Source organism: uncultured Acinetobacter sp., from assembly GCF_947626835.1.
Lineage (GTDB): Bacteria > Pseudomonadota > Gammaproteobacteria > Pseudomonadales > Moraxellaceae > Acinetobacter.
The window spans coordinates 1-104,194 of sequence record NZ_CANQTS010000005.1 but is presented as its reverse complement, the minus strand read 5'-3'; the positions used below and the strand labels follow the sequence as shown (position 1 = coordinate 104,194).

The following is a 104,194-nucleotide window of genomic DNA, read 5'->3' as shown; positions in this document are numbered from 1 at the left end:
TAGGGGTATCGCCAAGTGGTAAGGCACCGGGTTTTGATCTCGGCATCCGTTGGTTCGAATCCAGCTACCCCTGCCATCTCTTTCCCAATTCTAACCGCCAAGGGTGCTTCATGCCCAATCTTGTCGTTTTTAGTGGAACTGCGCATCCACAATTCGCTCAAAAAGTCGTAAGCCATTTACACATTCCTCTAGGTGCTGCATCTGTTTCTACCTTCTCTGATGGTGAAATTGCTGTAGAAATCACTGAGAACGTGCGTGGTAAAGACGTATTTATCGTACAGCCTACTTGTGCTCCAACCAACAATAACCTCATGGAAATTTTGGTCATGGCAGACGCACTGCGTCGTGCAAGTGCTGGTCGTATTACTGCAGTCATTCCTTACTTCGGTTATGCTCGTCAAGACCGTCGTCCTCGTTCAAGCCGTGTGCCAATTACTGCCAAAGTTGTTGCAGATATGCTAACAACAGTCGGAATTGACCGTGTGGTGATGATCGATTTACACGCTGACCAAATCCAAGGTTTCTTCGATATCCCTGTAGACAACATCTACGGTACACCAGCATTGTTGGCTGACTTACGTCAACAGTCGCATCACAACCTCATGGTGGTTTCACCTGACGTAGGTGGTGTGGTACGTGCACGTGCTGTTGCAAAACAAATGGGCGATATTGATCTTGCAATTATCGATAAACGTCGTCAAAAAGCGAATGAATCACAAGTGATGCATTTGATTGGTGATGTGAAAGATCGTGACTGTGTCATTGTTGATGATATGGTCGATACTGCAGGTACGTTGTGTAAAGCAGCTGACGCACTAAAAACTTTTGGTGCACGTAAAGTTGTGGCTTATGCAACTCACCCAGTATTATCTGGTAAAGCAATCGAAAACTTAAAAAATTCAGTGATCGATGAATTGGTGGTTACAGACACTATTCCGCTTTCAGAAGAAGCTTTAGCGCTTGGTAAGATTCGTCAAGTTTCAGTGGCAAGCATGGTTGCTGAAACAATTCGTCGTATTAACAACGAAGAATCTATTAGCGCAATGTTCGATTCTTATCTATAATCGAGCACTTAAATTTTAAAGCCCTGCCATTTGGCGGGGCTTTCTATCAACTAGACTGGTCGCGAGTCTAGTCCATTAACTTAAATAGGAATGTCTATCATGGCAAACTTCGTATTAAATGCAGTAGCACGTGAAGAAGCAGTTCAAGGGAAAGGTGCGAGCCGCCGCCTTCGTCTTCAAAACCAAGTTCCAGCAATCATCTACGGTGGCGAAGCTGCTCCTGTAGCGGTAACTTTAGAACTTCGTCAACTTGTTAAGTTCTTAGAAGACAACGCTTTCTTTGAAGAAGTAATCGAAATTCAAGTAGGCGACAAAGTTGAAAGCGTTAAAATCCAAGCGTTACAACGTCACCCTGCTAAAAACACGCCTATGCACGCTGACTTCAAACGCGCATAAGTGTTTATTGGTGTAATTAGTGGCTAATCTTTCGCTAATTGTTGGTTTGGGTAATCCCGGTCGGGAATATGCCCAAACCCGCCATAATGCAGGCTTTTGGTTTGTCGAACGCCTCGCAGAACGTTATGGTATCAATTTAAAAACCGACCCCAAATTTAACGGCATGAGCGGCCGTGGCAATATCGAAGGTCAAGACGTTCGTTTATTGTTACCGACGACTTTTATGAACCTATCGGGTAAAAGTGTCGTACCTTTCGCTAAATTCTATAATATTGCGCCTGAACGCATGCTGATTGCACATGATGAACTGGATATGAATCCAGGGGTCATTCGCCTAAAAACTGGCGGTGGTCATGGTGGTCACAATGGTCTGCGCGATATCGTGCCGCATACTGGGCCAAATTTTCATCGCTTACGGATTGGTATTGGTCATCCGGGTGCCAAAGATCAAGTTTCAGGTCATGTCTTAGGTAAAGCACCAAGCAAAGAACAAGATCTCATGGATGATGCCATTCATCATGCCCTTGCCCAAATCAAACTGTTGGTCAATGGTGATATTCAACCTGCCATGAATCAAATTAACGCCTATAAGCCATAAACCTATCCCCTTGCGCATTGTGTATTTTCAACGCACAATGCATTGCGCTCGTGTGCGCAAAATTAATGGATGAATTGATCTGATTGGGAGCTCGTTATGCTGTCTCGTTTACTTAAATGCAAAATTCACCGTGCGGTGGTGACTCATGCGGAATTGCACTATGAAGGTTCATGTGCAATTGATGGTACTTTAATGGACCTCGCCGGGATTCGTGAATACGAAGAAATTCACGTCTGGAACGTAACGAATGGCAAACGCTTTACCACTTATGCAATTCGTGGTGAAGAAGATTCTGGCATTATTTCAGTCAATGGCGGTGCTGCCCATCAAGCCGATGTAGGTGATCTGGTCATTATTGCCACTTTTGGTGATTTTACTGAAGCTGAGGCAGATGCACATCAGCCACGTTTGGTCTATGCCAACCCAAATAACACAGTCAATCACACTGCAAACTGTATTCCAGTACAAGTGGCTTAAAATTTAACTGTGTATAAAAAACCCGCCAATTGCGGGTTTTTTTATACTTGCTCAAATTGTATCTTGCCATGTAACAAATGATAGCGAATACCTTGGGCACGCTTAAATGCCACGTCATAAGACGCATTGGCAAGTGTTAACACACGCTGCTCAAATTCATCCCATAATGGACGCACTTGTTTATAATGAATCCCCAAACCACTGTCATCGGTTAAATGGCGGTTCTTTTCACACAATTTTAACGCATGATACAACTTACGCCCAAGACTAGCATCACTACGTAAACGCACGCGTTTTGAGTGTAAAAAGCCCTCGACCTGTTGTCGATTAGCTAGTGGCAGCATCGGAACTAAGATTTGATCAAGCTGGGCATCTAAACGAATCCACACAGCAGCATGTTGCTCAGGGGTATATTGATTCCAGTGAATCACTTCATGGCTAAAACGTCGACATCCACGACAGACCAAATCCCCAAACACAGTAGAACAACGCCCTGCACACGGGGTTAAAGAGGCTATTCGACGCTCATTGCTCAAAATAAAAACTCCACATTCTGCCTTAAGATTTAGCGCGCCTAGCATAGCTTGATCGAGTGTGATTAAAAAGGCTTATTTTTTGTAGGGAAATTTTGAATATTGTGTGCTTTTCAGTTAAAATGTGGTCCTTTAAAATTTACTAGCTACATTTGGAGTATCCATGAACGCTACTGTAGAACAGCTTGCACCTGTAGAACAGCAAGCGACCGCTGACTGGGTTGTTGCGGCACTTTATCAATTCAAAGAAGTTCAAGATCCTGCCGATCTGCAACAACGTCTTTTAGACTTGGTAAACACCATCAATCTTTGCGGTACTCTTATTGTAGCTGGCGAAGGCATTAACGGTACCGTGGCCGGTGATCGTGCTTCAATTGACACTATTCATCAATTCCTTTTAAGCGAAGGTTTTAATGAAATGGAATATAAAGAATCACATAGTGATGAAAAACCATTTCGTAAAATGAAAATCAAGCTCAAAAAAGAGATTGTAACTTTAGGTGTGCCAGTTAAACCGCGCGATTTAGTAGGTCACTATCTTGATCCTAAAGAATGGAATGAATTAATTGCACGTGACGACGTCATTTTGGTCGATACTCGTAATGACTACGAGTACAAGGCAGGCACGTTTAAAGGTGCACTTGATCCAAAAACGGAAACTTTCCGCGAATTCCCTGAATACGTAAAAAATAATCTCGAACAGCATAAAGATAAAAAAATCGCCATGTTCTGTACAGGTGGTATTCGTTGTGAAAAATCAACTTCATTGCTTTTACAAGAAGGCTTTACCGAAGTTTATCACTTAAAAGGTGGTATCTTAAAATACCTAGAAGAAACTCCACCTGAAGAAAGCATGTGGGAAGGTGAATGCTTCGTATTTGACGGTCGTACTGCGGTGACACACGGTGTTGAAGAAGGTCAGCATGTGAAATGTCATGCCTGTGGTTGGCCGTTGCTGCCTGAAGAAGTAGAACTAGCAAGCTATGAACATGGTGTATCTTGCGTGTACTGCATCGACAAGACCACAGAAAAGCAAAAAGAAGGCTTCCGTATGCGCCAATCACAAATTGCTGCTGCAAAGCGTAAGCGTCTGTAATACAACTAGCTTAAAGCCCGCAGCCTGCGGGCTTTTTTACAAAAGCGTGCTTTATCTTGTGTTCAAAGCCGCTTAGCATCAAATCCTCTGCTTGAACGATATGAGCGTATATTTTGACTGATTGGATTATTGGCATCATGGAGCGCCTAGGCTACTTAGGCATTGCGCTGTTGATGTTCCTTGATAACGTCTTTCCACCCATTCCCTCAGAAATCATTATGCCCTCTGCTGGCTATACGGCTTCTCAAGGCTCATTGACCTTAATGGGTGTGATTATAGCCGGTAGCCTTGGCTCACTGTTAGCGGCTGCTGTATTGTATTGGCTCGGTTATCAATTTAGTCATGCTGCTATTTTTCGTTTTGTCGATCGCTACGGTAAATATTTATTTATTAAATCTGAAGATGTCAAGAAATCCTTAGCATGGTTTGAGCAATATGGTCATCGGATTGTATTTTTTGGACGTATGGTACCTGCGGTACGCTCTTTAATTAGTATTCCTGCTGGCATGAGCCGTATGCCGTTTTGGAAATTTATGCTGTTTAGTGGCTTAGGCACCATCATTTGGACTACCTTTTTAGCCTGTATGGGTTTTTACTTTGGTGAAAACCAAGCCTTAATGCAGCAAATTTTTAGCCAAGTCGGCTATGTAATTATCGCGATTGTTATTGTGATCATTGCGGTGATTTTGTATCGGCGCCATCTGCGTAAAAAACGCCAATAAAAAAAGCACCCTTGGGTGCTTTTTTAACTTAAAACTTAGCTTGGTGTATGATACATCAAGTAAATTTCGTTTAAGTTATCTGGAATTTCTTCTGCTAATTCGTCCATTAACTGACCGTTACGACGGAAGGTTTCCATTTGTGGATCTTCTTCATCAATACCGCTAAACACCATAATCGGTAATGTTAAATCCACCAATTGCTCTTCAAATTCATCGGTAAACCAAGCTTCTTCATTTAAGAACATGGCATCGACGAAGCCTACACTCCAATCACCTAGGCTTGATTCAGTATCGGCTTCTTCAATTTCAAAAGGAAATTCAATCCCATCTTCATTGGCTAAGCTTTGACGAATTGCCTCTAACCATGCTTTAACTTGTGCGATGATTTCTGCTGGAACCTTCTTCTGATTGCCTTCGAATAATTCATCTAACCATTTGTCAAACTGAGGGCCAACTGCAATGGCACATAAAAAACCATGTGTCGCAGCAAAATCTAGACCGTACTCATTTTGGTCGCCATCTAAATATTCGCTTAACTGGTCTAAATCAAAAGCACTCATCTAATATCCAAACTTAGAAATATCGAAAGGTTTAGCATAGCATTTATTCAAGCGATGCTACATGAAAATTGCTTAATCTTCGTCGTCAAAGTCATCGTCATCGTCGATGTCGTAATCAAAATCTTTAAGTTCACGTTCTAAACGACGTTGCGCGAGTAATTCATCGATGAGGCGGCGTTTTTCCAACGACTCTTTAGCACTCAGCTTGGGTGAGGCCTCCTCGAAATTAACATCATCATCACCGTAGTTATCATCTAGTTCAAAATCTGTCGAAGACACTAAAACTACCTCTAATGAAAAAATGTAATGGGTCTAGGCGCTATTTATCTGCCTTTGCTGATCTTGTCAAGTTTTATTGTAAAATCAGGCTAAAATTACAGCTTTTAACGCAATTTGCCCTTTTATTTTTTGTGTATTTATTGAACAATGAACGCTTGATATTAAAATATGTTAAAATATATAAAGATTTACAGCAACGCTGCTATTTGTGCTTGTAATTTAAACACGCACCCCCATATTGAACTTAAACCCTATAGCGACAAATCATGCCTGAACAATCAATTCAAAAACTATGTTTTGAAATTGTGCTATCATGCACGGTTTTTTACTGCCACAGATTCAACCAAGAGTAAGCAAAGATGAGCGATATGACTTCCCCTACTTCTCAAGTAGCGGCGCTGATTAGCCGAGGCAAAGAGCAAGGTTACTTAACTTACGCTGAGGTTAACGATCATCTCCCAGACTCGATCACCGAAAGTGAACAGATTGAAGACATTATTCAAATGCTTCAAGACGTCGGTATTCCTGTGCATGAACGTGCGCCTGAATCTGATGACGCGATGTTCGACTCAAACAATGCTGATGCAGCCGATGAAGTAGCGGAAGAAGAAGCCGCTGCGGTATTAGCCTCTGTAGAAAATGAGCCTGGTCGTACCACTGACCCTGTACGTATGTACATGCGTGAAATGGGTACGGTTGAGCTGTTAACGCGTGAAGGCGAAATTAGCATTGCTAAACGTATTGAAGAAGGGATCCGCGACGTTCTCAATTCAATTGCGTACTGGCCCAATGCTGTTGAAGTTGTTCTCCAAGAATATAATGACTATGTTGCAGGCGAACGCCGTCTTGCTGACGTTTTATCTGGTTATTTAGACCCAGAAACTGATGATGATATTCCTGAAGTTTTAGAAGAAGTGGTGTTAGAAGAAGATACCACGTCTAAAACCACCAAAGACGTCAAACTTGACGACGAAGATGAAGACGAAGAATCAGAAAGTGATGATGATTCTGAAGCCGATTCAGGTCCTGACCCTGAAATTGCCAAAGTGCGTTTTGCTGAATTAAGCGATGCATGGAAAAACACCAAAGTTGTCATTGAAAAACATGGTCGTGACAGCCAAGAAGCGACTCAAGCGCTTGAAGCACTTGCAACCGTGTTTATGATGTTTAAATTTACCCCGCGTCTATTTGATTTAATTTCAGAGATGATTCGTGGTACACATGATCAAATTCGTGCTTCAGAACGTGAAGTGATGCGTTATGCGATCCGTCGTGGTCGTATGGACCGTATCCAATTCCGTACCACCTTCCCAGGTCAAGAGTCAAATTTTGCTTGGTTAGACGAACAAATTGCCAAAGCTACACCTGAGCAAAAAGGCTACCTTGAAAAAGTACGCCCAGATATTTTAGCGTTCCAACAAAAGATCGCAGATATTGAAAAAGAACTTGGCTTAAGCGTTAAAGACATCAAAGACATTTCAAAACGTATGGCAGTTGGCGAAGCCAAAGCTCGTCGTGCTAAAAAAGAAATGGTTGAGGCCAACTTACGTCTTGTCATCTCAATTGCCAAAAAGTACACCAACCGTGGCTTACAGTTCTTGGATTTAATTCAAGAAGGTAACATTGGCTTGATGAAAGCGGTGGATAAGTTTGAATACCGTCGCGGTTATAAATTCTCGACCTATGCAACATGGTGGATTCGTCAGGCAATTACTCGTTCAATTGCAGACCAAGCGCGTACCATTCGTATTCCGGTACACATGATCGAAACCATCAACAAGATTAACCGTGTTTCGCGTCAGTTGTTACAAGAAATGGGCCGTGAACCGACACCTGAAGAATTAGGTGAACGTTTAGAAATGGACGAAGTGAAAGTACGTAAAGTACTGAAAATCGCCAAAGAGCCGATTTCTATGGAAACACCAATTGGTGACGATGAAGATTCGCATCTTGGTGACTTCATTGAAGACAGCAACATCACCTCTCCAATTGATGCGGCAACGTCTGAAGGCTTAAAAGAAGCGACCCGTGAAGTGTTAGAAAACTTAACTGAACGTGAAGCCAAAGTCTTAAAAATGCGTTTTGGTATTGATATGCCAACTGACCATACTTTGGAAGAAGTGGGTAAACAGTTTGACGTGACGCGTGAGCGTATCCGTCAGATTGAGGCAAAAGCATTACGTAAATTACGTCATCCATCTCGTTCTGAACATTTACGTTCATTCCTTGAGAATGACTAATCTATACATGCAACAATACTGACTTGAATATGGGGGAATCTCCCCCATAATATGAGTATAAGCGCATACATCAAAATACCTGCTTTTAGCAGGTATTTTTAATTAAGAGGTGTCCCATGATTGACATGACCAATCGTACTCCATCACGCGAACTCCAAGAAGATCTTTGGGTTTTTCCTATGGACTATCCAATTAAATTGATTGGTCTTGCAGGTGCTGAGTTACATGCGGCTGTGACAGAAATTTTTGTGAAGCATTTTCCAGAATTTGATGGCAATAGCATGAGTGTTACCCCATCACGTACAGGTAAGTATCATTCAATTACCGCTCAGCTACGTTTTGAAGAACTTGAGCAAGTACATGCTGTCTATGCTGATCTTGCTGCTTGTCCGTTAATTCGTACTGCCCTGTAAGTTAAAAAAACACGCACTTTGCGTGTTTTTTTATGGCTCACCTTTTTATGTTAATTCATCTTATAATCAGCAGCACTTGTTCGATTGTATAGGACACATACTGTGACAGATGTGGTTAAACCTGCTTTAGTAATTCGTCATTATCACGACTTAACCCCGTATGAAGCACGATTTTTAGAGATGAAAAGCTTAACCGAACAGCGTGATGAAACCACACCCGATGAACTGTGGATTTTGCAGCATCATGAGGTACTCACTCAAGGTCAAGCCGGTAAACCTGAGCATGTGTTAATGCCAAGCCATATTCCACTGGTGCAAAGCGACCGTGGTGGTCAAGTGACATGGCATGGTCCGGGACAATTGGTGGCTTACTTTATGTTTGATCTCAATCGTCTAGGTTGGAATGTCAGAACTTTGGTCAGCTATGCTGAAAACCTGATGATCAATTTACTGCAAAAGTATGGGATTGCTGCCTATGCCAAAGCAGATGCACCGGGCGTTTATGTCAATGAGCGTAAAATTGGCTCACTCGGCTTTAAAATTCGTAAAGGTCGCAGTTATCATGGTTTAGCACTTAACATTGATTGTGACTTATTTGGTTTTCAAACCATTAATCCGTGTGGCTATGCTGGACTTGAAATGGTTCGGGTCATGGATTTAGTGCCCAATTACCCACGCTTTGATGACTTATGCCGCGATATGATTGCAAGTTTAACCACGAGCGGTTACTTTAGTGATATTCAAGTGATTGATGCTTAAATTAAAAAATAATCTTTAATAAAAAAAGGATGCCTCTGTGATTGCAGCAAGCGCCGTTAAACCCACATTACAGCAGATCTATGTCAAAACCATGATGGATGTGATTGGGCGTGGTTTGGTCATGGCCAGCCAAGTTGATGAAGAAGTGCAACACGAAATCCGTCAATTTCCGGTAGGATTTGTGCTTTCGATGAGTGTCTTCCCACATGGTCCTGCTTTTGTGGCACAAGTGACTTCAAATGGACAATTGAATTTACTCAATGAATATGCAGACAAGCCTGACTTGACGGTGCGTTTTAAACATATGCATCATGCATTTTTGGTGTTTTCTTTTCAAGAAAGTACCGCCCAAGCCTTTGCTAATGACCGTATGGTGGCAGATGGCGATTTAAGCTATGCCATTCGTTTGGTGCGTTGCTTAAACAAAATGGAAGCACTGATTTTACCTAAACTTGTGGCTGAACTTGCCGTCAAACAATATCCAACCCAATTGCCCTTAAAAGACAAATTACGCGGTGCTGCCAATATTTACTTAAAAGTGGCGCAATCTTATTTAAAACGGAGTGATCAGCATGGCTAAGCCTTATTACGAATTTTTCTGTCCGGTGAAAGTCATTGCAGGTCATGCAGCACTTGAACATATTCCTTTTGAGTTGGCCACTTTAGGTGCTAAACGTGTCCTCATTATTACCGATAAAGGCGTACGTCATAATCAACTGTTAGCCCCTATTGAAGCGGCTTTTGCAGCAAGCGATAGCGTGATTGCTGACATTTTTGATGATGTACCACCAGATTCAAGTTTACAGACGGTACGTCAAGCTGCCCAACTGTACCGTGAACAACACTGCGATGCGATTATTGCCGTCGGTGGTGGCTCGGTGATTGATACCTCAAAAGCCACTAACATTTTAGTGTCTGAAGGTGGTGATGACCTATTGCAATATTCTGGTGCTCACAATTTACCTAAACCGCTTAAACCATTTTTTGTGATTCCCACCACGTCAGGGACAGGGTCTGAAGTGACCATGGTGGCGGTGGTGGCTGATCCTGAAAAAAATGTCAAAATGGCATTTGCATCGTATTACTTAATGCCACATGCGGCGATTTTAGATCCACGCATGACCAAAACCTTGCCACCTCATTTAACTGCAATGACGGCAATGGATGCCATGACACATGCCATTGAAGCCTATACCTGCATGGCAGCCAATCCAATTAGCGATGCTTATGCAACAGCTGCAATTAAAAAAATCAGTGAAAATTTGTTTCATGTATTAGACAACCCTGAAGATGCTCAAGCACGCTTAGAACTTGCCCAAGCTTCTACCATGGCAGGCATTGCATTTTCTAATTCTATGGTTGGCTTGGTGCATTCCTTAGGACATGCTTTAGGTGCAGTTGCACATTTACCGCATGGTTTATGTATGAATTTATTTTTACCGTATGTGCTTGAATACAACCAATCGGTCAATGGCGCTAAAATCGGTGAACTTTTGCTGCCGCTTGCCGGTGCTGAAATTTATGCACAAACGCCTGCACACTTACGGGCTGAAAAAACCATTCGCAGCATTAGCACCATGCGCGATCGCTTGTATAGCCTGACCCAATTACCACGCACATTGCGTGAAACTCATAAGGTCAGCCAAGCACAATTTGATGAGATTGCTGACAAAGCCCTCAACGATGGTTCAATTATTTATAATCCTAAAGAAGCAAGCCTTGCTGATTTAAAGCAGATCTTAGAAAAAGCTTGGTAATTGAAAAAATTTACGCCAATATAGCGTAAAAATCAGCCTGATGTTTTTGTAAGCATCAGGCTTTTATTGTTTGCCCGTTTCACTTCAACCACATGGCATATTTTGTGCTAGCAGCAACACGCAGCTGCTGACAAATGCATACATTTGAAGTAGATTGGCGCAGTTTTATTTTATCTATGGGGGGATCGTTCGTCTCAAACGATCCTTATACACAATGACTGATCCTTGATCAACGATTAAGAGGATAACGCCGTTGACTAATGTTCATGGGACTCAATCGGCAGCCAAACTGCAAAAGACGCTAGGGCTGTGGCATATTATTATTATTGGTTTGGCTTATATCCAACCCATGACGTTGTTTGATACCTTTGGTTTGGTATCTGACGAAAGTAATCTTCATGTTCCAACCTCTTATATTTTTGCCTTGGTGGCAATTTTATTAACTTCACTTAGCTATGGTCATATGATCCGTCGTTATCCATCTTCGGGTTCGGCGTACACCTATGCACAAAAATCCATTCACCCTAATGTAGGTTTTATGGTGGGTTGGTCGTCTTGGCTGGATTATTTACTCTCGCCAATGGTGAATATTATTTTGGCGGTGATTTATTTAGAAGCACTGTTCCCAGCCGTTAATCATTGGGTTTGGGTGGTGGTGCTTACAGCCTTTATGACTGGGGTGAACTTACGTGGTGCACGTTTTGTTGCCAACTTTAACAGTCTAATTGTCTTTGTACAGTTGATTGTGATTGCTGTGTTTACTTACCTGGTGTACAGCAAACTACAAGCCGGCTTTAATGCCGATGGCCCAATTTCAGCTGATGCACGTTATCAGTTATGGAGCCTTGAACCTTTTTGGAACGAGCTGACCTCAGTTGGTGCATTGATTACCGGTGCTACTTTACTGTGCTTCTCCTTCACAGGTTTTGACTCACTGAGTTCATTGGCTGAAGAAACCAAAGACACAGAAAAAACCTTACCCAAAGCAATTTTCTTAACTGCATTGATTGCAGGTGTGATTTTTATTATCAGCACCTACTTTATGCAAATATACTTCCCGAATAATCCGGGCAGTTATTTTGAAAATATTGCTGAAACACAACCTGAAATTCTCATGTTGGTGGGGGGTTCGTTGTTCCAAGCGTATGTGCTTGGCTTTGCGATTGTGACTGTGATGGCATCAGGTATTTCAGCGCATGCCGGCGTATCACGTTTAATGTACGTGATGGGTCGTGATGGCGTGATCAATAAAAAGATCTTTGGTCATATTAGTCCAAAAAGCTTTACACCGTCTTACAATATTTTAATTGTTGGTGCTGTGGCGTTAACCGCAGGCTTTATGGATTTAGACATGGTCATCTCATTGATCAGTTTTGGTGCTTTAACTGCTTTTACCTTTGTCAATTTATCAGTAATTTCACGTTATGCATTACGTGATGGGCGTACCAAAACCTTTAAAGATATTCTCAATTATGTGATTGTGCCTTTATTAGGTTTCATTAGCGTATTTGCCTTATGGCTTGAAATTGAAGAAGACTCATTAAAGTATGGTTTATGGTGGGCAATGCTAGGGATTTTATACTTAGGTTATAAAACCAAAGGCTTTAAACAACCTGCTCCACAACATAACGAGTTTGACGACCGTTAAAATGGTGTATTAAAAAAAGGCGCTTGATGCGCCTTTTTTTATGCCTTAACGCAACCGACAGTAAAAGCCCATTTGCGTATCAATGCGATTGTCTTTAAAACCTAAACTTTGAATAAAAGCAGGACGATCTTGTAATAGCTTTTGTCCATCAATATTTAAACGGGCACGATTGGCATCTGCCATGCGATATATATCATTCACCACATCTTGATAAATACCACACACCTCTTGACGTTTACTTTTAGTCAATTGTCGGCCATGCCATGTGTGTTCAAAATCATTTTGATCTAAGCTTTTTGCCCATGTTTCAATATTTTGATTTATGCGTTTTTGCATGTTTTGTAAAGCTGTTTGAATTTCAGCATGCGTAAGAGGTTGAATATTCTTACTGTCTTCAACTAGCGCTGGCTCATTGGCAAAAAGGCTCATGCTAGAGGCGATCAGCATCAGTCCAAGGATAAATTGAGATTTGAATAATGTGTTAATCTGCACGTTCGGCTCACTTTTTATATCTTTATAGTGGTTATATTTTTCTATTCAAAAAGAGTCAACATAAAAAACCACCCCTCAGGGTGGTGATGTTTTTATAAGGTTTTAAAACCTTGCTGACGCCATGCTTCATACACAATCACCGCTGTGGCATTGGATAAATTCAAACTGCGTGAATTTTCCGCCATCGGCAAGCGAATCCAATGCTCTTGTGGAAACATTAAACGTACCTGTTCCGGTAAGCCACGGGTTTCAGGACCCATCAGTAATGCAATCGGACGATTTAAATCCGAGGTATGTGGGGTTTGGCTACCCTTGGTGGTTAAAGGATAGATTGCATCCGTGCCAATGCCTTTACTCACTAAATCCGCAAGGCATTGTTCGAGGTTGTCCCAAATTTGCATATTGGCATATTCGTGATAGTCCAAACCTGCGCGTTTGAGTTTTTTATCATCTAGCTCAAAACCTAAAGGTTTGACCAAATGCAGCTGTGCCCCTGTATTGGCACATAAACGAATGATATTACCTGTGTTGGCAGGAATTTCTGGTTCGTATAACACAACATGAATCACGGGAATTCTACCTATTTAACTCACAAAGCCTTAGCCTTGCCACTGTAATTTTTCACGTAAACGCACCACTTCACCAATAATGGTTAAAGTGGGTGCTTGAATTTGATGCGCGGTCACTTGACTGACAATATCAGCCAAGGTGCCAACCACGACTTTTTGCTCAGGAGTAGTGCCTTTAGACACCAACGCCACGGGCATATCAGGACGTTGACCATATTCAATTAAGCGCTGACAAATTTTCTCTAAGCCCACCAAACCCATATACAGCACAAGCGTTTGATTTTCATAGACCAATTCTTGCCACGGCAATTCAGGTGAGCCTTCTTTTAAATGCCCCGTTAAAAAGCGTACGCTTTGTGCATAGTCACGATGGGTCAAAGGAATACCTGCATAGGCAGAACAGCCTGATGCAGCAGTAATACCCGGCACCACTTGAAATGGCACACCTGCAGCAAACAGCTCTTCAATTTCTTCGCCACCACGACCAAAGATAAACGGATCACCGCCTTTTAAACGACAAACACGTTTACCTTGTTGCGCATATTTGACCAATAAAGCGTTAATACCTTCTTGTGGTACAGCATGATTAGCGCGTGCTTTACCGACATAGAATTTTTCTGCATCACGGCGACACAAATCCATAATCGGCTGCGACACTAAGCGATCGTAAATCACCACATCGGCTTGTTGCATTAAACGTAAGGCTTTTAAAGTCAGTAGCTCAGGGTCACCCGGACCTGCACCCACCAAATACACCTCACCTTTTGGCGTGCTCCACGCGTCTAGCGCTTCTTCAATTAAACGTTCTGCCTCAACGAGATTGTCATTAAAGACCTGTTCTTTGAGCGGACCTGCATACAGGTCTTCCCAAAAAATACGGCGCTCATCAGGATTGGCTATTTTGGCTTTAACACGCGTACGCCATTGACCTGAAAACGCAGCAAGTTTGCCCATACCATGTGGAATTGTGGTTTCCAGTTGCGTACGAATTTGACGTGATAACACCGGCGATGTGCCATTACTGGCAATGGAAATCACCAAAGGCGAACGATCGACAATCGCAGGCACCATAAAACGGCAATTGGGTGGATCATCGACACTATTGACCAAGATATTACGCGCTTCACACACCTCAAACACGGCTTTGTTGACATCGGCTTGATCGGTTGCGGCAATCACTAAACGATAATGAGCAAGAGGAAAATCGGTACTGAAAGGCGCAGCAACATATTGACCTTGGCTGTGGCTGACCAATTCACGTAAATTGTCTTCAATGTCAGGAGAAAGCACATCAATACGGGCACCGGCTTTTTGCAGCAGCAGCGCTTTACGATAGGCAATATGTCCACCACCGACAATCAAACAAGGTTGCTGTTGCAACTTTAAAGAGATGGGAAAGATATCCACGGCGAGCCTCTCAAGATTTGTCTTTGATTGTCCAAAAAATTACGATGCCCTATAGGCATCGTAATCACAAAATTAAACCTGCTTAGTCAATAAATTCTAAGCCGCCCATGTATGGACGTAATACTTGCGGAATTTCAATTGAACCATCAGCGCGTTGGTAGTTTTCCATCACCGCCAATAAAGTACGACCCACAGCCAAACCTGAACCGTTTAGGGTATGTACAAATTCAGTTTTCTTTTGATCGACACGGTAACGTGCTTTCATACGACGTGCTTGGAAGTCACCCATGCATGAACATGATGAAATTTCACGATAGGTATTTTGGCTTGGTACCCACACTTCTAAGTCATAGGTTTTAATCGCGCCAAAGCCCATATCACCGCCACACAGCACCACTTTACGGTACGGTAAACCGAGTGCTTTTAAGATGCCTTCTGCATGACCGGTTAATTCTTCTAACGCGTCCATTGAGTGCTCAGGCTTGACAATTTGTACCATCTCAACTTTATCAAATTGATGCTGACGGATTAAACCACGCGTATCACGACCATACGAACCCGCTTCACTACGGAAACATGGGGTATGCGCTGCATATTTAAGTGGTAAACGCTCAGGATCAATAATTTCATCACGAACAAAGTTGGTCACTGGCACTTCAGCGGTCGGAATTAAATAAAATTCTTTTTCACCTTGTAATTTGAATAAGTCTTCTTCAAATTTAGGTAACTGACCTGTACCACGTAATGATTCAGCATTGACCAAATATGGCACATAGGCTTCGGTATAACCGTGATTTAAGGTATGCGTATCGAGCATAAATTGGGTTAAGGCACGTTGCAGACGCGCTAAAGGCCCTTTTAATACGCTAAAGCGAGAACCGGTCAATTTAGTTGCCGTTTCAAACTCTAAACCGCCCATCCACTCGCCAAGGTCGGTATGATCTTTAATGTCAAAATCAAACTGACGTGGTGTGCCCCACTTTAACACTTCCACGTTATCATTTTCGTCACGACCTTCAGGTACAGACTCATGTGGTAAGTTTGGAATGTTTAAAGACTTTTCTTCAAGCTCAGCTTGCAATTCAGCCAAGGCTTGTTCAGCGGCTTTGATTTCATCACCAATGGCAGCCATACGCGCCATGATTTCAGAGGCATCGCCACCTGCTTTTTTAAGTTGACCGACTTGTTTGGCACCCGCATTACGTTCTGCTTGTAAAGTTTCAGTTTTTGACTGAATCTCTTTACGGCGTGCTTCTAAATCCGCCCATTCTGCCACATCCAGCTGTACACCACGTTTTGCTAAGGCTAAATTTACAGCCTCAATATTATTTCTGAGTAATTTCGGGTCGATCATAGCCAATCTTTAAAAGAAAAAAACTGCCTATAGTGTAAGCTGTTCAACGCAAAAAATACAGTAATCACGCTTGCTTGCTGTGTCTTATTACAACAATTACCCTATTTTTAGGGTTTCGCATCGCTTGGCAAACTTGGTAAATATTCAGGCTTAATGATGTCAGATAAAGCGCTATACGGAATACGTAGTTCGGTCATACCATCACTATAGCTGCCTAGTTCAAAAACTGGATACACCAAGGTAAAGCCTTGTGCTGCAAAATAAAAGTTGTCACTGAGTTTGAGTTGCTCAGCTTCAATATGACGTGCTTTAAGCCATGCTTCATTGTAACGATATAACAAGCTCAATAAAGCTGCCTGCTGATTGTTCTGCAATACATCACTCAGCGCTAAACGCTGTTGTAAATTTAAATCTAAATTGACATATTCTTGATGAAATAGACTGTGCGGTAAGTGCGTACCAGAGCTGTCACTTTGCAAGGTAAACAAAGCCAGCTGATTTCTTTGCGCAACATAACTGACAAAGTGATGATGATGCGCCAATGAGGCTTGCTCATTTACATCAGGTACAATCCGCTGTTGTGCTACATCAAAGGCTTTAGGTGCAAGCTCTGTTAAACGCTTGACAAAGTAAGCATCAATCCATGGCAAGTTGGTCTGTACCGTATGCAAGCTATAACGCTCACAACCTTGTAATTCACAGACTTTAGCGCGTGGCAGATTCATGTTTATGCTTTGACTGCTCAGCAACACCACTTTAGCGGCTTCAGGTTTTGGGTCACTTGGACGTGGTGCATCTTTAGGCTGACATGCCGTCAGTAAAACTGTTAAGCCTATCATCATCCATAGTGCAACTTTTTGCATGACACCACAATCTCTAGCCAAAACGAAGCTACACTATAACGTCCAAAAAAATTCCATGCCAAAAAACGCAGCTTAATGCGTCATTTTTTAAACAAAAAGAGCAGCCATTGGGCTGCTCTTTTGGCACATACCACTTATTGCTCAATAATGTCTGTACCTTTAGGTGGGGTAAAGTTAAAGGTAGACGCCGGAATTTTGGCATTCACTTTGACATTATTAAAACGCACATGCGTGGTTTGACCTAAGGAATCTTGCAAGATCATTAAGGTCGGTGCATTTTTAGCGCCAAAACTAATGGTTAAACTTTGAAATGCACCCTCTTTGTCTTTTGGATACAAGGTGTAATAGGTTTTGGTTTTATCAGGCTGCGAAATACGATAGGCCTGCTGAATTTGTGCGGTATTACCCGATAGTAACAAGGCTGGGGTATTGGCCACTTGCTCGTCTAGGTTTTGACGGATGGCTTGTTGTAAATCAGGGTCATAAATCCAAACCGTGCGTCCAGTACTCACAATCGTTTGCTTGACCGGGCTATTAATTTGCCAAGAAAACTTGCCCGGACGCTCAACTTGCATCACCCCTGTAAAAGTTTGATTCATGTGTTGGGCTGATAAAGCTTTATTGTTGTTGGCTTTAGCTGAGATTTTTGTGCTTTGTTCAAAGCTAGCCGTTAAACTTTGAATTGCGCTGAGTTGTTTGACTAAATTTTGGGTTGCCACTTGCTCAGTTGCAGGCGCTGCATAGGTGCTAGTGACCATGAGCGGTGTCAGGCTGATTGCACCGACTGCCATTGCACTGAGTGTTTTCGCTAACAAATTCATATGATCACGCTTATCTTGTTAAGTATTTATGGCATGTTAAACCAAATAACGTTGCTAATTTAGGAGAAAATCCGCAGTTTTGTTGTTTTATGTCTAAAAAGAAGCGGCTTTTATCCATCATGATGAAGAGATAGCAAATTTTTGGCCTAAAAAAACCCGCAACAGGTGCGGGCTTCTTTTCTATTAAAACTTACGCTTCAACAGATACGTAGCGACGGCCAAATTGACCTTTCACTTCGAATTTAATTACGCCGTCAGCAGTAGCAAACAAAGTATGGTCACGGCCCATACCTACGTTTGTACCAGCGTGGAATTCAGTACCACGTTGACGAACGATAATGTTACCAGCAGTCACAGATTGACCGCCGTACATTTTAACACCTAGCATTTTAGGATTTGAGTCACGACCGTTTTTAGTCGAACCACCGGCTTTTTTAGACGCCATTTCAATATACTCCTAGAATTAGCCTGCGATCGCAGTAATTTTCAACTCAGTGAACCATTGACGGTGACCTTGTTGCTTACGATAGTGTTTACGACGACGCATTTTAACAATACGGATTTTGTCGTGACGACCGTGGCTAACAACTTCAGCAGTTACTGTAGCGCCAGCAACAACTGGAGCACCAATTTGAATGCTTTCGCCGTTTACAAGCATTAATACGTCATCAAACGTAATAGATGCGCCAACTTCAGCTTTCAATAATTCAACTTTAAGGGTTTCACCCTCAACAACACGGTGCTGTTTACCACCGGTTTGGATTACTGCGTACATAATGTACTCCAAAAGACCCGTGTGTCCGTGCCAATAAACAACATATTGAACTTCAAACGGACGCCACTGGGGATTATACGAAGCGAAGAATTTTAAGTGATATTGGGCTAAACAACAAGCCATTTTACATAAAATATTGTGCCAAGAAAAAGGCAGCTTTGGTTAAAATTCCTGTTACTATTTGACCAAAGCAGGTGATTTTGTGTAAGTTTCACCGACTGAAATGGATTTTTAATGCTGCCTGATTTTACTCACTTTAAAACCAAATGATTTATATTGAGTTGAAATCGGGGAAAATGGCTGTTTTTCGAGCGCGTTGCATCAATGCAAAGGGTTTGCCAATGCCCCTCTTTGCGATAAATTGTTACACTATCTTTGCAATTTTATATTTATAGAGGTTTGTCTTTCATGGCCATCGACTTTAAGCAAGATATTCTCGCTCCTGTTGCTCAAGACTTTGCTGCGATGGATACCTTTATTAACGAAGGCATTACCTCAAAAGTCGCATTGGTGATGGCAGTCAGTAAACATGTGGTAGAAGCGGGTGGCAAACGTATGCGCCCAATTATGTGTTTATTGGCGGCCAAAGCCTGTGGTGTGACCGACCTAGAACCGCATCGTCGTTTAGCAGCTATTATTGAGATGCTACATACAGCGACTTTGGTACATGATGATGTGGTGGATGAATCAGGTTTACGTCGTGGTCGTCCAACTGCCAATGCCACATGGAACAATCAAACTGCCGTTTTGGTGGGTGATTTTTTAATTTCGCGTGCCTTTGACTTACTGGTAGATTTAGACGATTTAAAGTTACTCAAAAATTTCTCAACCGGTACTTGTGAGATTGCCGAAGGTGAAGTATTGCAACTGCAATCGCAACATCAACCCGATACCACAGAACAAACCTATTTGGCTATTATTCATGGTAAAACTTCACGCCTCTTTGAAATGGCGACCGAAGGCGCGGCGATTTTAGCCAAAAAACCTGAATATGCTTTGGCGTTAAAGAAATTTGCCGGTCATTTTGGCAATGCATTTCAAATCATTGACGATATTTTAGATTACACCTCAGATGCTGAGACTTTGGGGAAAAATATTGGTGATGATTTAATGGAAGGCAAACCGACTTTGCCACTGATTGCTGCTTTGAAAAATACCCAAGGCGATGAACATGCCATCATTCGTAAAAGTATTGCGACCGGCGGTACAGAACACTTAGAACGCGTGATTTTAATTGTGCAGCAATGTGGTGCTTTAGAGTATTGTCGTCAACGTGCCACAGAAGAAACCGAAGCTGCCATTGCCGCCTTACTTGAATTGCCTGAATCTCAATCGCGCCAAGCCTTAATGAATTTGGCGCATTTAGCGCTCCATCGTATTCAATAAGTTGCGTATGCAGACCACATTAAATCACATCTTATTAAACATGCAGCAGCAGCTCGACGCACGCGGGCTGCTCGATGACCAACTACTGATTGACCTCGTCAATCACTTGCGTCCTGCTGATCCACATAACCTTCAAGAAATTCATCAAAACCTGAACAAGCTGATGCAAAGTTTGTTACTTACCCCCTATGCGGTGAGTACCTTACAAAGCTTTATTTTACGTTTAATTAGCCAATATAAACAAAGTAGCTTGTATGCCGACACCGGCATTTTGTCGCAAGATGGATTTTGGAATCAGTTATTTAAGCGCTTAGGTGCGCATTTTTTACCCTTAATCCCTGATGCTACACAATTACAACAATTACTACGTCGGGTATTTCATCAACGCAGCGACCGTGATTGGCTCGATCATATTCGTGATCAAGAGTGGCAACGCTTATGTAGTGTGTTGTCGCAAGGTCACAGCAATCAAGCACAAAAGAATCAAATTCAAAGTGAACTGATTAAAGCGGTCACGGTATTGTCGTACCGCATTAGTGGCATTGGTTTGTATCCAGAATTTATTGATGCTTATCCTGAGCTGACCGAATATGAGTCGCCGTTTTTAGTGCAAAACCGTGAAATCATTGATTTCATTCGCCACTACAAAGATTTGCATCGCAATAGCCAACACATGACAGTGATTGCCCCACCCGATGCCGCTCAAGCATTGGTGATGATTGAGCAATGCCACGATGTGGTGCAAAAAATTCGTCGCTCAACTAAACGTATTGGCGTAAGTATCAGCCTAACCTATTTATTAACGCTACTTGAGCAATGTTTAGAACGCTTAGAGCTGTTGCTCAACTTGATTGTTGAAGATGAGCAGGTGCGTTTTAAAATGCTCAGAGAATTGTTGGTTGAAGTGATTGCCACCAGCTATGATGAGTTAAGTGTACGCTCATTACTGACCACCAATAGCGAATTAATTGCGCTACAAGTGACTGAAAATGCAAGCAAAACTGGCGAACATTATGTCAGTACCGACAAGCAAGGCTTTTTTGGCATGTATAAATCAGCCGCCGGTGCTGGTGTCATTATTGCCATTATGGCCACCTTAAAGACTTTAATGGCGCGCGTGTCTATGGCGCCATTGATGCAAGCTTTAAGTTATAGCCTTAATTATTCCTTAGGCTTTATGCTGATTCATGTGTTGCATTTTACCGTGGCCACCAAACAGCCCGCCATGACCGCAGCCGCTTTGGCCTCTACGGTGCAACGCGGTAAAGGCTCTAAAATGGCACAATTGGCAGAGCTTGCAGCGTTAATTGTCAATATTATCCGTACCCAATTTATTGCTATTTTGGGCAATATCTCGATTGCCATTCCAACCGCTGCTTGTATTGCTGTGTTTTGGGACTTGGCTTTACATGAACCCCTGATGACCCATGCCAAAGCGGCGAAAACATTACATGATTTAAATCCATTTACCTCACTTGCCGTGCCGCATGCTGCTATTGCTGGGGTATTTTTATTTTTATCCGGTTTGTTGGCAGGCTATTACGACAATATGGCAGTGTATCGTAAAATTGGTCCACGTTTAAAAGCCCATCGTCGTTTAAAGGATCTGTTAGGGGAGGCACGTTTGCATCGTTTTGCCGATTATGTAGAGCGTAATTTTGGTGCTTTGGCCGGTAATTTCTTATTTGGAATTATGCTTGGCAGCATGGGAACTATTGGTTTTTTACTGGGTTTACCTTTAGATATTCGGCATATTGCTTTTGCTTCTGCCAATTTTATTCAAGGGCTGCTCACCATTAATCAACCTGACTTAGGCTTGGTAATTGTGTCTTTGTTAGGGGTATTACTGATTGGTTTAACCAACTTATTTGTCAGTTTTACCTTAACTGTGATTGTGGCACTGCGTGCTCGTCGCGTGCGCTTTGAACAATGGCAACCTTTAGCCAAATTGGTGCTGATGCATTTTGTCACCCGTCCAAGTGATTTCTTTTGGCCACCCAAACAAGCCATCGCGATTGAACAAGAATTACAAAAAAAATCTGGTACATCTTAGTTTTTAACCGTAAAACTTTTAAACATTGACTGTCCTGTGTGGCTTTGATCTGCGCTTGAAAAGAAGTGTACTGACAAGTACACTTTGTCGTTGAAGATTCGCCACACAATCACCGGTTGCCACATACAGGGGGCAATTTATGTCTTACCACCTGCTCATTTTGGGCTGCTTGTTGGTATTTTTTAGTCTATTGCTGATTCAAATCCCAGCTCTACAGCCCATTGATTTGGCTGTGGTGGTGTGGGTGAGTGAGCAACGGAGCCAAACCTTAAATTACATTGCACAAACTTTGTCATTTTTAGGTGGCATGCCTGCATTATTATTTTTTGCCACGCTTTGGTGTATTGCCCTTGCGTGGTATAAAAAATATGCAATGATCGCGTTTATAGTCTTTGGGCTAAGCGGCAGTATTGCCTGTGCTTGGTTACTCAAATACGCCTTTGATTTAGCCCGCCCACCGGCAATTTATCATTTGGTTCACAGCTATGGGGCATCTTATCCAAGTGCACACAGTTTTTATGCAGCCAGTTTAGCTGTCTTGATACTTTTTATGACCCAACAGCATCCCAAAAGGTTTTATATTGGCCTTATCGCGGTGCTGTGGTTATTGATCATGGGCATATCAAGGGTGTACTTGGGTGTGCATTACCCGTCTGATGTGTTGGCCGGTTGGGGTATGAGTTTGATCTGGATGAGCCTGCTGTATGGATTTGGCAAATTTCAATTTAACTTAAAACAAAATTTTAAATAAACATCTTAATTGAGGTGGAATAATGAGGTCTGCAAAGCTTTGGGCACCTGCCCTCACTGCTTGCGCATTGGCAACAAGTTTAGTACTTGTTGGCTGTAGCAAAGACGAAGACAAACCAGCAGCCGCTGCACAGCAGCAAATGCCACCGACTCAAGTGGGTGTCTTGGTTGCTCAACCGCAAAGTATTGAACAGTCGGTTGAATTGTCTGGTCGTACCACAGCCTTTGAAGTGTCTGAAGTGCGTCCACAAACCAATGGCGTGATTTTAAAACGTCTATTTGCTGAAGGCAGCTATGTGCGTGAAGGTCAAGCCCTTTACGAAATTGACTCAAGAAGTAACCGTGCCAGTGTTGATAGCGTGCGTGCGGCTTTAGCACGTCAACAAGCCAACTTAAACGTGTTACGTGTTAAAGAAGGTCGTTATCGTCAGTTGGTCGGTTCTAACGCCATTTCTAAACAAGAATATGACGATGCTGTTGCACAAGTGAAATTGGCTGAAGCTGATGTGGCTGCAACCCAAGCTGAATTGCGTAATGCTGAAATTAACTTAGGTTATTCTATTGTTCGTGCGCCAATTTCAGGTCAAACCAACCGTTCAACGGTGACAGCAGGCGCGTTAGTGACTGCCAATCAAGCTGATCCTTTGGTGACGATTCAACGTCTTGATCCGATTTATGTAGATATTAATCAATCGAGTGCTGAACTGTTACGTTTACGTCAACAGCTGTCACAAGGTAGCTTAAATACCTCCAACAACACTACGGTCAAACTTAAACTTGAAGATGGCAGTGACTATCCTGTCGAGGGTCGTTTGGCTTTTGCTGATGCCAGCGTTAATCCTGATACAGGTACCGTGACGTTACGTGCGGTGTTCCCAAACCCGAACTATTTATTGCTTCCGGGCATGTTTGCTACGGCAAAAATTGTGCAAGGTGAAGTACCCAATGCGTATTTAATTCCACAAGCTGCGATTAGCCGTACCCCAACAGGTCAAGCCATGGCAATGCTCGTGGGTGCAGATGGCAAAGTGGTCAGTCGTCCTGTCACCACCAGTGGTACTCAAGGCAACGCTTGGATTATTACCGAAGGTCTTAACCCAGGTGATAAAGTCATTGTGGATGGTATTGCCAAAGTCAAACCAGATCAGCAAGTAGTGGCCAAGCCTTACCAAGCGCCAACTGCTGCCCCACAAGCACCGGCTCAAGGTCAAGCACCAACAGCCCCTGCCAGCGAAGCACAATCAGCACCTGAACCAAAAGCGCAAGCTTAAGAGGTAACGATGGCTCAATTTTTTATTCATCGCCCCATTTTTGCTTGGGTGATTGCATTGGTGATTATGCTGGCGGGGATTTTAACCCTCAGCAAAATGCCGATTGCGCAGTATCCAACCATCGCGCCGCCCACTGTAACGGTTTCTGCAACCTATCCGGGTGCATCTGCTGACACTGTAGAAAATACTGTGACACAGATTATCGAACAACAGATGAACGGTTTAGATGGTTTACGTTATATTTCATCGAACAGTGCCGGTAACGGTCAAGCTTCCATTACTTTGAACTTTGAACAAGGTATGGATCCTGATATTGCCCAAGTCCAAGTTCAAAACAAATTACAATCAGCGACTGCTTTATTGCCTGAAGATGTACAACGCCAAGGGGTACGTGTGACCAAATCTGGCGCAAGCTTCTTGCAAGTCTTAAGCTTTTACTCACCCAATGGTGAGCTCACTGCCAATGACATTAAAGACTATGTCAACTCCAACATTTCTGAACCACTGAGTCGTGTGGCAGGTGTAGGTGAAGTGCAAGTCTTTGGTGGTTCATACGCCATGCGGATTTGGCTTGACCCTGCCAAAATGGCCAGTCTAAAAGTCACCCCAAGTGATGTATCTAACGCAATTCGCACGCAAAACGCGCAAGTGGCGGTAGGTCAATTGGGCGGTGCACCAGCAGCGCCGGGGACTGTACTGAATGCCACAGTCACCGCACAAAGCTTGTTACAAACCCCTGAGCAATTTGCCAATATTTTCTTAAAAAATACAGCTGATGGCGCACAAGTGCGTTTAGGCGATGTGGCAAAAGTGGAATTGGGTGCAGATAACTATCAGTTTGATTCAACTTACAACGGCAAACCTGCCGGTGGTGTGGCAATTAAATTGGCGACTGGTGCCAATGCCTTAGATACTGCGCAAGCCGTTGAAGCACGTTTACAAGAATTACGCCCTAACTACCCAGCCGGTTTAAAAGACGAACTTGCCTTTGATACCACGCCATTTATTGAACTTTCGATTAAAAGTGTGGTGAAAACCTTAATCGAAGCGATCATTTTGGTGTTCATTGTCATGTTCTTGTTCTTACAAAACTGGCGTGCCACCATTATTCCAACCATGGCTGTGCCTGTGGTAGTCTTGGGTACGTTTGCTGTGATTAACGTGTTTGGCTTTAGTGTCAACACTTTAACCATGTTTGCGATGGTCTTGGCGATTGGTCTATTGGTCGATGACGCGATTGTGGTGGTCGAGAACGTAGAACGTGTGATGGTCGAGGATCATTTAGACCCTGTGACTGCAACCGAAATCTCGATGAAACAGATTTCAGGGGCCTTAATCGGGATTACCTCGGTGCTGTCTGCGGTGTTTGTACCGATGGCATTCTTTGGTGGTACCACAGGCGTGATCTATCGTCAGTTCTCCATTACTCTTGTTACCGCAATGGTGTTATCACTGATTGTAGCACTCACCTTTACCCCAGCTTTGTGTGCCACCATGCTCAAACAGCATGATCCAAACAAAGCGCCCAGCAATGGTATTTTTGCGCGTTTCTTCCGTTGGTTTAACCAAAGCTTTGACAAGTTGTCAGAGAAATACCAAGGCGGCGTCAATCGCATGACCCACAACAAGATTTTCTCTGGTGCCATTTATGCTGTGGTATTGGTGGGGATCGTGTTGTTATTCCAAAAACTACCATCGTCTTTCTTACCCGAAGAAGACCAAGGCGTGGTGCTCACCTTAGTACAGTTACCACCAAACGCGAGTTTGGAGCGTACCGGTGAAACTATGAATGCCATGACCAACTTCTTTTTAGAAAATGAAAAAGACAGTGTGGCATCGGTGTTTAGTGTGGCAGGCTTCTCGTTTGCAGGTGTCGGTCAGAATGCTGGTATGGCCTTTATTAAACTTAAAGATTGGTCAGAACGTACTTCACCTGAAACTCAAGTGGGCGCGATTATTGGGCGTGGTATGGCACTGAATATGTTGGTGCAAGATGCCACCTACATTATGCCATTACAACTTCCGGCCATGCCTGAACTTGGCGTCAGCGCAGGCTTTAACTTACAGCTTAAAGATGCAGCCGGTAATGGGCATGCCAAGTTAATTGAAGCACGTAACATGATCTTAGGTATGGCAGGTCAAGACCCACGTCTTGCTGGTGTTCGTCCTAATGGTCAAGAAGACACACCGCAATACCGCGTGATTGTCGATCATGCACAAGCTGGCGCCATGGGTGTGAGCATTGCAGAGATTAACAGTACCATGGGCATTGCATGGGGTGGTTCATACGTGAATGACTTCATTGACCGCGGTCGTGTGAAAAAGGTGTATGTTCAAGGTCAATCTGACTCACGTATGCAACCTGAAGATTTAGATCAATGGTATGTACGCAATAACAAAGGCGAGATGATTCCATTCTCAGCATTTGCAACGGGCGAATGGACCTATGGTTCACCACGTTTAGAGCGCTATAACGGCTTATCATCCGTCAACATTCAAGGGACACCAGCACCGGGGGTAAGCTCAGGTGATGCCATGAAAGCCATGGAAGAAATTGTGGCCAAATTACCACAAATGGGCGCAACGGGTTATGACTTTGAATGGACAGGTTTATCACTTGAAGAACGTGAATCAGGCGCGCAAGCTCCATTCTTATATGGCTTATCACTGCTAATTGTGTTCTTGTGTTTGGCAGCTTTATATGAAAGTTGGTCTATTCCATTTTCAGTGTTATTGGTGGTGCCGCTTGGTATTATCGGGGCACTTGGCTTAACCTTTGGTGGCATGATTTTGCTGGATAATCCAAATCTATCCAATAACATCTACTTCCAAGTGGCGATTATTGCAGTGATTGGTTTGTCAGCCAAAAATGCCATCTTGATTGTGGAATTTGCCAAAGAGTTGCAAGAAAAAGGTGAAGATCTATTTGATGCCACCTTACATGCAGCAAAAATGCGTTTACGTCCAATCATCATGACCACCTTAGCCTTTGGTTTTGGTGTACTGCCGCTTGCCTTATCTTCAGGTGCCGGCGCAGGTAGCCAACATTCAGTGGGTTATGGGGTATTAGGCGGTGTGATCACATCCACATTGCTCGGGATTTTCTTTATTCCGGTGTTCTATGTATGGATTCGTAGCATCTTTAAATACAAGCCGAAGCCACAACGTACGGAGAATCTTTCTTAATGCACACTCTATGGTCTATTACCGGCCGTGGTATTGCCTTGTCTGGATTGGCGCTTGCTTTGACCGCGTGTCAAAGCATGCGTAACCCAGAACCACAAGTGCAAACCACCACTTTGGCAAGCAACTATGTTGCTCCTGCAAGCGGTCCGTCCATTGCTGAGCAAGGCTATAAAGATTTCTTTGCCGACGCACGTTTGGCACAAGTCATTGAATTAGCTTTAAGCAATAACCGTGATCTACGCATTGCAGCACTCAATATTCAACGTGCGCAGCAAACTTATCAAATCACTGAAAATAACCAACTGCCAAGTATTGGTATCAGCGGCAGTGTGTTACGTCAAGATACCGTTGCCAGTGGCAAACCCATGACCAGCTACAATGTGGGTTTAGGGGTCACAGCCTACGAGCTTGATTTTTGGGGTCGCGTGCGCAGCTTAAAAGACAATGCACTGGATACTTATTTGGCAACAGCCAGTGCCCGTGATGCCACTCAAATTGCGTTGGTAGGTCAAGTGGCACAAGCATGGTTGAGTCATTCTTTTGCCTCTGCCAATTTAAGCCTCGCGGAACAAACCCTAAAATCACAGCTTGAAGCGTATAACCTCAACAAAAAGCGTTTTGATGTCGGCATCGACAGCGAAGTGCCAGTACGTCAAGCACAGATTTCAGTTGAAAATGCACGTAATGATGTGGCGCAATATAAAACTCAAGTGACACAAGCGAAAAACTTGTTGAACTTGTTGGTAGGTGAAAATGTACCAAGTAACTTATTGCCCAACCAACGTGTAACGCGCGTCACTGCTGCCGATCGTTTAGCTTCAGGTTTACCAAGTGATTTATTGAATAACCGTCCGGATATTCGTGCAGCGGAGTATGGTTTATCTGCTGCGGGTGCCAACATTGCCGCTGCCAAAGCACGTATGTTCCCAACAATTAGCTTAACCGGCTCGGCAGGTTTTGGTTCACGTGAACTTGATGATTTGTTTAAATCAGGTTCATTTGTATGGTCATTTGGTCCAAGCCTTGACATCCCACTTTGGGATTGGGGCACACGTAAAGCCAATATCAAAATTTCAGAAACTGATCAGCAAATTGCCGTATCGGATTATGAAAAATCGATTCAAACTGCTTTCCGTGAAGTCAATGATGCCTTAGCGGTACGTCAAAATATTGGCGAGCGTTTGGCGGCACAGCGCCGTTTGGTTGAAGCCACCAGTAAAACCTATCAGCTCTCGCAAGCACGTTTCCGTGCTGGTATTGATGGTTACTTAACCGTGTTAGATGCGCAACGTACCAACTACAGTGCGCAACAGGGTCTACTACTGCTTGAGCAAGCCAACTTAAACAACCAAGTTGAATTGTATAAAACCTTAGGTGGTGGTTTAAAGACCTATTCAAGCGATCAAATTATCGCACCAAGTTCATCTGCTGAACGTGCAACTGAAGCTAAAAACTAAACAACTTTTAAAAAAAAGCTCACCTTGTGTGGGCTTTTTTTATGCCACAATATTTCAAGCATACTTTGTATTTTAGGTATACTGCATGTATTGATATTCACTTGATTATTAGACGTATTACCATGAAAAAACCCATGCTTTTAGTGCTGACAACAGGTTTAGTTTTAACCGCATGTCAACCCCAATCTCAAAGCACAGACACCACAATAAGCACCAATACTATTCCTTTAATTCAAGCTCAAACCACACCCGTGAGCTTAAGCAAAGATCAAGTTTGTCATTTAGAAACACCTGAAGAGTCAGCAAGCTGTACCAAATACCATCTACAAAGCATTAAAACCAATGTGCCTTGGATTGATCAATACTTTCATGAGCGCTTAAAACAAGAACACAAAGAAGCCTTTGACCCAGCACATTTACCAGAGGTCACCCTTGATCCTGAATTGCCCTCAACCAATTACAGCACCGCTTCGGTACGTTATGTATCACAGCATTATCAGCTAGCAACCTTTGAATATTTTAGCGATTATTTCCCTGCCGGCGCCGCACACGGTATGTACCATGTCGATTATGTGGTGTTTGATTTAAAGCAAAAACAACGCTTAACTCTCAATGACATTGTTGTTCCTACACAAAAAGAAGCCTTAAAAGCAGAATTGTTTGACTACAATCGTGAATGGCTAGAGCAACGTCATATTGGGCTTAAAGACTTTGAACTGAGCAATAATTTTTATTTTGGTGCAAGCGGTTTAGTGTTTGTTTATCCTGTGTATGAACTTGCCTCTTATGCTGAAGGCATCAGTGAACTCAAGTTGCCTTATTGGGCGTTAAAGGACAAAATTTTGGCACAATATCTGCCACAATTGCCTGAATCAAGCGAAGAAATTTACCAATAAAATTCTTAAATTTTTATAAAAATGGAACCGTATCATGTTGTTAAGTAATTTAGAGTCAATGCCCGGCTACCGTGTTCAGCGCCAAATAGATGTGGTGTATGGCAGCACCGTGCGTAGTAAACATGTGGGACGCGATTTATTGGCAGGATTAAAAAATATTGTCGGGGGTGAGCTGACCGCCTATACCGAGCTGCTTGAGGAATCACGTCAAGAAGCGATGGAGCGTATGATTGCTAAAGCACAAAGCTTAGGTGCCAATGCGGTGATTGGGATTCGTTTTTCAACCTCCAATATTGCCCAAGGTGCGTCCGAGTTATTTGTCTATGGTACAGCTGTTGTGGTTGAGCCGATTGTGCCTAAACTGCCTGATCCATTTGCGAGCTAAATCATGGAAAACCTGTTGTTTCAATTGGCAGTATTTGTGGTGTTGTTTAGCGTAGGTTTTGCCTTTGGTCGCTATAATGAACGCAAACATTTGGCCGAACTTGAGGTCAATGAAGTACGCTTAGCCTACATCACCACCGACAATCAACGCATGCTCACCACCGATCAACTCGGACAATTGGTCAGTAGTAATGTGGTGATCTCGCATGATTATTTTAAGTTTGTCTTGGCCAGTATCCAAAACTTTTTTGGCGGACGCTTATATAGCTATGAAAGCATTTTAGAACGCGCCCGACGTGAAGCAGTGGTGCGCTTAAAATTACAAGCCGAAAAAGCCGGCGCTACGCATATTATGGGCTTGCGTTTAAGCACCACTGAAATGGGCATGCAAGGCAGTATGGTTGAAGTATTTGCCTATGGCACAGCCATTGGCGTCTCACAAGCGCATGACTAAAGTGCTGTTTTCATTATTTTGAACAATGCTATAACACCAAGGCGGCTTAATTGTATTTCACAAAATTGATGCATGTATGAATAGCAATTGAATCGTCTTATACATGAGCTTCTAGGCAACGTTGCAACAGCATTCTTTTCAAGCCTCTTCAATGCTAAAATCGTTTTTTAAATCGCTGTATAGCCTTGCATGATGATCAACACGCTAAACATTTATAGTTTAATTATCCCCTGTTTAGTGTTGTGCTTGAGCCTCACCACATTTTGTATCGCCTATCAAAAAAAATTAGAGCAGTGTGTGGTGAGCTATGCAATCGCTTTGTTTTTAATGGGGATCACAACTTTACTCAATAGCAGTTTATCAGCCCAATTTCTGACCAAATTTGCAAGTGGCTTAGCCCTCATTTATTTTAGTGCCTGTATCTGGCATGCCAAAGCCTTATACGCACGTTTACATATCGCCTTTTCTTGGCAACGCTGTGTCACTTGGATGTCCCTTGGGATCGGCGGTGTTTATTTTTTCTCACAAGTTCATGTTGAAGAAAGCTTGCGTATTTTAATGGTATCTGTCACCACCATTCTCATTTACCTGCATCGTCCTCGGTTATTTTTAGCCGCTAAAACACGCTTTAAAATTGATACTTATCTGAAACACTGTACTTATCTAATGCTGGGTGTAGTGCTGTTACGCAGTGCTTACATTTTATCTGTGAGCTTAAATGAAACCTATATTACCCAACATAAATGGTTATGGGCAGCCACTCAATTTTTTATTATGTTGATTCACCTGGTGTTTTTTAGTTTATTTATGGCCAGTTCAATTGTTGAGTCAATCAACAAGCTAAAAAGAAAGCATATTTTAGATCCGCTGACAGGGCTACTCAATCGACGTGGTTTTCGTCTGTATATCACCACAATCAAACCACCGCGTACCCAACAACATGCCATTTTAATGGCTGATTTAGATTACTTTAAAAAGATTAATGACCAATATGGTCATCATTTGGGTGATTTAGCCTTGCAACACGTCAGTCGCATTTTGCAAAACAGCATGCGTCGCCAAGACAAAGTTTCCCGCATTGGTGGCGAAGAGTTTGTGATTATATTAGAAAATCTTGCGCAACAAGAGGCTTATGCCATTGCCGAGCGTATTCGCCACAGCATTGCATACACGCCAATTTTATATCAAGGTCAAAGCATCCATTTGTCTATTAGTATTGGCATGAGTTTCTTTACGCAAGCCCAGCAAGTGGATGCAGCCTTATTAGATGCTGACCAATTGCTGTACGATGCAAAAAAAATGGGGCGAAATCAAGTGCAATATAGCGAATTTCGCTATATGGAGGGCACTCGCTAACTGTTATTTGACTTTGGTTTGGCGAATCATTTTATATAAAGTGTGAGGCGATAAACGCGACACCCACACCCCTAGCTTTTCTTTTAAGCCACCGACCACCACATACTCTTGCCCTTCTGCTAGGGCTTTTAACACCACTTGGGCAAACTCATCTGCATTGAGACCATTTTCAATGGCACTGTCTTGATGGCCTTGTGGTTGACCTTCGCCATTTAACGCATTAAACGACACATTGGTTTTCACAAAGCCCGGAAACACCACCGAAACTTTAATCCCATGTTCTGCCACTTCCGCGCGTAAGCTGTTGGCCCACATATGAATCGCAGCCTTAGCCGCTGAATACGTGGCGCGATACTGCGTCCCCAATAAACCTGCTACACTGGATATAAACACAATACGTCCAGTTTTTTGCTGCAAAAAGGTCGGTAAGACCGTTTTGGTTAAAAACACCTGCGAGAAATAATCCACTTCCATAATGGCGCGTTCGGTATACATCGTGGTATCGGTAATTAAGGCACGTTGGCTTAAACCCGCATTATTAATTAATAGATCAATACGCCCTTTATGTTGCAACACTTCAGCATAGGCATGTCGCATTTGCGCTTCATTGGTCACATCGGCGCTCATCGCCAAATGACGCTCGGGATGTTTTAAATTTTGCCGTACTTGTTCTAAAACTTCCCCACGGCGTGCAGTTAAAATGACTTGTGCATCTTGCTCGGCAAAGGCTTTGGCCAGCGCCTCACCTAAACCGGATGAAGCACCGGTAATCCACACCACTTTATGTGCAAAACACTGTTGTGCTGTCATAATTTGATCCTTAATTTTTTTGCGGAATAAATTGTAAAAAATGCTGTAAATAGGCTTGGGCTTGCTCAGGGTTAAGTTGTTTTCCCATTTTTTCTAAACGCTTATAACCCAATTGCGTGGTCAGTCCAATCACACCGGCCAAACTTTTATCCACCATAAAGTTAAACTTTAATTTTTTCTTTGGATCACGCACCAATTGCGTTACCCCTTGGTCAATGATCTCCACAATCAGGCTAAAGGCTTGCGCGATATCGTGAGAAGAATTTAAGTTGTGGCTGTACTGACGCAACTGCATGGCTAAATGTGCAGGAATGGGATATTTGAGCCAAATTTGACCGTCAGTAAACGACATCATGTGTCCTAAATCATGCATTAAAGAGCTTAAGCGTTCATGGTTAAGCAGTTGCATAGACCACGGTAAATGTTTAGCAATGGTGGCAGTAATTTGCTCGACCGTATGTTCAGATTCAAATTGCTGTTGCTGAGCTGAAATTTGACTTAAAAACCCAAACACTTGCTCCACCACCTGACAGGCAATCTCGGCTAAATTCTCCCCCACCGCTTGAGCCAAATTGTCACTTTTTGATTGTTTTAATAATTGTTGTAGTTCTAAAAAACGCCGATAGGTGACAGACTGCACCTTTAATTGCACCAACTCATCCATAAATTGCCTCGTATTGCTTGTTGTTGTGTGGAGAACTTGGCTTCAAGCATAGGCGAAGTTTTCGGATAAGCCAATTGCATAAACTTTGATTTTGCTGCATGCCGCATGTGCAGATTTTTTGCTACAATGGCTACAATTTTTATCCACTTTTGAACTGTTCGAACTATGACTGATTCAGCGCAAAATATCGCGACAACATACGATCCGACTGAGATCGAGAAAAAATGGTACCAAACTTGGGAAGAGCGTGGTTACTTTAAGCCGTCTGAAAAAGGCGAGTCTTTTTGTATCATGATTCCGCCACCAAACGTCACTGGTAGCTTGCACATGGGTCATGGTTTTAACAATGCCATTATGGATGCCCTCACTCGCTTTAACCGTATGTCGGGTAAAAATACCCTATGGCAACCGGGAACCGACCATGCAGGGATTGCAACCCAAATGGTGGTTGAGCGTCAATTGGGCGCGCAAGGTGTCAGCCGTCATGATCTAGGTCGTGAAAAATTCATTGAAAAAGTCTGGGAATGGAAAGAACAATCAGGCGGTAACATTACCAACCAAATCCGTCGTTTAGGCTCGTCTGTAGATTGGTCTCGTGAACGCTTTACCATGGATGACGGTTTATCCAACGCGGTAAAAGAAGTGTTTGTAAAACTACATGAAGATGGTTTGATCTACCGTGGTAAACGCTTAGTTAACTGGGATCCAAAATTACAAACAGCTTTGTCTGATTTAGAAGTTGAGTCTGATAAAGAAGAAGCAGGTTCATTGTGGCACTTTAAATACTTCTTTGAAGACAAGTCACTTCGTACCCACGATGGCAAAGATCACATCGTTGTCGCCACCACGCGTCCTGAAACCTTACTCGGTGATACAGCCGTTGCGGTTGCACTTGATGACGAACGCTATGCACACTTAGTCGGTCAAAATATTATCTTGCCAATTACAGGTCGTGCAGTCCCAATTGTTAAAGATGAATATGTCGACAAAGAATTCGGTACAGGTTGCGTAAAAATCACCCCTGCACACGACTTCAATGACTATGAAGTGGGTAAACGTTGCGAATTGCCAATCATCAACATCTTCAACAAAAATGCTGAAGTTCTTGCTGATTTTGAATATATCGCCAAAGCCGGCGAGCAAATTTCTAAAACCATTCCTGCACCAAGCGACTATGTTGGTTTAGAACGTTTTGAAGCACGTAAAAAGTTAGTAGAACAAGCCGAATCTGAAGGCTGGTTAGACCAAATTCAACCATACACCTTAAAACCACCTCGTGGTGACCGTTCAGGTGTGATTGTTGAGCCACTTCTTACAGATCAATGGTATGTAAAAATTGCGCCACTTGCCAAACCTGCCATTGATGCAGTTCAAGATGGTCGTATTAAGTTTGTACCTGAGCAATACAGCAATATGTACATGGCTTGGATGAATAACATTCAAGACTGGTGTATCTCGCGTCAATTGTGGTGGGGTCACCGTATTCCGGCTTGGTACGATGCAAACGGCAATGTTTATGTAGGTCGTAACGAAGAAGAAGTACGTAGCAAAAACAACATCCCTGCTGATGTTCAACTCGATCAAGATGAAGATGTACTTGATACATGGTTCTCATCGGGTCTTTGGACATTCTCAACTTTAGGTTGGACAGGTGATGCTGAAAAAGATAAAGAAAACTACTTCTTAAATACCTTCCACCCGACTGATGTGTTGGTAACTGGTTTCGACATCATTTTCTTCTGGGTTGCCCGCATGATCATGATGACCATGCACTTCATGAAAAATGAAGATGGTACGCCACAAGTGCCGTTTAAAACGGTATATGTACACGGTTTGGTACGTGATGGCGAAGGTCAGAAAATGTCTAAATCTAAGGGTAACGTACTTGACCCATTAGATTTGATTGACGGTGTTGATTTAGAAACTTTAGTGCAAAAACGTACTACAGGCTTGATGAACCCGAAACAAGCGGCGAAGATTGAAAAATCAACCCGTAAAGAATTCCCTGAGGGTATTCAAGCTTACGGTACCGATGCGGTTCGTTTCACATTCTGTGCGCTTGCCAACACAGGTCGTGACATTAAGTTCGATATGAAACGTGTGGAAGGTTACCGTAACTTTGCCAACAAGATTTGGAACGGTACACGTTTTGTGATGATGAACGTGGAAGGTCAGACGGTGGGTCAAACTGCACGTCCTGATCTTTGGGAATTGCCTGAACAATGGATCGTGAGCCGTCTACAAAAAGCCACGGCTGCGGTACAAACTGCCTTTGCAACCTATCGTTTAGATTTAGCTGCGCAAGCCATTTACGAATTTATTTGGAATGAATACTGTGACTGGTATGTAGAACTCACCAAACCTGTTTTAAATGACGAAAACGTATCGGAAGAACGTAAAGCTGAAGTACGTCGTGTTCTTTTGGCAGTGATGGAAGCATCATTACGCCTTGCTCATCCGTTAATGCCGTATTTAACCGAAGAAATTTGGCAAACCCTTGCGCCAAAACTTGGCATGAGTGGCGAAACCATTATGTTGGCACAATACCCAACTGTAGATGACGCTTTCTTAAATGACCAAGCCGAAGCAGATATGCAATGGCTGCAAGGTTTGATTGGTGCAGTGCGTAACATCCGTGGTGAGATGGGTCTAGGTAATGCACGTTTATTACCTGTGTTATTACAAAACACCACCGATGCAGAAAAAGCACAAATCACCCGTATTGAAGCGTTGTTTAAAGCTTTAGCCAAAGTTGAAAGCATTACGTTCTTAGGCACAGATGAACAACCACCGTTGTCTTCATCAAGTGTGATTGGTCATGTGTCTGTATTCGTTCCAATGAAGGGCTTAATTGACCCGAAAGCGGAATTGGGTCGTTTGCAAAAAGACTTAGATAAGGTTCAAAAACAGCATGACCAAATTGCAACTAAACTTGGCAATGAAGGTTTTGTGGCAAAAGCGCCTGCGGCTGTGGTTGAAGGCGAGAAAGTAAAACTTGCTGAGTTTGCTGATCAGTTAGCAAAGATTAAAGCGAATATGGAGCAAATTGCAGCGCTTTAATGTGTTGTTAATTTAATCTACTTTGTAGTATAAAGGGCTGATTATTCAGCCCTTTATTATTTTAAGATGTCTTCTAGCTCCGAACCTAAAGTCGATTCGACTCAAAGCCAAAATAATACACCCGATGATAAAGAGAAAAGACTAAAGAAAATTTATGAAATTTCAGTAAAAACTAGAAATTTTGAGATAGGACAATTGCTTCAACGCAATAACTTTTTCATGATTTTCCAAGGTGTACTTTTTGCTTGCCTAATATACTCTAGTAACACAGTTCCCTTCGTACAGCTCTGTCTATGCCTTGTGGGTATTGGCACGAGCTATTTTCAATATAAGGTGGCAGCTGGAGCAAAATTTTGGCAAGAATATTGGGAAAGTGAAGTAGTACTAGCAGAACTAAAACTACAAAAGCATTATGAGGAAAAAGAAAATACTCAAAATAATATTTTCCATCCCTTATTTACCAAAAACATTAGTAGAGTGAAGTATCAGGTTTATCAACGTCTACAAAATATTGCGCCGAAATTGGATGAACAAGATCAGCTCCAAGAATACGATAAGAAACTTCATATATTAGAAAGATTAAGCACAGCTAATACAGTAATCAAAAAACCGTCAGTTAGTAAAATCCCCATTCAAGTCGGTAAATTCTTTCTGTTGATTTGGAGCATACTAGGTTTATCAAGCTTAGGAGGATTTAGCCATGGCTTACAATGGCTAACAGAAAAAGGAGTTTTTCACGGTTTTCCAAATCATAAAGAAGCTGCGAAACAAGAAATTTATTTATCACAAGATAAAGGTAAAACAGGTGCTCTTTATGTAAGCAATGATAAAGAAAGAAATCATAAAAATGAGATTATTGGCCAAAGCTTACCTTTTGAGATTAGTAATAATCCTTTACTAAACAATAAAACTGATAATAAGTCAGAAGTATCTGAGCCAAAAACTCAATCTAATGAGGTCTATCTTAATATCAATATTGATGGTAAAGATGCTATCACCCAATATGAACCTAATAATTTGGGGAATAAATGAGTAATTATAATTTAGACCAAAAACTAGTCATCGGCTTAGCATCTAGTGCCTTATTTGACCTTTCAGAATCCGATCATATTTTTAGAACTCAAGGTGAAGAAGCCTATCGTCTATACCAACAGGAACACGAAAATGTACCACTAGATATTGGCGTGGCATTTCCATTTATTCAAAGACTTCTGAGCTTAAATAATATTTTTGAACAGGAACCGTTTGTTGAAGTCATTTTACTCTCTAGAAATGACCCGAGCACAGGTTTACGTGTGATGAACTCAATTGAACATCATCAACTAAATATTAAACGCGCCATATTCTTACAAGGTGGCAACCCGCATGAATATATTAATGCTTTAAACATTAGCCTATTTCTCTCAGCTAATGAAACAGACGTTAATCAGGCAATTACAGCAGGCTACCCAGCAGGCTTAATTGTCAAAGGCTACTCGGCAAAACTTGTACATGAGGATGAATTACGCGTTGCTTTTGATTTTGATGGTGTGATTGCAGATGATTCCTCAGAGCAAATCTATAAAAAAAATGGCCTAAATGCTTTTATAGAAAATGAAAAAAATCTTGCTAGTGAACCTGCGAACATTGGCCCATTGCATAAGCTGTTTAAACAGCTTTCAATTTTACAAAAAGCAGAAACTGAATATAAAACTAGACAACCTAGTTATAAAAATCGTTTAAGAATATCAATTGTCACTGCAAGAAACGCACCTGCACATAAACGCGTGATTCACTCTTTACGTGCATGGGGAATTGACACTATAAACGAAGCTTTTTTCTTAGGTGGTATTGAAAAAAGAAAGGTTTTAGAAGTCTTAAAACTGCATATTTTCTTTGATGATCAAGTCACTCATGTAGAAAAAACTGCTCAAAGTATTGCTTCCGTACATATTCCTTTTGGAATCGCCAATAAAAAATTTGAAGCTAATCAAACAACAACCTCTAAAGAGGCTAATCCAATAGTAAATCACAAACAGAGCGCAAGTGAGGGTTAGGCAGAGGTGTCTTTTAATGCAGTGCATTTCATCCACAAATCCTCTAACACTACATCCATCCGACTCAACACATCATGATTCCAATAGCGCACAACGGTTAAACCTAAAGCATCCAAAAACTCTGTTCGTTTTGCATCATAAATTTGATGCTCAGGTAAAGCATGTTGTGAACCATCAAGTTCAACCACTAAACCAATTTCATGACAGTAAAAATCCACAATATAAGGTTTAATCACATGCTGACGACGAAATTTAAGATTCATAAATCGCTTGGCACGGAGTATTTGCCACATGAGGTTTTCAGCATCGGTGGCGGTGTGGCGCATGGATTTGGCGAATTCTAATAGTTGAGGATCTATTTTCATTTTTATTTTCCCTCTTAAATTTATTGTCATTATAGGATACACAATTAAATCCCCTCTCCTCTCAGGAGAGGGCTAGGGAGAGGTGAAGCTAGAGAAGTAAATCTACAAATACCCTCTCCCAAAGGGAGAGGGAGAAAATCAAAACTTATAGCACCTGATGCTCTAACAACATCTCCAACCCAATCTCTTTCCCCATATACATCAATCTTTGCTTTTCTGCTTTTAACTGTTGCTTTACCGCCGACACATCCGCATCAATCTGTTTATACAAATTCGCAATATTGAGTTGCCCTTTTGACTTACTTACCGCAATTTTGGCTTTATCTGACCATACCAATGAATCAATGAGTTCTTGAATTTGTTGTTTTAAGGCTTGAATTTGTGCTTGTAAGGCTTGCTCATAAAATTTGACTTGTTCGGTACTTAAACCTTTATTTGTACCTGTTTTACTTTGTTCTACTTCTAGTTGCATTTTGAGTAAAAAGAACAAATCTTCTTGTTCATAAGCTTCGTTGGCACGTTGTAACAGCTCGGTTTTCTCTACTTTTTTGGCTTCATCAGGCTCACGGTCGGGGTGAATGATCGAAGCTATTTTTAAATACAAGGTTTTTAAAGATTGATTGACTAACATTGCAGCCTTGGCTTGTTTATCCTGCGCTCGTTTTAACTTGGCTTGCTCACGTTCTTGCTTGTATGGGTCGCTGTTCCAATCATCCAACTCATCCTCAATCACTAAACTTTCAACTTCAGGAAAAGAATCTCTATTTTTCTGCTTGTTTTTTTTCTTGGTATATTCATTGGCTTGCATATAGTAAGCATGCATCTTTTGCACTTCATTCATCTGCTGTTGAGTCAACAGCTGTGAGCCTTGTAATAAACGTGTCAAAGCTTGAATCTTATCTTCAATCGTGACTGTATCTGTTTTGCTCAAACCATACAAATTTAGGCTATTCCATAAGGTCTGCATTTGTGCATACAAGGTGCTGTATAGCTCACGATAAGCAGGCATGAGCGCCTTTTGGCTATAGGCACGAATTTCGTCTTGTGCCTGTTGCCACGCCAACAACAAACGCTTTTGCTGTTCAATCTGATCAATCAGTACATTGAGCTTTTTATGCTGTGGGGCAACGTCCAAAATAGTTTGTGGCGTGGTTTTGAGTGCAAAAGACATGATTGATCTAAACAAAAAAAGTCACATCATTATGCCCCTTCACCTTTGATGAAACCATCCTAAAATATACGGCTTTGCTTACACATAAATTTCACAAAAATGCTTATATGACAGATCGGCTAAATTGCTACAGTCCATAAAACAATAAAGTATGAGATTAAAACATGGATCTGCAACAGCTGTTTATTCACGACACCACCTTCAGCTTTGGCTTAGAAATCGTGCTGCGCTGTATGCTGATGTATTTATTGATTATTGTATTTTTACGTTTAACCGGTAAACGGGGTGTACGCCAGCTGTCCATTTTTGAAGTGGCAATTTTATTGGCTTTGGGTTCAATCTCAGGCGATCCGATGTTTGATGCAGATATTCCAATCTTACAAGCATTATTGGTGATGAGTGTGGTGATTGTGATGTATCGCCTGACCACATTTTTAATGATGAAGTATCAGCCGTTTGAAGATTTAATTGAGGGCAAAGCTTTATATATTGTTGAAGATGGCATGTTGGTATTAGATCAAATTCGGCGTGGCAAAATGTCGCATGATGAGTTCTTTGCCGAAATGCGTCAGCAAGGCGTTGAACATTTAGGCCAAGTGCGCGTGGCATTGTTAGAAAGTGACGGCAAGTTAAGCCTGTTATTTTATCCTGATCATGAGGTACGCTATGGCTTAGCTCTATTTCCCAAAGCCATCCAACCGCTTCATAAAGTTCATGCCAATGTACAATATGCCTGTACCCATTGTGGTTTTGTCAGCGCTTTAAGCGCACTCCATAGCCCATGCCTACGCTGTGGTTGCACTATCTGGAGTGAAGCCATCAATCCCATACGCGTCACCTAAACAAGCTTTGATTGCTAAATATTGCCTGAGTATAAACATCATCAGTTTGCTTGGCATAACCCTTGCTTCAGTTGTTCATTCATTAGACATACTGTTTTTGCTTAAGCTTAAAATCGCCACAAAATAGTGCTTGAGCTTGCAATCTGATCTCGCTTAAGATGAAAAAAGCTGCATTTTTAGGCAGTTTTTATCTTTTTGCTGCAATAAATACCCCATAAACAAAAAATAGAGGAATAAGAATGTTAAAAAAATTATGCTGCTTGGCTGCAGTACTTGCTGTCACGGCGTGTAGCAATGATCAAACTACAAAAACCGACACCCAGACTGCTACCATATCAGGCACTTTAGATAAAATTAAGCAATCAGGTACGGTGGTGTTGGGTTATCGTGATTCATCCATTCCATTTTCTTATATTGCCGACAATCCAAATCAACCGGTGGGTTTTGCCCATGACCTACAACTGCAAGTGGTTGAAGCCTTGAAAAAAGAGTTGAATCAACCAAATTTAAAAATTCGTTATAATTTAGTCACCAGTCAAAACCGTATTCCTTTGGTGTCTAATGGCACGGTAGATTTAGAATGTGGCTCCACCACCAACAATAAAGAACGCCAACAACAAGTAGATTTTTCAGTTGGTTTCTTCCAAGTGGGTTCACGTTTACTGACTAAAACCGACTCAGGCATTCAAGATTTTGCCGATTTAAAAGGTAAAAAGTTAGTCACCACCGCAGGCACCACTTCAGAGCGTTATATCCGTCAGCATGAAAAAGAGTTAGGTATTAGTGAAGTGATTTCTGCCAAAGACCATGCCGAATCATTCTTAATGCTACAAAATGGTCGTGCCGCAGCTTTTATGATGGATGACATTTTATTGGCAGGTGAAAAATCCAAAGCCAAAGATCCAAATCAATGGGTGATTGTCGGCACGGCGCCTATTCAAGAAATCTATGGTTGTATGGTGCGTAAAGGCGATGTCGGCTTTAAAAAAGTGGTAGATGATGCCATTAAAGCCACTTATGCTTCAGGTCAAATCAATGACATGTATAAAAAATGGTTTGAGCAACCGATTGCACCCAAAAATATTAACTTAAATTTCCCAATGTCGGATGCCCTCAAAGCCTTAATTGCCAACCCACACGACCGTGATCAATAAGATTGATCCTGCTTAAAGCCAAAAATTGGCTTTAAGCATAAGGAGAGCCTATGAATTATAGTTGGAATTGGGGCGTATTATGGCAAGCCACCGGTGTAGCTGACACCACCTATTTAGATTGGTTAATCACCGGTTTAGGTTGGCTGTTTGTAATTGCCGTGGTGGCATGGAGCATTGCTTTAGTCTTAGGTAGTGTACTTGGCATTATGCGCACACTGCCAAGCCAAACGGCACGCGCGATTGGCACAGGCTATGTGACTTTATTTCGCAATGTGCCATTACTGATTCAGTTGTTTATTTGGTTTTATGTGGTGCCAAACTTTTTGCCCACTGCCCTTCAAAATTGGTGGATCAATGATTTAGGTGCCAATACCACAGCACTGATTTCAGCCAGTGTGGGTTTAGGTTTATTTACCGCAGCAAGGGTGTGTGAACAAGTCCGTACCGGAATTGAGGCCATACCACGCGGTCAAATCAATGCCGGTTATGCCATGGGTTTTTCGACTTTTCAGTTATACCGTTACATTATTTTGCCGCAATCGTTTCGGATGATTTTGCCGCCGTTAAGCTCAGAGCTAACCAACTGCGTTAAAAATACATCCATCGCCTCGTTGGTGGGTGTGGCAGAAATCATCTCACAAATGAAAACCATCAGTGAGTACACCCAAAATACCATTGAGATTTATACCTACGTTACCCTTGTGTTTATTGTCATTAATGTCTGCTTGATTCAAGGCATGAATTTACTGGAAAAACGTTTACGTATTCCAGGACTCATGACAGGAGGGTCTAAATAATGGAATGGCTCACTGTTTTTTTCAGCGACTTACAATCTTCCTATCCTGCGTTATGGCATGGTTTTAGTATCACTTTAAAAGTGTTGGTGTTTGCCACAGTGGGCGGTATTTTAATTGGTACGCTGTTGGCTTTAATGCGTTTATCGTCTATTAAAATCTTTAATCTGTTTGCACAAAGCTACATCAATTTATTTCGCTCTATTCCACTGCTTTTGGTTTTAATGTGGTTTTATTTTGCCGTACCGTTTATCTATACCGGCATCACGGGCAAATACTTAAGTATAGACACTGCTTTGGTGTCCAGTATTGTGGCATTTATGCTATTTGAAGCTGCTTATTTTGCCGAGATTGTACGTGCAGGAATTCAATCTATTCCCAAAGGACAAAGTGCAGCAGCGGCAGCGCTTGGCATGAGCTATAGTCAATCGATGCGTTTTATTATTTTGCCGCAAGCATTTCGTAAAATGACGCCCTTATTATTACAACAAAGTATTATTTTATTTCAAGATTCCACCATGGTCTATGCCATTGGACTACTAGATTTCTTTAGAACCACCTATGTCCGTGGTGACCTTATGGCACTACTAACACAATATATTTTATTTGCCGGTTTGGTGTACTTTAGTTTCAGTCTACTTGCAACATTCTTGGTGAAAAAACTGCAACAAAGGTTACGCGTATGACACAACCCTTAATGATTGATATTCAAAACATCAGTAAATGGTATGGCGACTTTCAAGTTTTAACCGACTGCAACACCCAAATTCGCCAAGGTGAAGTGGTGGTGGTATGCGGTCCTTCAGGTTCAGGAAAATCAACCCTAATTAAAACCGTCAATGGTTTAGAGCCTTTCCAACAAGGCGACATTGTAGTGAATGGTTTAGCTTTAAAAGACCCCAAAACCAATTTAAACCAATTGCGTAGTCGCGTGGGTATGGTGTTTCAACACTTTGAATTATTTCCACATTTAAGCATTCAGGAAAATCTGACAATTGCCCAAGTCAAAGTCTTAGGTCGCAGTCAAGATGAAGCACTTAAAAAAGGCTTAGCATATTTAGATCGTGTGGGTTTAAGCCAACATGCCAAAAAATATCCAGCAGAGCTCTCAGGCGGTCAACAACAACGTGTGGCGATTGCCCGGGCCCTATGCATGGACCCGATTGCCATGTTGTTTGATGAACCTACCTCTGCGCTTGACCCTGAAATGATTAATGAAGTGTTAGATGTTATGGTGGAACTTGCTAAAGATGGTATGACCATGATGTGTGTGACCCATGAAATGGGCTTTGCTCGTCAAGTGGCGCATCGCATTATTTTTATGGATCAAGGCAAAATCATTGAAGATTGCTCTAAAGAGGAATTTTTTAATACCCAACGTAGTGAACGTGCCCAACATTTCTTGGAGAAAATTTTACATTAAGGCTCAAGATGGTGCCAAAGTTCAGCCAAATATTCGATTTTGGCCACCTTGAATGGCTGGATCTAGGCGTGAAAACCTTGCAACCACACGGCGCGCATCCCTGCTTGTTGTGCGCCATGTATATCGTTCACAGGATGATCACCTATAAATACACACTCATGTGCCGCAAGGTCTAAAGCCTGTGCTGTATGTAAAAAAATCTCAGCATTGGGTTTGGCAATCCCAACAAGTTCTGAGCTATGTACTACATCAAAATAATCTAAAAAACCCAAACCTTGTAAAATATTGAGCCGACTTTGATGCTCACCATTGGAAATCACACCAAGTTTAAAGCTTTGTTGCTTGAGCTGTTCAAGTAAGGCTTGCGCACCCAACATAGGCACAGCACAGCTGCCAAAGTATTTAAACCAAAATTGGGTGAGCTCATCTACATGTGGTGTATGCGTCCATACCAATTGTTGTTGTAATGCATAAGCCACCGACGCGGCAATACTGGGGTGGGTCAATAATTGTTTTTGAGGGTAACCGCCTTGATCAATGTGTTTAATAATGGCTGTTATGGCAGTCACTTGATCATGTGCCAAAGAGTGAGCATAAGCTTGGTGTAAATAGCGACTATACGCCTCTATGCTTAAATCCCGATGGGTTAAGGTATTGTCTAAATCAAATAAAACCGCTTGAATCACCATACATCATCTGCCCTAAATAAGCCTGAATTTAACATGGCCTTCACTTAAGCTTTAGACTGTTTCTTGTAATACTTAAGCCAAAAATAATAAAGGCATCTGATGATGCCTTTATCTCAACCCTTTTAGAATTTGTATTCTAAACCCGTACCCAATACCAGCTGTTTATCTTCTTGGCTGGCTTGTTCAATGGTTAAATAACCTGCATGTGCATAGGCTTTGACTTGCTTAGAAAATGCATAATCAGCACCTGTTAAGATTTGCTGTACTTGATAATCTGCTGTTGCATCATGAAAACTCACGACATTTTGACTATATTGTGCTTTAACTGTCCATGCTTGGGCTTGGGGTAGTTTGTATTCAGCACCCAACAACCATGCTTGGGCTTGATCAATATTTTTGACCAACGCATCTTGATTAGCTTTTTCACCTGAATTGTGATCGGCAATTTCAGACACTTGATATAAAGCACGTAACGATACGCCATTGTCCAAATTAACACGTGCAATGGCACGTAAGTTATCTGCGGCAGCAATCACATTACGATCAGCCGTGACTGCGCGATCTTGTGCATTTAAAAAGCCACGGCTTAAAAAACGGGTTGGCATGGATTGGTCATAGGCTAAGCCTGCAAGCCATGTTGGTTGGCTATAGAGCAACGAAGATGACCAAGAATCCCCTAAGCCACGACCGGCAACTGCGTAACCGCCTTTACTGGCTTGAATACGCTCTTCACCCTCACCAGTAGCCAATTGTATTTTGGCCTCTAATTGACCATTGGCAAGTTTTATACTTGGTGCTTCATAGACTAAGCTGTTATCAATACGGGTTTCACCGGCCATGATGCCGTGAATATCAGCATTGTTTTCAACATAGTTATTAAAGCTATCGACTTGGCTTGAAAGCTGTTTGAGTGGCGTGTCAATCTTACCGAGTTTAATCGCCCCTAAGTGCTGATCTTTTAAACCCAAAAAAATGTTACGCGGTACAAACGTATCGTTGCTGCCACTTTGACCATCATCACCATACAGGGTAAATTCGGCTTGGTATAAGGCGCTTAAACGTGGATTAAGCTTGGCATCACCTTTTAAACCTAAAAATGAATTATTTGAGCTTAATTCTGTGACATCACGATCACGACCATTGGCGTTGTCTTCTTTTAAATAGTCGATACTTAAATCAATTTCACCATAAAAGGTCGGTGCTGCGATACCGGTCGCGCTAAGACTTGAAAGTGCCAAGATTGCAGCCAATTTCGCTTTCATGCGAAGATTCCTAAACATCAAAGAAGCGCAAATATTACAGTTAAGTGACAAACAACAAAAAGGATTAATTTTTAATTTTTATCTATATTCTAATGCTTTAGATTAATTTTTAAGCGCTATAATATTTCTTCCAGCGATAAATTGGATAAAGACTAAGCACTCCCAAACCAAGTAAGAGCATAAAATAATCTATATAACCCAATGCATCTGCCACAATGCCGCTGAGCACATACAACACACCGCTTAGCGTCGCCATGATCGACACTTGTAGGGTAAATCTGTAGCTGCCCATGCTGGGCGACTGTAATGCATAATCAAGCTAAGCATCACCACCAATAACATACTGGCCAGTAAATCTTCTAGGGCATGTAAGCTATAAATCAACCACGGCGCCATGCGGTATTGTTGCTCAAGTGCATAGGCCAGCCCTACATAGCCCAACAAGGTGCTTAATTTTAGCCATGATAAAATACACAACGCTCTAGGACGCGAGTAATATTTAAGTAACAACCCACCTAAAGCCGCACCAAGCAAAGCGGCCACGGCCCCAAGCCCACTAATATATAAACCAATCTGTTGTAGGCTTAGCCCTACATCCACCAACAAGGCTTTAATGATGGCACCGCTTAGCCCATCGACCAGTTTAAAACTGAGCAACACCCCAATCCACGCCCATAGTTCAGGGCGAATTTTTAGATCACACAAATAGGCTTTGACATCAAAACGTGATCGGCTTTTTGGCTGACTGGCATGTAAAGAAGACTGTTGCTGAAACAGGATTGGCAGGGTGTTGAGCGCAACCAATAGCGCTAAGCCTAAAATGACACTGTGCCACTGCCATACATCAATTAGCCATAGCAGTGTACCACCACCCACAATAAAACCAAGCCGTGAGCCAATCACTTGTACGCTATTGCCCCAATGTTGTTGCTGATGATTTAGGCTACGCACCGCCAAGCCATCGGTGGCAATATCTTGACTGGCAGCGGCCATATTCATCACAAACAACACCACAAAAAATATCATTAACACATGGCGGTGTTGCAACTGATCAATAGGAATATAAGCCAAAATCATCAGGCTGACACACATCAACAGTTGTAAGCCTATAATCCACTGTCGGTACTGCCCCACGCGATCCATCACAGGCGCCCACAGTACTTTGATTGACCATGGCAGCATCAATAGTCCAAAGCCACCAATGTGTGCAAGCGACAGCCCTTCGTGCCGTAAAATCACCGGTAAAGCATGCGTCATAAACCCCACCGGCAAACCTTGTGCCCAATACAATGAAAACAACAACACATAAATAGATGGCATACGCTTAAAAACTAGGCATCAGATGCAAAGGCACATTTTGCCGCTATATTTTTTAGCTGAAAAGCCTAAAATATAAAGGTTGTAAATCAAGCAAGGATTTTGCATGTCCAGATTGCCTGTTTTGCCTGATTTAGTGCCAAGACGTGCTGGCAATTTCAGTCAAAAGTTTTTTAAGCAATTGTATTTAGCCCAAGGCTGGCAGTTTAAAGGAGAATTTCCCAACCTTGCCAAAGCAGTTGCCATTGTTCTGCCACATACCTCTAACCTTGATGGTTGGTATGGCTTTAATTTTGTGGTGGCGATGGATTTAAAAATTCAGATCTTTGCCAAAGCAAGCCTCTTTAATACCCCACTGAAGCCCTTGCTCAATTGGCTGGATGTTATTCCTGTCCAACGCCATGCCGCACAAGGTTTAACCCAGCAAATCATTGCAGAAATTCAAAAACGCGAGCAAATTTGGGTGGGTATGACCCCAGAAGGTACCAGACATAATGCCACAGACTTTAAACGCGGCTTTTATCATATTGCCCTAGGCGCTCAAGTGCCAATTGTGATGTTTGCCATGGACTATGCCCATAAAACCATTTATTGCTTAGGTACATTTTGCCCAACTGGTGATTATGAGGCTGATTTAGAAAAAATTTTAGCCTTATATGAAGGTAAAATTTCTGCCAAGCATCCTCGACGCTTGGCGAAACCCTTACAAAAGCACTAAGGTATTACCCTGCAATCAAAGCTCCTCGTGGAGCTTTTTTTGTTTTAAATACACGTTAAATTTTGAGCAAATGTATGCCTATGCTACAGTCAAACCTTCCTCCAATGTAGGAGATACACATGTTAATCCTTGAGCCTTGGCATTGGTTTGCCTTGGGTATTTTACTCATTTTAGCCGAACTGATTTTGCCCTCTTTTGCCGCCCTTTGGTTTGGTGTGGCGGCCATTTTGGTCAGCTTGATTTATTGGTTAGTGCCCAGTTTAAGCCCAAGCTTACAAGTGATTTTATGGATGATCTTTTCAGTCAGCGCCACTTTTGCATGGTTTAGATGGATCAAACCTTTGTCCATTGACAAAACCAAAGCCGGCTTATCGCGCGAAGCCACCATTGGTCAAGTGGGCATGGTGATCGAAACGCATTTAAGCCACGAGCACATCAAAGTGCGTTTTTCTGTGCCTGTATTAGGTGCCGATGAATGGCAATGCCGCAGCATACATCCAGTTACAGTCGGTGAGCGGGTTCGCGTCATCGATATTTTAGGCAACGACCTGTTGGTTGAACCCCATAACACACCACAACGAGATTAAATAACATGCCGATTAGCACCATTATTGTTTTTATTTTATTGGCTTTTGTCGCCATTACCATTTTTAAAGGGGTACGTATTGTACCGCAAGGTTATAAATGGATTGTTCAGCGCCTAGGTAAATACCACACCACCTTGCAACCAGGCTTAAACTTTGTCATTCCTTATGTAGATGAAGTGGCGTATAAAGTCACCACCAAAGATATTGTGTTAGATATTCCATCCCAAGAAGTGATTACCCGTGATAACGCGGTATTGCTGATGAATGCCGTGGCATATATTAATTTAACCACACCTGAAAAAGCCGTGTATGGGATTGAAAACTATTCATGGGCGATTCAAAACATGGTGCAAACGTCACTGCGTTCCATTGTTGGTGAAATGGACCTCGATGATGCCCTGTCTTCGCGTGATCATATTAAAGCCAAACTGAAAGCCGCCATTTCCGATGATATTTCTGATTGGGGCATTACCTTCACACAACACCAATAATATAAAAAACCACATAACACCAAAAATATAAAATAAAATATAGAATTTTTAAGGATTGAAATATATAATAGACTTAGACAGTTAAATGGGGCATTTGTGTAATGCAGTCCAGTTTTCAAATATCAAAAGCAGACATTAAGTTCATTAAAGATTTCCGACCTCAACGTTATAACCCTGAAACAGCATCCTTCTATATTGTCGATAATTTCAAAGCTGAGAAATTCCCAACACTTCTTAAAAGCAATGGAGAAACATGGCAGATAGCATCAATCTATTTTCAAGAACTACTAATTACCGAAACCAAAGACCCAACAACTATCATTAGTCGTGCATACCATCTTTTAAACTACTTGCGTTTTTTAGAAGAAAATTCTTTAGATTTTGAAGTTTTTCCATTTGAAGAAGAAAAACGTCCTACATTTTTGTACTTTAAATATTTGAATGATCAAATAGATAGTGGTACTTACTCAGACACTTATGCCAGTGAGTCAATGAGAAATGTTATTAAACTTTATAAATTCTGCATCGAATACAAGCTATTCAGCGATCAAATAAAAGGTCGTGCTTATAAAACCTTACTTACACGCATTACCCAAAAGAGCCAATTTGGTGATCGGCAGACTAGAGAAGTTGAAACAACAAATTTAGCAATTAAAGTAAAAAGTAGAACTGTTACTTCTGACGAAATTGTTGATGGTGGTCGTCTTCACCCTTTGACTGTTGCTGAACAAAAAATTCTTGATAAATATCTAAAGAAAGCTCCAATTGAACTGTACTTAATGTGTTCTTTCGCTCTTCATACTGGTGCTAGACTTCAAACAGTATGTACGCTTAAAAAACAACATATCTTAGACCTTAAAAGAAACAGTAAGATCAATTCAAACGACAATACCTACTCCATAAGCGTTGGTGGAACAATTGACACCAAAGATGGGGCTAAATACACATTACGAATACCTGTGCGTGTTGTTGAAAACTTATGGAATTACGTTCATTCAGAGGAATGGATGGCAAGAGCTGAACTGAGTTTTTATGGGGTATCGGCTTCAAATTATGTCTTTTTAAGTAGATATGGAAATCCTTTCTATACATCTAGAGCAGAGAAAGTTCTAAGAAAAAATGATGAGTCTTTGGACAAGAAATATTCTCTGCAAACAGGTGGTGCTGTACGTGAGCTGCTGAGAAAACTTCAAAATGAAATGAAGATCAATAATGAAGAAATTAGACATTTCTCATTCCATGACTTTAGAGCGACATTTGGCCTAAATATGCTTCGTAACTTGCTTAAACATAATTGTGCGCCTGACCAAGCAATGCTCTATCTCAAGCAGCGCATGGGTCATAAAGATGTTGAAACTACTCACTTATACATGCAGTACGCAGGGTATGAAGAACTAAGCCTAGATACCAATCAAGCATTTGAAAATATGTTGTATGAAGATATAGACCTCAGCAATGAGGGGGGAATTTAAGTTGAATAATATTGTATCGTTCCATCAGGAACGTGATTTGGTATATGTGACTCCAGAAGAATTCCTGAAATCAGAAAATGTACCTCTTCAAAACATGATCCTCACACTTAATATTGTGAATCAAACTTCAAAAATCGACTTGGCTAAGATATGTTTCAAGGATTGGGTAGCTGCGACTAAAAAAGCTCCTAATCGCATTAGACATATCGTATCACCTGTAAGGGGTACATTAAGAGATAGCACCACCCTTAACACAATTAGACGCTATATAGCTCGTAATATTGTGATTGGGGATTCCTATTCAACAATAAAAGGCGATATTCACTTATTAGTTCGGATATTACAAGAATTAGATTCATTAGGAATAGAACAAGATTGGTCTGATAAAAACTCGCAACTTAATGCATATAAAAAATACTCAGAATATTTATACCTTGAGTTTCAAAAGGCGTTAAAAGATGAAACTGTAGGCAATACTTTTTATATGAAACAAGCCCTTCTTGCTAATTTCATTGGTTTTAATATTGATCTTGAACCTCTCAATGTCAAAAAAGTTGCTTGGCAAGCTCCATTGCAACAAAACAATCATAGAAAACCAGTAGGTCAAAATGAACTTAAAGCATATTCCAACGTTAACCTTTTAATTTTTAGAAACATTAAGACCTTTTTAATGGGTGATAAAGTTTTCCCATTAATAATTGAAAGCAAGAAACTTGGTGTTCATTGTATTGAGTCACATACCAATAGAACCAGTGAATATTATGATATTTTCATTGGTGAGAACGGTGAGTTTCTAGATTACGAAAAAGCTAAAGCTCGATATGTGGCAATCAAAAAAAACCTAAAAGATGAAAGGCTTATACTAATTTATGAGAAATACAAGGCGACTTATGAAGAGCGAAATAAACCTTTTAACCTATTTAGGATCAGGCTAATCAATAAAGCGGTAAATGCTTTTGTAGCGTGTATATTCTGCGATAGTGCGATAAATCCATCTTTAGTTACTCAATTGCTGATCGATAGCTTTGACAACCTAATAGCGACCAATAAAACAATACGCACATATTTAATTAAGAATAGAGCAAACAAAAAATTAGTTCCTGTGAGTTTCACAGCTTCTTTTAAGAAGATCGCTAAGGAGTTCATAGAATTTCGGGAATGGGTTCTTAACAACCTTCCTCTTGATCCTTTATTTGAAGAAAAAACGCTTTTATTTTCAATTAATGAGGTAGAAAGAAAATCTGAAGATCAAATTACTAGATTAGTTGCACCTTATAAACTTGAACATTATTCAGGTGCATATAAGAATTGGCTTAAATCAAAATTTCCTAGTATTGATTACATACCTGCATCTATAGCAAGGGCAAGTATCACTAACTATTACCATCAGAAATCAGGCAGTTCTGTGGTAATTGCTGAAAAAGCAGGTAATACCCCTAAGACAACTGAAAAAGCCTACTCAGAAGCTACTCCTGAACAATTCTATGGTCAAATGAACGAGTATTTTAATGCTGTTTATAAAGCTTCATTCCAAAGAAATAGAGTTAGTGAGAAGCCTGTTCCTGTAAAAATTCAAATTGGCCAAATTGAAGAAAATGTTACCACTCCTATAGGCCAATGTAGTAGTGCCCAACAACCTCAGTTGGATGCTGGATTTCAGAACATTAGTCAGCCAAATTGTAGTAATCCTGCATCATGCCTTTTCTGTGACAAATATGTTTTACACACAGATGCTATAGATATTAAGAAATTACTTTCTCTTAAAGAAATGACTTTCTTATCTATCAATAGAAATAAAGAAGATGAAGTTCTGTATATCAGGCACAGAATTGATGAAATTTTGGAACAAGCGGTGGCTGCTTATCCTGAAACTGCTGAAATTATTAAAGCAGTGGAAAGAGATATTGAAAATGGAAACTATGCTGAATACTGGCAACAACAAATAGACTTGATAACTGAATTAATGGATTAATAATGATTGAACAGCAATTTAATAATCACCTTTTAACAGAGGTAAATGACTGTAATTTTGATTCATTACCTCAACCTGACTTTATCATTTCATTTGATGGTGAAGGAAATCCTCTGTCTAGATATAAAGATGCTGAGTGGGATTTGCTTTGTTACGCTTATAAAAAGCAATCTTCTTCAAGAGTTATATTCCAACTAGATAATGACTCAGAGAATGCTAAAATCTTAATCGAACAGATCAAACTGGTGCTTTATTCTGTCATAATGGATGTTCAGCAGAATAGTTCCGCACGATTAATTAACGTGTTGATTAAACAAGGGCAACGTTTAAAAAAATTAGCCAATATCTGCCTTAAACATAACTGTAATTTCAATAATTTGAGATTATGTAAAGAAGCAATGAATGATATTTTGAAATATCTTTGTAATCTAAAAAAATCAACAGCTTCAAAATATGTTAAAGAGTTCACCGCTATCAATAATACCAAACTTAAATATGGTTTTGATAACTTTGGTATTACTGAAAAGGAAATAAAAAAATTAGAAAAATTCGTTAAGAATATGGAGTCAGATGCCAAGCAAACAACTCTGATCCCTACAAATATCTACGCTGATTTTATTACTAAAAGTTTAGATTATATTGACCACTACCATTCTCAAATTAATCAAATTAGCCAATTTGGCTTGGAGCTTTATTCGGAAAAATTTAATGTCGAAGATTATAGAGAGCTAATATCACACTATAAATTAGATGCACTCCATGAAGCTGTTGGAATAGAAAATCAAGTATCGTCTTATTCATTATTCACAAGCTTTCAATCTATAGCAGCGATGGTGATTATGTGCTTTAGTGGTATGCGTATCAATGAATTGCAGAACCTTCCAATTAATGCTTACTCAACAACCACCTATAATGGTGAGAAAATCTATCTTTTAAATGGTTTTACTTCCAAGAAAACCGTTTCAGGTCTTAGATGTACTACATGGATTACAAGTGACAAAATCTCTAAGGCTATTGAATGTTTAAAGGTTATTTGTGAGATTCATAGAGAGTTCTATTCACTTAAAAAGTTCTTTTCAGGTAGCTACGGAAAGCATAAAAACCTAAAAGTGTTGGAGTTAGAGGATTATCCTTTATTTCCTTCATTTGGAAATACAGGCACACCACAACCTAGATATGGCATACCAGTAACCGAAGTTTATCAAGGAATGAATAATTGGGTTGAACGCCTTTTAAATCCCATAAATTTCACCAAAGAAGATTTGAATGAATTATATGTTTTCAATCCTTTAGAAGATTGGGAGAGCTATGAAGACATAGAAATTGGAAAACCGTGGCGATTTAAAACACATCAATTCAGAAGATCGCTTACTGTCTATTCCATTAGAAGTGGTTTAGTGAAAATACCAACTTTAAAAAAACAGCTTCAACACATTAGTTATGACATGACTCTGCACTATGGAAACAATGCTGTTGATAGCAAGAATTTCCTCTTTGAGTCTGACCTCATTAGAGAGTTTCATACTGAAAGAATCGAACATACCACTGAACTGTTTTTAAATATCATTGAGCAGGATGAAATGCTATTTGGTGCTAGGGGTATAGGTTTAGAAACTCAGAAAGAAGGTCTAAGAAAAATTTTTAATTCTGATCGAAAGAATACTGAAAAATTAGTTAGAGCAGGTCAAATACATTATAAACAAACCCCTCTTGGTGGCTGCACTCTTGAAACAAACTGTGATCGCCTAGGCTTTGCTTATACCACAGCCTGTGTAACGTGTGAAAATGCTGTGTTTGACCAATCCTCAGTTAAGAAACTTGAAATTGTAAAAAGCACTATGGAAAGACAATTATCTCAATATGAGTCAGGAAACTATTTCCATGACCAATTAAAGGTAGAAATTGCATCTATAAATAAGGTTCTAGAGAAACGAATTACATTGATTGAGGCTGTCAAAAATGTCTAAAGCAGTAGAAAAACTTGAAGCAGCATTGCAAAGACTGATAGATGGTAAAACTTTAATAGTACAGCCACCTTATAAAATCAATAATGATGCAGTAGCTTTGGAAGCAGGACTTAAAAGAGGTTCTGTAAATAAACAACGTCCTGAATTAGCTAGTCTTCTTATCAAGATTAAAGAAGCAGAGCAAATTCGTACTGGTAAAGCTACTGAGAAAGATATTAATGCTAATAAAAAAGCGCAAAAAAAAGCTGAAAAAGAGCAAATTCAAGAGTTAAAAGAAGAACTCGCTGAATTACAGGAACTATATGAAATTAAGTTAAGTGAGAATAACTCCCTGATCTATCACAATCATTTGTTGCAGCAGCAATTGAAAGAAACTAAAGAAGCATTAAATAAGTACATAGTTAAATTTAACAATTAGTTATCAATTTATTTTGATTAAAATGTAAGTAATATAAGGGCGTGGAAGTAATAATGGATACAGGTAAACAGCAAAGATTAAATATCTTAACTAACGATGCAAAAAGGAAAATTATTGAGCCTTTTGAAAAACATAACTGGCAGTGTGTAATCACCGATGCTATAGAAGACGGAGAATACCTATTAATCCAACTCAAGAAGAATAATGCCACTTATAAAATAGGCTTTTTATATTGTTCTGCTACAAATAATTCAGTTTATAAAAGATTAGATAGTGATGTTGATCTAATAATCATTAACGGTAGTTTTTACCATATTGAATCATTTGCATACGGCATTTCTACAAAGGTTATAGAATCTAAAGATATTCAGGATTATGTATTAGAATGGAATAAATCTGCTTCAAACGGTAAAATTTCTTCCCCTAATCCTCAAAGACCTAAAACTTTATTTAAAGAGTTTAATAACCACATTCAATCCGAGAACCCTATTAACCAAATTTGGACTCGGATACGCCAATTTAAAACAAAAGGTTTGGCCGAAAAATTAGTTATTCAACGTAGCCAACAGCTAGGTATAAATTTATCGCAGGATGATATTATTTCTAAGGCATCAGGCTTAGCTTTCTGCGTCCAAAATGGCTGTGATTATTTTGAAAATGCAATTACTCAAAAAACTAATCAACGAATTATAAGTCTATATTATGGAGCTATCGCATTTGCATCTGCTGAGATGTTAGCTTCTCCAAATGGCCCAACATCATTACAAGAAGTTGAAGACATGACCAAATTTGGTCATGGTCTATATACTTTTGACTCGCTTACCGATAATGCTTTTGAGGGATTTGTAGTTGGAGTATTATCAAATGGCTTTTTTAAAAAATGGGTAGAATTTTTAGAATACGATGTATCAGAATTTCCTTCAAAAAAACCTAGAAGAGCAGAAGATATTGATATAACCAACCCTTATGTTACTAATCTCATAGAACTATTTTCTCGCGTACCTGAACTAGAAGACTTGTTGGGTATGCTTACAGAGAATCAAGAAAATTGGTTGCTGTTTAACTACGATATGGAAGCTAATGGGCTAAAATTTAAAGATCGTGGCGCAACATATCTAAAAATTACCGATAAATCTTGCAGTAAAACTTTAGAAGATATTGAAAATTTAGATCTGCCCCTCGAACAGATTGAGTATATAGAAACAAATGAACCTTATTTGCATTTCAGAGCTTTGCTAAATCATCCTGATCATAAATATTGGTATGAAATTATCAAACTTCATAAAAGCCCTTTTACATCAACAAGCTACATATTACCAATATTCTCATCAATCAATGATTATAGATGCATTGCTACTGTAATCTTGTATTCTCTCTCTATTTTAGTTAGGTATAGACCGAGTATATGGCGAAGTGTAGTAACTGGACAGTATGAAAATTATTTAGCTCTTACAGAAGAATTTTTATTCGTATATGAAAGGCTTGCACCTGAATTATTCTTAGAGTCTTTGTTAGGAACAAAAATTCATGTTGTTCAATCAGGCTCGATGCTTGCTGCTCACTAATGTTGTTTGTTGATTTCTACAATTTAAAAAGCCAACAGTAGAATGTTGGCTTTTTCATACTTTTAATAGGTTTAATTTAATCATTTACTGTATATTTTTCACCTTAAGGAAATATAGAAATTCTACTTAAAAATCTAAAAAAATATAGAATTCTATATAGAATTTTTAAAAACCAATAAATACCTTTATTTTCATACATATAGAAAGTTAATTCTATTTTTTTGGTGTCGTGTGTCAAATAAAAACGGTCGAAATTCAGGATATTAAACCATCGCACACCATGCAAACCGCCATGGAAGAACAAGCTGCGGCAGAACGTCAACGTCGTGCCACAGTCACCAAAGCTGATGGTGAAAAACAAGCGGCAATTTTAGAAGCAGACGGTCGTTTAGAAGCATCACGCCGTGATGCAGAAGCGCAAGTGGTGTTGGCCCAAGCCTCACAAAAAGCCATTGAAATGGTGTCGTCGGCTGTAGGTGACAAAGAAATTCCTGTGGCCTATTTATTGGGTGAGCAATATGTCAAAGCCATGCAAGATATAGCCAAATCCAACAATGCCAAAACTGTGGTATTACCTGCTGACATCCTCAGCACCATTCGCGGCGTGATGGGACAAAATCGTTAAATTTTATTTTAATCAATAACATACGATTTATAAAAAATTCAACTGCGGTGGCATGTATTAAAAACTCAGCAGTTGATAAAAAAGTATGCTTAAATTTCGCCTTTGTTTTTTCAACAACTTAAAATTTGTGGTCAGGAATATCGCACAGCCGTGGCAGATTCAGTCATGGCTTTGCTTAACTGTCCAATTTGAATATGGATGATGTATGCTCTCCCTGAATCCCACCCTGATTACGTTTTTATTTTATATTGTCGCCATGGTGGCGATTGGCCTAATGGCTTATCGTGCCACCGCCAACTTCTCTGACTATATTTTAGGTGGTCGTCGTTTAGGTAGTTTTGTGACTGCACTTTCGGCGGGCGCTTCAGACATGAGTGGTTGGTTACTGATGGGCTTACCCGGTGCCATTTATTTGTCCGGTCTGTCTGAAATGTGGATCGCGATTGGTCTGATTATTGGTGCATGGCTCAACTGGTTGCTCGTTGCCGGGCGTTTACGTGTGCACACCGAAGTGCAGCATAATGCCCTGACCTTACCAGATTATTTTTCGAATCGTTTTAACGATCAAAAGAAAATCTTACGTATTGTATCGGCATGTGTGATCTTAATTTTCTTTGCCATTTACTGTGCATCTGGCATGGTGGCAGGCGCGCGTTTGTTTGAAAGCATGTTTGACATGTCTTATAGCACCGCGCTTTGGATCAGTGCCATTGCCACCATCAGTTATGTGTTTATTGGTGGATTCTTGGCGGTGTCTTGGACAGATACCTTTCAAGCTGGCTTAATGATCTTTGCGTTAATTTTAACGCCTGTTGTGACACTCATGACCTTCTCGGACATGTCACAAGTGACCTTGGCACTTGAAGCGGCACGCCCCCAAGCCACCAATTTGGTCGGTGATTTAGGTGTGGTGGCGATTTTATCGTTATTGGCATGGGGTTTAGGTTACTTTGGTCAACCGCATATTTTAGTACGCTTTATGGCAGCCGACTCTGTTAAATCCATTCCCAATGCACGTCGTATTGGTATGACATGGATGATCTTATGTCTAGGTGGTGCAGTCGCTGCTGGCTTCTTTGGGATTGCCTACTTTGAAGCCAACCCTGCTATGGCCAGTGTGGTCAATGCCAATCCTGAAACCGTATTTATGGAACTGACCAAAATTTTGTTTAATCCATGGGTGGCAGGTATTGTCTTGGCAGCAATCTTAGCAGCTGTAATGAGTACTTTAAGTTGTCAACTTTTGGTGTGTTCAAGTACCTTAACTGAAGATTTTTACAAATCATTATTACGCAAAAATGCCAGCCAAAATGAATTGGTGTGGGTAGGTCGTATTATGGTGTTACTGATTGCCTTACTTGCCATTTGGATGGCGGGCAACCCTGAATCTAAAGTGTTGGGTTTGGTCGCTTATGCATGGGCAGGTTTTGGCGCAGCATTTGGTCCTTTAATTATTTTATCCTTATTCTGGCGTCGTATGACCTTAAACGGTGCTTTGGCCGGTATGCTGGTCGGTGCGTTAATGGTCATTGTATGGAAAAATATCTGGGGTGATACAGGGGTTTATGAAATCATTCCGGGCTTTATCTGTTCCACTATTGCCATCATTGTGGTGAGTTTATTGGGTAAAGCACCTGATCGTGAGGTCACTGATCGTTTTGATGAAGCTGATCGTGTCTATAAACAAGCCACTAAATAATTTAGCCTTAACAAAAAGCCCGCAAGTTGCGGGCTTTTTTTTATTTCTTTTTAGTTGGTCGCTCAAGTGGCCAAGTCATGGTAAAACGTGCCCCACCCAAACGTGGACTTTCATCAACCCCAATCTCACCACCAAACCAATAAGCAATACGGCTGACGATGGATAAACCTAAACCATAGCCACCTGATGCACGGGTACGACTGTCATCTAAACGGGCAAAGGCTTCAAAGACACGTTCACGCTCCTCAACAGGAATACCCGGTCCATCATCTTCAACACAAATATAGGCCATGCCCTGTGCATTTAAACCACCACTTAAGATGACTTTATTTTCTGCATAACGCACTGCATTGCCGACTAAATTTTGAATCACGCGATGTAAATAACGTCGTTCGCTTTCTACCTCTAGACCAATCGGCGGAGCAATCAGTTCTAATACTTTGCCGGTTTTTAAAGCTTCAGTTTCAATTAACACTTGGTCAAGCACTTCAAATAAAGACACTTGCTCAAAATCTAAAGACGGCATGCCTTGTTCAAGCTTGGCATAAGTCATGATTTCATCAATTAGGGTATTGAGTGCTTCAATATCTTTATCAATCATGTCCATTTGTTGCACACGATAGTCGTAGTCGTCTTCATCCACCAACATCTCTAAAGCAAAACGAATACGTGCTACAGGGGTACGTAATTCATGCGATACCGCACGCATTAACTCACGCTGTGCTTCAATTAAACGCTGGATATGTTCAGCCATGTTGTTGTAACTGCTGGCCAAATTGGCAAGTTCATCGGTACCATCTACCGGTAAACGCACCGATAAATCACCGCCTTGCATCTGATCTAAGGCACGATTCACTTCACGCAGCTTGGCTTGCATTGGAATCATTAAGCCATATACCCCTAAACTTAAGATAAATAAGCTTAGTAAGGTAATGCCGGCTGCTAACTCAAATGGCATCCAGTTAAATAAAGGTACAGGCCCTATCACAATCGCTTGGCTAGGATCACGCTCAAGTGGACTGATAATCGAAATGGTGGTACCACGAATTGAAGGATTGTCGCGGTACAAGATAATCCCGTTGCCTAAACGCAAACGACTGAGTTGCTCAGAATCTAGATCTAAATCGCGGATACTTTGCACACTCACAGGATGAGAAAAATGCTGTTGAATATTGGCTAGGTATTTGGCCTCTTGCCCTGAGTAATACGCCAAATAGTCTTGAATAAACACTGGCAAAAATTTCATTTGCTGTTCAGTGATTTCTTCAATCTGTGCATATAGATAATGCTGTGGGTCATTTTTAATGCCCATCACTACATAGGCAATGCCATTTTCCGCTTCGTAGCGCACCACGGCTTTTTGCTGCTCAATGCGGCGCATTTCGGCACGCGACAAGGCAACTTGATCGGCACCTACATAAAAAATCGGAATGCCCAATAAATTAGAGGCGTCTGAAATCCAATCTTCTTTTTGTTGCCGATTCGGTTGCCGTGCAATGCCCTCACTCATGATATAGGCCATACCATCGGTGAGCGACTCACGATATTCTTGCGCACGCTGATAGTTGATCATTTGGGTGAGGATGTAACCTGAACAGGCCACCAACACCATCAAGATCAAAAGCCCTGCGTAAATGCGCAAAAAAATACTGTGTTTAAACACCAAAAAGTCGTCCTACATCAAAAGTGCTGTGAAGGTCTTACATGCCATTGGTTTCTTTGACAAACAAGTAACCTTTACTACGTACCGTCTTAATACGTTTTGGATTTTCAGGATCATCGCCAATTTTTGGACGAATACGAGAAATACGCACATCAATCGAACGGTCTTGACCGTCATATTCAATGCCACGTAAACGCTCAAAAATGTCTTCACGCGATAAAATACGACCCGCATTAGAGGCCAATAACCACAATAAATCATACTCAGCGCTGGTAAAGTCCACCAAGTTGCCATTTAAGGTCACTGAGCGACCACCGTTATCAATCACTAAGTCGTCAAATTCAATGCGCTGTGCCACTTCATCTTCAGCGACTTTATCGGTACGACGCAATAAAGCACGAATACGTGCCAATAACACGCGCGGTTGCACAGGTTTTGCTACATAATCATCGGCACCCATTTCTAGACCCAACACTTGGTCCATATCTTCGGTGCGTGCAGTGAGCATTAAAATCGGTTGGTGAAAATGCGGACGCACCTCACGACAAATGGTTAAACCATCTGCACCAGGTAACATCACATCAAGCACCACCAAATCAGGTTGCTCAGCAATAATACGACGGATGGCGCGATTACCGTCGGTTTCTACCCCAACTTCTAGACCATTACGAATCAAATACTCTTGCGTTAAACGTGCAAGACGTTCGTCATCTTCAACAATTAAAATTTTAGGTAACTTTTCTTCTTGGCTCATGCATAATGCCCCTTTATTAACTTGACGTATCCTTTAAAAATCCAATAGATACGTTTCAATATATCTTGCAATATACACACGTTTACATTGTAAACAAGATGCTATTCACCAAACTGATACATCAAAGTAGCAATTTGTTATATTTCGATAAGCTGTGATGCATTGAATGACTGCGCTTGTGTTCGCTGCTATTTTAATCAGATAAGTTTTTTAGCAAAAATTGGCTATTTTTTACCTCATAAAAATTAAATCTGTGACTTTTTGAGTGATCAACAACTTTAGCTATATGCTCTTTTGCCAAGCTTTGCTATGCTATGCCTTATGGGGCAAGGCTTAGCAATTGAGTCTGCCTTTTTTTATGTTTTGACAGAAGTTAAATTCAAAAACTTTTCTAAAATGTCAATATTGATCTACCACGGATTTTCCCGTATCTTGTGCCCAATCCTACTTTAAACCACTAAGTCTTGTGTTTTTTACAAACGCGATGGGTAAGTCTTGCCTATTGTAGCCTCGTAAAACCCATACAAACTTGTTGGTTAATAAACAAATAAAGAGTTGATGCAATGAGCGTAACCACAGCGACCCCCGGTCAACTTCAAGTGATTAAACGCACTGGTGAAGTTGCCGCTTTTGATGCTGAAAAGATTTCAGTTGCCATTGGCAAAGCATTTTTGGCTGTTGAAGGCCAACCAAGTGCTGAATCTAGCCGTATTCATGATCGTATCGCGCAATTGACCGATATGGTGCTCAATACCTTCAAACGTCGTTTACCATCAGGTGGCACGATCCATATTGAAGAGATTCAAGATCAAGTTGAATTGGCACTGATGCGTACAGGCGAACAAAAAGTGGCGCGTGCTTACGTAATTTATCGCGAACAACGTGCCGAAGCGCGTAAAGCGACCCATGCTCATCATCATCCAACCTTACAAATTTTAGGTCAAAACGGTCAGTTAACACCGCTAGATTTAAACGAATTAACCGCGACGATTGCAACTGCTGCTGAAGGCTTAGAAGGCATTGATGTTCAAGCCATTGTCGATGAAACCGTTAAGAACTTATACAACGGGGTCAAAGCAACTGACATCTCAACCACAATGATGATGGCGACCCGTACCCGTATTGAACAAGAACCAAACTACACTTACGTGACTGCACGTTTACTACGTGACAACTTGGTGGCAACAGGTCTTGAGTTCTTAGATTTAGCAAGCAACACTGCTGAAGGTGATGCTTTAGAGACTTTCTTAAAGAAAGGCATCGAGCTTGACCTATTATCACCAGAATTATTGAACTTTGACCTTGTAAAATTGGCAGCTGCGATCAAACCAGAACGCTCAAACCAATTTACCTACTTAGGTCTACAAACTTTATTTGACCGTTACTTCATCCATTCAGATGGCGTACGTTTTGAATTACCGCAATTGTTCTTTATGCGTGTGTCGATGGGCTTAAGCTTAAACGAACAAAACCGCGAAGACCGTGCGATTGAGTTCTATAACTTACTCTCTAGCTTCGACTACATGGCGTCTACACCAACCCTATTTAACTCAGGTACGCTACGTCCACAGTTATCAAGCTGCTACTTAACCACTATTGCCGATGATCTTTACAACATCTATGGCGCAATGCGTGATAACGCCATGTTGTCAAAATGGGCAGGCGGTTTAGGTAACGACTGGACACCAGTACGTGCTTTAAACTCGTATATCAAAGGCACGAATGGTAAATCACAAGGTGTGGTACCGTTCTTAAAAGTGGCGAATGATACCGCAGTTGCTGTCAACCAAGGTGGTAAGCGTAAAGGTGCAGTCTGTGCCTACCTTGAAACGTGGCACTTAGACATTGAAGAATTCTTAGAACTTCGTAAAAACACTGGTGATGATCGTCGTCGTACCCATGACATGAACACAGCCAACTGGGTTCCTGACTTGTTTATGCAACGTGTCATTGAAGACAAAGAATGGACACTGTTCACGCCGTCTGAAACACCAGATTTGCATGATTTGACTGGTTTAGAATTTGCTGAGCGTTATGCTTACTACGAAGGCATTGCTAAAGAAAGCAACATGCTACATAAAGTCATTCGTGCGAAAGACTTATGGCGAAAAATGTTGTCGATGCTATTTGAAACAGGTCACCCGTGGATCACGTTTAAAGACGTATGTAACTTACGTTCGCCACAACAACACGTAGGCGTGGTGCATTCATCAAACTTGTGTACTGAAATTACCTTAAACACCAACCAAGACGAAATCGCGGTCTGTAACTTAGGTTCAATTAACTTAGTACAACACGTTCAAGGTGGTGTGCTCGATCGCGAAAAATTAGCGCGCACGGTAAAAACAGCAGTGCGTATGCTTGATAACGTGATTGACATTAACTACTACGCTGTACCACAAGCACGTAATTCAAACTTAAAACACCGTCCTGTCGGTATGGGTATCATGGGCTTCCAAGATGCACTCTACGAGATGGGTATGGCGTATGGTTCTGATGCAGCTGTAAACTTTGCCGATGAATCAATGGAAGTGATTTCGTACTATGCGATTCAAACCTCTAGCGATTTAGCGCTTGAACGTGGCACATACGAAACATTTAAAGGTTCATTATGGGATCAAGGTATTTTACCAATTGACTCACTGAATCTTGTGGCAAAAACACGTCCTGAAGGCATGTTTGAAGTTGACCGTACACAACGTTTGGACTGGGATACTTTACGTGCCAAAGTTCAAAAAGACGGTATGCGTAACTCAAATGTGATGGCAATTGCACCAACAGCTACCATTTCAAACATTTGTGGCGTGTCGCAATCAATTGAACCTACCTTCCAAAACTTATATGTGAAATCTAACCTGTCTGGTGAATTCACAGTGATCAACCCGTACTTAGTCCGTGCGTTAAAAGATCGCGGTCTTTGGGATTCGGTAATGGTGAATGATCTTAAACACTTTGAAGGTTCGGTACAGAAAATTTCTCGTATCCCTGAAGAGTTAAAAGCGATCTTTGCCACAGCGTTTGAAGTTGAGCCACGTTGGATTGTAGATGCAGCATCTCGTCGTCAAAAATGGATTGACCAAGCACAATCGCTTAACCTTTACATCTCAGGTGCAAACGGTAAGAAACTTGACATTACCTATAAAATGGCGTGGTTACGTGGTCTAAAAACCACTTACTATCTACGTGCTTTAGGTGCAACCTCTGCTGAGAAATCGACGATTAATACTGGCGCATTAAACGCTGTGAAATCTACGATTGCTCCAACAGCTGCACCTGTAGAAGCGAAACCTGCTGCGGTAGAAGAAGATGGTTTTGCGCAAGCAGCACCAGTGCCACAAGCATGTTCAATTGATAATCCTGATTGTGAGGCTTGCCAATAATTGGTGAGTTTCTAATCCCCCTAGCCTGCATTTAAGGTGGTAGCAAGTTCCTCTTTTTTAAGAGGAACTTCGGGGGTACAGAATAATTTAAAAACAACAAAAGGATATTTTTATGGAAACCATGACCCCCAACTATATGTTAGGACTTGCTGCCCTGATTATTTCCTTTGTCGTTTTATTTTATGTACCTGTGGCATATTTTTTAATTAAAGTACGCAACAAAAAACATAGACAATAAAAAACCCCTGCTAATGCAGAGGTTTGTTACAGAATCAAAACTGCGCCAACAGCGTTGATTCTTAGTTGACAGAGCCAACATATATTGGACGCTATTGTGTCGTAAAACTCTGTCAACGTCAACCTCTTATAACTACCTGTTTTAAAGAGATATTTTTCAAGACGTTGCTATATCTAACTGATCTAAATAAAGATTTTGTTCGATTAATAATTAAGAGTGCTACACATGAATGAGTCAAGACGCTGTGAGGTAGCTTTTGCTTTTTTATGGATTTTTACAGGAATAATGATTATCTTTTTTCCATTATCCCTACTTAATAATCCATTAGCGTTACCTTATTTGTTTAAGTCCAGTTATAGATTTAAAGCGATTACCTTCTTGCAATGGGTATTTTATTACTTACTGATTGAAGAATCGTTACAGATAGGAAATTACTCCATTCCATTAAACTGTTTACTCTTCATAGTATGCGGTGTGATTGTAGTAATGAATAATATTGCTATAAAAGTCAGTATTAGTTTTAGACCTGCTACTGATTTTTAAAAAATTGCAACTTTAAGAGAGTATGATATGTCTATCCTGAGTTGGGACGATTTCGAAGATGATTCGCAAAAATCGGCTGCACCTGAACAGCAGCCTACGCCCGTCCAACCGCAAAAAGCGGTTGATTCGCAAGTGGTATCTCATACAGAGCAGCCACAGAAGAATGTGGCAGCACCACAACCCGCTACAACCTATCGTGGAGCCGCAGCAGATTCAACCGATCCGCTGGCAAGAGCATCTCACGCTCTAAATAACTTAGATGTAGCACCGGGTCTTGAAGAACTTGAGATGGGTGCGCAGCGTGTTCAAGTTGACGACAAAGCCATGATCAACTGTCGTGCTGACTTAAACCAGTTGGTTCCATTTAAATACGAATGGGCTTGGCAAAAGTATCTAGATGGTTGTGCTAACCACTGGATGCCACAAGAAGTCAACATGAACCACGACATCGCCTTGTGGAAATCAGAAGATGGCTTAACTGAAGATGAACGTACCATTGTCATGCGCTCATTGGGCTTTTTCTCGACCGCCGATTCTTTGGTTGCCAATAACTTGGTACTTGCCATCTACCGTCACATTACCAACCCTGAATGTCGTCAATACTTATTGCGTCAAGCATTTGAAGAAGCAATTCACACCCATGCTTACCAATACTGTATCGAATCTTTGGGTATGGACGAAGGCGAAGTCTTTAACATGTACCGCGAAGTGCCATCGGTGGCACGTAAAGCGGCATGGGGCTTAAAGTACACCCAGTCTTTAACTGATCCGACCTTTAAAACTGGTACACCTGAAAACGATCAAATTTTGCTGCGCAACTTGATCGCGTTCTACTGTGTATTAGAAGGGATCTTCTTCTACTGTGGTTTTAGCCAAATTTTGTCGATGGGTCGTCGTAATAAGATGAATGGTGTTGCCGAGCAATTCCAATACATCTTACGTGATGAATCAATGCACTTGAACTTTGGTATCGACATGATTAACCAAATCAAGAACGAAAACCCACAGTTATGGACAGCAGAATTCCAACAAGAAATCATCCAAATGATTCTTGAAGGTACCATGCTTGAAATTGAATATGCCAAAGACACTATGCCACGCGGCGTGTTGGGTATGAACGCTGCAATGATGGAAGAATACTTAAAATTCATTGCAAACCGTCGTTTGGCTCAATTGGGCTTACCTGAACAATTTGCAGGCGTGACCAATCCATTCCAATGGATGTCTGAAATGATGGACTTACGTAAAGAGAAAAACTTCTTTGAAACACGCGTAACCGATTATCAAACGGGTGGTGCATTAAGCTGGTAACAGTTTAGTTTAGCATCTTAAAAATTCCCGTCTTCATGGCGGGATTTTTTTATGAGTATAAAAAAAAGCCAGACGTTTAGGCTTGGATTGTTTTTAAGAATTTTGGTGGAGTGCCGTGCCATCAATTAAATTAAGCAAATAAACATATCATTTTTAATAAAACCATACAAAATCAGTGGCTATTCAGCTTTGAATAGTCGTAAATATCACGACACATGGCTCGAACTCGATTCACTTGCTCGTAAATACCATGCTGCTGCTGAATCCCTTTTAAATGGTTCATCCATTCAATCGGTTTAATATTGGTGTATAAGCGTTTACCAAACACAGGAAAGATATGTTTTTCTAATGCACCTTTATTTCGGGTCATGGTGTCATGTACCCAAGCATTTAACTTTGTATCTAGCCATTCCCTAGCCAATACTTCAAACGTAGCATTATTCAGCTCAAGCTCTTGGCGTTTTCGTTCTTGCTTAGTAATGATGGGGTTATCGCCGTGTGAAATATCTTGGACTATCTCAGCAGCTTTCTTTCTTGCTCCTTTGCCTGATAGCTCAGGATAAGTCCCAATACCTAACCATGACAATTTGCCAGCAGCTTTTTTATATCTGAATAACCATGACCATTTGCCATCAGGCTTAACTCTAAAATATAGACCACTACTATCTAACTCACGATATTCCTTAGTTTCAGGTTCAAGAGTAGCCAATACTGTATCGGCTACTGGGCGGCGTTTAATATCTAATCTTTTCATCTTTGTATCCCTTCCAGTTCAATAAAATACAGGGGATACAGACTAGGATACATGCCATGTATCCCTATGCCTAGTTATATTCAGTTATGTTTAGGCATAAAAAAAGGCTTGATCCCTTTAGAATCAAGCCTTTCCGCTTTATACAACACTATGTTCAGTTATATTCAGCTAAGTATTTGGTGGAGGTGGCGGGAGTTGAACCCGCGTCCGCCAGCACTACGCTCGAGAATACTACATGCTTAGATATCGTCTATTGTTTTAACCCTTTGCGACCCGACGAACAGGGTGCTCAGGCGATCCTCTAAATTTAGTACAAAGCCCCGAGGCGTGACTTTAATACGGACTTGTGTGCGTGCGCTTCAGTCGGACTCTCTAACCACAAGTATTCGGAGAGGCGGACAAGCTGCCCTTAGGCAGCTAGAGCGTATGATTCGTCGTTTGCGACTAAAAAATGCAAATTTGATTTACGAGAGAAAATGCGCTCTCGGCATGCATCTATGAGTTTCATCACCAGCGTCGAAGCCAGAAACACCCCCAAAGTACGGACTCATCATAGCATAACTTTCAAAGATTACGAGGCTATTTGCGAAGAATTTCATGCGACTTTCTGCGTTTGATTGCTGAATTAGGTTAATATTTTGCCTTTCAAGCACTGTATTATAAAAATATGCGCTATTTACTTGCTTTAGATCAAGGCACAACCTCAAGCCGTGCCATCATTTTTAATCAAAAAGGTGAAATCCAAGCCACGGCGCAGCGTGAAACCAAAATAACCACCCCACATTCAGGTTGGGTAGAACAAGATGCCCATGAGATTTGGAGCAACCAATTGGGCGTGGTACAACAAGCCCTTGCCGCAGCAGGTTTACTGGCCAAAGATATTGCTGCATTGGGATTAACCAATCAAAGAGAAACGACTGTGGTGTGGGACAAACGCACAGGACGCGCCCTAGCACCTGCGATTATTTGGCAAGATCGCAGAGCAAGTGCATGGTGCCAAGCCCTGATTGAACAAGGCTTAAGTCCTAAAATCTTTGCCAGTACAGGATTGCGTATTGACCCTTATTTTAGTGCAGGAAAATTGGTGTGGTTGCTAGAGCATGTGTCTGATTTACGCCAACTTGCCGAGCAAGGTCATGCCGCTTTTGGCACCATAGACAGTTGGCTGCTGTGGAATTTAACCCAAGGTGCTGAACATGTAATCGAAGCCAGTAATGCTTCACGTACCATGCTAATGAATTTACAGCATCAAACATGGGATCAGGCGCTACTTGAGCATTTTAATATCCCACAGAAAATTCTACCCCGCATTATTCAATCAGATGACTATATTGCAGATACAGCACCGGGTTTATTGGGCGCTCGTATTCCAATTACTGGTGTATTAGGAGATCAACACGCCGCCCTGTTTGGTCAAGCTTGCTTTAAAGCGGGTACTGCCAAAAACACCTATGGCACGGGCTGCTTTATGCTGTTTAATACCGGACACCAAATTCAGCGCAGTGACAATCAATTACTATCCACCCTGGCATGGCACGCGCAAAACCAGGCCACTTATGCCTTAGAAGGCAGTGTGTTTATGGCAGGTGCAATTGTGCAATGGCTACGCGATGGTTTAGGGCTTTTACAACATAGTGGTGACATCGAAAAACTTGCTGCTCAAGTCAGCGATACCGAAGGCGTGGTCTTGGTGCCTGCCTTTACTGGGCTGGGGGCACCGCATTGGGATAGTGAAGCACGCGCTTTATTGTGTGGTATGTCGCGTGGCACCACCAAACACCACATTGCACGTGCTGCTTTAGAAGCGATTGCATTTCAAGTGGCAGATGTTTTAAGCGCCATGCAATCTGATGTCGGTCAAGGGCTCACTGAGCTACGCGTAGATGGTGGAGCAAGCCAAAACAATATGCTAATGCAATTTCAAGCCGATATTTTAAATGTGCCAGTTCTGCGTCCTAAAATGCTTGAATCTACCGCATGGGGCGCAGCAGCCATGGCAGGTTTAAAAGTGGGCGTATTTGACTGTTTAGACGATATTGCGGCGTGTTGGCAACTCGATCGTGCTTTTGAACCCAACATGCCAACCGCCGAGCGTGAAGCACATTTAGCCAAATGGCATGCTGCGCTACAACGTGCCAAATCTTAAAAAAAACCGCTTCAATCGAAGCGGTTGATGAATATGTAATTACACTTTAATAAGCATAAGAGGCAATGGCGGTGGCAATCAATTTATCTTGATCATTGACCATATTCATACGCATGGTACAGCCTTTACGTCCCATACGTAGCGCTTCGGCGGTGGCAATGAAATATTGACCACGTCCGGGTTTTAAATAATCTACACGGATATCTAAAGTCGCAACCCGTGCCACTTGCATACTCACCTGCTCAAAATTTTCTTTGGTGGCACGCTTATACAGCTCTGCCATCGCCACAATCCCCCCTACACTATCGAGCATGGTTGCTGTGGAGCCACCGTGTAAAATTTGATATTGCATATTGCCAATCAAATGCGGCTGCATGGCAACATAGGCTTGGAGCTGACCATCGACCACACGCATCTGCATCGCATTATGTTGAAAAAATGGCGAACTATTAAAGGCTTGGCATAACTTTTCAACAACGGCATTAATTTCAACTTTCTCACCAAGATTTAACTCACCAGTCCACTTTTTCACAGCATCATTCATTTTTTTAAATTACCTTAACAACAATTTACAATGATCAAAGCCGTATTATAGAGCTACAATAAAGTAAATTTTAATACAAAACATTGGGATTATTATGTATAGCTTTAATCGTCCAGCTTTTCCTGCAACCCGTATGCGTCGTATTCGTAAAAATGAACACTTACGTTCGATGGTACGCGAAACTCATCTTTCAGCAGATCATTTAATTTATCCAGTGTTTGTTTTACCGGGACACAATCAAACTGAAGATATCGCAAGTATGCCTAAGGTACAGCGTTTATCAGCAGATCTATTATTAAAAAAAGCCGAGCGTTTACTTGAACTTGGCGTCTCAAAACTGGCCTTATTCCCTGTGACTCCACAAGAAGATAAGAGTTTACTGGCAGAAGCGGCATGGCGTGACGATGGTTTAGTCCAAAGCACGGTACGTTTACTCAAAAAAGAATTACCTGAGATGGTACTGATTACCGATGGCGCACTCGACCCATACACCACACATGGTCAAGACGGTATTTTAGATGAATCTGGTTATGTGCTGAATGATGAAACGGTAGAGGCCTTAATTAAACAAGGTTTAAGTCATGCCGAAGCTGGTGCTGATATCTTTGCCCCAAGCGACATGATGGATGGACGTATTGGTGCAATCCGTCAAGCCTTTGAAGCCCATGGACATATTTATACCAATATTATGGCCTATTCAGCCAAATATGCCTCAAGCTTTTATGGGCCATTTCGTGATGCGGTGGGTTCTGCCAGCAACCTAAAAGGCGGTAATAAATATACTTATCAAATGGATATTGGTAACCGTGCCGAAGCCTTGCATGAAATCGCGCTTGATATTCAAGAAGGCGCAGATATGGTGATTGTAAAACCGGGAATGCCGTATTTAGATATTGTACGTGAAGTTAAAGATACCTTTGGTATACCAACTTTTGTGTATCAAGTTAGTGGTGAATACGCCATGTTAGCCGGTGCAATCCAAAATGGTTGGTTGTCTGACAGCGTGATTCTTGAGTCACTCATGAGCTGCCGCCGTGCAGGTGCTGACGGCATTTGGACTTATTTTGCAGAAGAAGCTGCGCTTAAACTCAAATATATGTCAGCTTAATCAGGCTCAGCGATTGCTGATCTTTTGACATGCTCTAGGTTACTTAAAGCATGGTGTAGGCTTTGAAAATGAAACACAAAGCCTGCATCATGTAAATGCTGGGGCACAACAAATTGACCATTTAAAATCAATTGTGACTGCTCACCCATCAGTGTTTTAAACAAGCATGCTGGTGCATTTAATAAAGGACGTCTTTTTAATAATTCAGCAGCTTGGGCGGCAAACTGTGCTTGCGTGGTCAGCTCTGGTGCTACCACATTAAAAATCCGCGCTTTGGTTGGGGTACGCATTAAAAACTCAATCGCTCTGAGTACATCATGTATATGCACCCACACCACAGGCTGTTGTCCGTTGCCAATTTTCCCCACTAAACCCCATTTAATCGGTAATAGCATTTGCGGTAAAATTCCACCGCGTTTACCAAACACCACGCCTAAACGAACAATCTTGGTATTAAACTGACTAAATTGCAAAGCACTGTATTCCCACTTTTGGCACAACTGTGCCATAAAGATATTTTGACTTGGGCTAGCTTCTGAGCACACTTGTGACCATGTTAATGTCGGATCAATACCGTAGTAACCAACAGCCGAACCTGAAATAATACTTTTGGGCATGATATTGGCTTGGATTAAATATTGGTACAGTGCTGTCGTCGTATCTACACGACTATTTATTAACTTTTGCTTACGCGCTGCCGTCCAACGCCCTTTACCTACACTCTCGCCTGCCAAATTGACCACATAATCCAGATTGGTATCTGTAATTTGGTTAAAATCGGTAATCCATGTTAAGCCATGACTCGACTCACGCGCTTGACGGCTTAAGGCAATGACCTCATAGCCACGTTTGAGCAAAAATTCAATTAAATGGGTGCCAATAAATCCACTTGCACCAGTGACTAAAACCGATGGCTTATGCATGCAATACCTATTGAGATGATTATTATTTTCTTAGCTCTAGCATACATGATCTGACTATTTTGTGGACGAAAACATTTTTGCAGCCATTCTTTTGGCTTGTGGTCCATAAAACCAAAACACAATCAGGTAAAACGGAATCATAAAGATTAATAAGCGCGTAATCAGGAGTAGCTGAAAATCAAGATTAAAAGCTTGTTTAAGCCAAAGCTCAAATACATTAGGGATACTTAAATTAAAGATTAAGGGTCCAAGCACGGCAAAAATATAGTTGTATAAAAAGAAAATAAGTACATAAATCAAGCTAAAACGGTTGCGCTCTACAGCACTTGGTGCACGGCGTTCGCGCTTTAAAAAGTGAAATAATAGCAAAATAATGCTAATCAAAAAAGGAAATGCGGTGAGTACTTGCCCCATGCCTTGTGGTAACAATGCAGCGATTACACCAACGAGCATGGTAAATAACACCAAATAAATAAAAAATCTTAACAAATATTGCCACATATACCGCACTGATCCTGCTTTAAAACTTTATTGGAGCACAGTATAGAAAAATTTTGAGTTTTTTTAAGTTTTATTGTCAACCAATCCGCTCAATCAAACGTTATGAAGACTATAGGACTGTAGCAGCCGAAAGCTTTGATGATGGCATCTGCAAATTTTTGCTGACCTTACAGTAATAATAATAAATTTTGTTTGATCTAGGTGTAGCAGCCACTGATGTTCTTGCAAAAGACTTTTTTGACCGACGATTTCTCATCACTCGAATCGTCGGTCTTTTATTTTCTAGCTCTAGTATTTTGACCTCGGTTTTCCTTATAGTAAGGCAGTGGTATTTTTTTGAGCAATAACATGACTGTGCGTTTTTTTCACACCTCAGATTGGCATTTGGGACAATTTTTTCATAACCATGAACGTGACTATGAACACCAACATTTCTTAGCATGGTTGCTCAAACAAATTCAAGACAAACAACCGCATGCTTTATTAATTGCAGGCGATATTTTTGATGTGGTCAATCCTGCATCTACGGCACAAAAACAACTGTATCAATTTTTAGCCGATGCGCATGCAATTGCCCCACATATGCAAACTTTAATGATTGCTGGTAACCATGATTCAGGCTATCGGATTGAACAAGTCGAGCCATTTTTAGCCAAATTCAATGCCAAAGCCGTCGGCGTGATTGGTAAAACTACAGCACAAGAATTTGATTTATCACGGTTATTGGTGCCGATTGTTGATCAAACAGGACATACCCTTGCATGGTGTCTAACTCTGCCCTATTTACGTAGCGCTGAAATTACCGGTTTAAATCAATACACCAGCAATAGCCAAAATGCCATCGCCTATTTGCATCAACAATTAATCAGCGAAGCCAAAGCACGTAAACAGCCCGATCAAGCTTTAATTTTAATGTCACATGCGCATATGCAAGGCGCACAGACTTCAGATTCAGAACGCCCGATTGTGATTGGCCATGAAGAAGCTCTATCAACTGCTTTATTTGATGAAGCCATTGATTACGTGGCACTTGGGCATTTACATAAACCGCAAAAAGTCGGGCAAGCACATATTCGCTATAGTGGCTCACCGATTCCACTGTCATTTAGTGAACGTGACTATAAGCATCAAATCTTAGAAGTGACGATTGATCCCACACTTCAAGGTGAACACAGAGTGCACTGTGAAGCCTTGTTGATTCCACGCCAAGTGGATTTAATTCGTGTTCGTGAAGATTTACCACAGCTTATACCTGCCTTACATGCCCTACCTAAGGGTGAAATTGAAAACGTTGCCGCACGGCATTTTATAGAAATTGAATATCGCTCAGATGCACCGCCTCCCATTGATTTAAGACAACAGATTGAACATGCCTTACCACCAAAACGTTATCGTTTATTACGCATCAGCCGCATTTATGACAAACAAACAGCGCCTTCTACAACAAGTGCCATTGATCTTGAACCTCCAACGCCTGAAGGTTTGTTTGACGACTTATGGGAAAAAATGGGCTATCGCCTAGATCCAGACGTACAACGTGATTTTCAGCAGCTTTTGGCTGAAGCCCAACAAGCGCTTGATGAACAACAAGGATAAATGCGATGAAAATTTTACGTCTAAGCTTAAGTAATTTGGCATCCATTGCAGGTGAGCAAGAAATTTTATTCGAACAAGCGCCTTTAGCACATGCTGGATTAATTGCCATTACCGGTAAAACCGGTGCAGGAAAATCGACGCTGCTTGATGCCATGTGTTTAGCACTCTATGACCGTGTACCGCGCTTAAATGGTGCTGTGGGCAGTATAAAAGATGTCGGTGGTGCAGATTTATCTTTAAAAGATCCCAAGCATATTTTACGCCGCGGTGCGACTTCAGGTTTTGCCGAACTTGAGTTTATTGCCCTAGATGGGAAGCGTTACCAAGCCCGTTGGGAAGTATGGCGTGCGCATAAAAAACTCGATGGCAATTTAAAATATAACCGCGCCATTACTTGCCTTGATGAGCAACGTGTTTTAAATCATAAGGTTTCTGAAGCAACTCCGCTTATCGAACAATTATTGGGCTTAAGCTTTGAGCAATTTACCCGTGCCGTGCTATTGGCACAATCTGAGGTGGGTGCTTTTTTAAAAGCCAAAGACCACGAGCGCGCCGATTTACTTGAATATTTAACCAACTCACAAATTTTCTCTGAGGTCAGTAAAAAAGCGGCGGATAAATACAGCGAGATTAAACAACAACGTGCCAACTTAGAAAAACAGCTTGGCAATATTGAAGTTTTATCGCAACAAGAACTACAACAACTTGAGCAACAACATCAAGGGCTTAAATATCAAATTGAGCATCTTAGCCAAACAGAAAAGCTGCTTGAAAATGATCTAAAATGGCATAAAGACCACCATGAGCTGTATGCCAGCACACAAGCCAAAAAAGAAGTCTATGAGGTGCAATTAGATGCTGATGTAAAACTACATGCTCAAAAAAAATTACTCGCACAACTCGATGCATTTCAAGAAATTCGTGCCCAATATCAAACGCAAAAAGATGCTCAATTGAGACTGAGCCAACTGACACAAGATTTAAAAAATTTCGAACCACAATTACAGCAAGCCCACATTCAATATGAGCAAGCCGCGCAGCAACTGCATCAAGCTGAGCAAAATCTTAATCTATGGCACAGCCAACGAGAACAACTCAAACCACAATTAGAAAAAGCCACCCAACTGGATCATGAGATTCACAGCAAGCTTCAACAACATCAAGCCCTCAAACAGGAACAACAGCTATTTTTTACACGCCAAGTGCAACCACTTGAACTGCAATGGCAGCAACTACAAACCAACTTCAACCAAGCGCTAAAACATAAGCAACAGTTAGAACTGCAACTGCAACAACAGCAAGAATGGGCTATTTTTGATACTTCATGTGCAACAACCACACAGCGTTTAAACGATTATGTGCAGCAATATCAACTACTGCAAACGACGCAGCCTGAGCTATTGCAACACCCGCTACAAGCATTACAGCAACAACACTCTGAATTACAACAGCGTATTTTTGTATGGAAAAATCAGTATCAACAACTGGGCTTACTTGAACAACAACTGCAACAAAAACAGCATCTGCTTCAGCAACAAGATCAATCTTCGCGTGGCTTAGAACGCCTTGAACAACACGCCACGCAGATTATTCAAAATGAGCAACAGCATCAGCGACTGATTGAACAACACGCAAGCAAGCAAAAAATTGCTGATGACTTCAAGCTAAGCATCAGCACCCACCAACAAAAAGTTCAACATAGTCAAATTACCCTGCAACAACTGGAGCAAGTTTTCGAGCAACAACGCCTATTACAACATCAAAGCGTACAAGAGCTTCGTGCGCAGTTGAAACCCAATGAAGCCTGTATGGTCTGCGGTAGCCATACTCATCCTTTTGTGGAACATGCAGATTTGCTCACGAATGCTTTAGGACAATTGCAAGATCAGCAATTACAACAGGCCAAGCAGGAGTATGAACAACTGCATCAACAGCTTAAAGAGTTGGAAATTGAAGCGTCAAAAGCAGATGCCACCTTGCAACAACAGCAACATCAGATTGATGCACTAGCACAAAGCATCGGCTTACAAAGGCAAAAACTACACACTGAATTGCAAATTCAAGCCTTCAATTTTGATGCTCAGCAACCTACGACAGAAATTTTACAAGCTATTTGTCTCAATTTAGTGCAGGTGTCAAAAAACATTCAGCAGTTACAACTTGAATTACAACACGATCAGCAGATTGTGGATACATGGCGCTTAGTACAGCGACAAGCGGAGCAACTGCAATTTGGCTTACAACAGCGTCAGCAACTTGAGCAATTGATTGAAGCTATCGTTTTGCAATTCAACGACGTGCAACAACAACATTGGCAGGCAAATTCTGTGCATTATGCCGCGCAGATCTTGCAACAATTACAACAACGTCAACAACTTTTAAAAGCGCTGGCTGAGCAACAACAACACTGTGAGCAAGTACAAGCTGAGTTGAATCAACAACAACTCAAACTTGAAATATTGCAAAAGCAATCGCAGGAAAAATTAGATCAATTGGCTCAGATTGCAAATGCTGGCAAATCACTGCGTGATCAACTCAATACGCTCACCAAAGCCTATGCGGGTCGCCCATATCAAAAGGTGAGTGAATGGCAAGCAACGCTTGATCAAGAGCACCAAGCATTACAACAGGCAATTGCCATACAGCGCCTTGCGTTAAAAAATAGTGAACAACAGCGCCAACAATTACAACTACAACAACAGCATTTAGACAGTCAGATCACACTCAATACCCAACAACTACAACAGGCTGTGGAGCACATTGCGCTATGGATGAACGCCCATCCTGAGATGCAACCGAGTATAATTGAACAGTGCCTTGCAATTGAGCATGATCAACATCAAACAATTCGTCAGGACTTGCTTAATCATCAACAGGCTTTAGAAAGAGCCAAAAGTGCATGGCAGACGCTTGAGGAACACTATACCAAACATCTCAAGCAACAACCTGACCTGAGTTTTGAACAGGTGCAAGAGCAATTAAAAGTGCTGGCAAGCCAACAACAAAACCAGCAAGATGCCTTTAATACCCTCGATGCCAAACTGCGCATGAATGCAAGCAATCAGGCCAATTACGCCAAATATCAAAGCCAAATTGAGCACATCAAGGCGCAAGAATATCGTTGGGGACGTATTTATGACTTGATTGGACATAAAGAAGGCACCAAGTTTAAAAAAATTGCCCAAGAGCATCATTTAGATATTTTGGTGGAATACGCCAACCAACAACTGCAACCCCTCGCCCCACGTTACCAATTACACCGTATTGCCGATAGTTTAAGTTTGGCAGTGATTGATTTAGACATGAACAGCGAAATTCGTCCTGTACTGTCACTCTCTGGTGGCGAAACCTTCTTGGTGTCATTGGCTTTGGCGTTAGCCATTGCCAATATGGCAGCAGGCTCGATGAAACTTGAATCTTTATTTATTGATGAAGGCTTTGGCACGCTCGACCCTGCCTCTTTACATATGGTGATGAATGCACTGGATCATTTACAAAGCCAAGGTCGTAAAGTGGTGCTGATCTCACACATTCAAGAAATGCATGAACGTATTCCGGTGCAGATTCAAGTCAAGCCTTTGGGCTCAGGGGCAAGTACCATTAAGATTGTGGGCTAATCAAAAAACCTCCTAATCAGGAGGTTTTTTTTAATTCTGTGAATAATCGCGTGCACCAAATAATGCTGTGCCAACACGTACCATGGTTGAGCCGGCGGCAATTGCTGCTGGCATATCACCCGACATACCCATGCTTAGGGTATCCCAATCTTGCAGCTGGGCATGTTGCGACTTTACTGCATCAAATAAAGTTTTGGCGTCTGTAAATGCTTGATGATTATTAGGCGCTGGAATCACCATCAAACCGCGTAAACGCAGATGAGGCAATTGGCTGATGTGCTTGACTAAATCCGCCACATCTTGAGGTGCGCAACCATCTTTACTGTCTTGATCATCAATATTGACTTGTAAACAAATATTTAAAGGTGCTTGGGTGGCTTGTCTTTGGTTAGATAAACGCTCAGCAATCACTAAACGGTCTACACCATGCACCCAAGCAAAATGCGCGGCCAAATGCTTGGTTTTATTGCGCTGTACATGACCAATAAAATGCCACTCAATGTCTAGCTCATGTAAGGATTCAATTTTATCTAAGGCTTCTTGCAAATAATTTTCACCAAAGGCACGTTGCCCTGTGGCATACATCTTTGCCACCATATCACTTGGATGGGTCTTCGAAACCGCTAACAAACTCACCTGTGCGACATCACGCCCAGCATTTTGGCAGGCTGTTACCATCTGTTGTAACACTTGATTTCGGGCTATCTCTAAACCATTCATCGTCATTGCTCTCGTTTGCAGGTGATTTTTTTACTTTAGCTTTTACTCAACTGTTGGTTAAGTGCGGAGAAAGCCGTATTATTCTAACAAAATAATTAAGATTAATTCTTGTGGGGATTATTATGGATATTACAGAACTTTTAGCGTTTTCGGCTAAAAATGGGGCATCGGATTTACACTTGTCTGCGGGCATGCCGCCGATGATTCGTGTTGATGGTGAAGTGCGCCGTATTAACTTACCGGCACTTGAACATAAAGAAGTACATAAATTGGTGTACGACATTATGAACGATAAACAGCGCCGCGATTATGAAGAAAAGTTAGAAACTGACTTTTCTTTTGAAGTGCCAGGTGTAGCGCGCTTTCGTGTTAACGCATTTAACCAAAACCGTGGTGCAGGTGCGGTGTTTCGTACCATTCCATCGAAAGTACTCACGATGGAAGACTTAGGCATGGGAAAAATTTTTAAAGATATTTGTGAATATCCACGTGGTATTGTCTTAGTGACAGGACCGACTGGTTCTGGTAAATCTACCACCTTAGCTGCCATGCTCGATTATATTAACGACAACCGTTACGACCATATTTTAACGGTTGAAGACCCAATCGAATTTGTACATCAATCAAAAAAGTGCTTAATCAACCAACGTGAAGTGCACCGTGATACGCATGGCTTTAATGAAGCCTTGCGCTCAGCATTACGTGAAGATCCAGATATTATCTTGGTCGGTGAGATGCGTGACTTAGAAACCATTCGTTTGGCTTTAACCGCGGCGGAAACTGGTCACTTGGTGTTTGGTACACTGCATACCACTTCTGCGGCCAAAACCATTGACCGTGTGATTGACGTCTTCCCTGCTGAAGAAAAAGATATGGTGCGTGCCATGTTGTCGGAATCATTACAAGCGGTGATTTCACAAACACTGCTGAAGAAAAATGGTGGTGGTCGTGTGGCAGCACATGAAATTATGATTGGTGTTCCTGCTATTCGTAACTTGATTCGTGAAAACAAAGTGGCACAAATGTACTCCTCCATTCAAACTGGTGCCAACTATGGTATGACCACACTGGATCAAAGCTTAAAGAACCTTGTTTCTAAAGGCATTATCACCAATCAAGTTGCACGTACTGCCGCAAAACAACCTGAAAGCTTCTTATAATTTTAATAATAATTAGGACAAGGCAATGAAATTTAATGATTTACTCAATCTAATGATTGAGCAAAAAGCTTCAGATATGTTTATCACCGCCGACATTGAACCTTCAATGAAAATTAATGGTGAAATTGTCCCTGTTGCTAAAACCAAACTCAATGGTGAAATTATTGAACAATTGGTGTTGTCAATTATGTCACCACGCCAACGCGAAGAATTTAACCGTACTCGTGAATGTAACTTTGCCATTACCAATCAAGAGCGTAGCGCACGTTTTCGTGTCAGTGCTTTTCAACAACGTGATGAACCTGCCATGGTGTTGCGTCGTATTGAAACGGTGATTCCAAGCATTGATGAGCTTAAACTGCCGCCAATACTTAAAGAATTAGCCATGCTCAAACGTGGCATTGTGATTTTTGTCGGGGCAACGGGTACAGGTAAATCAACTTCGTTAGCCTCACTCATTGGTTATCGTAATAAAAACTCCAAAGGTCATATCATTACCATTGAAGACCCCATTGAGTTTGTGCATCAACATCAAGGCTGTATTGTCACACAACGTGAAGTCGGCATTGATACCGAAAGCTTTGAAGTGGCGCTGAAAAACACGCTGCGCCAAGCCCCCGATGTGATTTTAATTGGTGAGATTCGTTCACGCGAAACCATGGACTATGCCATTGCCTTTGCTGAAACCGGTCATTTGGTTTTTGCCACTTTGCATGCCAACAATGCCAACCAAGCCCTCGATCGCATTGTGCATTTCTTTGATGGTGACCGCCAAAATCAAGTCTTTATGGATTTATCTTTAAATCTTAGAGGCATTGTTGCTCAGCAATTGGTACCTACCATTGATGGTAAATCTCGTCGTGCTGCTGCGATTGAAGTGCTGATTAATACACCATTGGTTGCAGATTTAATTCGCGAAGGTCATGTCCATAAGATCAAAGAACTGATGAAGCGCTCAACTGAATTGGGTATGCAGACCTTTGACCAAGCCTTGTTTGATTTATATAAAGCCGAAATTATTAGCTATGATGAAGCCTTAAAACACGCCGATTCTCCTAATGATTTACGTTTGCAAATTAAACTTTCAGAAGAAGGTGCTGCCGGCCTCATGCATGCAGGTAAAAATATTACCTTTGATTCGCACTAAAGACCTAAGAAAAAAGGCTTATCATGGATAAGCCTTTTTTAATACTACTTATTTCTTACGAAATGCATCTTGGCATTCTTTTGAATCACAATAGCCATATAAATTCAGAGAATGACCAGTTAATTCAAAGCCGAATTTTTTGGCCACTTCATGTTGCTCGTGCTCAATCACGTCATTGCTAAATTCAACCACTTTGTTGCAATTTTGACAAACCAAATGATCGTGATGATCATCTTGCATAATTTCAAAAACAGAATGGTTATTTTCAAAATGATGACGTTGAATAATTCCTGCTGCTTCAAACTGAGTTAACACACGATATACGGTTGCTAAACCGACATCTTCACCCTGTTCAAGTAAAGTTTTATAAATGTCTTCTGCGCTTAGATGATGTTGTTTTGAATTTTCTAATAGTTCTAAAATTTTAATGCGCGGAAGGGTAACTTTCAGTCCAGCTTTACGTAAATCTTGGTTGGAAATAGGCATGAAAAAAGGTCTCTCAACAAAATCAAAGTTGCAATAGGCAATAAAGATAAGATGCAGTATGATCTATGACCAGATCAAATGCATCATAAATAATTTGGGATAGTGTAGCAAAATGCAAAAAATTATGTTGACGTTGTTCGTCTCTTCCGTACTTGCAGGGTGTTCAACTTTGGGTGTCTACAAAGTCGATATTCCTCAAGGAACACCATTGACTCAAGCACAAGCTGCTAAAATCCAAGTCGGTATGAGTCATCAACAGGTGCGCTTCTTATTGGGCAGCCCAACTGTGACTGATCCAATGAATCCATTGCGTTGGGACTATATTTACAACTACATTCCAGGCACCAATGCTAAAAAAGCCAAGATTTCAGCGGCTTCGGGTCAGCATCTAAAAATCTACTTTAATAACAGTGGTATTGTTGAAAAAATTGAAGGTTTAGAGACTATTCCGACAACTCAACCGGGTTTACCTGCGTCAAAAGAAGCCATTTTAACTGCGCCGCCACTATAAAATCTTCAGCTCAAAAGAAACCCCTATTTAAGGGGTTTCTTTTTTTTCATTTATGCCGATTGCCACGACCATAAATGCCTACCGGATTTTGTGCCGCACGCTTACGGCGGATATCTTTAGGATTAATGGTTAAAGCACGATAAATTTCAACCCGATCTCCAACCTGTAATAACTGTTCTAGATCGACCTTTTGTCCAAAAATACCAATCATTAATGGCTCAGGCAATTGAGTTTTAGTTGCCAATTGACTTTGAGCAATCGCTTGCTTGGCCGTCATCCCCTCAACAAAATCTAAAGCCACATGAAATTGTGCGTCTAAGCCAGCATACGCCACCCACACTTTGCCTTGGCTCATGACAGTACTTTTCCAAGCACGCTAATGATGGCGATTACAATGGATAAAGGCAACACAATACGCATAGCCACACGCCAAAGGTTATACATGGCTTCACTGCCAAAATTTAAAGCCTTACGTAAATGGCTAATCTTCATGATCCAACCGGCAAAGATGGCATAAATCAAGCAGATGATTAAGCCCCAAAGCAAGAGCAGCACATTCAATACACCAGCTGCCATTGGAATCGCCCAAACCAACACAGCCACCGCCAAGATAGCCCATTGAATTAAAGCTGGCAATTGACGTTCAGCCAATTGCTGACGCGCTAAATTGATTAACAACGCTGAACCTGTAACCACACTGACCACAAACACCAGCGCTGGAATTTGGGTATTGGCAATAAAGAAACCAAATGCCACCACAGCCAACAATTGTGCAATCCATACAGGCAATACAGTTGAGCTTGCAGCATCACTGTGTTTGACTTGATTTAAACTGACCTGAGAATACACCCCAAGTCCTAAACCACTGGCTACTAAAGCCAATACCGTTGCAGCACCCCACTCACTAAATTCAAGTGCAGTGACTTGCCATGTCGGTAAGCGCTCACCCAGTACAATAGACAAGCCTAAGGATGCCAACACAGCCAGTAAAGTCAGCCCAACCATCACAAGGCGTGGCGCAACTGATAAAAGCAATGCAGCAACTGCTAAAGCTGCAAATAAAGCAAGCTGCGGCAATGCCAGCCCCTCAAGCATACTTGAGGCATTAAATAACATACCACCAGCTAAAAATGGCATAAACACCACAGCCAACCACCCCACCACACGCCAATGTGCTTGTGCATCAGCATCACGGGTGAGGCTAGATAAAGCATTTAGTGCTGTTGAACGGCTACGCTTTGCTAATGCCACTTCCATATAGGTAATCGGCAAAGCCAAAATCACCATGGTGCCTAACCACAACAACCAAAAATCTAATTGACGCTCAGCACCAATGCCTAAAATCGGGGCTAATGTCGCAATAATAATAAACGATAAACAAAATGCCATCAGCGGGGATAGCCATCGAGACATCGCATTGTCCTGCATAATGCTTTCCTAATATAAAATCTAGCGCTATTTTGCCGATGTCATGACCAAAAAGCAAAACCCAAACAAAGAAAAAGCAAACCACCTCAAGATGATTTGCTCGGCTGAAAGACTTATAGTTTTGCTTTATTTTTATCGCGTTAAGGTTTTACGAGAAAAAACGTGCAAACCAATTTTTACCTTTTTTCTTCTCTTTTTCTTTAATAATACCCATCATATTTTCTTTGACTGCACCGACATAATCAGCATCATCATGTTGAATATGATTGATCAGCCATTTTGATAGAATTTCGTGCAATTCAGATTCAATTGCTTCACCTTGTTCATAACGATCACGGTAGCTTTCAATCTTCTTAATAAATAAATCATGCACACGCTTGTGTGGCACACGGTATTTGTAACCTGCTTCTTCTTGTAAAGATTCTTCAAAGGTAAAATGTGACTGTGTGTAATCAATAATATTATTTAAGATTGAACGAATACGTGCACGATCCGTATTGGCGCCAATGCTATCAATCTCGTTAATGTAGTCGAGAATGCGGCGGTGTTGTTCGTCAATCACATCAATGCCAGTATTATATTCTGGAATCCATCTCATTTTCATACGACTACCTATCGGTATCCCCAAATTCGTTAAAATTGATCATATATTGAATTGACTAGAATAAAAATAAACTGATTTACTAGGGATTATATAAAAAGGGGTTTTATTCACTTAAATATATGATTAACATATAAAAATTATTTTAAGCCAACTAAAAAGGTCAGATATTTTTTAACCAATTTATATTTAACATTATTTTTATTTTATTTTAAGAATATCAAGTTGGCATATTAAAACACCAACTTGATCGCATTGCTTAATACTGATCTGCTTTAGTTATGCGTTTTAAGCTTGGATTTATGCGCTCTCGCTCTAAACGTGCAATAAATGTGATTTCATCTTTAATTGGCTGACCATCTTTGAATAAAATCATCTGACCGGGTTTAAAAGCACACCATGTCTCATTTTGAGTCAAAGGTTCAGTGGTAATGACTGCCACACGATCTTCAGGGGTCGTGACTTGACTAAAATCGACTTCGACATCAAGGTCAATCAATTGTGCAGGTTTAAATGGATATTCGCGTACCAACCAATGCAATTTGGTAATGTTATACGCAAATAAAGCTTGACCATTCGATAGGCAAAAATTAAACGTGCCATGCTCGGCAATGCTTGGCGAAATCTCGACCAGCAAATCAAAAATTTGCGCTAAACTCGGTTCTTCATAACCAAAGCGCTTCACCAATTGTTCTAATAAATAGCAAAAAGCACGCTCACTGTCGGTATTGCCCACAGGGGTAAAACGTCCACTTAATGGCGGATCAAAATCATGAAGGTCGCCATTATGTGCAAAAATCCACTGTCTCCCCCAAAGTTCACGGCTAAAGGGATGTGAATTTTCTAGATTAATTTTGCCTTGTGTGGCTTTACGAATATGCGCAATCACATTGCGTGATTTAATGGGGTAATTACGAATTAACTCAGCAATCGGCGATTCAACTGCAGATTGATTATCGACAAATAAACGACAGGCTTTGTCTTCAAAAAAGGCGATGCCAAAACCATCACAATGATCGGAGGTAATCCCTGCACGTTGTGAAAAGCCACGAAATGAGAAAGTAATATCCGTTGGAGTTGCGCAGTTCATTCCGAGCAGTTGACACATAATTCTTTCTCATGGGCATAAATAATGGCTTATTGTGCATGAGTTAAATGGGCTTTTCAAATCTAGCTCGGGTTGTTAGGCTTGCATGAGGTGGCATAAAAAAACCTCCATTTAGGAGGCTTTTAATTTATTCAGCAGCTTTCTTGGTTTGACGATTGGTAATTAATGTACCAACACCATGATCGGTAAAAATTTCCAATAAGGTGGCATGCGGTACACGACCATCCACAATATGTGCGCTGACTACCCCACCTTTTACTGCATCTAAAGCACAACCCACTTTTGGAATCATACCGCCATAGATCACGCCAGTTTCAATCAAGCGATCAACTTCTTGAGTACTTAAACCGGTGAGTAAGTTTTTATTTTCATCTAACACGCCGGTAATATTAGTGAGCAAAATTAACTTTTCTGCACCCAGTGCTTCAGCCACTTTACCTGCCACTAAATCAGCATTGATGTTATAGGTGTTGCCCTCTTCATCGACACCAAGCGGTGCAATGACTGGAATAAAATCACCTTGGGTAAACATCTCTAACACGTCGGTTTTTACCCCAACCACTTCACCCACTAAACCTAAGTCGATGTGTTTGACTGAGCCGTCTTCTTGCGTTTTTTCCATGAGTAATTTTTGCGCACGCAACAAATTACCATCTTTACCTGTTAAACCAATGGCACGACCACCATGTTGGTTAATTAAATTGACAATTGATTTATTTACACTGCCGCCCAATACCATTTCAACCACTTCCATGGTCGCAGGATCAGTCACGCGCATGCCATCAATTCGGTCAGATTCACGACCCAATTGTTTTAAGAAGGAATCTACTTGTGGACCACCACCATGCACCACAATCGGGTTTAAACCCACGGTTTTAAGCAGCACGATGTCACGGGCAAATGAGCTTTCAAGCTCAGGGTCGGTCATTGCATTGCCACCATATTTTACAACCAACGTTTTACCAGAAAAACGTTGAATGTACGGCAAAGCTTCGGTTAAAACTTGTGCTTTGTCGAGACCAGTATGTTGATGTGGCATGTGCCGCTCCTTATTTGGCGTTTAAGATATCGTACGCAATTTGCGGATAATTAGATTCAAGCATACGAGCAAAGGTATCACGGATTGCATTAAGACGCTCAGAATTCTCGGCGTCAAAGCGCACTGTAAAGTACTCACCCGTATTGGATGCTCGCATAATGCCAAATCCATCTTTAAAATCAAGCCGCACGCCATCAATTTGACTCAGCTTTGCAACAGAGTGCTGACTGGCATGTGCGACATGGGCCAAGACTTGCTGTGGATCTTGGTTATAGGTGCTAATATAGGTATCTTCTGTACCTAAACGCGCAGGATAGGCACGCAAAGCCTCTGAAAGCGTGATCTGTTGCTGATCGATGTATTCTAAAATACGTAATGCAGCATATAGACCATCATCATAGCCAAAACCACGCCCATCATTAAATACATAATGCCCCGCATACTCGCCACCAAATACCGCTTTGCCTTTTGATTGCGCTAAATATTGACGCAAAAACGTGCTACCAGTTCGAATCATGGTGGCAATACCACCTAAAGCCTGCACACTATTGCTAACTAAATTTGAGCATTTAACATCAAATACCACTTCAGATTGTGGATGTTCAGCTAAACAAATATGTGCAAACAGCGCCATTAAGCGGTCTGGGCAAATAATGTTGCCCTGTTCATCTACAATCACCACACGGTCACCGTCGCCATCTAAAGCAATACCAATATCGGCCTGTTTTGCTAACACTTGCTGCTGTAGCCCCAACAAATGTACCGCTTGTGATGGGTCTGGTGCATGATCTGGAAATTCGCCATTGGCTTTACAACGCAGTTGCGTTACCTCACAACCCAATTTTTCTAACACCAATGCCGCACAACGTCCAGCTGCGCCATGTAAGCCATCTAGCACGACCTTAAAACCGTGTTTTAGTTTGATATCATTTAAAATGCTTTGTTGATAATCTAGGCAGTATTTCACCACAACAGTATGTGGTTCATGTTCTAGCGGGATATGTCGTTCGGGACAAAAATGTGTTTGTGCCCATGTAGAAACTTGTTGAATCATCTCAGGGGTTGGTGGTTCGCCTTGAATAATCCATTTAATGCCATTGTCTGATTTAGGGTTATGGCTTGCGGTGACCATAATGCCATTGCCATTAAAATGCCGCGCTGCATAATACAAAGCTGGACTTGCACAACAACCCATAAGGTCAGCTTGTAAACCATTGGCTTGACAGATTTTTTGAATAAGTTTGGCATAGCTTGGACTGGTTAAACGCGCATCATAACCAATCACCAGTTCATGTTGACCGGCTACTTTATATTGTTGGACTAAGGCATGGGCTATCGCGTAGACCAATTGAGGTGATAGTAAACTGACTTTCCCCCGAATATCGTAGGCACGAAAAATCTGTGCAGGAAATTTAGAAATATGAATATTCATAAGTGGCATTTTTAATCATTGATCTAGGCAATAAAACATACAAAGTGTTGTACATTTCACACAAATAGGCAGGTTTTTGCAGTTATCTTTATCTTTGGGTAAACGAAGAACCTTGAGTGAGCTTTTAATATATTTATGCAATTTTTTCAACAAAAAAGCGATAAAGCCTAATGAATAGGCTTTATCTATCCATGCAAGATGCTTTAGTTTTGACCAGTATGTCCAAAACCACCTGCACCACGTTCTGTGGCCACAAACTCATCCACCATTTCAAATTGTGCTTGTACTACAGGCACCAATACATATTGTGCTAAACGCTCGCCCGGCTCTAAGCTAAATGCAGTTTGACTCCGGTTCCAAACCGAAACCATAAGTTCACCTTGATAATCTGAATCAATTAAACCAACCAAATTACCTAATACAATGCCGTGTTTATGCCCTAAACCTGAACGCGGCAAGATTAAACCAGCAAAATTCACATCTTCAATATAAATGGATAAACCGGTTTTAACCAATACAGTTTGACCCGGTTCAATCACTGTGGTTTCAGATACGCATGCGCGTAAATCGAGACCCGCTGAACCTTGTGTGGCATAACTTGGCATTGGCCATTCATTGCCTAAACGTGAATCTAATACTTTAACTTGAACTTTCATGTACATTCCTAATCAATCAAATTTAGCGCTTAATCAGCGCACGTAAATTTTCCAAATAATGTTGCGCTTGCAATTTCGGGTCAATATTGCTGGCTTTCTTTTTACGCCCTAACCAGTCTAAATCGTCTTGCGGTAATTCATCTAAGAAACGGCTTGGCGTCATTTGTTTCATTTGACCACCGGCTTTACGCTGCTCAGCTAAGGTCAGCGTTAACCCCTGACGCGCACGGGTAATGCCCACATACATCAAACGACGCTCTTCTTCGACAGTTTCTGCGGCAATTGAGTTTTTATGTGGCAGAATTTCTTCTTCTAAACCAATCATATAGACATATGGGAACTCTAAGCCTTTAGCCGCATGTAAGGTCATTAAATTGACTTTATCGGTGTCTTGCTCTTCTTGTTGTTGTTCCAACATATCCAGCAGCACCATTTTACGAATCACACTTTCAATGTTTTTCTCATCGACATCTTCGGCACGATTAATCAAACTTTGAATACTGCTATACAGCACTTCAATGTTATCCAGCTTGGTTTTTTCTTGCGCAGGGGTCGCAGCTTGCTCTTTTACATAGTCGATATAACCGGCTTCATTCATCATTTGACGAATAATCGGCACGGGCTCATCATCTTCAAGCAAGTTACGGGTAAAGCCGTCTAAAAACTCATAGAACTCAAGCAACTGGGAGGTGGCTTTTTTAGGTAAAGATAAACTTAAACGCTGATCACCTGCTGAAGCCAATAAAGATTGATTGGTTTCTTGCGCAAATAAACCCAATTTTTCTAAAGTGACAGGACCAATAGCACGTTTTGGGGTATTAATAATACGTAAAAATGCACTGTCATCTTCAGGGTTAATGATTAAGCGCAAATAACTCATCACGTCTTTAATTTCAGCACGCGCGAAGAACGACTGACCGCCCGACAATTTATACGGAATTTGCATTTGGCGCAGTTGGGTTTCAAGCACCCGTGCTTGGAAGTTACCACGATACAAAATCGCATAATCTTTCCAAGATTTACCTTGCATCAGTTTATGGGTGAGTAAATCTTTGACCACACGTTCTGCTTCATCATCGTCATTACGACAGGTAATGACCCGAATCTCTTCGCCATGACCTTTATCCGACCATAATTTTTTATCAAAAATATGCGGATTGTTTTCAATCACTGAGTTGGCGGCTTTTAAAATACGGCTGGTTGAACGATAGTTTTGTTCAAGCTTAATCACTTTTAAATTGTGAAAATCTTCTTTGAGCTGTGCCATGTTTTCAGGTTTCGCGCCGCGCCATGCGTAGATCGATTGGTCATCATCACCCACCGCGGTAAATTGGCCCATCACCCCCACCAGTAATTTGACCAAAATATACTGCGCCGTGTTGGTGTCTTGATATTCATCCACCAATAAATAACGCACACGGTTTTGCCATTTATCGCGCACTTCAGCATTGTCTTGCAATAAACGGGTGGGCATGACAATTAAATCGTCAAAATCTACGGCGTTATAGGCACGTAAATTGCGCTCATACAATTGATACAAATGGGCAAACTGTACATCTTCTTGGGTTTCACAGGTAGTATGCGCTTGCTCGGGTGCAATCAGATCATTTTTCCAATCGGAAATTTTCTTCATGGCTTTGGCAATTAAATCCTTACTCTCTGCACCGGATAGATTATCACGATGCATCAAATCCATTAAGATACGCTTACAATCATCGGCATCTAAAATGGAAAAATTGTTTTTCAGTGGCGTATGTTTGAGCTCTAAACGCAACAGGTTTAAACCAAAGGTATGGAAAGTCGATACCGATAAACCTTTAGATTCCTCACGCGACAACAATTTAGAAACACGCTCTTTCATTTCACGTGCCGCTTTGTTGGTAAAGGTCATGGCGGTAATTTTATAAGCGGGAATACCACAATGCTGCACCAAATACGCGATTTTACGGGTAATCACCGAGGTTTTACCTGAACCTGCCCCTGCAAGTACTAACAAGGGTCCTTGAGTGTATTTCATGGCTTCAAGTTGCTTGTCGTTGAGCTGACTTGCGGTCGACATATTCCATCCTCTTTAGATTTAAGGCCTGATTATAGTCATCAACCACTCGATTGCCTAATCAAAAAAATTGCCCATTACTCATAAAAAAACCACCCGAAGGTGGTTTCTTTTTTATTTACGACAACTTAGTTGGTTTCGTAAACTGTAATTTCTACACGGCGGTTTTGTTCACGACCCGCAGCAGTTGTGTTTTCTGCGATTGGTGAAGTTGAACCATAACCACGCGCTGTCATGCGGCTTGCAGAAATACCTTGAGCTGCAAGGTAATTTTTCACTGAGTTAGCACGGTTTTGTGACAATGGGTTATTGACCGCATCTGTACCTGTGTTATCGGTGTGACCATGAATCACAAGCGCTAACTTGTTTGATGCACCATCTTCACGTAATACGTTGGCAACATCATTTAACGCAGATTGGAACTGACCTTGAATGGCAGCAGAGTTAGTTGCAAATGTAACCGATGGCATCACAAGGTTGATTGAACCATCTTGGTTACGACCAACATCAATACCTGTACCTGCTAACTCTTCTTTTAAACGCTTTTCTTTACGATCAAGAAGTAAGCCTGCACCACCACCAAGTACCGCACCAATCGCAGCCGCTTGACCCATTTTATCTTTGTCAGCATTTGAGTAAGCAACGCCGGCACCGAGTAGAGCGCCTAAGCCTGTACCAAGTGCTGCTTTATCGTATTCCATACTTTGGCAACCAGTAAGTGCCAACGCCCCTGCTACAGCTGTAATGACTAATGCACGCATTGCATGCCTCCTTGTTTGATGTTTTTTAATCTGGATGAATCATGGAATAAAAATCAAATTTGTAACATTGATTTTTTGTTAATAATAAAGCCTTATTTTACATTATGTAATATATATCGAGAATTTAGGCTATTTTTCCTCATGTTTTCTCCATAGTTGCCAAGCAACAGTTTGTATTTTTTTCATCAGCCCTTATATTGTGCAGCACCATGTACCTTCACTTTGCTTATAGGTCGACCGATGCCCAAATCACAGCCACGTACGTCATTACTCAAAAAAGTACAGCAAGCGCTCACTGTAACCTCAGTGATGACCACTAACAGCTTTGTCCATGGAGCACCCATTTTAGGTTTAGGTCTGACCAAGCTGATCAAGAAGTCACCGCACATTGATCAGACCAATGTGAAGCTTGCCAATAGTTGGATTAACGTCAACAACCATCTGATTGAACGGGTATTGCCTGAATTAAAATGGGATATTCAAGTGGACCCTGCACTTGAGTTGACCACCCAAGGACGTTATTTGATGATTTGTAATCATCAAAGTTGGGTCGATACTACAGTCAATCAGTATATTGGTTTAAACCGTATGCCGTTAACGCGCTTTTTTACCAAATGGGAGCTGATTTTCATTCCTTTGGTGGGGCAGGCTTTTAAAATTTTAGGCTTCCCTATGATGAAGCGGCATAGCAAAGCCCAAATTGCCAAAAATCCTGAGCTGAAAAACCGCGACATTGAAGAAGCACGTAAATCCTGTGAACAGTTGCTCAGTCAGCCGTTTACTTTACTCAACTATGTAGAAGGCACTCGTTTTACCCAAGCCAAGCATACTGCACAAAAATCACCATATAAACATCTCCTTAAACCCAAAGCTGGTGGTTTAGCCTTAGCCTTAAAAATCTTAGGCAAAGAGGTCGATGCTTTAGTGGATATGACCATCGTGTATGATGAAAAAGTGCCTGAATACAGCGAATTTTGGTTGGGGGACGTACAACAAATTGCAGTGAATCTACGCAAAATTGAGTTGCCAAGTTGGATTTTAGACGGTGATTATGAAAATGATCGTGAATTTCGTGTGCAATTTCATCAATGGCTGCAACAAGTGTGGCGTGATAAAGATGAATTAATCAGCCAAATGAAACAGCAACTTGCCGAGCAACGTAGCTAAGGGAACCCCATGAAACAGCCTCAACACAAAGTCTTAAAATCCTCCTTTCACTTCGTCAAAGAAGGCTCATGGGGATGGAAAGTGGCACTGGTCTATGATTTTTTGATGATGGGGCTGATCATCTTTAACCTATTTTGCTTAAGCGCCAATGCATTTTTAATGAGCGACTATGCCGAATGGTTATTTAACTTCGTACAACTGCCGCAAGTGTTAGATTTTTATGAGCAAGCGCTACATCCTTGGGTTAAAACCACAGAAGGTTGGTTTACCTCATTTTTAGCCATTGAACTTGCTATTCGTTGGCTGATTGCGATTGGCTTTAAGCATCATCAACGTTGGTGGTTTTTCCCGTTTATTCATTGGTATGAAATTATTTCTATTTTGCCAATGTTCCGTTTTTTACGTTTAGGACGTGCATTTGCCATCGCCTATAACTTACATAGTCATGGCTATAAAGTCATTCCGCAGCGCTGGTACGCGCGTGGCAATTTTTATTATCGTTTGGTGATGGAAGAACTGACCAGTCGTATTGTTTTAACCATTATTAATGCAGTGAAACATGAGCTGAGCACCAGTACCACACATAAAAAATATATTGAAGATTTGGTCAATCACCACCGTGAGATGCTCGCCACTGCTTTAACAGATGTGTTACAAGAATCTTTAGGCAAAGAACTACAAGCGCAACGCCATGAAATTGCCAAAAATGTGGGGATCGTGGTCAATAAAGCCATTGAAGATACGCCTGAGTTGTCGCAAATGCTGCGTTTAATTCCATTGGTAGGTGGACGTATCGAACAACAAATTCAAAGCATTGGACAGCGTTTAGGTGAAAATATTAGCCAAGGTTTACTACAACCCTTTACCCATCAATCTTCACGCCAAGAAAATGCCACCTATCGCATGATTGCCAACAAAGTCAGTCAAATTGCCATTGAAAATAACCCTGAAATTGACCGTTTGGTTGAATCTGCTGTGTTTGAAAGTTTAGAAGCCTTACGTGAGCAAGTGAAGATTAAACAATGGCAACAAGTGCTAGAACAAAAACAACCAGAGCAAGAACCTAAGGCATGAAAATATTTAACGGATACGCTAGAGAAATCATGCAAATTGGTCTAGGATTTGCTCTATTTAATAACATGACTTCGACCTAAAAAAGAAGTTTTAAGGAACAAGTATGGCGGATATCCGGATCACCGGCAGAATGGTTAATTTTACCCGATTAACCTTTGATACAAATGATCATCGTGCGATCCGAGAACAACTGACCCAGATGCTCAAAGACACTGGCTCACAAGGCACGTTGGTCATCTTAGATTCAACCGTTGAACAAGAGCTGATTGCTCTTATTCAATTGTTAATCAGTTTAGATTTACAACCTATGGCGGTGGTGGATGGAATTTTGGGCGATGCAGCACGTTTAATTCAATTTCCAGTGTTGCCGGCTGACCGTCCTTTGCAGCGGATTAAAGCCACACAAGAACAAGTGGTGGAAACTGCCGCACCAACGCAAGATGAAGCACAGCCTGCTGCGGCAAAAATTCATCATGCAACTTCTTATCACAATGAAATGTTGCGTACGGGTCAATGCCTTGTACAAGACCACGGCGATATCATTTTAAGTGCAGGAATGAACAGTGGTGCAGAAGTGATCGCTTCTGGAAACATACATATTTATGGTAGTGTACGAGGTAGAGTGATTGCCGGTGCAGGCGGCAATCATGCAGCACGCATCTTTTGCCACTCCTTAGAAGCGGAGTTGGTTTCAATTGCAGGTACGTACTGTGTTGCGGATGATATCCCGGCTCATATGACCAAAAAACCTGTACATATTTATTTAAATGACGCTCAAGAGCTTGTATTTGAAGCTTTAGAATTTTAATGTATAAATAATCACCAAAATACGTCATAAAACTGCGTATTTAAACCCTAACAGGAGTGGATTCGGTGGCGAAAATTGTTGTCGTAACATCAGGCAAAGGTGGCGTAGGTAAAACTACAACAAGTGCATCGTTTGCAACAGGTTTAGCCCTACGTGGCCACAAAACTGTTGTTATTGATTTTGACGTAGGCTTACGTAACTTAGATCTTATCATGGGTTGTGAGCGCCGCGTGGTGTACGATTTTGTCAATGTCTTAAATAACGAAGCACGCTTACAACAAGCCTTAATTCGTGACAAAGACATTGAAAACCTCTATATCTTACCTGCATCACAAACGCGTGATAAAGATGCCTTAACCGATGAAGGTGTCGCACGTGTCATGGACGAACTCGCACAAGAGTTTGATTATATTATCTGTGACTCGCCTGCCGGTATTGAACGTGGTGCGATTTTAGCCATGTACCATGCCGATGAAGCAATCATTGTAACCAATCCTGAAATTTCTTCAGTGCGTGACTCAGATCGTATTATTGGCATGCTCGACAGCAAAACCAAAAAAGTAGAAAACAACGAAGGTCGAATTCGTAAACATTTATGTATTACACGTTTTAATCCAGAACGTGCTGAAAAACAAGAAATGCTCACGATTGACGATATTTCAAAAGATATCTTAAAAGTCCCGACCTTAGGTGTCATTCCTGAGTGCAAGAGCATCTTACAAGCCTCTAACGAAGGTAAGCCGGCTATTTTGTACACAGACTCACCTGCAGGCCAAGCTTATGATGACCTTGTGGCGCGTTTCTTAGGCGAAGATCGTCCTTATCGTCACCTAGAAGTCAAACAAAAAGGTTGGTTAGCACGACTATTTGGAGCTTAAGATGGCAGGATTTTGGAGTAAGTTGTTTAGCGGTGATGAAAAACCCTCGAGTGCGCAAACCGCCAAAGATCGTTTAAAAGTCATCGTGGCATCAGAAAAAGGCTTAAGCAAACGCTTAACCCCTGAAAAAATTGAGCAGATGAAAAAAGAAATCATGCAAGTGGTGAACCGCTACGTGCGTGGTGTCGATGAGCAGCACATCCAAATGGCAGTGCGTTCAGAAGCCAATTTAGAAATGTTAGAAATGAATATCAATTTGCCTGAAGAGCGATAATCTCAATTCTGATTAGTCAAGCAAATTGAATCAAGGCAAAATAGCGCAAGTTATTTTGCCTTTTTAATGATTGACAACAAGCCAAGGAGATTGCGATGGCATTATCTCAGCCAGCGACGTTTAACGAAGAATGGTCAGACGAGCGTGTATTTGCCTATTTAACTCAGCTGCCTCCTGCAAGTGTAGATGCAGATTTTCACGTTCTTTACCATGCATATAAACACATGCGTCCAAGTGACTATGAACGTTTATTAACTCAATTTGTAGCAGATGGTCGCAATGTAAATGCTACAAATCCTGAAGGTCAACGTATTCATGACGTGATTGCAAAATTCCCACGCCATAGCGCTGAGTTTTTAGCTGTATTGGCGAAATTCGCTTAATTTAAGCCAATGAAGCTAAAAGAAAAGCCTGCATCTGCAGGCTTTTTTTACACTAAAATTTCACGTTTACCATTGGCACCTAAGGCGCTGACAATACCGTTTTCTTCCATTTGGTCAATAATGCGTGCAGCACGGTTATACCCTAAGCTAAATTTACGTTGTAAAGATGATGTGGTGGCTTTACGCGTTTCGAGCACAAATGCCACACATTGGTCATATAAAGCATCACGATCAGCCCCACCCTCGCCATCTTCAAAACCACGGCTTGTAGGTTCTTCATCATAAGGAGTGAGAATCTCATCGACATAGTTCGGTGCTGCGCGTTCACGCCACGCATCACAAATGCGATTGACTTCATCATCACTAATAAAGGCACCATGTACACGTTCTGGTTCAATTTTACCCGGCCCTAAAAACAACATGTCGCCATGACCAAGTAAGTCTTCAGCACCACTGGCATCTAAAATGGTGCGTGAGTCAATTTTAGAGTTGACGCGTAAGGCAGCACGGGTCGGGATATTGGCTTTAATAAGACCAGTAATCACATCCACCGATGGACGTTGTGTGGCGAGTAATAAATGAATACCTGCGGCACGTGATTTTTGTGCCAAGCGCGTAATCATCTCTTCAGCTTTTTTACCCACTTGCATAATCATATCGGCAAATTCATCTGCCACAATCACAATGGCAGGCAAAGGCTGCAAACGTGGTGCAAATTCACCGGCAACAGACTCACTGGCTTTCCAAGTCGGATCAATTAAATCTTCACCATTGGCAATCGCCTCTTCCACTTTACGGTTGTAATCGGCAAGTTTACGAATTTTTAAGAACGACATCAGTTTATAACGACGCTCCATCTCATTCACACACCAATTCAGTGCATTGACGGCATCTTTCATATCTGTGACCACAGGCGTTAACAGATGTGGAATATCGCTATAGTTGGCAAGTTCAAGCTGTTTAGGGTCAATTAAGATTAAACGCAATTCATCAGGGCTGTATTTGAGTAACATCGATAAAATCATCGAGTTAACTGCCACCGACTTACCTGAACCTGTGGTACCTGCCACCAACATATGTGGGGCTTTACCTAAATCAGCAATCACCGGACGACCTGAAATATCTTTACCCATTGCCATAGACAGTAAACCCTGTGGGTCAGTGAAGGCAGGTGCTGTGACCAGTTCAATCAAGCGCACCATTTCACGGCTGCTATTAGGTACTTCAATACCAATATAAGGTTTACCGGGAATGACTTCGACCACACGCACCGACGCCATTGACATAGAACGGGCTAAATCGCGTGAAATATTGGTGACTTTTGAGGCTTTTACCCCTGGTGCTAAATCCAATTCAAAGCGAGTGACCACGGGACCCGGCTGTGCTTCAATGACTTTGGCTTTAACATTAAATTCTTGTAATTTAATTTCAAGCAGCTCAGATAAACGGCTGAGTTGGTCTTGGGTAAAATTAACTTTTTTATTTGGATCAACTGGATCTAATAAATCGATGCCCGGTAAAGGTGATAAATCCTGACGTTTTTTTGCCACTTGCATCGCACGTGACATAGGACGACCAAAAGCATCGGTTAAAGGTGCATCAAATTCATCAGGAATCTCTTGCACAGGACCTGCAGTTTCTTGCCACGCTTGAATAAATTCTTCTTTAGACAGCTCTTTTTTTTCGCTACTAACACTCGGTTGTGGCTCAGGTTCAATCATTTGCTCTTGAGCAGCTGCAAGGCTTTTTTCTAATTCAAGCTCTTCATCAGCTTGCTCTGGCATTGCGCTTATGCTGGGCATAGCAACGACAGTTTGAATTGGGGCTTGTACAAAGGCAGAAGATTGCGCATAACTGCTTGCCACACGCGGCTGATCTTTTAAGATTTCATCAATCGCGGCAAGTTCTGCTGCAATATCGGCATCTGCGTGCTGTTGTTCATGCTCAGGCTTAGTTAACACCGGAGCAACCAGCACATCACTGTCATCTTTTTGCGTGCTTGTTTTGGGCACATTGGCCATTAACTCATCAAAAATCTTGTCGTCATCCCAATCCAACGCTGGCTTTTGTTGTACTGCAACTGCCACAGGCTTGACAGGAGATTCTTGAGCTTCAACGACAAGGTCAGCATCAGCAGCTTTCAGTAAGGCATCAATTTCTTGTTCTTGGGCTTGTTCACTCTGTAGCGCACGCCATACTTCGGTATTAGCTGCCGCTTCACGTTGTTGTTCTTGGGCGTGCTGTGCAGCTACAAGACGCTGTTCGTGTTCTTGTTGAGCATGTTGTTTGGCTTGTAAATCCGCTGCCTGCTGTTCAATTTGCTGTTGTTGGGCCAGTTCAGCATCGCGTTGTTGTTGTGCGCGTTGCTCCTCAGCAAGACGCTCTTTATGGAGCATATCGTTAAACAAACGTTCTGCCACAGCATCGCGTACAGGTGCCTGTTGTACCGGCTGATGCTCTTGTACGGGTGTCACGATACTTGCTTGTGATGCCTCAAGCGGTGTTATTTTTGCCGCTGGTGTAGTCCGATCAAATACAGCTTCACTTTCGGGTACATTTTTATAAAATAAGTCTTGTAACTGTGCCGGTAGGGCTTTTAAGGTAATCAAAGTTTTGTTCCACTTAACACCAAAAGCCAAGGTAAACAACAACACTAAAAAAGCCACTAAAAATATTGCTGCGCCGTAAATGGTTAATAAACCAGTTAAACTTTGGCCAAGTTCATAGCCGATAATACCACCTGAGGCATTGGCAAGCGTATCGGCTGGCATCTCCCAAAACAAATACAATAAGCTTGAGGTGGCCAGTAAAATGAAAAATTGCGCTGCATAACGAAACGGACGCGTTAGAAAACTATGTGGCCACCACACCTGTACAGCTTCCATAAAAAAGTAAATTGGCAACAATAAACTTGCCCAACCTAAAAAGCCAAACAGCAAATCTGCAAGCCATGCCCCTGCCACACCACTGGCATTAGATACCTGCTGTGTATCACTGGAAATGTGCATCCAACCTGGGTCAAACGGCGTATACGTTACTGTTGCAAGGAACCAATATGTCCCAAATGAAAGCAAAAATAATGTCTGTAATAAGCGCTGTGCATAAGCACTCGACATTGCAGTCATATCCGATCCTGTGGCTAATGGGGTTCAAAATTCAAAGCAGGCAATACCTACTAAAGAGCAATATTATGCACCTGTTGCGAAAAAAAAGATGCAGCAGAATCGCTAGATATTGTTAACTCAATGCTAAACTTGTTTTGTTGGCTATATAGCTTAAATCAATTTACATGATCAAAAATATCCACATTTAACTCATAAGACGCTTTGGGCTTTTACCTGTATAATTCCACAAATTACTCAATAAAAAAAGGATGCCCTCGATGAGCGCTCGTCACTCACGTTTAATTATCTTAGGCTCAGGCCCTGCAGGCTATAGCGCAGCGGTGTATGCGGCACGCGCCAATTTAAAACCGTTGTTAATTGCAGGTTTACAATTAGGCGGTCAGCTCACGACAACCACTGAAGTTGACAATTGGCCGGGCGACCCTGAAGGTCTTACAGGTCCTGCACTTATGGAGCGTATGCAAGCGCATGCTGAACGCTTTGGTACAGAAATTGTCTACGACCACATCAATGAAGTCGATTTAAGCCAACGTCCTTTTGTATTAAAAGGCGATATGGAAGAGTTTACCTGCGATGCTTTAATCATTTGTACAGGTGCAACTGCACAATACTTAGGCTTAGAATCTGAAGCTGCCTTTATGGGTCAAGGTGTCAGTGCTTGTGCCACCTGTGATGGTTTCTTCTATAAAGAACAAAAAGTCATGGTCGTGGGCGGCGGTAACACAGCGGTTGAAGAAGCCTTGTACTTATCTAACATTGCCTCACATGTGACTTTAGTGCATCGTCGTCATTCGTTCCGTGCTGAGAAAATTTTACAAGACCATCTATTTGCCAAAGAAAAAGAAGGCAAAATCAGCATTATTTGGAATCATCAAGTCGATGAAGTCTTGGGTGATGCCAAATCTGGTGTGACTGCTGTGCGTTTAAAATCAACCCAAGATCAATCCACTCAAGATGTGGCTGTATCAGGTATGTTTGTGGCCATTGGTCATAAACCAAATAGCGGTATGTTTGAAGGTCAGTTACAACTACGTGATGGCTATATTCAAGTCCAAAGTGGTACATCAGGCAATGCCACCCAAACTTCTGTGCCGGGTGTCTTCGCTGCAGGTGATATTGCTGACAGTATTTACCGTCAAGCCATTACTTCAGCTGGCTCAGGTTGTATGGCTGCCTTAGATGCAGAAAAATATTTAGATGCATTAAGTGATTAATATCGCTTAAAATACAAAAACCACCAGTTATGGTGGTTTTTTTCTATGTAAATATGACTTTATAAACAAAATTAATAGAATTTGAGGGTAACATGGCAACGAATTGGACAGACGGCTACCAAACCGAGGTAAATTACACCTATGGCTACTACAAAGAGCTGAGTCCGAATTTTCAGAAGTTTTGCTTATTGGTAAATGGAATTGATACGCTCAATGACACCGAACAGCAACAGCACTGTGAGTTAGGTTTTGGGCAAGGGGTCAGTATTAATGTACACGCTGCCTCATCTAACGGGTTATTTTATGGCACAGACTTTAATCCAGCTCATGCTGCGCATGCCAATATGTTAGCAAAAAAATCCAAAGCGCCACACCATTTTTATGATGCTAGCTTTGAAGAATTGCTCAACAGTGACTTACCTCAATTTGACAGTATCAGTTTACATGGTATTTGGAGTTGGATCAGTCACGAAAATCAGGCCATTATTCTTAAATTTATACGCCAATATTTAAAACCCAATGGCATTGTCTATGTGAGTTATAACTGTTTAACCGGTTGGGCGGCAAATATGCCGATTCGTGAGCTATTCCATAGTCATTATGAATACAACAGTAAAAGTCTAAATCCAATTCAAAAAGTACAAGATTCACTGCAGTTTAGTGAAGCGCTGCTACAACAACAGCCTCTGTTCGCTAAACGTAATCCCCATGCGCTACAAAAAGTTATAGAGCTCCAAAAGCAGAACCCACATTATTTAATTCATGAATATTTAAACCAAGATTGGCAATGTTTCTCTTTTCAGCAAGTCATGCGTACCATGGATTCTGTCAAACTCAGCTATGCAGGCTCGAGTGATTTAAATAGTCATTTAGATAAAATTAACTTTACTGCACAACATCAAGAATTCCTGAACAGCATTGAGCATCCTATTTTAAAAGAACAATGCCGCGACTATTTTACCAATTCACAATTTAGACGTGATCTGTATATTCGGGGTAAAAATACCTTAAGTCCGTTACAACTGAAGCATCGTTTAAAGCAGATTTCTTTTGTGTTACTCAGCGCGCCTCACCAAATACCTATGAAAATTTCTGGTCATTTAGGTGAATTTAACTTACTCCAAGAGATCTATACACCTTTAACCCAATGTTTCTTGCAACATGACTATGCACCTTTAACACTTGAACAAGTGATCAATGAAACTCAACTTGACTTTGCCGCAGTGCTCAATGCAGTGGTTATCTTATGTCACTCAGGACATATGCAGCCCTGCCTTGAGCAACCAAGTGAAGCTGTGGTGCAGCAATCACAACGTTTAAACCAGTTTTTATTGCAACAAGCCAGCTTCCACAGCCAGTATTCTGTACTTGCTAATCCATATTCAGGAATTGGTATCCCCGTTGATCAATTTGCACAATTATTCTATCGTGCCTATTTCATTGAAAAATTAACTACAAAAGAACAGTTTGCTGATTTTGTGTTGAAAACCTTGCAAAGCCTGAATTTATTGGTGCTTAATGATCAAGGTGAAGCTGTCACAGACCCGACCATAAGTCGAGAGATTGTGCTACAAAAAGCTCAAAATTTCCTTGATGCAGATCATATTAAAATTGCCCAGCAATTAAAATTATTTGCTTAAATCTTAACTTCAACCGCAAGATCTTCTATGCTTGAGCATGATCTTGCGGATAATTTCATATGCTCACAGCCTCTCAATTTATTTTCCCCGACCCCATAGCCGTAGATCCTGAAGGCCATGGGCTAATCTGTGTGGGTGCTGATTTAGCCCCAAGTACCTTGCTTGAAGCCTACACACATGGTTTATTCCCTTGGTTTTCTGAAGGTGAGCCCATTTGTTGGTGGTGTCCTGAACCACGCTGTATTATTCAACCATTTGCTTACAAACCAAGTAAATCTTTACTACGCAATATGAAAAAGTTTGATTATACAATCAGTGTAAATCGAGCTTTTGAGCAGGTTATTCGTGCCTGTAGCATGCCACGCAGTTATGCCAATGAAACCTGGATTTCAGAAGATATTATTCAAGGCTATTGCCAATTATTTGAACTCGGGCATGCTTATAGTATTGAAGTTTGGCAAAACCACCAATTAATTGGTGGTTTATATGGCGTATGTATTGGTCAAGGCTGTTTTGGTGAGTCGATGTTTAGTCGGCAAACTGACGTCTCAAAAATGGCTTTTTATACACTAATGCTAATTGGTCAGGACAACCAATTGCCTTGGATTGATTGCCAATTGGTCAATGAGCATTTACTGAGCCTCGGAGCAAGTACACTTTCTCGCCAAACCTATCTTAATTCGTTACAAGATGTGATAAATGCCCCTGCCCTTGATTGGAAAAAATATCAAGACAGTGTATTTTCAAGTAAAACAATAGCGCAAAACATGTGCCTAAATGAATGATAAACAGTTAGAGGGAGCTTGTTATGAATTCTTATCACCCGCAGTCCCTGCTCAATGAATTACAGTATTACATTACACCGCCGCACAATTGCAGTTATTTAGACAATAAATCGGCACGTATGGTGTTTTTAGACCCTGCACAACGTATCGATGTGGTCACGCTCTCAGAACTATCACGCTTAGGTTTTCGCCGCAGTGGCGATTTTGTCTATCGCCCTGAATGTCACCTATGCCGCCAATGCTTATCCTGTCGTGTACCTGTTGATATTTTTCAAATGAATTCTCAACAAAAAAAAGCATGGAAGCGTAATCAGGATTTAAGCATTAAAATTACGCGTACCCAAGATGCCAGCTCGGTTCATTATGATCTATATGCCCGTTACATTAACCAGCGGCATTGTGATGGTGATATGTATCCCCCCAATGAAGATCAATTTGAAAAATTTTTAATGCATACCTGCACAGACAGCTTCTTTTTAGAACTTTGGCATGGTGAGCGCTTGGTCAGTGTTTCCACTTGTGATCCTTTAGACGATGGGATTTCAGCTGTCTATACTTTTTTTGATCCCGATGAAAATCGTCGCTCATTGGGTGTTTTTGCGATCTTAAAGCAAATTGAATATGCCAAAGCGCAGGGCTTAAATTATGTGTATTTAGGCTATTGGGTGCCACATTCAGGCAAAATGAACTATAAATCGCAATACGTACCCTTAGAATTACTGATTGATGGACAATGGCGCCGCCTAAATCGTATTTTAAATGCCGAGGAAATTGAGCAACTCGGGCGATCCTTAATGACCACCCTGCCGTCAGGTTGGAACAATTCAATCATTAAATGAATTACTTAAACAACTGGGCAAAGTCATCACTACAAGATTTCACCATAATAATGGCATGTTCACGCGTGCCATCTGCTTTTGGATAATAATTCTTGCGTAAATCAATCTGATGAAAATCAGCTTTTTCATACAGCTTAATTGCAGCGGTATTACTTTCTCGGACTTCTAAAAAAATTTGAACGGGATTATTCTGTAATAAATCCAACGAAGCTGTAAGCAGCTCATAACCTAAACCTTGCCCTTGCTGGCTTGGATCGACTGCCATAAGTAATAAATTTGCTTCATCGAGCACAGGTTGTAAAATACAAAATCCAACCACACTACCATTTTTTTCAAGCACTGTGCTTTGGTATTGTGCCGCAGCATCAACAAATTGTTGGTGCGTCCATGGATGGGTTTGCACGCTTTTTTCAATTTGAGTAACGGCTTGAACATCACTGTGTTGCATTAAACGGATCATGTTCGTGGTCTTATCGATTACATTAAATGTGCATTATAGAAAGATTGAATAAAAAAGCCAGCCATAAAAAAAGCGTCCCAAAGGGACGCTTTTTTCACACAATTAATACTTATGCAATTACTTTCGCAACAACACCAGCACCAACTGTACGACCGCCTTCACGGATTGCGAAGCGTAAGCCTGCGTCCATTGCGATCGGGTGGATAAGCTCTACTGACATCTCAACGTTGTCACCAGGCATAACCAT

At 41.3% G+C, this 104,194-nt stretch carries 93 protein-coding genes, 1 tRNA gene, 1 other RNA gene and 6 pseudogenes; 62 read left to right on the top strand and 39 right to left on the bottom strand.

Annotation, left to right across the window (positions count from 1 at the left end):
- Position 1: 1 nt before the first annotated feature.
- From Q0Z55_RS04490 to panD, 5 genes are all read left to right on the top strand, one after another.
- Positions 2 to 76 (top strand) — tRNA-Gln (locus tag Q0Z55_RS04490).
- A 34-nt stretch (positions 77 to 110) separates the two neighbouring features.
- Entirely contained in the window at positions 111 to 1,064 is a 954-nt protein-coding gene (locus Q0Z55_RS04485; protein WP_297424710.1) for a ribose-phosphate pyrophosphokinase, read from the top strand.
- A gap of 99 nt (positions 1,065 to 1,163) precedes the next feature.
- Positions 1,164 to 1,460 (top strand): 50S ribosomal protein L25, encoded by a 297-nt coding sequence (rplY, locus tag Q0Z55_RS04480; RefSeq protein WP_297424708.1) that lies wholly within the window; start codon positions 1,164 to 1,166, stop codon positions 1,458 to 1,460.
- Positions 1,461 to 1,479: 19 nt separating this feature from the next.
- Entirely contained in the window at positions 1,480 to 2,058 is a 579-nt protein-coding gene (pth, locus tag Q0Z55_RS04475) for an aminoacyl-tRNA hydrolase (protein WP_297424705.1), read from the top strand.
- Positions 2,059 to 2,154: 96 nt separating this feature from the next.
- Positions 2,155 to 2,535: an aspartate 1-decarboxylase gene (gene panD, locus Q0Z55_RS04470; RefSeq protein ID WP_297424702.1), complete on the top strand. Its 381-nt coding sequence runs from the start codon at positions 2,155 to 2,157 to the stop codon at positions 2,533 to 2,535.
- Positions 2,536 to 2,576: 41 nt separating this feature from the next.
- On the opposite strand, the gene Q0Z55_RS04465 is transcribed toward panD, so the two are convergent.
- Complete coding sequence (locus tag Q0Z55_RS04465; RefSeq protein WP_297424699.1) at positions 2,577 to 3,071, bottom strand: DUF1289 domain-containing protein; 495 nt, start codon at positions 3,069 to 3,071, stop codon at positions 2,577 to 2,579.
- A gap of 160 nt (positions 3,072 to 3,231) precedes the next feature.
- Between Q0Z55_RS04465 and Q0Z55_RS04460 the strand changes: the two genes are divergently transcribed.
- Entirely contained in the window at positions 3,232 to 4,164 is a 933-nt protein-coding gene (locus Q0Z55_RS04460) for a rhodanese-related sulfurtransferase (protein WP_297424697.1), read from the top strand.
- Positions 4,165 to 4,301: 137 nt separating this feature from the next.
- Positions 4,302 to 4,886, top strand: a complete 585-nt coding sequence (locus Q0Z55_RS04455; protein WP_297424726.1) for a DedA family protein — start codon at positions 4,302 to 4,304, stop codon at positions 4,884 to 4,886.
- 35 nt (positions 4,887 to 4,921) lie between these two features.
- Here the strand turns inward: Q0Z55_RS04455 and Q0Z55_RS04450 are convergent, their stop codons facing one another.
- Together Q0Z55_RS04450 and Q0Z55_RS04445 are read right to left on the bottom strand one after the other, a co-directional pair.
- Positions 4,922 to 5,446, bottom strand: coding sequence for a YecA family protein (locus tag Q0Z55_RS04450; RefSeq protein ID WP_297424694.1), 525 nt, complete (start codon positions 5,444 to 5,446; stop codon positions 4,922 to 4,924).
- A 72-nt stretch (positions 5,447 to 5,518) separates the two neighbouring features.
- A complete protein-coding gene (locus Q0Z55_RS04445; RefSeq protein ID WP_297424691.1) occupies positions 5,519 to 5,725 on the bottom strand; it encodes a PA3496 family putative envelope integrity protein in 207 nt (68 codons plus the stop codon).
- 359 nt (positions 5,726 to 6,084) lie between these two features.
- On the opposite strand from Q0Z55_RS04445, the gene rpoD reads away from it, so the two are divergent.
- The 6 genes from rpoD (at position 6,085) to Q0Z55_RS04415 (ending at position 12,542) form a co-directional block, all read left to right on the top strand.
- On the top strand, positions 6,085 to 7,965 hold the full coding sequence (gene rpoD / locus Q0Z55_RS04440; RefSeq protein WP_297424689.1) for an RNA polymerase sigma factor RpoD: 1,881 nt from the start codon (positions 6,085 to 6,087) through the stop codon (positions 7,963 to 7,965).
- A 125-nt stretch (positions 7,966 to 8,090) separates the two neighbouring features.
- A complete protein-coding gene (locus Q0Z55_RS04435; protein WP_297424722.1) occupies positions 8,091 to 8,378 on the top strand; it encodes a DUF493 domain-containing protein in 288 nt (95 codons plus the stop codon).
- Between the two features lie 102 nt (positions 8,379 to 8,480).
- Positions 8,481 to 9,137, top strand: a complete 657-nt coding sequence (gene lipB / locus Q0Z55_RS04430; RefSeq protein ID WP_297424686.1) for a lipoyl(octanoyl) transferase LipB — start codon at positions 8,481 to 8,483, stop codon at positions 9,135 to 9,137.
- Positions 9,138 to 9,174: 37 nt separating this feature from the next.
- Positions 9,175 to 9,717, top strand: a complete 543-nt coding sequence (locus Q0Z55_RS04425) for a hypothetical protein (RefSeq protein WP_297424683.1) — start codon at positions 9,175 to 9,177, stop codon at positions 9,715 to 9,717.
- Entirely contained in the window at positions 9,710 to 10,894 is a 1,185-nt protein-coding gene (locus Q0Z55_RS04420) for an iron-containing alcohol dehydrogenase (RefSeq protein ID WP_297424680.1), read from the top strand. The genes Q0Z55_RS04425 and Q0Z55_RS04420 overlap by 8 nt, the downstream gene beginning before the upstream one ends.
- A gap of 253 nt (positions 10,895 to 11,147) precedes the next feature.
- Positions 11,148 to 12,542 carry an APC family permease gene (locus tag Q0Z55_RS04415; protein ID WP_297424678.1) on the top strand — a complete coding sequence of 465 codons (1,395 nt, stop codon included), beginning with the start codon at positions 11,148 to 11,150 and terminating at the stop codon, positions 12,540 to 12,542.
- 45 nt (positions 12,543 to 12,587) lie between these two features.
- Here the strand turns inward: Q0Z55_RS04415 and Q0Z55_RS04410 are convergent, their stop codons facing one another.
- The 8 genes from Q0Z55_RS04410 to rplU form a co-directional block, all read right to left on the bottom strand.
- Positions 12,588 to 12,971: a hypothetical protein gene (locus tag Q0Z55_RS04410; RefSeq protein WP_297424676.1), complete on the bottom strand. Its 384-nt coding sequence runs from the start codon at positions 12,969 to 12,971 to the stop codon at positions 12,588 to 12,590.
- A gap of 155 nt (positions 12,972 to 13,126) precedes the next feature.
- Positions 13,127 to 13,603 (bottom strand): tRNA (cytidine(34)-2'-O)-methyltransferase, encoded by a 477-nt coding sequence (locus Q0Z55_RS04405; protein WP_297424673.1) that lies wholly within the window; start codon positions 13,601 to 13,603, stop codon positions 13,127 to 13,129.
- A gap of 30 nt (positions 13,604 to 13,633) precedes the next feature.
- Positions 13,634 to 15,010: a siroheme synthase CysG gene (gene cysG, locus Q0Z55_RS04400; protein ID WP_297424670.1), complete on the bottom strand. Its 1,377-nt coding sequence runs from the start codon at positions 15,008 to 15,010 to the stop codon at positions 13,634 to 13,636.
- Between the two features lie 82 nt (positions 15,011 to 15,092).
- Positions 15,093 to 16,364 carry a serine--tRNA ligase gene (serS, locus tag Q0Z55_RS04395; RefSeq protein ID WP_297424667.1) on the bottom strand — a complete coding sequence of 424 codons (1,272 nt, stop codon included), beginning with the start codon at positions 16,362 to 16,364 and terminating at the stop codon, positions 15,093 to 15,095.
- A 107-nt stretch (positions 16,365 to 16,471) separates the two neighbouring features.
- Positions 16,472 to 17,227 (bottom strand): RsiV family protein, encoded by a 756-nt coding sequence (locus tag Q0Z55_RS04390; protein WP_297424664.1) that lies wholly within the window; start codon positions 17,225 to 17,227, stop codon positions 16,472 to 16,474.
- Positions 17,228 to 17,361: 134 nt separating this feature from the next.
- Positions 17,362 to 18,048 (bottom strand): outer membrane lipoprotein chaperone LolA, encoded by a 687-nt coding sequence (gene lolA / locus Q0Z55_RS04385; RefSeq protein ID WP_297424661.1) that lies wholly within the window; start codon positions 18,046 to 18,048, stop codon positions 17,362 to 17,364.
- Positions 18,049 to 18,238: 190 nt separating this feature from the next.
- Positions 18,239 to 18,493: a 50S ribosomal protein L27 gene (rpmA, locus tag Q0Z55_RS04380; RefSeq protein WP_297424657.1), complete on the bottom strand. Its 255-nt coding sequence runs from the start codon at positions 18,491 to 18,493 to the stop codon at positions 18,239 to 18,241.
- 18 nt (positions 18,494 to 18,511) lie between these two features.
- Positions 18,512 to 18,823 (bottom strand): 50S ribosomal protein L21, encoded by a 312-nt coding sequence (gene rplU, locus Q0Z55_RS04375; RefSeq protein WP_297424653.1) that lies wholly within the window; start codon positions 18,821 to 18,823, stop codon positions 18,512 to 18,514.
- A gap of 408 nt (positions 18,824 to 19,231) precedes the next feature.
- Between rplU and sdsA the strand changes: the two genes are divergently transcribed.
- From sdsA to Q0Z55_RS04325, 10 genes are all read left to right on the top strand, one after another.
- Positions 19,232 to 20,209 (top strand): All-trans-nonaprenyl-diphosphate synthase, encoded by a 978-nt coding sequence (gene sdsA, locus Q0Z55_RS04370; RefSeq protein WP_297424650.1) that lies wholly within the window; start codon positions 19,232 to 19,234, stop codon positions 20,207 to 20,209.
- Between the two features lie 7 nt (positions 20,210 to 20,216).
- Positions 20,217 to 22,262 carry a site-specific recombinase gene (locus Q0Z55_RS04365; protein ID WP_297424647.1) on the top strand — a complete coding sequence of 682 codons (2,046 nt, stop codon included), beginning with the start codon at positions 20,217 to 20,219 and terminating at the stop codon, positions 22,260 to 22,262.
- Positions 22,263 to 22,401: 139 nt separating this feature from the next.
- Entirely contained in the window at positions 22,402 to 23,013 is a 612-nt protein-coding gene (locus tag Q0Z55_RS04360; RefSeq protein ID WP_297424644.1) for a phosphatase PAP2 family protein, read from the top strand.
- Between the two features lie 22 nt (positions 23,014 to 23,035).
- A complete protein-coding gene (locus Q0Z55_RS04355) occupies positions 23,036 to 24,283 on the top strand; it encodes an efflux RND transporter periplasmic adaptor subunit (RefSeq protein ID WP_297424641.1) in 1,248 nt (415 codons plus the stop codon).
- Between the two features lie 9 nt (positions 24,284 to 24,292).
- Entirely contained in the window at positions 24,293 to 27,469 is a 3,177-nt protein-coding gene (locus Q0Z55_RS04350; RefSeq protein WP_297424637.1) for an efflux RND transporter permease subunit, read from the top strand.
- Positions 27,469 to 28,926, top strand: a complete 1,458-nt coding sequence (adeC, locus tag Q0Z55_RS04345) for an AdeC/AdeK/OprM family multidrug efflux complex outer membrane factor (RefSeq protein ID WP_297424634.1) — start codon at positions 27,469 to 27,471, stop codon at positions 28,924 to 28,926. The genes Q0Z55_RS04350 and adeC overlap by 1 nt, the downstream gene beginning before the upstream one ends.
- A gap of 134 nt (positions 28,927 to 29,060) precedes the next feature.
- A complete protein-coding gene (locus Q0Z55_RS04340; RefSeq protein ID WP_297424632.1) occupies positions 29,061 to 29,822 on the top strand; it encodes an RsiV family protein in 762 nt (253 codons plus the stop codon).
- Between the two features lie 34 nt (positions 29,823 to 29,856).
- On the top strand, positions 29,857 to 30,207 hold the full coding sequence (locus tag Q0Z55_RS04335) for a YbjQ family protein (protein WP_297424629.1): 351 nt from the start codon (positions 29,857 to 29,859) through the stop codon (positions 30,205 to 30,207).
- A gap of 3 nt (positions 30,208 to 30,210) precedes the next feature.
- Positions 30,211 to 30,660 carry a heavy metal-binding domain-containing protein gene (locus Q0Z55_RS04330; RefSeq protein WP_297424626.1) on the top strand — a complete coding sequence of 150 codons (450 nt, stop codon included), beginning with the start codon at positions 30,211 to 30,213 and terminating at the stop codon, positions 30,658 to 30,660.
- A 300-nt stretch (positions 30,661 to 30,960) separates the two neighbouring features.
- Positions 30,961 to 32,016, top strand: a complete 1,056-nt coding sequence (locus Q0Z55_RS04325; RefSeq protein ID WP_297424623.1) for a GGDEF domain-containing protein — start codon at positions 30,961 to 30,963, stop codon at positions 32,014 to 32,016.
- A gap of 3 nt (positions 32,017 to 32,019) precedes the next feature.
- On the opposite strand, the gene Q0Z55_RS04320 is transcribed toward Q0Z55_RS04325, so the two are convergent.
- On the bottom strand, positions 32,020 to 32,826 hold the full coding sequence (locus tag Q0Z55_RS04320) for an SDR family oxidoreductase (protein ID WP_297424620.1): 807 nt from the start codon (positions 32,824 to 32,826) through the stop codon (positions 32,020 to 32,022).
- 10 nt (positions 32,827 to 32,836) lie between these two features.
- Complete coding sequence (locus Q0Z55_RS04315) at positions 32,837 to 33,490, bottom strand: hypothetical protein (protein ID WP_297424617.1); 654 nt, start codon at positions 33,488 to 33,490, stop codon at positions 32,837 to 32,839.
- Between the two features lie 165 nt (positions 33,491 to 33,655).
- Between Q0Z55_RS04315 and Q0Z55_RS04310 the strand changes: the two genes are divergently transcribed.
- From Q0Z55_RS04310 to Q0Z55_RS04300, 3 genes are all read left to right on the top strand, one after another.
- Positions 33,656 to 36,550, top strand: a complete 2,895-nt coding sequence (locus tag Q0Z55_RS04310) for a valine--tRNA ligase (protein ID WP_297424613.1) — start codon at positions 33,656 to 33,658, stop codon at positions 36,548 to 36,550.
- A gap of 66 nt (positions 36,551 to 36,616) precedes the next feature.
- On the top strand, positions 36,617 to 37,582 hold the full coding sequence (locus Q0Z55_RS04305) for a hypothetical protein (RefSeq protein WP_297424608.1): 966 nt from the start codon (positions 36,617 to 36,619) through the stop codon (positions 37,580 to 37,582).
- Positions 37,579 to 38,586: a 5'-nucleotidase gene (locus tag Q0Z55_RS04300; protein WP_297424605.1), complete on the top strand. Its 1,008-nt coding sequence runs from the start codon at positions 37,579 to 37,581 to the stop codon at positions 38,584 to 38,586. Before Q0Z55_RS04305 ends, Q0Z55_RS04300 begins: the two co-directional genes overlap by 4 nt.
- On the opposite strand, the gene Q0Z55_RS04295 is transcribed toward Q0Z55_RS04300, so the two are convergent.
- Both Q0Z55_RS04295 and Q0Z55_RS04290 read right to left on the bottom strand, forming a co-directional pair.
- Entirely contained in the window at positions 38,583 to 38,951 is a 369-nt protein-coding gene (locus Q0Z55_RS04295) for an endonuclease domain-containing protein (protein WP_297424602.1), read from the bottom strand. The genes Q0Z55_RS04300 and Q0Z55_RS04295 overlap by 4 nt on opposite strands.
- Positions 38,952 to 39,096: 145 nt before the next feature.
- Positions 39,097 to 40,122 (bottom strand): molecular chaperone DnaJ, encoded by a 1,026-nt coding sequence (locus Q0Z55_RS04290; RefSeq protein ID WP_297424599.1) that lies wholly within the window; start codon positions 40,120 to 40,122, stop codon positions 39,097 to 39,099.
- A gap of 164 nt (positions 40,123 to 40,286) precedes the next feature.
- Here Q0Z55_RS04290 and Q0Z55_RS04285 point away from each other — a divergent pair, with 164 nt between their 5' ends.
- From Q0Z55_RS04285 to Q0Z55_RS04265, 5 genes are all read left to right on the top strand, one after another.
- Positions 40,287 to 40,964, top strand: coding sequence for a YetF domain-containing protein (locus Q0Z55_RS04285; protein ID WP_297424596.1), 678 nt, complete (start codon positions 40,287 to 40,289; stop codon positions 40,962 to 40,964).
- A gap of 239 nt (positions 40,965 to 41,203) precedes the next feature.
- Positions 41,204 to 42,118 (top strand): transporter substrate-binding domain-containing protein, encoded by a 915-nt coding sequence (locus Q0Z55_RS04280; protein WP_297424594.1) that lies wholly within the window; start codon positions 41,204 to 41,206, stop codon positions 42,116 to 42,118.
- A 50-nt stretch (positions 42,119 to 42,168) separates the two neighbouring features.
- Complete coding sequence (locus Q0Z55_RS04275) at positions 42,169 to 42,915, top strand: amino acid ABC transporter permease (RefSeq protein ID WP_297424591.1); 747 nt, start codon at positions 42,169 to 42,171, stop codon at positions 42,913 to 42,915.
- Positions 42,915 to 43,598 carry an ABC transporter permease subunit gene (locus tag Q0Z55_RS04270; RefSeq protein ID WP_297424587.1) on the top strand — a complete coding sequence of 228 codons (684 nt, stop codon included), beginning with the start codon at positions 42,915 to 42,917 and terminating at the stop codon, positions 43,596 to 43,598. The genes Q0Z55_RS04275 and Q0Z55_RS04270 overlap by 1 nt, the downstream gene beginning before the upstream one ends.
- Before the next feature lie 11 nt (positions 43,599 to 43,609).
- Positions 43,610 to 44,335: an amino acid ABC transporter ATP-binding protein gene (locus Q0Z55_RS04265; protein WP_297424718.1), complete on the top strand. Its 726-nt coding sequence runs from the start codon at positions 43,610 to 43,612 to the stop codon at positions 44,333 to 44,335.
- Here Q0Z55_RS04265 and Q0Z55_RS04260 read toward each other — a convergent pair.
- The 3 genes and pseudogenes from Q0Z55_RS04260 to Q0Z55_RS04250 form a co-directional block, all read right to left on the bottom strand.
- Positions 44,332 to 45,024, bottom strand: a pseudogene (locus tag Q0Z55_RS04260) (HAD family hydrolase). The gene Q0Z55_RS04265 and the pseudogene Q0Z55_RS04260 overlap by 4 nt on opposite strands.
- Positions 45,025 to 45,146: 122 nt before the next feature.
- Complete coding sequence (locus tag Q0Z55_RS04255; protein ID WP_297424585.1) at positions 45,147 to 46,286, bottom strand: porin; 1,140 nt, start codon at positions 46,284 to 46,286, stop codon at positions 45,147 to 45,149.
- 109 nt (positions 46,287 to 46,395) lie between these two features.
- A pseudogene (locus Q0Z55_RS04250) lies at positions 46,396 to 47,606 on the bottom strand (MFS transporter).
- A gap of 103 nt (positions 47,607 to 47,709) precedes the next feature.
- Here Q0Z55_RS04250 and Q0Z55_RS04245 point away from each other — a divergent pair.
- From Q0Z55_RS04245 to putP, 10 genes and pseudogenes are all read left to right on the top strand, one after another.
- Positions 47,710 to 48,321, top strand: a complete 612-nt coding sequence (locus Q0Z55_RS04245) for a 1-acyl-sn-glycerol-3-phosphate acyltransferase (RefSeq protein ID WP_297424582.1) — start codon at positions 47,710 to 47,712, stop codon at positions 48,319 to 48,321.
- A 119-nt stretch (positions 48,322 to 48,440) separates the two neighbouring features.
- Positions 48,441 to 48,908: an NfeD family protein gene (locus Q0Z55_RS04240; protein WP_297424579.1), complete on the top strand. Its 468-nt coding sequence runs from the start codon at positions 48,441 to 48,443 to the stop codon at positions 48,906 to 48,908.
- Between the two features lie 5 nt (positions 48,909 to 48,913).
- Positions 48,914 to 49,381: pseudogene (locus tag Q0Z55_RS04235) on the top strand (paraslipin); the annotation flags it as partial.
- A gap of 119 nt (positions 49,382 to 49,500) precedes the next feature.
- Positions 49,501 to 50,871 (top strand): site-specific integrase, encoded by a 1,371-nt coding sequence (locus Q0Z55_RS04230; RefSeq protein ID WP_297424576.1) that lies wholly within the window; start codon positions 49,501 to 49,503, stop codon positions 50,869 to 50,871.
- A gap of 1 nt (position 50,872) precedes the next feature.
- Positions 50,873 to 52,843 (top strand): hypothetical protein, encoded by a 1,971-nt coding sequence (locus Q0Z55_RS04225; RefSeq protein ID WP_297424573.1) that lies wholly within the window; start codon positions 50,873 to 50,875, stop codon positions 52,841 to 52,843.
- A 2-nt stretch (positions 52,844 to 52,845) separates the two neighbouring features.
- The gene (locus Q0Z55_RS04220; RefSeq protein WP_297424570.1) at positions 52,846 to 54,810 is read left to right on the top strand and encodes a hypothetical protein; all 1,965 of its coding nucleotides are present in this window, start codon (positions 52,846 to 52,848) and stop codon (positions 54,808 to 54,810) included.
- Entirely contained in the window at positions 54,803 to 55,228 is a 426-nt protein-coding gene (locus tag Q0Z55_RS04215; RefSeq protein ID WP_297424568.1) for a hypothetical protein, read from the top strand. Before Q0Z55_RS04220 ends, Q0Z55_RS04215 begins: the two co-directional genes overlap by 8 nt.
- 53 nt (positions 55,229 to 55,281) lie before the next feature.
- Positions 55,282 to 56,793: a hypothetical protein gene (locus Q0Z55_RS04210; protein WP_297424566.1), complete on the top strand. Its 1,512-nt coding sequence runs from the start codon at positions 55,282 to 55,284 to the stop codon at positions 56,791 to 56,793.
- 220 nt (positions 56,794 to 57,013) lie between these two features.
- Positions 57,014 to 57,418 (top strand): annotated as a pseudogene (locus tag Q0Z55_RS04205) (SPFH domain-containing protein); the annotation flags it as partial.
- Between the two features lie 205 nt (positions 57,419 to 57,623).
- Positions 57,624 to 59,117 carry a sodium/proline symporter PutP gene (gene putP, locus Q0Z55_RS04200; RefSeq protein WP_297424564.1) on the top strand — a complete coding sequence of 498 codons (1,494 nt, stop codon included), beginning with the start codon at positions 57,624 to 57,626 and terminating at the stop codon, positions 59,115 to 59,117.
- A 40-nt stretch (positions 59,118 to 59,157) separates the two neighbouring features.
- On the opposite strand, the gene Q0Z55_RS04195 is transcribed toward putP, so the two are convergent.
- Together Q0Z55_RS04195 and bfmR are read right to left on the bottom strand one after the other, a co-directional pair.
- Positions 59,158 to 60,780, bottom strand: coding sequence for an ATP-binding protein (locus Q0Z55_RS04195; RefSeq protein ID WP_297424562.1), 1,623 nt, complete (start codon positions 60,778 to 60,780; stop codon positions 59,158 to 59,160).
- Between the two features lie 37 nt (positions 60,781 to 60,817).
- Entirely contained in the window at positions 60,818 to 61,534 is a 717-nt protein-coding gene (bfmR, locus tag Q0Z55_RS04190) for a response regulator transcription factor BfmR (protein WP_297424560.1), read from the bottom strand.
- Positions 61,535 to 62,097: 563 nt separating this feature from the next.
- On the opposite strand from bfmR, the gene Q0Z55_RS04185 reads away from it, so the two are divergent.
- From Q0Z55_RS04185 to Q0Z55_RS04170, 4 genes are all read left to right on the top strand, one after another.
- On the top strand, positions 62,098 to 64,914 hold the full coding sequence (locus Q0Z55_RS04185; RefSeq protein ID WP_297424558.1) for a ribonucleoside-diphosphate reductase subunit alpha: 2,817 nt from the start codon (positions 62,098 to 62,100) through the stop codon (positions 64,912 to 64,914).
- 112 nt (positions 64,915 to 65,026) lie between these two features.
- Entirely contained in the window at positions 65,027 to 65,152 is a 126-nt protein-coding gene (locus tag Q0Z55_RS04180) for a hypothetical protein (protein ID WP_297424556.1), read from the top strand.
- Positions 65,153 to 65,377: 225 nt separating this feature from the next.
- Positions 65,378 to 65,695, top strand: coding sequence for a hypothetical protein (locus Q0Z55_RS04175; RefSeq protein WP_297424554.1), 318 nt, complete (start codon positions 65,378 to 65,380; stop codon positions 65,693 to 65,695).
- Between the two features lie 27 nt (positions 65,696 to 65,722).
- Positions 65,723 to 67,006 (top strand): ribonucleotide-diphosphate reductase subunit beta, encoded by a 1,284-nt coding sequence (locus Q0Z55_RS04170; RefSeq protein ID WP_297424552.1) that lies wholly within the window; start codon positions 65,723 to 65,725, stop codon positions 67,004 to 67,006.
- A 184-nt stretch (positions 67,007 to 67,190) separates the two neighbouring features.
- Here Q0Z55_RS04170 and Q0Z55_RS04165 read toward each other — a convergent pair.
- Together Q0Z55_RS04165 and ssrA are read right to left on the bottom strand one after the other, a co-directional pair.
- Positions 67,191 to 67,760 (bottom strand): annotated as a pseudogene (locus Q0Z55_RS04165) (integrase arm-type DNA-binding domain-containing protein); the annotation flags it as partial.
- A gap of 177 nt (positions 67,761 to 67,937) precedes the next feature.
- Positions 67,938 to 68,296, bottom strand: a transfer-messenger RNA (tmRNA) gene (ssrA, locus tag Q0Z55_RS04160).
- A 131-nt stretch (positions 68,297 to 68,427) separates the two neighbouring features.
- Between ssrA and glpK the strand changes: the two genes are divergently transcribed.
- A complete protein-coding gene (glpK, locus tag Q0Z55_RS04155) occupies positions 68,428 to 69,906 on the top strand; it encodes a glycerol kinase GlpK (protein ID WP_297424550.1) in 1,479 nt (492 codons plus the stop codon).
- A 46-nt stretch (positions 69,907 to 69,952) separates the two neighbouring features.
- Here the strand turns inward: glpK and Q0Z55_RS04150 are convergent, their stop codons facing one another.
- Entirely contained in the window at positions 69,953 to 70,450 is a 498-nt protein-coding gene (locus tag Q0Z55_RS04150; RefSeq protein WP_297424548.1) for a thioesterase family protein, read from the bottom strand.
- Between the two features lie 91 nt (positions 70,451 to 70,541).
- Here Q0Z55_RS04150 and hemB point away from each other — a divergent pair, with 91 nt between their 5' ends.
- Entirely contained in the window at positions 70,542 to 71,558 is a 1,017-nt protein-coding gene (gene hemB / locus Q0Z55_RS04145; RefSeq protein ID WP_297424715.1) for a porphobilinogen synthase, read from the top strand.
- On the opposite strand, the gene Q0Z55_RS04140 is transcribed toward hemB, so the two are convergent.
- On the bottom strand, positions 71,555 to 72,481 hold the full coding sequence (locus Q0Z55_RS04140; protein WP_297424546.1) for a TIGR01777 family oxidoreductase: 927 nt from the start codon (positions 72,479 to 72,481) through the stop codon (positions 71,555 to 71,557). The genes hemB and Q0Z55_RS04140 overlap by 4 nt on opposite strands.
- Positions 72,482 to 72,535: 54 nt before the next feature.
- Complete coding sequence (locus tag Q0Z55_RS04135; protein WP_297424543.1) at positions 72,536 to 72,982, bottom strand: ABZJ_00895 family protein; 447 nt, start codon at positions 72,980 to 72,982, stop codon at positions 72,536 to 72,538.
- A 348-nt stretch (positions 72,983 to 73,330) separates the two neighbouring features.
- Here Q0Z55_RS04135 and Q0Z55_RS04130 point away from each other — a divergent pair, with 348 nt between their 5' ends.
- Together Q0Z55_RS04130 and Q0Z55_RS04125 are read left to right on the top strand one after the other, a co-directional pair.
- Positions 73,331 to 74,578 carry an exonuclease SbcCD subunit D gene (locus tag Q0Z55_RS04130; RefSeq protein ID WP_297424541.1) on the top strand — a complete coding sequence of 416 codons (1,248 nt, stop codon included), beginning with the start codon at positions 73,331 to 73,333 and terminating at the stop codon, positions 74,576 to 74,578.
- 5 nt (positions 74,579 to 74,583) lie between these two features.
- On the top strand, positions 74,584 to 78,195 hold the full coding sequence (locus tag Q0Z55_RS04125; protein WP_297424539.1) for an AAA family ATPase: 3,612 nt from the start codon (positions 74,584 to 74,586) through the stop codon (positions 78,193 to 78,195).
- Between the two features lie 30 nt (positions 78,196 to 78,225).
- Here the strand turns inward: Q0Z55_RS04125 and Q0Z55_RS04120 are convergent, their stop codons facing one another.
- Positions 78,226 to 78,915 carry a YggS family pyridoxal phosphate-dependent enzyme gene (locus Q0Z55_RS04120; RefSeq protein WP_297424536.1) on the bottom strand — a complete coding sequence of 230 codons (690 nt, stop codon included), beginning with the start codon at positions 78,913 to 78,915 and terminating at the stop codon, positions 78,226 to 78,228.
- 122 nt (positions 78,916 to 79,037) lie between these two features.
- On the opposite strand from Q0Z55_RS04120, the gene Q0Z55_RS04115 reads away from it, so the two are divergent.
- A complete protein-coding gene (locus tag Q0Z55_RS04115) occupies positions 79,038 to 80,075 on the top strand; it encodes a type IV pilus twitching motility protein PilT (protein WP_297424534.1) in 1,038 nt (345 codons plus the stop codon).
- A gap of 25 nt (positions 80,076 to 80,100) precedes the next feature.
- Positions 80,101 to 81,222: a PilT/PilU family type 4a pilus ATPase gene (locus Q0Z55_RS04110; RefSeq protein WP_297424532.1), complete on the top strand. Its 1,122-nt coding sequence runs from the start codon at positions 80,101 to 80,103 to the stop codon at positions 81,220 to 81,222.
- 48 nt (positions 81,223 to 81,270) lie between these two features.
- Here Q0Z55_RS04110 and fur read toward each other — a convergent pair whose 3' ends face one another.
- Entirely contained in the window at positions 81,271 to 81,708 is a 438-nt protein-coding gene (gene fur / locus Q0Z55_RS04105) for a ferric iron uptake transcriptional regulator (RefSeq protein WP_297424529.1), read from the bottom strand.
- Between the two features lie 112 nt (positions 81,709 to 81,820).
- Here fur and bamE point away from each other — a divergent pair, with 112 nt between their 5' ends.
- Positions 81,821 to 82,219 carry an outer membrane protein assembly factor BamE gene (bamE, locus tag Q0Z55_RS04100; protein WP_297424526.1) on the top strand — a complete coding sequence of 133 codons (399 nt, stop codon included), beginning with the start codon at positions 81,821 to 81,823 and terminating at the stop codon, positions 82,217 to 82,219.
- 46 nt (positions 82,220 to 82,265) lie between these two features.
- On the opposite strand, the gene Q0Z55_RS04095 is transcribed toward bamE, so the two are convergent.
- From Q0Z55_RS04095 to Q0Z55_RS04055, 9 genes are all read right to left on the bottom strand, one after another.
- Positions 82,266 to 82,574: an RnfH family protein gene (locus Q0Z55_RS04095; RefSeq protein WP_297424523.1), complete on the bottom strand. Its 309-nt coding sequence runs from the start codon at positions 82,572 to 82,574 to the stop codon at positions 82,266 to 82,268.
- Positions 82,571 to 83,647 carry a hypothetical protein gene (locus Q0Z55_RS04090; RefSeq protein WP_297424520.1) on the bottom strand — a complete coding sequence of 359 codons (1,077 nt, stop codon included), beginning with the start codon at positions 83,645 to 83,647 and terminating at the stop codon, positions 82,571 to 82,573. The genes Q0Z55_RS04095 and Q0Z55_RS04090 overlap by 4 nt, the downstream gene beginning before the upstream one ends.
- Positions 83,648 to 83,795: 148 nt before the next feature.
- Positions 83,796 to 84,251: a bacteriohemerythrin gene (locus Q0Z55_RS04085; protein ID WP_297424517.1), complete on the bottom strand. Its 456-nt coding sequence runs from the start codon at positions 84,249 to 84,251 to the stop codon at positions 83,796 to 83,798.
- Between the two features lie 256 nt (positions 84,252 to 84,507).
- Positions 84,508 to 85,356: a class II glutamine amidotransferase gene (locus tag Q0Z55_RS04080; protein ID WP_297424514.1), complete on the bottom strand. Its 849-nt coding sequence runs from the start codon at positions 85,354 to 85,356 to the stop codon at positions 84,508 to 84,510.
- Positions 85,357 to 85,483: 127 nt separating this feature from the next.
- Positions 85,484 to 86,395 (bottom strand): acetylglutamate kinase, encoded by a 912-nt coding sequence (gene argB, locus Q0Z55_RS04075; RefSeq protein ID WP_297424511.1) that lies wholly within the window; start codon positions 86,393 to 86,395, stop codon positions 85,484 to 85,486.
- Between the two features lie 10 nt (positions 86,396 to 86,405).
- Entirely contained in the window at positions 86,406 to 87,827 is a 1,422-nt protein-coding gene (locus Q0Z55_RS04070; protein WP_297424713.1) for a phosphomannomutase/phosphoglucomutase, read from the bottom strand.
- Positions 87,828 to 88,030: 203 nt separating this feature from the next.
- The gene (gene dut, locus Q0Z55_RS04065; protein ID WP_297424509.1) at positions 88,031 to 88,483 is read right to left on the bottom strand and encodes a dUTP diphosphatase; all 453 of its coding nucleotides are present in this window, start codon (positions 88,481 to 88,483) and stop codon (positions 88,031 to 88,033) included.
- 22 nt (positions 88,484 to 88,505) lie between these two features.
- The gene (locus tag Q0Z55_RS04060; protein WP_297424507.1) at positions 88,506 to 90,542 is read right to left on the bottom strand and encodes a UvrD-helicase domain-containing protein; all 2,037 of its coding nucleotides are present in this window, start codon (positions 90,540 to 90,542) and stop codon (positions 88,506 to 88,508) included.
- A 125-nt stretch (positions 90,543 to 90,667) separates the two neighbouring features.
- The gene (locus Q0Z55_RS04055; RefSeq protein WP_297424504.1) at positions 90,668 to 91,300 is read right to left on the bottom strand and encodes an OmpA family protein; all 633 of its coding nucleotides are present in this window, start codon (positions 91,298 to 91,300) and stop codon (positions 90,668 to 90,670) included.
- Positions 91,301 to 91,540: 240 nt separating this feature from the next.
- Here Q0Z55_RS04055 and Q0Z55_RS04050 point away from each other — a divergent pair, with 240 nt between their 5' ends.
- The 6 genes from Q0Z55_RS04050 to Q0Z55_RS04025 all read left to right on the top strand — a co-directional run bounded on the left by Q0Z55_RS04050 (position 91,541) and on the right by Q0Z55_RS04025 (position 95,884).
- Entirely contained in the window at positions 91,541 to 92,467 is a 927-nt protein-coding gene (locus Q0Z55_RS04050; RefSeq protein WP_297424502.1) for an acyltransferase, read from the top strand.
- Between the two features lie 9 nt (positions 92,468 to 92,476).
- Positions 92,477 to 93,541 carry a preprotein translocase subunit SecA gene (locus Q0Z55_RS04045; RefSeq protein ID WP_297424499.1) on the top strand — a complete coding sequence of 355 codons (1,065 nt, stop codon included), beginning with the start codon at positions 92,477 to 92,479 and terminating at the stop codon, positions 93,539 to 93,541.
- A gap of 103 nt (positions 93,542 to 93,644) precedes the next feature.
- Entirely contained in the window at positions 93,645 to 94,349 is a 705-nt protein-coding gene (gene minC, locus Q0Z55_RS04040; RefSeq protein ID WP_297424498.1) for a septum site-determining protein MinC, read from the top strand.
- Between the two features lie 65 nt (positions 94,350 to 94,414).
- On the top strand, positions 94,415 to 95,227 hold the full coding sequence (gene minD / locus Q0Z55_RS04035) for a septum site-determining protein MinD (protein WP_297424496.1): 813 nt from the start codon (positions 94,415 to 94,417) through the stop codon (positions 95,225 to 95,227).
- A 1-nt stretch (position 95,228) separates the two neighbouring features.
- Positions 95,229 to 95,501: a cell division topological specificity factor MinE gene (gene minE, locus Q0Z55_RS04030; RefSeq protein WP_297424493.1), complete on the top strand. Its 273-nt coding sequence runs from the start codon at positions 95,229 to 95,231 to the stop codon at positions 95,499 to 95,501.
- Between the two features lie 95 nt (positions 95,502 to 95,596).
- On the top strand, positions 95,597 to 95,884 hold the full coding sequence (locus tag Q0Z55_RS04025; protein WP_297424490.1) for a PA4642 family protein: 288 nt from the start codon (positions 95,597 to 95,599) through the stop codon (positions 95,882 to 95,884).
- A 47-nt stretch (positions 95,885 to 95,931) separates the two neighbouring features.
- Here Q0Z55_RS04025 and Q0Z55_RS04020 read toward each other — a convergent pair whose 3' ends face one another.
- A complete protein-coding gene (locus tag Q0Z55_RS04020; protein ID WP_297424485.1) occupies positions 95,932 to 99,009 on the bottom strand; it encodes a DNA translocase FtsK in 3,078 nt (1,025 codons plus the stop codon).
- Positions 99,010 to 99,266: 257 nt separating this feature from the next.
- On the opposite strand from Q0Z55_RS04020, the gene trxB reads away from it, so the two are divergent.
- The 4 genes from trxB (at position 99,267) to Q0Z55_RS04000 (ending at position 103,487) form a co-directional block, all read left to right on the top strand.
- Positions 99,267 to 100,223: a thioredoxin-disulfide reductase gene (gene trxB, locus Q0Z55_RS04015; RefSeq protein WP_297424482.1), complete on the top strand. Its 957-nt coding sequence runs from the start codon at positions 99,267 to 99,269 to the stop codon at positions 100,221 to 100,223.
- Positions 100,224 to 100,315: 92 nt separating this feature from the next.
- Entirely contained in the window at positions 100,316 to 101,863 is a 1,548-nt protein-coding gene (locus tag Q0Z55_RS04010; RefSeq protein WP_297424479.1) for a class I SAM-dependent methyltransferase, read from the top strand.
- 59 nt (positions 101,864 to 101,922) lie between these two features.
- Complete coding sequence (gene aat, locus Q0Z55_RS04005; RefSeq protein ID WP_297424476.1) at positions 101,923 to 102,648, top strand: leucyl/phenylalanyl-tRNA--protein transferase; 726 nt, start codon at positions 101,923 to 101,925, stop codon at positions 102,646 to 102,648.
- 23 nt (positions 102,649 to 102,671) lie between these two features.
- The gene (locus Q0Z55_RS04000; RefSeq protein ID WP_297424472.1) at positions 102,672 to 103,487 is read left to right on the top strand and encodes an arginyltransferase; all 816 of its coding nucleotides are present in this window, start codon (positions 102,672 to 102,674) and stop codon (positions 103,485 to 103,487) included.
- 1 nt (position 103,488) lies between these two features.
- Here the strand turns inward: Q0Z55_RS04000 and rimI are convergent, their stop codons facing one another.
- Positions 103,489 to 103,947 (bottom strand): ribosomal protein S18-alanine N-acetyltransferase, encoded by a 459-nt coding sequence (gene rimI / locus Q0Z55_RS03995; RefSeq protein WP_297424470.1) that lies wholly within the window; start codon positions 103,945 to 103,947, stop codon positions 103,489 to 103,491.
- Between the two features lie 109 nt (positions 103,948 to 104,056).
- A pseudogene (locus Q0Z55_RS03990) lies at positions 104,057 to 104,194 on the bottom strand (elongation factor Tu); the annotation flags it as partial.

Coding starts and splice junctions, on each gene's coding strand:
- Q0Z55_RS04485 (WP_297424710.1), top strand. CDS start 111: ATGCCCAATCTTGTCGTTTTTAGTGGAACTGCGCATCCACAATTCGCT.
- rplY (WP_297424708.1), top strand. CDS start 1,164: ATGGCAAACTTCGTATTAAATGCAGTAGCACGTGAAGAAGCAGTTCAA.
- panD (WP_297424702.1), top strand. CDS start 2,155: ATGCTGTCTCGTTTACTTAAATGCAAAATTCACCGTGCGGTGGTGACT.
- Q0Z55_RS04460 (WP_297424697.1), top strand. CDS start 3,232: ATGAACGCTACTGTAGAACAGCTTGCACCTGTAGAACAGCAAGCGACC.
- Q0Z55_RS04455 (WP_297424726.1), top strand. CDS start 4,302: ATGGAGCGCCTAGGCTACTTAGGCATTGCGCTGTTGATGTTCCTTGAT.
- Q0Z55_RS04450 (WP_297424694.1), bottom strand. CDS start 5,446: ATGAGTGCTTTTGATTTAGACCAGTTAAGCGAATATTTAGATGGCGAC.
- rpoD (WP_297424689.1), top strand. CDS start 6,085: ATGAGCGATATGACTTCCCCTACTTCTCAAGTAGCGGCGCTGATTAGC.
- Q0Z55_RS04435 (WP_297424722.1), top strand. CDS start 8,091: ATGACCAATCGTACTCCATCACGCGAACTCCAAGAAGATCTTTGGGTT.
- Q0Z55_RS04420 (WP_297424680.1), top strand. CDS start 9,710: ATGGCTAAGCCTTATTACGAATTTTTCTGTCCGGTGAAAGTCATTGCA.
- Q0Z55_RS04410 (WP_297424676.1), bottom strand. CDS start 12,971: ATGAGCCTTTTTGCCAATGAGCCAGCGCTAGTTGAAGACAGTAAGAAT.
- serS (WP_297424667.1), bottom strand. CDS start 16,364: ATGATCGACCCGAAATTACTCAGAAATAATATTGAGGCTGTAAATTTA.
- Q0Z55_RS04390 (WP_297424664.1), bottom strand. CDS start 17,227: ATGCAAAAAGTTGCACTATGGATGATGATAGGCTTAACAGTTTTACTG.
- lolA (WP_297424661.1), bottom strand. CDS start 18,048: ATGAATTTGTTAGCGAAAACACTCAGTGCAATGGCAGTCGGTGCAATC.
- rpmA (WP_297424657.1), bottom strand. CDS start 18,493: ATGGCGTCTAAAAAAGCCGGTGGTTCGACTAAAAACGGTCGTGACTCA.
- rplU (WP_297424653.1), bottom strand. CDS start 18,823: ATGTACGCAGTAATCCAAACCGGTGGTAAACAGCACCGTGTTGTTGAG.
- sdsA (WP_297424650.1), top strand. CDS start 19,232: ATGGCCATCGACTTTAAGCAAGATATTCTCGCTCCTGTTGCTCAAGAC.
- Q0Z55_RS04365 (WP_297424647.1), top strand. CDS start 20,217: ATGCAGACCACATTAAATCACATCTTATTAAACATGCAGCAGCAGCTC.
- Q0Z55_RS04360 (WP_297424644.1), top strand. CDS start 22,402: ATGTCTTACCACCTGCTCATTTTGGGCTGCTTGTTGGTATTTTTTAGT.
- Q0Z55_RS04355 (WP_297424641.1), top strand. CDS start 23,036: ATGAGGTCTGCAAAGCTTTGGGCACCTGCCCTCACTGCTTGCGCATTG.
- Q0Z55_RS04350 (WP_297424637.1), top strand. CDS start 24,293: ATGGCTCAATTTTTTATTCATCGCCCCATTTTTGCTTGGGTGATTGCA.
- adeC (WP_297424634.1), top strand. CDS start 27,469: ATGCACACTCTATGGTCTATTACCGGCCGTGGTATTGCCTTGTCTGGA.
- Q0Z55_RS04340 (WP_297424632.1), top strand. CDS start 29,061: ATGCTTTTAGTGCTGACAACAGGTTTAGTTTTAACCGCATGTCAACCC.
- Q0Z55_RS04335 (WP_297424629.1), top strand. CDS start 29,857: ATGTTGTTAAGTAATTTAGAGTCAATGCCCGGCTACCGTGTTCAGCGC.
- Q0Z55_RS04330 (WP_297424626.1), top strand. CDS start 30,211: ATGGAAAACCTGTTGTTTCAATTGGCAGTATTTGTGGTGTTGTTTAGC.
- Q0Z55_RS04320 (WP_297424620.1), bottom strand. CDS start 32,826: ATGACAGCACAACAGTGTTTTGCACATAAAGTGGTGTGGATTACCGGT.
- Q0Z55_RS04315 (WP_297424617.1), bottom strand. CDS start 33,490: ATGGATGAGTTGGTGCAATTAAAGGTGCAGTCTGTCACCTATCGGCGT.
- Q0Z55_RS04310 (WP_297424613.1), top strand. CDS start 33,656: ATGACTGATTCAGCGCAAAATATCGCGACAACATACGATCCGACTGAG.
- Q0Z55_RS04305 (WP_297424608.1), top strand. CDS start 36,617: ATGTCTTCTAGCTCCGAACCTAAAGTCGATTCGACTCAAAGCCAAAAT.
- Q0Z55_RS04300 (WP_297424605.1), top strand. CDS start 37,579: ATGAGTAATTATAATTTAGACCAAAAACTAGTCATCGGCTTAGCATCT.
- Q0Z55_RS04295 (WP_297424602.1), bottom strand. CDS start 38,951: ATGAAAATAGATCCTCAACTATTAGAATTCGCCAAATCCATGCGCCAC.
- Q0Z55_RS04290 (WP_297424599.1), bottom strand. CDS start 40,122: ATGTCTTTTGCACTCAAAACCACGCCACAAACTATTTTGGACGTTGCC.
- Q0Z55_RS04285 (WP_297424596.1), top strand. CDS start 40,287: ATGGATCTGCAACAGCTGTTTATTCACGACACCACCTTCAGCTTTGGC.
- Q0Z55_RS04280 (WP_297424594.1), top strand. CDS start 41,204: ATGTTAAAAAAATTATGCTGCTTGGCTGCAGTACTTGCTGTCACGGCG.
- Q0Z55_RS04275 (WP_297424591.1), top strand. CDS start 42,169: ATGAATTATAGTTGGAATTGGGGCGTATTATGGCAAGCCACCGGTGTA.
- Q0Z55_RS04270 (WP_297424587.1), top strand. CDS start 42,915: ATGGAATGGCTCACTGTTTTTTTCAGCGACTTACAATCTTCCTATCCT.
- Q0Z55_RS04265 (WP_297424718.1), top strand. CDS start 43,610: ATGATTGATATTCAAAACATCAGTAAATGGTATGGCGACTTTCAAGTT.
- Q0Z55_RS04255 (WP_297424585.1), bottom strand. CDS start 46,286: ATGAAAGCGAAATTGGCTGCAATCTTGGCACTTTCAAGTCTTAGCGCG.
- Q0Z55_RS04245 (WP_297424582.1), top strand. CDS start 47,710: ATGTCCAGATTGCCTGTTTTGCCTGATTTAGTGCCAAGACGTGCTGGC.
- Q0Z55_RS04240 (WP_297424579.1), top strand. CDS start 48,441: ATGTTAATCCTTGAGCCTTGGCATTGGTTTGCCTTGGGTATTTTACTC.
- Q0Z55_RS04230 (WP_297424576.1), top strand. CDS start 49,501: ATGCAGTCCAGTTTTCAAATATCAAAAGCAGACATTAAGTTCATTAAA.
- Q0Z55_RS04220 (WP_297424570.1), top strand. CDS start 52,846: ATGATTGAACAGCAATTTAATAATCACCTTTTAACAGAGGTAAATGAC.
- Q0Z55_RS04215 (WP_297424568.1), top strand. CDS start 54,803: ATGTCTAAAGCAGTAGAAAAACTTGAAGCAGCATTGCAAAGACTGATA.
- Q0Z55_RS04210 (WP_297424566.1), top strand. CDS start 55,282: ATGGATACAGGTAAACAGCAAAGATTAAATATCTTAACTAACGATGCA.
- putP (WP_297424564.1), top strand. CDS start 57,624: ATGCTCTCCCTGAATCCCACCCTGATTACGTTTTTATTTTATATTGTC.
- bfmR (WP_297424560.1), bottom strand. CDS start 61,534: ATGAGCCAAGAAGAAAAGTTACCTAAAATTTTAATTGTTGAAGATGAC.
- Q0Z55_RS04185 (WP_297424558.1), top strand. CDS start 62,098: ATGAGCGTAACCACAGCGACCCCCGGTCAACTTCAAGTGATTAAACGC.
- Q0Z55_RS04180 (WP_297424556.1), top strand. CDS start 65,027: ATGGAAACCATGACCCCCAACTATATGTTAGGACTTGCTGCCCTGATT.
- Q0Z55_RS04175 (WP_297424554.1), top strand. CDS start 65,378: ATGAATGAGTCAAGACGCTGTGAGGTAGCTTTTGCTTTTTTATGGATT.
- Q0Z55_RS04170 (WP_297424552.1), top strand. CDS start 65,723: ATGTCTATCCTGAGTTGGGACGATTTCGAAGATGATTCGCAAAAATCG.
- glpK (WP_297424550.1), top strand. CDS start 68,428: ATGCGCTATTTACTTGCTTTAGATCAAGGCACAACCTCAAGCCGTGCC.
- Q0Z55_RS04150 (WP_297424548.1), bottom strand. CDS start 70,450: ATGAATGATGCTGTGAAAAAGTGGACTGGTGAGTTAAATCTTGGTGAG.
- Q0Z55_RS04140 (WP_297424546.1), bottom strand. CDS start 72,481: ATGCATAAGCCATCGGTTTTAGTCACTGGTGCAAGTGGATTTATTGGC.
- Q0Z55_RS04135 (WP_297424543.1), bottom strand. CDS start 72,982: ATGTGGCAATATTTGTTAAGATTTTTTATTTATTTGGTGTTATTTACC.
- Q0Z55_RS04130 (WP_297424541.1), top strand. CDS start 73,331: ATGACTGTGCGTTTTTTTCACACCTCAGATTGGCATTTGGGACAATTT.
- Q0Z55_RS04125 (WP_297424539.1), top strand. CDS start 74,584: ATGAAAATTTTACGTCTAAGCTTAAGTAATTTGGCATCCATTGCAGGT.
- Q0Z55_RS04120 (WP_297424536.1), bottom strand. CDS start 78,915: ATGAATGGTTTAGAGATAGCCCGAAATCAAGTGTTACAACAGATGGTA.
- Q0Z55_RS04115 (WP_297424534.1), top strand. CDS start 79,038: ATGGATATTACAGAACTTTTAGCGTTTTCGGCTAAAAATGGGGCATCG.
- Q0Z55_RS04110 (WP_297424532.1), top strand. CDS start 80,101: ATGAAATTTAATGATTTACTCAATCTAATGATTGAGCAAAAAGCTTCA.
- fur (WP_297424529.1), bottom strand. CDS start 81,708: ATGCCTATTTCCAACCAAGATTTACGTAAAGCTGGACTGAAAGTTACC.
- bamE (WP_297424526.1), top strand. CDS start 81,821: ATGCAAAAAATTATGTTGACGTTGTTCGTCTCTTCCGTACTTGCAGGG.
- Q0Z55_RS04095 (WP_297424523.1), bottom strand. CDS start 82,574: ATGAGCCAAGGCAAAGTGTGGGTGGCGTATGCTGGCTTAGACGCACAA.
- Q0Z55_RS04090 (WP_297424520.1), bottom strand. CDS start 83,647: ATGCAGGACAATGCGATGTCTCGATGGCTATCCCCGCTGATGGCATTT.
- Q0Z55_RS04085 (WP_297424517.1), bottom strand. CDS start 84,251: ATGAAAATGAGATGGATTCCAGAATATAATACTGGCATTGATGTGATT.
- Q0Z55_RS04080 (WP_297424514.1), bottom strand. CDS start 85,356: ATGTGTCAACTGCTCGGAATGAACTGCGCAACTCCAACGGATATTACT.
- argB (WP_297424511.1), bottom strand. CDS start 86,395: ATGCCACATCAACATACTGGTCTCGACAAAGCACAAGTTTTAACCGAA.
- Q0Z55_RS04070 (WP_297424713.1), bottom strand. CDS start 87,827: ATGAATATTCATATTTCTAAATTTCCTGCACAGATTTTTCGTGCCTAC.
- dut (WP_297424509.1), bottom strand. CDS start 88,483: ATGAAAGTTCAAGTTAAAGTATTAGATTCACGTTTAGGCAATGAATGG.
- Q0Z55_RS04060 (WP_297424507.1), bottom strand. CDS start 90,542: ATGTCGACCGCAAGTCAGCTCAACGACAAGCAACTTGAAGCCATGAAA.
- Q0Z55_RS04055 (WP_297424504.1), bottom strand. CDS start 91,300: ATGCGTGCATTAGTCATTACAGCTGTAGCAGGGGCGTTGGCACTTACT.
- Q0Z55_RS04050 (WP_297424502.1), top strand. CDS start 91,541: ATGCCCAAATCACAGCCACGTACGTCATTACTCAAAAAAGTACAGCAA.
- Q0Z55_RS04045 (WP_297424499.1), top strand. CDS start 92,477: ATGAAACAGCCTCAACACAAAGTCTTAAAATCCTCCTTTCACTTCGTC.
- minC (WP_297424498.1), top strand. CDS start 93,645: ATGGCGGATATCCGGATCACCGGCAGAATGGTTAATTTTACCCGATTA.
- minE (WP_297424493.1), top strand. CDS start 95,229: ATGGCAGGATTTTGGAGTAAGTTGTTTAGCGGTGATGAAAAACCCTCG.
- Q0Z55_RS04025 (WP_297424490.1), top strand. CDS start 95,597: ATGGCATTATCTCAGCCAGCGACGTTTAACGAAGAATGGTCAGACGAG.
- Q0Z55_RS04020 (WP_297424485.1), bottom strand. CDS start 99,009: ATGACTGCAATGTCGAGTGCTTATGCACAGCGCTTATTACAGACATTA.
- trxB (WP_297424482.1), top strand. CDS start 99,267: ATGAGCGCTCGTCACTCACGTTTAATTATCTTAGGCTCAGGCCCTGCA.
- Q0Z55_RS04010 (WP_297424479.1), top strand. CDS start 100,316: ATGGCAACGAATTGGACAGACGGCTACCAAACCGAGGTAAATTACACC.
- aat (WP_297424476.1), top strand. CDS start 101,923: ATGCTCACAGCCTCTCAATTTATTTTCCCCGACCCCATAGCCGTAGAT.
- Q0Z55_RS04000 (WP_297424472.1), top strand. CDS start 102,672: ATGAATTCTTATCACCCGCAGTCCCTGCTCAATGAATTACAGTATTAC.
- rimI (WP_297424470.1), bottom strand. CDS start 103,947: ATGATCCGTTTAATGCAACACAGTGATGTTCAAGCCGTTACTCAAATT.